This is a genomic window from Paenibacillus sp. strain BS8-2, assembly GCF_054483835.1.
The window spans coordinates 1412501-1525000 of sequence record NZ_CM137010.1 but is presented as its reverse complement, the minus strand read 5'-3'; the positions used below and the strand labels follow the sequence as shown (position 1 = coordinate 1525000).

Below are 112500 nucleotides of genomic sequence, written 5' to 3'. Positions count from 1 at the left end.
GCCGCAGTGAAAAGGCCCAAGCGACTGTTTAGCAAAAACACAGGTCTGTGCGAAGCCGTAAGGCGAAGTATACGGGCTGACGCCTGCCCGGTGCTGGAAGGTTAAGGGGAGCGGTTAGGGGTAACCCGAAGCTGTGAACCGAAGCCCCAGTAAACGGCGGCCGTAACTATAACGGTCCTAAGGTAGCGAAATTCCTTGTCAGGTAAATTCTGACCCGCACGAATGGCGTAACGACTTGGGCGCTGTCTCAACGAGAGATCCGGTGAAATTTTAATACCTGTGAAGATGCAGGTTACCCGCGACAAGACGGAAAGACCCCATGGAGCTTTACTGCAGCTTGATATTGGACTTTGGTACGATCTGTACAGGATAGGTGGGAGCCTTTGAAACCTGAGCGCCAGCTTAGGTGGAGGCGCCGTTGGGATACCACCCTGATCGTATCGGAGTTCTAACCTAGTACCGTGAAACCGGTACGGGGACCGTGTCAGGCGGGCAGTTTGACTGGGGCGGTCGCCTCCTAAAATGTAACGGAGGCGCCCAAAGGTTCCCTCAGAATGGTTGGAAATCATTCGAAGAGTGCAAAGGCATAAGGGAGCTTGACTGCGAGACCTACAAGTCGAGCAGGGACGAAAGTCGGGCTTAGTGATCCGGTGGTACCGAATGGAAGGGCCATCGCTCAACGGATAAAAGCTACCCTGGGGATAACAGGCTTATCTCCCCCAAGAGTCCACATCGACGGGGAGGTTTGGCACCTCGATGTCGGCTCATCGCATCCTGGGGCTGAAGTAGGTCCCAAGGGTTGGGCTGTTCGCCCATTAAAGCGGTACGCGAGCTGGGTTCAGAACGTCGTGAGACAGTTCGGTCCCTATCTGTCGCGGGCGCAGGAAATTTGAGAGGAGCTGTCCTTAGTACGAGAGGACCGGGATGGACGTACCGCTGGTGTACCAGTTGTTCCGCCAGGAGCACCGCTGGGTAGCCAAGTACGGACGGGATAAGCGCTGAAAGCATCTAAGCGTGAAGCCCCCCTCAAGATGAGATTTCCCAGTATGTAAGACCCCTTGAAGACGACGAGGTTGATAGGTTCGGGGTGGAAGTGCGGCAACGTACGGAGCTGACGAATACTAATCGGTCGAGGGCTTATCCTACACGCTTATCCGTTCATACAAACGGTAAGCAACAGCTATAAGGTTCAGCAAACCTTTCGTATCCAGTTTTCAGCGTGCAACGCATGCTACCGTTTGGTGGCGATGGCGGAGGGGAACCACGCGTTCCCATACCGAACACGACCGTTAAGCCCTCCAGCGCCGATGGTACTTGGACCGCAGGGTCCTGGGAGAGTAGGACGTCGCCAAGCACGAATGACCAGCCATATGATATGGCTGGTTTTTTGTTGTGCCCGACGACGTTCCTCTCCCTATTGGGAGAGTGTATATGAACCTTGTTATCGAAGTATCTCGATGATGTTGGCCCGGCATTAGAGGTAGGTTCAGACGCCGACCGGGGATGTATAAGCTTCGAAGTCATTTCATTCCCGGTGCGGTATGGCCATCGCCAAGCACGAATGACCAGCCATTGTTAATGGCTGGTTGCAAGTTCATCGATGGTAATACGAAGCTTCTTTCGACTCAAGTCGTAGGACGCCATCTTTTTTTTGTTTTCTGAAGGAGACAGATAGCAGCATACGAGGTATCAGCAGCCATGTATGCCAGCTTACAAGGCTAATCATCAGTGCTGGTGTTGCCCATGGATAGATAACGCCGATCACACATAAGCCTAGCCAGAAGAGATGGCGATGAACCCGCCGAAAGAGATGTAAGGATATGTCATTAGCAGGTTTAAAGCCAATCCATGGTGGTATGATTCGCCAGATCCACTTGCGATCTGCTGCTTCATCCACCTGTATAAAGGTTACTAAGAGGATAAGGATATGAAGCAATTGAATAGCAGCGAAACCGAACAGCCATGCGAACAATCCATTCATGCCATAGGCAAGTAGTTGAAAACCGAGAAAGATGCCAGCGATGATGAGATAACTTACGATGAGTTCAGGTCTGACGAGAACTCTTTTGACAAGCTGATATTGATAAATTGTTGCATTGCTTTGTTCGGATAATGATTGTTTCATAGGATAGGCTCCCTCTTTCGGACAATAGTAACAATAGTAATGATTGAAAGCGATGTATCGCCCGAAATGCGCACAATGGCTGTCTTCCTTACTTTTATCGGCATTCTATATAACAGAGTTCACTATAAATTTGGGCGCTTTCGGCACCATTAGCCCACTTTCCGCATACGATATATAAATATTTGAAATTAGTTATGAAACAAGTATATTTCAATAGACTATGTGCCATAATAGTAGGTAAAGATTATGGCAATAGAAGGCGGGGATTGGGATGGACGAAGTTCACGATCACCAGTGTATTATTTGTGGGATGCCAAAGGCAGTCGGCGAAGGTATTGTCATCGTTTCCGGGTTCATATGCCAGTCATGTGAAACCGAGATGGTGCAAACCGATGTACAAGATGCCAAATATCCTTTTTTCATTCATCAAATGAAACAGTTGTTTGTAGAGAAAAATGCTTAAAGCGGCTGCTCAGGCGAGTGCTGCTTTTTTCTTTGTTATAGCCATGTTTACGAATGATTCTCCGTTCGCTACAATGTAGCAGACAAGCGCTTATTGGAGCGAACGAAGAAGGGACCGTAATAATAATAATGAAACCATTTCATGCACCTTTATATGAAGCATTAATAAAACATACACGCAGTAAACCTGTTAGCTTTCACGTCCCTGGTCATCAGAACGGAGAGATCTGGCGATCTGACGATATAATCTCGCAGTCTTTTGATGAAATGGCGGAGATCTTTGGTCATATCATGACCGTAGATGTAACGGAGCTATCTTCTACCGATGATCTTCATCATCCGGAAGCCGCAATCAAAGAGGCGCAACATCTCGCCGCAAAGCAATTCAGTGCAGATGCTACATACTTCCTTGTAGGAGGCAGTACGGCAGGTAATCTTGCGATGTTGCTGACCGTATGCGACCCAGGGGATCTTGTAATTGTGCAGCGCAATGTACATAAGTCTGTCATCAACGGTCTTCGATTGTCGGGAGCAACTGCCATATTCCTTGCGCCGCAATTGGATAATGGGACAGGACTTGCCGTGATTCCTTCTGTGGATCAAATCCAATCAGCTTTGCTGAAGTATCCGTCTGCCAAGGCAGTTCTATTATCGAATCCTAATTACTACGGTGTTGGAGCGGATCTTCGTCCATATGCCGAGATGACTCATCGATTCGGAATTCCGTTATTGGTGGATGAGGCTCATGGTGCCCATTATGGACAACACTCTGAGTTGCCACGATCCGCAATGCAAGGCGGGGCAGATGCTGCGGTACAATCGACGCATAAGACACTGCCCACGCTCACCATGGGTGCAATGCTCCATATACGTGGCAATCGAATAAATAGAGACCGTCTAGAGCAGGCTCTTGCCATGGTGCAAAGCTCTAGTCCCTCGTTCCCGATTATGGCTACTTTAGATATTTCCCGCGCAATGATGACGACGCTTGGAGCGGCTTTGTTCCAATCAGCCCTTCATCAAGCGCAAGATTTACGAACGTGGTTAGGAGAACGCAACCTGCTGATTAAAGAAGTGGCGGGTGATTCGGTCAAACTTGTTAACGATAAACATTGGCAGCGAGATCCGCTCCGAATTGTTATTTATGATGCTGCTGGTGTGCTTTCGGGTCATGAACTACGGAAGCTGTTAGAGGATAGAGGCTGCTGGGCAGAGATGTCTGATTCCATGTATGTCGTACTGTTAATTGGTATAGGCACAGGACATGAGCAAATGGAACGTTTAAAGGATGCTTTCCTGAGTATCCATCATGATCAAATTCAGGTTGCTGCCCGCACGGAAGACAAACGGATTGAGACGAAGATTAACCCTTCATCTATATCAGATGGCGTCATCTGGGAAGAATGCGAGGCAATAAGCGAGCCGGTTGTTTTTGGTGGAGGCTGGTATCGCAAAGAGAGAAGCGTTCGGATCCCTGTTACAGAAGCGGCTGGTAAACGTGTTGCCGAAATGGTGATTCCATATCCCCCAGGTATACCGTTATTGATTGAGGGCGAGGTTCTGACGGAAGCGAAGATCGCACAGTTAGGCAGGTTAGCTTCGACAGGTGCTAATTTTCAAGGAGCTCGTGACCCGGAGATGAACACGATTGCTGTCTATATCGACGAAATCTAAGGGAAAAGCTTCGAAAAGTGGCGGTATTATGCGAATTTCATTGTCGCGTTGCGTTGCCTTTGTTACAATAAAAGGAGTATAAGTTTATCTCTTATACAAGATATGCATGTTAGGAGTCAATGTAAGTTGAATAAAGGAATCTTTATTACCATAGAAGGCGGAGAAGGCGCAGGCAAAACAACACTGATTGAGCGACTCTCCGATACACTAAGGCGCAAAGGTCACAACGTATTAACGACCCGCGAGCCAGGAGGCATCCCCATTGCGGAACAGATTCGTACTGTAATACTGGATACAGCGCATACGATGATGGACGCAAGAACAGAAGCTCTGCTGTATGCTGCAGCGAGAAGACAGCATCTTGTCGAGAAAGTAATCCCTGCGCTTGAACATGGCGATGTCGTTATCTGCGATCGATTCGTCGACAGCAGCCTGGCCTATCAAGGTCATGCGAGAGGACTAGGAATGGACGAGGTATGGGATATCAACAGGTTTGCAATCCAGGATATGATGCCGGAACTGACAGTTTTCCTAGATGTGTCGCCGGATGTCGGATTATCCCGTATTAAGGCTTCAGCCGAGAGAGAACTGAATCGACTTGATCTGGAGCGGCACTCCTTCCACGAGCGTGTAAGAGAAGGATATATGAAGCTGCTCGAACAGTTCCCAGATCGGATCAAACGGGTTGATGCAGACAAGCTTCCAGATGTTGTGCTGCAACAAGTCATGTCAGTCATCGAAAATCGCGTAAAGGCCCTTCGCGACTAGTCCGCAGCGATGAAGAAATTACATTCGCCTTAGAAAAAGTGTAACCGATGTCAAACTTTGTTGCATAGGATGTAGGGGCAAATACCTAATTCAATCTTACCGAGGGGGAATGAGGATGAAATTAGTTATTGCAATTGTTCAGGATAAGGACAGCAACCGATTGTCGAATTCGCTTGTTAGAGAAGGGTTTCGTGCAACAAAGCTAGCCAGTACGGGAGGTTTCCTTCGTGCGGGGAATACGACGTTCATGATTGGTATTGAGGATGAGCGAGTCCATGAAGTGCTTCAAGTGATCAGCGCGAACTGCAAGGTTCGAGATCAGCTGGTTACGCCTGTATCGCCGATGGGTGGATCAACGGATTCTTATATTCCGTTCCCTGTAGAGGTACAGATAGGTGGAGCAGCGGTATTTGTTGTACCAGTCGAGCGATTCGAACACTTCTGATTGGGCGTGACATAGATGAGAGTCGATCAAAGCTGGAGGCCCGTAGGGCAGAATCGCCCTGGGGGGGATACAGCAGGTAGACCGGTTCAACCGATCAACTTCGCCGATGTAATGATTCAGCAGGATGCCCAGCGCACTAATGAGCAATTACAACAGAAGCTGCAAGATATTCACCGCCAAGGCGAACAGTTAGCCAAGCTGATGACCGTTCGAGAGCTTAAGCTGTACCGGAACATGGTCAAGAAGTTTCTTGAGGATACGGTTAGGCGTGGCGTCGGACTTAAGGAAGTTCGCGGCTTTGATCGCCGAGGTCGTGTGAAGCGCTATAAGCTGCTCGACGAGATTGACGAGACGTTAGTCTCTATGGCTGAAGAACTGCTCGATACGGAGCAGGGACGGCTAGAACTACTAAACAAAATTGGTGAGATTAGAGGTATTCTGATCAACCTACTATTCTGAGTAGTTCTGTAAGCATAGCGTGACGAAAGGTAAGGAATACAATCATGAGTCTTGAACAACTGGAGCAAGCAGAAGGCCAGTGGAAGGCGCAGCGGATCTTGAAGCATGCACTTCAGAGCGGTCGCGTCTCCCACGCCTATTTGTTTAATGGGCCAACCGGAACGGGAAGAATGGCTACTGCACAGGCTTTCGCGAAAGCTCTGTTCTGCACATCGGATGGATGGGATGCTTGCGGGCAATGCTTGGCATGCAGGAAGTTTGAGCATGGGAACCAAACGGCGCTTCTGACAATCTCACCGGAAGGGCAAAGCATTAAGATCGATCAAATTAGGGAGCTGCAGCGAAACCTGTCGTATAGGGGAACGCAGAGCGAACGGACTGTATATTTGGTCGAACGGGCAGAGACGATGACGCTCCAGGCAGCAAATAGTTTGTTGAAATTTCTGGAGGAGCCCCTATCTCCGATTGTCGCCATCTTAATTACGGATAATGGACAAGCCGTACTGCCAACCATTCGATCCCGGACGCAGTGGGTGCCATTCCTGCCGGTTGCACCAGAGATCATGCTGCAGAAGCTGATCGACGAGGGTGCATCGCCACTGCTAGCAAGAGCGGCAGTTCATCTCTCTTCCGGTTTAGAAGGTGCTAGACATATTCTCCAGCAGAATGAGTTTGCAGAAATCAGAAACCTAGTGATACAATTAGGGAAGGAGAGCTTGTCCCGATTCACCGCGGCGATGATCACTGCCCAGCAGCAGCTGTTCAAGACGGATTTGAGCGCCGGCATGGATATGCTGCTTTCGTTATTTACGCTTTGGTTTAAGGATTTGACACAGTTCCAGGCCGGAAGGCAGGATAAGATTGTTTTTATAGATCAGTTGGATTGGATAAGCAGTCACGCTTATGATCGTTCTTTTGCAGGATGGGTATCCTGTATGGAGCATATACTGGAAGCGGGTAAGCGTATACGTGCCAACGTATCGCCACAGCTCGCGTTCGAGCAATTATTGGTTAACTTACAGGAGGGCTAATCCTTGTATAATGTCGTCGGTGTCCGCTTTAAGAAAGCGGGCAAGATCTATTACTTTGATCCGGTCGAACATCCCGTGGACAAGGAACAACATGTTATTGTTGAGACTGCACGAGGAATCGAATACGGTAAAGTGGTGGTGGGACAGAAGCAAGTCGGTGAATCGGATGTTGTACTCCCTCTCAAGAAGGTCATACGCATAGCTGGCGACTCTGACGCTCAGATTGTCGAAGAAAATCGCGCAGCTGCCAAGAACGCATTCACGACCTGTCTTGATAAGATTAAGAGCCATCAGCTTCGTATGAAGCTGGTTGATGTCGAATTCACGTTCGACCGTAATAAAATTATTTTCTACTTCACGGCCGAAGGCAGGGTAGACTTCCGCGAACTGGTCAAGGATCTTGCCAGCGTGTTCCGTACTCGGATTGAGCTCCGTCAGATCGGTGTGAGGGACGAAGCGAAGATGTTAGGCGGTATTGGACCATGCGGACGTGTACTCTGTTGTTCCTCATGGCTTGGCGATTTCGAGCCTGTCTCGATCAAGATGGCCAAGGATCAGAATTTGTCGCTAAATCCGACTAAGATTTCCGGATTATGCGGTCGCCTCATGTGTTGCTTGAAATACGAGCACGATAACTATGAGAGCGTGCGTGAGGAGTTGCCGGCAATCGGCAAGATTGTTGTAACATCGTACGGAGAAGGCAAGGTAACCGGAATTAATGCATCGACTAAGAGCGTCTATGTCTCATTGTTTGATGTACCGGGCAAACCGAAGGAACTGCCGCTTGATGATGTTGTCGTGAAGTAGGCGACGTCGTTCGAATCTGCCAGGCGAGTAAATCGCGCTTGAAGCTCTGGGGTGGGGACTTGGAGAAAAAAGATATATTCATACAGATGGATGAACTCGATAATCAAGTAGGATCATTCCATGCCGACTTTAGCGCACTCAAGCAACGCGTCAAGCAATTGCTGGAGGAGAATAACCGTCTGAGCATGGAGAATCATCAATTAAGACTAGTACTGAAGCGCGAGACGGCTTCGGACCGCGAAGCCGTTGCTGCATCGGCGATTCAGTCGAAGAAGGTTAAGCTAGACGGAGAGGCGATCGAGCTCGATATAGCTGCCCTAGAACATGACGAAAGCGGAGCGGCAGTAGGGGAAGGTTATGATAACTTGACCCGGCTCTATCATGAGGGCTTCCATATCTGCAATGTCTACTATGGACATCTTCGCACAGAGGGAGATTGCCTGTTCTGTCTGTCTTTCCTAAATAAATAAGTTTGTATGTATCGACGGGCCGTCCTTACCTAAGGGGACGGTCATTTTTATATAAGGAGAGTAAAATGATGACGTTATCCCAGTCCAAACAAGAAGTTCCTTTATTGCCTGGTGAACGGATCGATGATCTGTTGACGGACACAGGACTTACGATTATACAGAGCCGCGAGGTATTTAGTTTCTCACTTGATGCGGTGCTGTTGTCCAGATTCGCTACGCTGCCAAAGAGAGGTCAAATTGCTGATCTGTGCTCAGGTAACGGGGTCATCCCGATTCTCATGTCGGCTAAGACTCAAGCGAAGATGGATGCCATCGAAATACAGCCGCGGCTAGCTGATATGGCTATGCGCAGTGTCTTGATGAACGGACTACAAGAGCAGATTAACGTGATCCGACAAGATTTGAGGGAATTTGCGCAAACAGCGGGAAATGGGATCTACGATGCCATCACAGTGAATCCTCCTTATATGCCGGTAACAGCAGGAGAACAGAACGTAAATGAGCATTACGCGATTGCGAGACACGAGATCCATTGCACGATCGAAGACATTGCAAGTGCTTGCTGCAGACTTCTTCGTCCGGGTGGCAAATTATTTATGGTGCACAGACCTTCCCGAATGCTTGATATCGTGGAGACGATGCGCCGATGGAAGTTGGAGCCCAAACGTATTCAATTCGTGCACCCCAACGCAAAGTCTGAAGCCAATATGATATTAATAGAAGCAACGCGTGATGGGAAACCTGACATCAGACTGCTTCCACCCATTATGGTGTATAACGAAGAAGGGGTACAGATCGTATGAACCGACAAAAAAGCTACGAAAATAAAAATGGAGATTCGATTAGTGGCAGCTTGTATCTTGTTGGCACGCCGATTGGAAATTTAGAGGATATGACGATGAGAGCGATCCGAACGCTAAAGGAGGTTGATCTCATCGCAGCCGAGGATACACGTCAGACCAGGAAGTTGCTGACGCATTTCGATATCCACACACGTCTGGTTAGCTATCATGAGCATAATAAAGTGGCGAGTGGTCCAGAGCTCATCCGAATGCTCCAGGATGGACAGTCCATCGCACTTGTCAGCGATGCTGGCTTACCGGCTATCTCGGACCCAGGAGCGGATCTGGTGGAAGAAGCCGTCCAACATGACATTGCAGTCATCCCGATTCCCGGTGCCAATGCGGCCTTATCGGCGCTTATTATGTCAGGATTGCCTACCGAACAATTTTTGTTTGTTGGATTTCTCCCCAGAGAGAAGAAGTCGCTTCATAAAAAGTTGGAGGAGCTGGCTCACACACAGGCAACGGTAATCTTCTACGAATCTCCACATCGGATCAAGAAGACGCTAGCTGCGATGCTTGAGACACTAGGTGATCGAAGAATCGCGGTTACACGAGAGCTGACCAAAAAACATGAAGAAGCGATAAGAGGAACCGTTACGGAATGTATAACATGGTTTGATGAACATCAGCCGCTCGGAGAGTTCTGCGTTGTACTGGAGGGGGCAGGAGAGGCGATTGCGGACAATCAATCCACGGGCGCGTGGTGGACGGAGCTAGAGCTTGAAGAACATGTAGCTCATTATGAGGCAAGCATGAGTCGCAAGGATGCCATCAAACAAGCGGCGATGGACCGCGGACTATCGAAGCGGGATGTATATAATGAAGTGAATCGATAAGCTTCTCATTTTGGGCAAAAAAAAGACCTTCCTGGCCGGGTTCTAGCGCAGGAAGGCATCAAGGAGTATAAAAAGGTTAGAATTAACATGTGGATATAATGATTATAACCGATTTTTTTTATTTTGTCACAGGAGAAGGCATTTCTGATAAACAAATATGGCAAACAATTTTTCCTTTGAAGTAGGAAACGTTCTCTGCGTTGCCGCAGAAGATACATGCAGGCTCATATTTCTTAAGCATGATGCGTTCACCGTCTACATAAATCTCAAGGGCGTCCTTCTCTCCAATACCAAGTGTACGACGTAATTCGATTGGAATTACTACACGTCCAAGCTCATCCACTTTACGAACGATACCAGTAGATTTCATCATAGATAATCAATCCTCTCAAAAAAGATATATTCGTCAATGTTCGACAATATTTTATGATTTCATGTTACTATAATACCAACTCTTCCCATAACAGTCAACCTGAAAAAATACACGTCAGGCTTGAAAGAATGAGGAAAATACCATCTTATGCAACTGTAAGTCACTGTAATAGAATACAACAGCTTCGACAAATTGGAAACTAAGTTACGACATCTTTCGACAAAAAGTGATAAAGCTGTGTCGAATTTATGAACAGAAGGAGATGAGATTATGAATGGATCATTGACCGAAGAAAAGGTATTTAAGGATCCCGTCCATCATTATGTGTACGTGCAGGACGACACGATATGGAATCTGATTAATACAAAAGAATTTCAGAGACTGCGCCGAATTCGCCAGCTAGGGACGACCTATTTGACCTTCCATGGTGCCGAGCACAGCCGCTTCTCACATTCGCTTGGCGTTTACGAAATAACGCGTCGGATCATCTCGCAGTTCGAGCGAAATGGCTATCCGGACTGGCCTAGAGAAGAGAGGTTGGTTTCATTATGTGCAGCTTTGCTCCATGATCTTGGTCACGGTCCGTTCTCGCATTCGCTTGAAGAAATATTTGATACGGATCATGAGGCTTGGACCTGTGCCATACTTCTCGGCGATACTGAGATTAATGCTGTTCTCCGTTCGATTTCGGAGGACTTTCCTGCCCAAGTAGCGGCAGTTATACAGAAGAAGTACCCGAAGCCAATTGTGGTGAGCTTAATATCCAGTCAGATGGATGCGGATCGGATGGATTATTTGCTCCGCGATGCGTTTTTCACAGGCGTTAATTATGGCACCTTTGACCTCGAGCGGATCCTTCGTGTCTTACGTCCTTATAAAGGAAAGATTGTCGTGAAGGAAAGTGGCATGCACGCTGTCGAGCATTATCTGATGTCCCGTTATCAAATGTACTGGCAAATTTATTTTCACCCGGTAACACGCAGCTCGGAGATTATATTGAGGCAAATTTTCCGGAGGGCCCAGCAACTAAATGCTGAAGGGTATACATTCGCCTTTATGACACCTCCAATTAAACAACTGCTCGATAATACGCTTCGTTTGCACGACTATTTGAAATTGGACGAAGCGCTTGTGCAAACGGCGTTCTCCGCATGGGAGGATGAAGTCGATCCGCTTCTTAGTGATCTATGCCATCGCTTCATGAATAGACAGCTATATAAATATGTAACCATAGATCAGCCAGATGAGACACTGCTTGCCGAGGTAGCTGCAGCTCTTGAATCGATAGGTCTAAATCCTGACTACCATATGGAAATCGACTACCCGTTCGACTTGCCGTATGATGTATATCGTCCGGACAAGCAGGAGGGGGAAAAGAGGGAAAAAGCGCCGATTTTGTTGCTTGACAAAGATGATGAAATTAGCGAGATTTCTTTGAAATCTGACATTGTCCGTTCTATTACAGGTCTGCATCAAGGACAGTATCATCTCTATTACCCGGAAGAGCCGCTGCGAGCGAGCAAAGACCAGTTGTCCGAGCGTATGCAGCGATTATTCCAACTTAATGAAGGGAGTCAATCATGATGTTATTCGACACACACACACATCTAGATGCTAAACAATTTGACGAAGATCGGGAGGCGGTTATCGACAGAGCGCGTGCTGCCGGTGTCGAGTTAATGGTGAATATAGGATGCGACAGAAAGTCGATACCTACGACGATCGAGCTAGCCGAGCGTTACCCGTTTATCTATGCAGCTGTTGGCTGGCATCCAGTGGACAGCTTTGATATGAAGCCGGAAGACCTGGAGTGGATCGAGGAGTTGTCCCGTCATCCGAAGGTAGTGGCACTCGGGGAGATGGGACTTGATTATCACTGGGATACGTCGCCTAAAGATGTGCAGCAACGCGTATTTCGAGAACAAATCCGATTAGCCCGTAAAGTAAAGATGCCGATTGTCATCCATAATCGAGAGGCGCATGAGGATGTCATTCGAATTCTTGAAGAAGAGCAAGCAAGCGAAGTTGGAGGGGTCATGCATTGTTTCTCAGGCAGTAGAGAATCGGCCAAACAATGTCTCGATATGAACTTCTATATTTCGTTCGGAGGACCGGTTACTTACAAAAATGCGAGGGTACCCAAAGAGGTGCTGGAGATGGTTCCGCTCAACCGATTATTGATCGAAACGGATTCCCCTTATCTAACACCTCATCCAAATAGAGGGAAGAGAAATGAGTCATCGTACGTGGCATTAGTCGCCCAAGCCGCAGCCGAAATTAAGGGCATTTCTGTGGAGGAATTAGCAAGGATTACGACTGAAAACGGTAAAATTTGTTATGGTATTCAGTGAAAGTCGGTGTAAGAGGGAGGAAAAAAGACCTTTACCTCGATAAAACTGATTTTTGTGTATTGTTTCAACTATTTATTCGGAGATTTCCAGCTTTTTTCGTGAAAATAGCATTTTATCGCTTCTTTACAACTGGGCTGCGATGAAGGTATGATTCAAATCAGAGCTTTACATTTTGTATTGGATTTCCAGACGAGCAGACATTTCCAAACTCATAACAGCCTCTTCTTAAACTCCATCGTGAACGCTTAGGCGCCTACCACAAGTGCTTCACTTTGACGACATTTTCCAGCAAACGCCGAATATTCGGAAACTAGTCGTCATAGGGTTAATTCAGGGAGGTGAGAGTCTGCAAGATTGGAGAGCGTGCCTGCACGCCAATATACTATAGTCGCGTCAGTTGTAACATGCGTAACACTTGGCGGCGGGGCTATGAAGGAGGACCGAGGAAGTGGGCCTAAGTCAGTTGAAAGACACCCATGGGAAGCGATCATCCAGCATGACTTTCGCAATGCGATGGAAGCATGGAAACTTGCGTTTGATAATTTTGAGTGCAGTAATCTCAATCGCTATGACTTTCATGTTTTTGGTGTTGTTGTACGGAACGGCTGTCAAAAGCGTCTCCGTAGTAGTGAATGGACAAGAAACCATTGTCGAAACGAAGCAATGGGTCCTGCAACGCCTACTGGATGAACAAGCTATTACAATAGGGCCACACGATGAAGTGTCTATCCCGCTTAATTCACCGATTAAGGATGGCGACCGTATTGAGGTTTCTCATGCGATTCCCGTCATTGTAACAGCAGATGGTAAGACATCGACGGTGTACACGACAGAGAAGACGGTTGGAGCGGCGATCGAGAAATTGGATATAATCGTTGGCAGTGAAGATAGAATTAATCCTCCTCTAAGTGCGAATGTAGAAGAGGATGAGCTTGTAACGATCGTTCGGGTTGACACGAAAGTGTCGCAGTTAGAAAAGTCCGTTCCATTCTCAATCGTGAAGAAAGAAGATCCAACGCTTGAACAGGGTAAGGAAAAGGTCGTGCAGACGGGTAAGACCGGTACCCTGATCGAGCAATCGAAAGAGAAATACGAAGATGGCGTTCTTGTGAACACGCAAGTGGTCAGCGAAGTCGTGGCTGCCGCGGCAGTGGATCAGATCGTTGCAGTCGGCACCAAGAAACCTGAGCCTAAGGTTACCGTGTTGTCGAACAAGAGTCCAAGCGTAGCGACCGTCACCAAAGGTGATGTTACCTTCAACGCCAAGAAAGTGTTGAAGAATGTTACGTTGACTGCTTATTCGGCGGGCGCCGCTTCTACGGGCAAGAATGAGGAGCACCCGCAATATGGACTTACGGCTTCTGGCGCGAAGGTGCAGGAAGGCCGCACAATTGCAGTCGATACAAGCGTCATCCCGATGGGATGGTGGGTCTATATCGAAGGTATTGGTTTCCGCCGTGCGGAGGATAAAGGCAGTGCTGTGAAGGGCAATAAAATTGATGTGTATTTCGATAGCGAAAGTTACGCGAATAAATTCGGCAAGAAAACGGGATATACCGTCTACGTGCTAGGGCCGAACAAACCGTCAGCTAGCTAACCGTCCGTCTATGTGGAAAGCTGTTATCGTAATATCGAACTAAATATGCCATCATAAGAAGAGGCGATGCCTCTTCTTTTCTCATTTTTATGAATCTGATGAAATGGAATGAAGGAACATCATGTAAACAGAGAGCGGGGATCGATTAGGTTGATTAAGGAAATTATTGTAGTGGAAGGCAAGGACGATACAGCCGCGATCAAGCGCGCTGTCGAAGCGGACACCATTGAGACGAACGGCTCGGCGATCGGCGATGATGTCTTGCGTCGCATTGCACTTGCGAATGAACGCCGAGGTGTTATTATCTTCACCGATCCCGATCATGCAGGCGAACGTATTCGCAAGATTGTGGCAAGGCACGCTCCGGGATGTAAGCATGCCTTTCTCCCTCAAGAGAAGGCTTATTATAAAGGAGATATCGGCATAGAGAATGCAAGTCCAGAGGCGATCAGACAAGCCTTGTCAGAGCTCCGAACCGAGTCCATAGGGACGGAGGCTGGAGAGATTGCTTGGGAGGACCTGATGGAAGCGGGACTGATCGTACATCCGGATGCAGCGAACAGAAGGCTGGTCATGGGCAAGCTGTTAGGCATCGGTTATGCGAACGGCAAACAATTCTATAAGCGGTGTACAAGCTTCCGAATTACGAAGGATGAGTTCATGGCTGCCTTTCGCGAGATGGAACAGAATGGAGGAGATCGATAGATGGGGACAGAGCAAGAGACGAGCAGCGTCAAGGGCGGATTGACTGGACGGACGGCTTCGGATGTCGGAACACCTAAACGCACCAAGGAGATTATCGCCAAATACGGTTTCTCCTTTAAGAAAAGTCTAGGACAGAACTTCCTGATCGATCGTAATGTGCTTAACAATATCGTAGCCGCAGCAGGGCTTGATGATACCAAGGGCGCCTTAGAGATCGGACCGGGTATTGGAGCGCTTACAGGGCGTTTGGCAGAGGTTGCAGGACGTGTAACGGCGATTGAGATTGATCAGCGCCTTATTCCGATTCTGAACGATCTGTTCGCGGATGAGGGCCATGTATCGGTTATTCATGGTGATGTGCTTAAGCTAGATCTGCCTGAATTGTTCCGAAAACAATTCGATGGCGTATCCGGTGTGAGCGTCGTTGCCAATTTGCCTTATTATGTGACGACACCGATTCTGATGAAGCTGCTTGAAGAGCGATTGCCGCTTGAGAATATTGTCGTTATGATCCAGAAGGAAGTGGCACAGCGGATGGCTGCAAAGCCAGGCGGCAAAGAGTATGGCAGTCTGAGTGTGGCCGTACAATACTATTGCGTGCCGGAGCTCGTATGTACCGTCCCTCACACCGTGTTTATACCGCAGCCTAACGTGGACTCGGCCGTGATTAAGCTCGCGCTACGGGATAAGCCAGCTGTTGATGTGCCCGATGAGGACTTTTTCTTCCGTGTCGTGCAGGCTAGCTTTGCTCAAAGACGTAAGACGCTGGCTAATAATTTGACCGCATTTGTCGGCAAGGAGAACCGTGAAGCGTTGAATGGGTTGCTAAACAGTATTGAGATCGACCCTAGCCGCAGAGGAGAGACGCTATCGCTGGAGGAGTTCGCCAAGCTTAGCAAAGCGCTCTTGGAAGCAAGGTTAGCTTCATAAACGACAACCAACAATAAATTGCTCACCATTCGGTGTATCTGCCCATAGGATAGACGAAGAGGTGATTGACCTATGAAGCAAGGGGACCTGGTCGTCCGCAAATCGTATGGAGGCGACGTGCTGTTCCGTGTAGAAGCCGTTCGGACGGAGAATGCCCTTCTGAAAGGCACGGATTATCGATTGCTCGCGGATGCTCCAATACCTGACTTGTCGGTTGTGCGTGATCCGGAATCGACGAGTGCGGTGCAGCAGGCGCGCATCAAAGTCAACGAGTCGCTGCACAAGATGCGCACCGACAGAGAGAAGCAGACGGCCGAGACGCAAGGGGTCATCCGACAGGGGATGCAGACTTCGGACGAGGCTTATTTCGAGATGCCCGGCAAGGTGCTGCATCTGGATGGCGACGGAAATTACTTAAAAAAAAGTATGCAGCTGTATAACACGATGCAAGTCCCGGCTTACGGGCTTCATCTCCATGAGGCTCAAATGGGCGATATGTTGTATCGTCTGCTCCCTCAGATTAAGCCGGATATCGTTGTTATAACAGGGCATGATGGTGTTCTGAAGCATCGTTCGCCCAACGAGCTTCATAGCTTGACGAACTATAAGAATTCGCAAAACTTCGTCAACGCTGTGCGAATTTCTCGTGAATATGAGAAAAACCGCGATAATCTGATTGTGGTGGCAGGAGCCTGCCAATCGCACTTCGAAGCGTTGCTGCATGCGGGAGCGAACTTTGCAAGCTCTCCAGGACGAATTTTGATTCATGCGCTCGATCCTGTTTATGTTGCGATTAAGGCCAGTTATACATCTATTCGTGAAACAATCAACCTTCCTGATGTGATTCATGGGACCATCAGCGGCATAGACGGAGTGGGAGGCATCGAGACGCTTGGGCGTCATCGTGTGGGTCTGCCGAAGCCCAAGATCACAGCTCATACGTAACGCTAAGGTTATGTGGATGACCGAGGATGCAAGGAAGCAGCGACCAATGCTGCTTTGCATTCTCGGGAAGATTAAACATGATGCATAATTAGGATGAGCTTAGTAGAAACTAATAAATTTTTAAATTTTGGGTGAAATCACCGTTGACAAAATAAATAACTGGCTGATATAATATTTTGTTTCATTTGACATTGCCCCTTTCTTTGGTTATAATGGACAAGGAAAGAGGTGGTAGTTGACAATGGCAAAAAACGCGCTATTGGATATCAAACGCAGCTTGGAAGCCCATGTGGGTGCCAGGATCCGTCTTAGAGCAAACGGCGGTCGCCGAAAGACGATAGAACGGACCGGAACGTTGGAAGAAATCTACCCTTCTGTCTTCATTGTGAAGCTGGACGAAGAACAACACGCTTTCAAGCGCGTTTCATACAGCTATGCGGATATCCTAACCGAATCGGTTGAAGTGACCGTTTGCAATGATGAAGGCCAAGTCCGAATCGCTTATCTTCAACAATAGATGGACATAAGCTTCATAATATAAGAGCCTATACGGGCAACCTGGCGCAGACTTTCGAGTCTGCGCTTTTTTTTTGACGTTATGCCGCCGCCGCATGTTCCGTAGGCGCCCAACACATACTATGGTTGGAACAAGTGCTGTACCAATAGAAGTAATCAGGTTGTGTATCCATATGAAAAATCGGTAAGCGGAAAGGAGGTGGCATGGATGGGACGCAGACGCAGAGGCGGCGTTATGTCGGAGCAGTTAAAGGTCGAGCTTGCCAAGGATCTAGGCTTCTACGGAACCGTGGAGCAAGAGGGCTGGGGCGGAATTAAGTCCAAGGATGCGGGTAATATGGTGAAACGCGCCATACAGATTGCAGAGCAGACGGCTGCGAGATCGGGACAGCCGTAATCGTGAGGTCATCTGTTGAATCGATGGGCATGTAATTATCTTGTAAAGCTAAGCTGTGCGCAGCCATTTGGACGGGTTGCCATAGTTTAGCTTTTATTGATTTCGTTTGTTATAATGGGGCTTAAGCTTAAAGATGATATGAACGGGTGAACTTATCCAATGAAAATTTATGAGAAAGCTCCTGCAAAAATCAATCTGCTGCTCGATGTGCTGCGCAAGCGCAACGATGGATTTCATGAAGTAGAGATGATTATGACGATGGTGGATCTTGCGGATCGTCTAGAGATGGAAGAACTGCCTCGCGATACGATTATCATATCCAGCCAGGTAGGCTATATCCCGCTAGACGAAAAGAATCTGGCGTTCCAAGCAGCTCGCTTGATCAAGGAACGTTATGACGTACGCAAGGGCGTGTACATCCATCTGGATAAAAAGATACCGGTGGCTGCCGGACTTGCTGGGGGCAGTAGTGATGCAGCGGCCGCTCTTCGCGGGTTGAATCGTCTATGGGGTCTCGGCATCTCAGAGGACGAGCTGTGCGTGCTTGGCGCCGAGCTGGGCTCGGATGTTCCGTTCTGCGTAACGGGAGGAACGGCTATCGCTCGCGGACGCGGAGAGAAGCTGGAGCATATTGCGCCTCCGCCGCAATGCTGGGTTGTCCTTGCCAAGCCGCCAATTAATGTTTCGACCGCCGATGTGTATGGCAGGCTAAGAGCGAACGAGCTTACGGAGCATCCATCCATCGCGGGGATGAGGGATGCGCTTGAGCGAGGTTCGTTCCTTGATATGTGTGAGGGTCTCGGCAACGTCCTGGAGAACGTCACGTTGGATCTGCATCCGGAGGTGCGTCAACTCAAGGAAAGTATGCTTCGGTTAGGTGCCGAAGGCGTATTAATGTCGGGCAGCGGACCTACTGTGTTCGGTCTTGTATCCAAGGAAGCAAAGCTCTCACGAATCTATAACGGGTTGCGGGGGTATTGCAAGGAAGTATACGTGGTAAGAATGCTTACATAAATATGACGTTTTCCTTGATTAAATCCGTATAAAAATGTTATATTGTGATTATAATATTCGGATTTAGTGGGGGGAGATGGCATTGAAGAAGTTAAAGAGGAGCTCGCGGCTCGTAGAAATGACGCAGTATCTATTATCTCGTCCCCACACGTTAATATCGCTTACAGCATTCGCCGACCGATACCAATCCGCCAAATCCTCGATTAGTGAGGATCTTGCGATCATTAAAGAAGTCTTCGAAGAAGAAGGCATCGGCGAGTTGCAGACATTGGCTGGAGCGGCTGGCGGGGTTAAATACATGCCTAAGATGAGAGAATCTGCGGCACTAGACATTATGAAAGAAATTTGTGCGAAGCTGGAGCAGCCGGATCGCGTATTGCCAGGCGGTTATCTGTACATGACGGATATGCTTGGACAGCCTGAGCTGCTAGCGGATGTTGGTCGCATGTTTGCAACCGCATTCGCGGATCGTAGAATTGATGTTATTATGACGGTGGAGACCAAGGGAATTCCGCTTGCGTATGCAACGGCGGCATGCCTTAACATTCCCGTCGTAATTGTGCGTCGTGACAACAAGGTAACGGAAGGTTCGGCGGTAAGCATCAATTATGTCTCCGGGTCCACGAAGCGTATACAGACGATGTCGCTAGCCAGAAGAGCGCTAAAGGAACAATCCCATGTGTTAATTATCGACGACTTCATGAAAGCCGGAGGTACGATCCAAGGGATGATGGACCTTCTGTTCGAGTTTAAAGCGACCGTAGCGGGCGTAGGCGTCTTTGTAGAGTCGGGCGAAGTGGAGCTCGAGGAACGATTGTTAGAGGATTATGTTTCTCTCGCGAAGCTGACAGCTGTTGATATGAAGTCAAAGCAATCAACCGTGATACCAGGAAACTACTTCAAATCCTAAATACAACATGACAAGACGGATGATCATCATCCGTCTTGTCATGTATTCCAATACATAAATGATGAAAGCAGGGATAGGTATGACAACAGGCAACAAGCTACAAGCAATCTCCACAGAAGCGGCTCCTGCGGCAATTGGACCGTATTCGCAAGCGATTAAACTTGGAGGACTGGTATTTACCTCCGGTCAAATTCCGCTCGACGCATCCGGCGCTCTCGTAGAGGGCGGTATCGAGGAGCAAGCACATCAAGTTTTCCGTAATCTGCATGCCGTGTTAGAGGAAGCGGGGGCATCGTTTGCAAGTGTAGTCAAAGCGACAGTATTCATGAAAGATATGAATGATTTTGCAATGGTGAATGGTATCTATGCATCGTATTTCGGCGATCATAAGCCAGCACGTTCCACAGTAGAGGTGGCAAGGCTTCCGAAGGATGTACTTGTCGAAATTGAGGTCATCGCATCGACTTCTGTCGAATGAAAACGAAAAATTTTCACAACAAAAAAAATATTTTAAATTTAGCATCAATTTACCAAATTTCTAGAAGGATTTTGCATTTTTACGTGGAAGTATACACCAAGTCTTGAGAGGCAAAGGTGGTGAACACAAGTGCAAATTACTGATGTCAGACTCCGCCGCGTCAATTCGGAAGGGCGTATGAAGGCGATCGCATCGATCACCATTGACAATGAATTCGTTGTTCACGATATCCGTGTCATCGATGGTAACAATGGTATGTTCGTAGCTATGCCAAGCAAGCGTACCCCGGATGGCGAATTCCGCGATATCGCCCATCCTATTTCTTCCACAACGCGTGAGAAGATCCAAGCTGCCGTGTTGGCAGAGTATGAGCGAGCAGCCGATGAGGTTGCGATCGAGGAAGGTGCGTAAAGCACCAGCTTTGAAAGCGCAACAATACGGTCTAATCAGAAAAGAGAGCCATGGCTCTCTTTTCTTTTTATATGAATTAGGCTATATTCATCTGAGGATCGTATGGTAATGGAACTAGGGAGGTTATTACATGGCAAGAATGGCGATTGTACTCGCTGCCGGTCAGGGCAAGCGGATGAAATCGAAACTATATAAGGTGTTGCATCCGGTATGCGGCAAACCGATGGTAGGGCATGTGCTGGATGTGGTTCGTTCGGCAAACTGTGAAAGAGCCGTTGTCATTGTAGGACATGGAGCGGAGAAGGTAAAGGCGTATCTTGGCGATACGGCGGAATATGCGCTGCAAGAACAACAGCTCGGAACAGGGCATGCCGTGCTACAGGCCAAGGATCTAATCGGAGACGTTGAAGGCACGACAATTGTTATATGCGGGGACACGCCGCTTGTTCGTGCATCGACCGTAGAATCGATGCTGAAGCTGCACGAAGAGAGCGGAGCGGCAGCAACGGTGTTGACCGCATCCTTTGCGGATCCAACCGGCTATGGGCGGGTTATTCGCGGCGAAGATGGAACGGTTCAACGTATTGTGGAGCAGAAGGACTGCACGCCGGAGGAAGCTGCGGTAGGCGAAATCAATACTGGTACGTATTGCTTCGATAACCGCAAGTTGTTCCAGGCGCTCGCAGGCGTAAAGAACGAGAATGCGCAAGGCGAATACTATCTCACGGATGTCATCGGTCTATTCAAGTCTGCTGGCGAGGTCGTGCAGGGATATAACACTCCGGATTTGGCAGAGGCAATCGGCGTTAATGATCGTGTTGCGCTTGCTGAGGCAGAACGGTATATGCGCGAGAGAATCAACCGCGAGCATCTGCTAGGCGGTGTGACGATTATTGATCCACAGAACACTTATATTGAAGCCGGAGTAGTCATCGGCGCCGATACAGTCGTATATCCAGGCACTATACTGCGAGAAGGGACGGTTATCGGCCAGGATTGTGCCATCGGACCCCAAGCAGATATAACAGCAAGTGAGATTGAAGATGGTGTAACGATCAAATATTCCGTCGTAGTGGAATCGTTTGTCGGAGCGGAGAGCTCCGTTGGCCCGTATGCTAATCTACGCCCTGGCTCGAAGCTTGGGAACGGCTGCAAGATTGGCGATTTCGTAGAGCTTAAGAACGTAACGCTTGGTGACGGCAGTAAGGTGAGTCATCTCAGCTATGTTGGAGACGCTGTTGTAGGCAAAGACGTTAACATCGGCTGTGGCGCGATTACAGTTAACTATGACGGATTTAATAAGTCGATAACGGAGATTGGCGATGAAGCGTTTATCGGCAGTAACGTTAATCTGATTGCTCCGATCAAGATCGGTGACGGCGCTTATGTAGTAGCCGGTTCAACGTTGACGCAGGATGTGCCTGCAGGTGATCTATCGATTGCTAGGGAACGTCAGGTCAACAAGTCGGGCTACGCAGATAAGATTCGCGCTAGAGCAAAGGCGAAGAAGGAACGCGGGTCCAAATAATTTGTTTAATTTTCTCCTCTAGTGGGTAAAGTGATATGGAAATCCAATTACCTGAAGGAGGATTCCATATGGCTATCGCAATGAAGGCGGACGAGAGATCCGTCAAGACGAAAGGCGACCTACGTAAACTCCGTGCTGGCGGCATGGTACCGGGTACAGTATATGGCAGACAGCTTAGTGGTGCGGCATCAGTCGTTGTAATGGAGAAGGAATTGAAGGCGCTGCTCCGCTCCCATCCGAACGCTGTGCTGGAATTAGAGGTACCTGGTCAAGGTCAACATTCTGTCATGGTGGCAGACGTGCAGAGAGATTCTCTTAACGGCACCCTCATTCATGTGGACTTCCACCAGATCAATATGAACGAGGCAGTACGCGCAAACGTACGTATCGATCATGTCGGTGATTCGACGGGCGTGCGCGAAGGCGGCATCCTGTCTATGGTGCTGCATGAGCTGGAAGTACAGTGTCTCCCGGGAGAAATTCCGGAGCAAGTGATCGTTGATATCTCCGCTCTAGGTATTGGGGAGAGCTTGCAGGTGAAGGATCTTTCTCTGCCGCAAGGCGTAGAAGCGAAGTCGGATCCGGAGCTTGTCGTGCTGACGGTGCTGGCACCTCAGAAAGAGCTGACTGAAGAAGAGGCGGAAGCGCAGGATGTAGAGTCGAAGGAAGCGGAATCGAGATCGGATCATGCGCAGCATGAAGAGATTTCGACGAGCACCTAATGGTTTAAACGCACAGCCTGCCGGGCAACCGGCGGGCTTTTCTTTTTTTGTGAAGGGATGGCTAGAAGGGACTTCGTTTTTTACCGGGATTATGCTACATTAGATGCAATTCAATACATGATGATTATGGGTCAACCGATGATTATGGGTCAACCGATTAAGGGAGTGGGCAAGCAATGAAGTGGATTGTTGGACTCGGTAATCCTGGTACGCAATATAAGGATACAAGACATAATGTCGGATTTATGGTCATCGACGAGCTTGCAAAGCGGTGGGGGATCTCGGTGACACAGACGAAGTGCAAAGCGCTGATCGGGGAAGGGAATGTTGGCGGTACGAAGGTCGTACTGATCAAACCGATGACGTATATGAATTTGTCTGGCGAGTCCGTCCGTTCGTTTATGGATTATTTCAAGGCGGATCTATCGGATGGCGTCGTGGTGTACGATGATCTCGACACGGAGATTGGTAAGCTGAGATTGCGTTACCAAGGTAGTGCGGGCGGTCATAACGGCATCAAGTCGATGATTCAGCATTTGAACACGCAGACGTTTAACCGCATCCGAATGGGGATCTCCAGACCGCAGCCGGGCATGGTTATCTCGGACTATGTGTTGTCTACGTTTCCCAAGGCGGAGAAGGATAAGCTGGCAGAAATGATTTCTAACGCTTGCGATGCAGCAGAATTCGGGCTGAAGTCCCCGTTCGAGGAGACAATGGCCAAGTTTAACCGATAACCGTAAGCGGGCGGAATGTTAAATGGAGTAATGTCTGGGCATACTGGGGGTATAACCTATCCTCAGGAGGCATACATATGGCTGTAAACTATATATGCAGGCACTGCAAATCGTCGATGGGATCTATCGAAGGTTCATCCATTACGGAACAACAGCTCGGTTTCCATTTCTTGACCCCCGAAGAGCGCAGCGATATAATAGCGTATGACTCAAGCGGCAACATTGAGGTAAAGGTTGTCTGCGATTATTGTAATGAGGCGCTCAGCTCCAATCCTGATCTTATGCTGATCGGCAATCCTTTGCAGTAAACGGTAGCGTTTCAATGTGAACAATTATTGATGATTTCATAGGCTCCGCTAGAACAGGCTATGCCGGCTTACGTCCGGTCGTAGCTGTTTTGGCGTGGGCGAAGACGGTAGATGTGCATCAGGGGAGCAATGCAGGATGAATTGGATATTTGGAAGCAGCGATCGGCTACTCCCCAGCCGTAGCTAGAGAAACGAGGTGCATCACACGTTGAAAGCGCTAATACAAGCTTTTGTAGCGGATATGGACGTACAATCGATCTTGTCAGGTATCCGCAAAGGGATGCGTGAGCAGATGGTATCCGGTCTTGCCGGATCCTCTCGACAAGTCTTGATTGCAGCTCTGGAAGAAGAAATCGAACGTCCGATGCTGGTCGTCACGCATAATATGTTCTCCGCTCAGAAGATTGCGGAGGATCTACAGGAATGTCTGTCACCCGATAAGGTGCTGCTCTATCCCGCTAACGAACTGATGGCCGCAGAAGCGGCGATCTCGAGTCCCGAGACATTGGCGCAGCGGATGGATGTTCTGATGAAGCTGTCCCGCGGCTATCGCGGGATTGTTGTCGTGCCGTTCTCCGGCGTGAGACGTTACTTGCCTATTGGCAGCGTAATGGCAGAAGCGCAAGTAGAGATTAAGGTCGGAGACGAGATGGCGCTTGAGGATTTCCTGCGCCGCATGACTTCTCTTGGTTATGCCAGAGTCGATCGTGTTGAAGGCAAGGGAGAGATGAGCGTTCGGGGCGGGATCGTTGACTTCTATCCGCTTACAGCTACGCAGGCCTGCCGGATCGAATGGTTTGGTGACGACATCGATTCTATTCGTACGTTTGATCCTGCCGAGCAACGTTCTCTTGATCGATTGGAGAGCTACGTCGTAACGCCGTGCCAAGAGATCATTGCAAGCGCGGGACGGATGGCGAATGCGGCCGATCATGCGGCTGGACTGTTGGAGCGGCAGCTCGACAAGATGACGGATCGTACGGCCAAGGAGCGACTGCGCGCGGAAATTGGCGGAGAGCTCGAGAAATTGCGCGAGCAGGTTTATTTTCCTGAAATTTATAAGTATATATCACTGTTATATCCGGAACGCCAGACGATTATGGACTACATGCCGAGTGATACGGTGCTTATACTAGACGAACCTACGAGATTAATAGAGACATCCAAGCAGCTGGAGCGGGACGAAAGTGAATGGGCTCTCCACCTGCTGCAGAACGGCAAGTCGCTGCCTGGGCTAGTCCTTGCGAGAGAGACGGACGACGTTCTGCACCATCGTCCGTTCCCGACGATCTTCCTCTCGCTGTTCTTGCGTCAGGTGCCGCATTCTCAGCCTCAGAACATCTTGAATATGACAAGTCGTTCCATGCAGAACTTCCATGGTCAGATGAACGTGCTGAAGTCGGAGATGGAGCGCTGGAAGAAGATCGGTGCAAAGGTAATCATGCTGGCAGGTGGCGCAGAACGTATCGAGAGAATGCGCCGCGTACTTGATGACTACGGTATTGAAACACCGATTCTGCTCGAGGGCAACCTCCAGCAGGGCTTCGAATTGCCTTCGTCGCATCTGGTCGTTATTACGGAAGGCGAGATGTTCTCGCAGAAGCAGCGCAAGCAGCGTCGTATAGACAAGAAGCTGGACAATGCCGAGCGGATCAAAAGTTATACCGAGCTGAAGATCGGTGACCATGTCGTCCATCACAACCATGGTATCGGCAAATATGTCGGCATTGGCACGCTTGAGATCGGCGGCATTCATCGTGATTACCTGCATATTCTGTATGCAGGCGGCGACAAGCTGTCCGTACCGATCGACCAGGTCGACATGATTCAGAAGTATGTCGGCAATGAGGAAAAGGAGCCCAAGGTCAACAAGCTGGGCGGCACCGAATGGACAAAGGCCAAGAGCAAGGCTAGGGCTTCTGTACAGGATATTGCCGATGATCTGATTAAGCTCTACGCTCACCGGCAGTCGACTCCTGGTTATGCGTTCGGAGAAGATACGACGTATCAGCAGGAGTTCGAGGCGATGTTCCCTTACGATGAGACGAGGGATCAGCTGCGAGCAATCGAGGAAATCAAGAAGGATATGGAGCGTTCCCAGCCGATGGACCGTCTGTTATGCGGAGACGTTGGTTATGGCAAGACGGAAGTAGCTGTGCGAGCGGCGTTCAAAGCGGCAATGGATAGCAAACAAGTGGCTGTACTTGTGCCTACGACAATTCTTGCCCAGCAGCATTACGAGACGTTCCGCGAGCGTTTCTCGGGATATCCCATTAACGTACAAGTGCTCAGTCGATTCCGCTCCAAGAAGGAACAGAACGATACGATTAAAGGGCTCAAAAACGGCACGGTCGATGTTGTCATCGGTACGCATCGCTTGTTGTCGCAAGATATTATCTTCAAGTCACTTGGTATGCTGATCGTCGACGAGGAGCAGCGATTCGGCGTATCGCATAAGGAGAAGCTCAAGAAGCTGAAAACAAATGTGGACGTACTGACGCTGACGGCAACACCAATACCTCGGACACTGCATATGTCCATGCTAGGGGTGCGCGATTTGTCCGTTATCGAGACGCCGCCAGAGAATCGTTTCCCGGTTCAAACCTACGTGGTGGAATATAGTCCAGCGCTTGTGCGCGAATCCATTGAGCGGGAGCTGGCGCGCGGCGGGCAGGTGTATTACCTGTATAATCGGGTGCAGGGCATACATCAGATGGCAGAGCAAATAAATGCGCTTGTCCCAGATGCCAAGGTTTCGATCGGTCATGGCCAAATGTCGGAGCAGGAGCTGGAGAAGACGATACTGGACTTCCTCGATGGCGAATCGGATGTGTTGGTCAGCACGAGCATCATCGAGACAGGCGTAGACATCCCTAACGTGAATACGCTGATCGTACATGACGCGGACAAGATGGGTCTGTCGCAGCTGTATCAGCTCAGAGGTCGAGTAGGCCGGTCCAACCGGATCGCCTATGCTTATTTCACCTACCAGCGGGACAAGGTCCTCACCGAGGTGGCGGAGAAGCGCCTTCAATCAATTAAAGAGTTTACCGAGCTTGGATCAGGCTTCAAGATCGCCATGCGCGATCTATCTATCCGCGGAGCGGGCAATCTGCTTGGTGCGGAGCAACATGGCTTTATCGCGTCGGTCGGCTTTGACATGTATTCGCAGATGTTGGCGGAGGAGATCGCGAGACGCAAAGCTGAAATGTCCGGTGAGGAAGCCAAGGTGGAGAAAGTCGTTTCGACTGGAATCGATATTAGCGTCGATGCGTATTTGCCGTCGGATTATATCTACGACAGCATTCAGAAGATCGAAATTTACAAGAAGGTCGCTTCGGTTCGTACGTTCGAGGAGAGCGACGATCTTATCGATGAGCTCGTTGATCGTTTCGGCGACTTGCCGCAAGCTGTCAGCAATCTCATGTCCGTCGCGCGGCTTAAAATTTACGGATCCCTATGCAGCATTGAACTGGTTAATCAGAAAGGCGATGATCTCATCTTTAGGCTTGTCGCTCCGATTACGGGCAAGACGATTCGCAAGCAGGTGGATCAGTTGTGTCTCAAGCTCGAGAACCGGTTCAGGCAATCTGGCGAGCAAGAGACGCCGGCTACCATTACGCTTCGCGGAAAAGGGCTTAATATGGAGCAAAAGCTGCATCTGTCCGAGAAGTTCTTTGAAGGATACAAGGATATGATTGTGCCAAAAGAAATGCTGCAGAATGCGACATCGCAGGCATAAATTCGCTTTTCTTGTCTCTGATCTGCTACAATACAAATAATGCAAAATTCATATTGCGAATGTGAAAGGGGATTAACATGTTGCACAGTACACGCAAGTCGGCATGGCGCAGAAGTGCGCTGCTAACGATTGCTGCAGTACTTGTCATGACGATGCTAGCGGCATGCGGCGGCAATAATGACGAGTATTCCTTGGAGTTCAAGGATGTTAGCGAAGGAGAAACAGTCGCAACTTATAAGGACGGCAAGGTTACACAAGCGGAGTTCGACAAATATTTGGCGATCTTTGGCGTGACTCAGCCATCTTATGAGCAAATTATCACAATCCCGCAATTCCAACAAATCATTCTTGAACAATATGTCTCTTACAAGGTGCTAGCGGGCAAAGCTTCCGAGGATTCCTTGAAGAAGGCTCGCGAAGATGTGGACAAGCAGTTCAAGGATTACAAAGAATATCTGAAGACGGACACGGAGCTTGAAGCAAAGCTGAAGGAGAAAAAAATCTCCGATTCCGATATGAGCACGTTCCTTATGCTGACTGCTTCGGTTGTGGCTCATGTTAATTCGCTTGTAACAGACGAAGACGTTACGAAGGCGTTCGAAACGGTTCAGGCGGACTATGCTGTTTCCACCGTTCGTCATGTCCTTGTGGCGACAACAGAGCAAAACCAAGAAACAGGCGAAACAAAAGAGCTTCGTACCGACGAAGAGGCTCTTGCGCGTGCTAAGGAAGCGAAAGCAAAACTTGAAGCCGGCGAAAGCTGGGATGCCATTGCGAAAGAATACTCCGACGATCCGGGCTCGAAAGAAAAAGGTGGTCTTTATGCAGACGCCGAGGGCGGCGGTTGGGTAGAGTCGTTCAAGAAAGCTGCTTTCGAACAGGAAATCGGTAAAATTGGCGAACCTGTCAAGACTGATTACGGATACCATGTCATGGTCGTTGAGAAACGTGATTTCAAGACGTATGACCAACTGACTGACGAGCAGAAGGAAGAAGTGAAGGGCACTGCGGCATCTTCGTACATGGAGACCTTTATGAGCGAAGAAATGCCGAAGCAAGAGCTGAAGATCACGTTGCCGGAGCCTGAGGCGACTGAAGGCGCAGAAGAGGGAGCGGAAGGCGGCGAAGCAACTGCAACGCCAGCTCCGTCACCATCGCCAACTGCAGCTGCCAAATAATCAAGCGTACATCAATCGTAACAGCCCTCTCTCCGAGTCTATTTAGGACTTGTATGAGAGGGCTGTTTTCTTTGATTGGAAGGTCCGGACATGAACCAATAAGGGGTGATTGGAGTCTGGAATGATGTACGCAAAGCAGAAATGTTTGTTCTGCTGAGATAGCTGACACAGTTCGTTGCGAATTCATGTGATTCGAATCACAGGGGACGGGATAGGAGCAGTCTATACTTGAGGTAGAGCACGGTGAACATCGCAAGGATGATAGGCTATTCTTATTCTGGAGGGGATCTATATGTTAGATCAACAAACGATCAAAGTCATTCAATCAACGGTACCTGTTCTTAAGGAATATGGGACTGCCATTACGAGCAGATTCTATCAACGGTTATTCGAAGCGCATCCGGAGCTGTTGAATTTGTTTAATCACGCCAATCAGAAGCAGGGAAGACAACAAGGAGCTTTGGCCAATGCTGTGTATGCGGCAGCTGTTCACATCGAGAAGCTGGAAACTATTCTGCCTGCCGTGCGTCATATTGCCCATAAACATCGTAGCTTAGGGGTCAAGCCGGAACAATATCCGGTCGTGGGACAACATCTGCTTGGAGCGATTAAAGAGGTGCTTGAAGATGCGGCGACGGATGAGATTCTGGAGGCTTGGGGCAAGGCGTATGGCGTCATTGCTGACGTATTTATTAGCGTGGAGCATTCGATGTATGAGGAAGCGGAAGGGCAAGTTGGCGGCTGGAGTGGATTCCGAGCCTTTGTGGTGGAGAAGAAGGTTGTCGAAAGCGACGTCATTACCTCTTTCTATCTGCGTCCTCAAGATGGTGGTCCAATAGCAGTGTTCGAGCCGGGTCAATATGTGAGTGTCAGAATGGTAGTGGACGGCGATGAACATACGCAGCTGCGACAATACAGCCTGTCCGACTCCCCTGGCAAGCCGTATTACCGTATATCGGTGAAACGAGAGGATGCGTTAGGAGAACGACCGGAAGGGATGGTATCGAGCAATCTGCATGCCGACGTATCGGTAGGCGAGGTGCTCATGTTATCGGCGCCGGCAGGTGCGTTCAAGCTGGATGTAACACATAATCGTCCCGTCATGCTGCTGAGCGGCGGCGTTGGCTTGACGCCAATGGTTAGTATGGCGAACACGCTTGCCGAACGGCAACCGGATAGGAGAACGGTGTTTGTCCATGCGGCGCGTGATGGAAACTTGCATGCGATGCGCGAGTCTGTGCTCGAATTGCAGAACCAAGCACCAGGGTTGTCCGTCTACTATTGCTATATGGAACCGACAGGCGAGGACAGGGCGCTAAGCAGGTTCGATCACGAAGGGATTATTGATGCAGCTTGGCTGGAGCGGCTTCTGCCAGGGCCTGATGTTGACGTGTACTTGTGCGGTCCGGTGCCGTTCATGAAAGCGATGTTCGCCGCCTTGCAAGCAATCGGCGTGACTGAATCGCAAATCCATTACGAGTTCTTTGGTCCAACGGGCAGCTTGGGTCAATAAGGCAGACTACTTGGCAGTACTGGATCGCAGTAATCGATTGACCGTTTCCCTGCGGAGACCGATTAATTGTCCGATCTCGTCCTGAGTAAGCAGATCTGCAATGTTGTCTGGCGTCCCGGTAAGGCTTGTCAGCCACTCTTGCAGCTTCTGCAGCTTCTCTGCAGGGGAAGTTCTTGTCAGTTGATCAATCCGTTGCTGCATGACGCGGAGACGACTCTGCAGCAATCTCGCAATCTCTAACGCCTTCTCTGGATGTGCAGCCAAATCGTCATACCAGTCTCGCGAAGGAATAACCTCGATCTCGCTGGTTATCATCGCGATAGCTGTTCCGTGATAGGGCTGCTCGGATACGAGCGAGTGATGGGGGATTACTTCTCCGGCAACGATCAAATTAACGACAATGATATGCCCGTCCTCGTGTACGCGTACGATCTTCAGCAGCCCGCTCTTCAATCGGAAGAGCGGGCCGCTTTCGCCTTGACGGAATACAACCTCACCTTTATGTACAATCATGTAAGCAATGCCCTCCTCGCGCAAAAACAGCTTTGCGTTAATTGTAGAGGCAACCGAACTGCTGAGCAACTTACGCCAATTAACAATTGACTGTATTTGTAAAAAGTGATATCATAAATATATCAAAAAGATATAGAGGTGATCGCCTTGAAGGAAAAGAAGGGATTTTGCGTCAGCGGTTATTTGGCGCTCTTGGTAGCTGTGGTGGCTGCTGCTGGAGGCGTATGGTTAATTGGTTCTGAAATTTCGGCGGATGTGTCTTCCGCGACATTAATCGGAGTAGGGGCTTTCTTACTGTTGCTGGCCGCCATCGCGCTATCTTCACTAGTCATCGTACAGCCTAACGAAGCCAAGGTTGTAACGTTCTTCGGAACGTATGTGGGGACTGTTGTAGAGAGTGGGTTGTGGATGGTGATGCCGCTCTCGACGAAGTCCACCATATCGCTGAAGGTGCGGAACTTTAACAGCCAGAAGCTTAAGGTTAACGATGCCGAGGGTAATCCCGTTGAGATCGGTGCGGTTATCGTGTTTAAAGTCGTAGATACGGCGAAGGCGTCATTTGATGTCGATCAGTATGAACGATTCGTTGAAATTCAAAGCGAGACGGCGATTCGACATATCGCCGCGCAATATCCTTATGACACTTTCGAAGATCCGAGCACGGTATCGCTTCGCGGCAATGCAGACGAAGTGGCGACAGAGTTGCTGCGGGAGTTGCAAGAGAGGCTTGATGTAGCAGGCGTGGAGCTTCGGGAAACACGTATTACGCACTTGGCTTACGCACCTGAGATTGCAAGCGCGATGCTTCAGCGTCAGCAAGCTATTGCTATCGTGGCTGCACGCCAGAAGATTGTAGAGGGTGCGGTTGGTATGGTTGACGCGGCGCTGCGTCAATTGGAGGACAATGGTATTGTGCTCGATGACGAACGGCGCGCGGCAATGATTAATAATTTGATGGTGTCCATCGTATCCGACCGGGCGGCCCAGCCGGTTATTAATACGGGATCGCTGTATACCTGAGGTTAGCCTGATATGGCCAAAGAAAAGAAGGCGTTCCCTTTGCGGCTCGATCCCGAAATCCATCGCGCGCTGGAACAATGGGCTACGGACGAATTCCGCAGCGTTAATGGGCACATCGAATTTCTGCTCAGGGAGGCGCTTGGCAAAGCTGGCAGGCTAAAGCTGCCTAATCGTGATTCGGATAAATAGGTTTGGCGTATATAGGCATATAGAACGACTTCATCCAGGAGGAGAGGTCGTTCTTTTTTTGCGTTTATCTAATTCGCAAAATTATGTCACATTAAAGTTAGGTAATATTACATGAAAATAATCTTGAAACAGCTTGTATGAATACCATATTGTCGAATCGCCCTCAAAATTCAAAAAAATGAATAAAATGTACATAATTTTGACCGAAAATAGGGATAAAAAGTTTACATGGATCAATTTTATTAATTATGGAAAATTTGATGTAAAGTATATTGACATAACCAAAAATCCCCCACTATAATTGACCTCAGAACGAACGTTGGAAAGCAATTCCAACAAAACGTTCGGAAATAGAGACAAATACATAGGGAACGGGGAGTGGAGAGATGAGAAAGGGCAAGGGGTTGTTGTATCAGACGGGGTTACTGATTATGGCGGTTGGCATGGTATTGGCTGGCTGTTCAGGGAACAATGAACCGGCTTCATCGAGCACGAACACACCTGTAGAATCCAGCGCAGCAGGAACGGATGGCGAAATTAAAGTAGGCATCCTTCATTCACAGAGCGGAACGATGGCTATAAGCGAAATGTCGGTTATCGACTCGGAGATGATGGCGATCGAGGAAATCAACGCGGCAGGCGGCGTATTGGGCAAAAAGATCGTGCCTGTACTAGAGGACGGCGCGTCAGATTGGCCGACCTTTGCTGAGAAGGCTCGTAAGCTGATCTCGGAAGATAAAGTTGCAACGGTATTCGGAGGATGGACGTCCGCGAGCCGCAAAGCGATGCTTCCGGTATTCGAAGAGCTGAACGGATTGTTATGGTACCCCGTTCAATACGAAGGACTTGAAGCTTCCCCTAACATCTTCTACACAGGGGCGACGACGAATCAACAGATCGTTCCATCGGTCACTTGGCTGCTGGAGAATCGGGGCAAGAAGTTCTACCTGCTCGGCTCCGACTATGTGTTCCCGCGTACGGCGAACTTAATCATTAAAGAACAGCTGAAGGCTGAAGGCGGAGAATTGGTGGGCGAAGAGTATACGCCGCTTGGACATACGGATTACAGTACGATCATTAGCAAAATAAAAGCAGCGGACCCGGACATCGTGTACAACACACTGAACGGGGACAGCAACGTAGCCTTCTTCAAGCAGTTGAAGGATGCTGGAATTACGGCTCAGGACATGACGACATTGTCGGTGTCAGTAGCCGAGGAAGAGATTCGTGGTATCGGCGTCGACGTTCTTGAAGGGCATTTGGCAGCATGGAACTATTATCAAACGACGGATACGCCAACGAACGCGAAGTTCGTGGAGAGCTACAAGAAAAAGTTCGGAGACGAGCGTGTAACAGCCGATCCGATCGAAGCGGGCTACACAGCGGTATACCTATGGGCTGCAGCTGTAGAGAAAGCGGGCTCGACGGATGTCGCGGCTGTTAAGGAAGCGGCGAAGGAGCTGGAGTGGGAAGCTCCGAGCGGCAAAGTTAAGATTGACGGCGAGACGCAGCATATCTACAAAACGGTGCGGATCGGAGAGGTTCAATCCGATGGGCAATTCAAGGAGTTATGGAATTCCGGGGAAGCAGTGAAACCGGATCCGTTCTTGAAAGGTTACGCTTGGGCAGCAAGCATTCAACCGTAACATAACAGAGGCACAACCCTTGATGATGGGATAATGAAGCGGCTTATAGAGATACAGGAGGAGGAAGTATTCGGGGGCTTGAGGATCGAATGCTTCCTTCTTGCTGTACCCTGCCGGCTATTGCCGCTGAAGGAGCGATGAGATGGAACTCTTTATACTTCAACTGTTCAATGGGCTTAGCATCAGCTCGATCTTGCTTCTGGTTGCGCTTGGACTCGCAATCACATTCGGATTAATGAAAGTGATTAATATGGCGCATGGAGAGCTCATTATGATCGGCGCATATGCCACGTATTTGACGCAAAATCTGTTCCTGGATTATATGCCTGCGTCGATGTTCAACTGGTACTTTGTGCTGGCCATTCCGGTCAGCTTCGTTATCGCATTTGTCATCGGGCTTGTACTCGAAATGGGTCTCATTCGTTTCTTATACGGCAGACCGCTGGATAGCTTGCTTGCAACCTGGGGTGTAGGTCTTGTGCTTCAGCAGCTCGCAAGGTCGATCTTTGGCGCACCGAATGTGGCGGTCAAGAGCCCGACTTGGCTTGATGGAGGGTTGCAAATTTTCGGAGGGACGCTGCTTCCTTATAAACGGATCTTTATCATTGCCCTCGTTATTGCATGTCTAGTGGCTATGTATCTCTATATTTATCGGAGTCATGAAGGGCGCCGGATGAGAGCTGTCATGCAGAATCGAGAGATGGCGGCATGTCTTGGTGTATCAACCAGACGGGTAGATGCGATGACATTTGCAATTGGATCGGGTATTGCAGGCATCGCAGGCTGCGCGCTGACATTATTAGGACCCATTGGTCCATCGCTTGGCACGTATTATATCGTGGACGCATTCATGGTGGTTGTACTCGGCGGCGTAGGCAAGCTGGTAGGTACGGTTCTTGGGGCGACAGGTATAGGGATGTTTAATACCTTATTCGAATATTGGACTAATGCTTCGCTTGGCAAGGTGCTGGTATTCGTGTGTATCGTCGCGTTCCTGCAGTGGAGGCCGTCGGGGCTGGTGGCGATGCGCACGCGCTCGCTTGATTAAAGGCAGGAACGACTTGCGTAGAGAAGGTGGAATGCGGGATGCGGATTGCGCGTATGACAGGGAATCGATGGTGGATATTGGGGGGATATGCGGTCGCGGCTACGGCGCTGTTCTGCGCGCCGCTTGTATTCAGCGACTTCAGGCTGAATCTTCTGGCGAAATTTCTGGCCTTCGCGATCGTCGCATTAGGGCTTGATCTTATATGGGGGTATACGGGGATTCTCAGCTTAGGTCATGGCATATTCTTTGGACTTGGCGCTTATGCGATGGCCATGTATCTGAAGCTGGAAGCAAGCGGCGGTAAGCTCCCCGATTTTATGGGCTGGAGCGGTCTGAAGGAGCTGCCGTTGTTCTGGCAGCCGTTTGATATATTTGGCGTGGCGGTGGCGCTCGGTATTGTAATACCTGCATTGCTGGCGCTCGGACTTGGGTATTTTACATTCCGCAACCGGATCAGGGGGGTGTACTTCACCATTCTGACGCAGGCGCTCGTCATTATTACGACGACACTGCTCGTCGGACAGCAGGCCTTTACCGGCGGAACGAACGGTGTAACGGGTTATTCGACGATACTGGGCTATTCACTCGCATCTCCTGATACAAAGCGTATGCTCTACTGGGTAACGGCAGCAGTGTTGATTGGCATCTTTGTCTTATGCCGTTATTTGACGGGCAGCCGCTTCGGCAAGGTGCTGCGTGCAATACGCGACGGCGAGAATAGGGTACGGTTCATCGGGTACAATCCGGCGGTTTACCAAATGGTCATCTTTACGGTATCGGCAGCGATTGCGGGTATTGCGGGTATGTTGTTTGTTCTGCATGTCGGGATTATCTCGCCTTCGATGCTCGGTATCGTGCCTTCTATAGAGATGGTGTTATGGGTTGCAATTGGCGGCAGGGGGACGCTTATCGGCGCGGCACTTGGGGCTGTTCTCATGAACTGGGCCAAAAGCGAGTTCAGTACGGCTTATCCGGATGGTTGGTTATTCTTCATGGGCGCGATGTTCGTTATCGTCGTTGTTTTCATGCCTAAGGGTGTAGCTGGTTTGTTCCAATGGAAGGGCAAAGGAATCGGCAGGAAGCAGCCGGCTTGGATGAAAGGGCTCAGTCGCAAGCTCAGACCGGGCAGGGAGCAGAAGGGCAGTATTCCGAATGGATGAAGCGTGAAGTGAAATTGGCGAGGAGGGGATCGGGATGGCGAACAATCAAGGGGCTATTCTGCAATGCGAGGATGTAACGGTTGAATTCGATGGGTTCAAGGCTGTGCAGGGGATGAGTCTGGCACTAGAGAAGGCTGAGCTGCGATTCTTGATCGGTCCGAACGGAGCGGGCAAGACGACGATGCTGGATGTCATCTGCGGTAAGGTCAGGCCATCTGCGGGTAAAGTGACTTTCGGAGGCAAGGTCGATATTACGCGGAAGCACGAACATCAGATTGCGGAGCTCGGCATCGGCAGAAAGTTCCAAGCGCCTTCCATCTTCAAGGATATGACGGTCTTGGAGAATCTGGAGATTGCCATGCGACAGAAACGGAGTATCTTCGCCACATTGTTCGCTCGCATGAAGTCAGAGGAAGAAGATCGTATGCGCGGGCAGCTTGGCATGATCGGTCTTGCCGAGAAGGGAGCTTGGCGCGCCGGCGGATTATCCCATGGGGAGAAGCAGTGGCTGGAGATCGGCATGATGCTGCTGCAAGAGCCGGAGGTGCTGTTGCTTGATGAGCCTGTAGCCGGCATGACTGATAAGGAAACAGATAAGACGGGCGAGCTGCTGCATGAGATCGCCAGAGAACGTTCTGTCGTTGTAGTGGAGCATGATATGGAATTTGTGCGTAACTTCGCTAGCAAGGTAACGGTCATGCACGAAGGCAAGCTGCTGAAGGAAGGCTCCATGGAGGAAGTGCAGGGCGATGATCGAGTAGCCGAAGTGTATCTGGGCAGGAGGCGTGATGAGCATGCTAGCCGTTCAACAGCTTGAGTCGGGATATGGGGAAAGTATTATTTTGCGAGACGTGTCGCTGCGCGTGAAACCTGGTCAAGTGGTCTGCTTAATGGGGCGCAACGGCGTAGGCAAGACAACGCTGATGAAAAGTATCATGGGCATTCTGAAGGCAAAGGAAGGCGCGGTCAGCTATAACGGCATTGACCTGACAAGGAAGGCGCCGGGTATTCGAGCCAAGAGCGGTATCGGATATGTACCGCAGGGGCGTGAAATTTTTGCGCAGCTGTCGGTGTACGAGAACCTGCTGCTGGGGCTGGAGTCGTCGCGGACGAAGGGGAAACAGAAACAAGGAAGAGATACGATCCCCCCTGAGGCGCTTGAAAAGTTCCCGGTACTTCAGACGATGTTCGAGCGGCGAGGCGGAGATCTCAGCGGCGGACAGCAGCAGCAGCTAGCGTTCGCACGAGCACTGGCTTCCAAGCCGGAGGTGCTGCTGCTCGATGAGCCTTGCGAGGGGATCCAGCCCTCCATCGTCGACGATATTCGGGATGTCATCCGTTCCATTAAGACGGAAGGACATACGGCGATTCTGCTTGCGGAGCAAAGCTTGGATTTCGTGAAAAGTGTCGGTGATTATTTCTATGTGCTGGACAAAGGCTCTGTTGCTTGGGAAGGGGATCTCGCCGGTCTAAACGATGATATTATCAGGAAATATTTGACTGTATAGGGATATGGGCAGCGGCGGATGTGTAGCTAAGATGGAAAGTGGGGACAGTAAGAGCCTAATCCTGTATGGGATGGGGCTCTTTGCACTTGCGGTGCGCAATCAGCGAATGGCTGGCGGAGGAAGAGGTAAGACAGGGGGCAGCTGGCGGCGTGCATAAGAATTTGGGAGCGGTTGAATACTATGGTCAGATTCAAAATATTACGATGAAGGGTATAACCCTTCTAAAGAAGAAGCCAGATTGGTGATGCGGACCCACTACGGCGCTATAATGATTCGGAGATATTCGCCCCGGATGACAAACCTATACCGAGATCTCTCGAAGACAAGTGGCCTGCTGCTCGGCAAGTACAGCAGATTGGCAAGCTCGAAGCGGGTTTTATCGCCAAATAGAATTCCGTATTCCGATGGATGATTCGGAGACTTATAAATTCTATTGTGGTCAAGCAAGGCTGGTGTCCAGTGTATTCAAAATCTTCTAGTGAAAGCGGGGCAACAAGAAATGAAAGCAACTGGAATTGTGCGTCGTATCGATGATTTGGGACGTGTGGTGATTCCGAAGGAAATTCGCCGCACGCTGCGGATCCGTGAAGGCGATCCGCTCGAAATTTTCGTGGATCGCGACGGTGAAGTTATCTTGAAGAAATATTCTCCGATCGGGGAGCTTGGCGACTTTGCGAAGGAGTACGCAGAATCGTTATTCGAAAGCATGGGACATATTACGCTGATCTCCGACCGGGATACGATTATTACGGTTGCGGGCGCCTCTAAGAAAGAGCTGATGGACAAGTCGATTGGCTCAGCGCTCGAATCGTGCATGGAGAACCGTAAAACATTGACGGAGACCAATGGCGGAAATTACGAAATCGTCAAGGACGTACAAGAGCCGTATAGTTCCTTTGTTGTGGCACCGATTATTGCGGGCGGAGATCCGATCGGCGCGGTCGTACTGCTGAGCAAGGATGATTCTGTCAAAATGACGCAGATGGAAACCAAGATGGCGGAGACGGCTGCCGGCTTCCTTGCGAAGCAAATGGAACAGTAACTTTAACTGCTTGATGGACTAACAAGAAGAGGCTTCCATAGAGGTGTGCTGTCGCACCGAATGGAGGCCTCTTCGTGTCATGCACGAAGTATGAGGATTGCGGTAATGTTGGTATCGCACTGCCTTGGTAAGGTATAATCGATTCCATATAGGGGTAAAGTGGGGCAATAGAAGATGATGGGGAAGGAAGCGAGCTCGGACGGTTCAAAGCGCGGCGGCAAGCCGCCGCGGCTGTGGCGTCATGGTGTCGCGCTGATGGCCGGAGCGGCGTTATTGTCGAAGCTGATCGGCGCATTGCAGAAGATTCCGCTTCAGAATATCGCGGGCGATCGTGTCTTCGGCATGTACAACGCGGTATATCCGTTCTACCAAATACTTGCCGTGCTGGCGACGGCCGGGTTACCGACAGCGGTGTCGATTCTAATCGCAAGCCGTTTGAGTGCAGGCGGCATAGGACAAGCCCGGACACGCAGTGCGCTGCTTGCGGCGTTATTGTTGTTAGGAGCCACAGGAATGGCGGCTGCTGCGCTGATGTGGGTGACGGCTGATCTTGCGGCAGCATGGCTTGGCGATTCAGCGGTAGCTCCCGCCATTCGGGTATTGGCGTTAGCGCTGCTGCTTTCTCCGATTGCAGCTGCTATCCGCGGTTACATGCAAGGGATGGGGCGTATGGCGTTCTCCGCAGCGTCCCAGCTATCGGAACAAACAGCGCGAGTTGCGGTGATGGTACTGGTGCTCTCGGCAGGGCTTGCTGCTAGCTGGAGCGACGCCATGATTACGGCGGGCGTCATGTTTGGCGGTGCAGCGGGGGCTGCCGTTTCGCTGCTGGTGCTTGGTTTCGGCTTGCGCCGTACTGCGCCGAGCGGCGGCAGCTCAGGCGTCGTCAGCAAGCGCAAGCTGCTTGGCGAGATGAAGGAACTGGCGGCGCTCGCGCTGCCTGCAGCGCTTGCAGCGCTCGTTGTGCCAGCTGTTGCCGCGGTAGACAGCTTCACGGTGCCGGCTCTGCTGCGGGGCAACGGGCTGTCAGCCGAAGATGCAATGAGTCTCTTCGGCATCTACGGCAGAGGGCAGCCGCTTGTGCAGCTCGTCGTCATGGCTGCAGGAGCCGGTGCAGCCGCGCTTGTGCCGGGTCTCGTACGCGCGCGCATGGAGCGGCAGCCGGAGCTTCTACAGCTTCGATTAACGCTGCTGCTGCGTATGGCGTGGCTCGTCGGCGGTGCCGCATCGATCGGCCTCGTGCTGCTGGCCGAGCCGATCAACGTGATGCTGTATCGCGACGCGCTCGGCACAGAGGCGCTTGCGCTCATCGGCTGCACCGCGCTGGCGGGCTGCGTCAGCGCGGTCGCCGCTCCCGCGCTGCAGGCGCTCGGCGCGGCGCGCGTACCCGCGCTGCTGCTGCTTATCGCAGCGCTGCTCAAGGGCGCGCTCAACGCCGTCCTGGTGCCCTCCCTCGGGATCGAGGGAGCGGCCTTCTCCGGCGTTGCCGCGCTAAGCACCGCCGCCATGCTCGGCGCGGCGGCCCTCCGCCATGCGGCGGCGAAGCTCGACGCGCCGCCGCAGCATGGCGTGAAGGCGGCGGACTGGCGTCCCGCCGCCGCAGGCGTTGCAGCGCTCGCGGCGATGGCCGCTGCGCTGTGGCTGTGCCAGCGCGCCCTTGGGGGCGGCGCGCTGGAGGGGCTGCCGCCGAGAGCGGCGGCAGCTTTGCTGGCGCTGGCGGGCATTGCCGCCGGCGCAGCGGTGTTTGGCGCCGCCGCTTTGCGGGGCGGCGCCATCGGCGCGCGCGAATGGCGCGCGCTTCCGGGCGGCGAGGAGCTGGCCGCCCGGTTGAGGCGGCGGGGGCTTATACCGCCGCCGCGATAATAGAGGAGGAATGGACCATGTCCCATGTGACGATAGAGATTATTGGTCTTGGCGCGGGCGATCCAGACGGGATTACGCTTGGCGTGTGGCGCAAGCTGCAGAACGCAGACCGGCTGTTTGTGCGGACCGAGCATCATCCGATGATGGCGCTTCTGAAAGAACAAGGCATCGTGTACAAGTCGTTCGACTACCTGTACGAGAATCACGATTCATTCCCGGAAGTATACGAAGCGATTGTATCGACGCTGCTTGCAGAAGCTGGCGACGCCGGCTCATCAGATACAGCTTCCGCTGGCGCGATCGTCTACGCGGTTCCGGGGCATCCCATGGTGGCGGAACGTACGGTGAAGCTGCTGCGCGAACGCTGCCAAGATGCGGGCATCGCGCTGCGTATAACGGGAGGAGAAAGTTTCCTTGACGCTGCGTTCGTCAGCCTTGGCATCGATCCGATAGAAGGTTTCACCTTGCTGGATGCTTCCGAGCTGGAGCCTTCGTTCCTGCAGCCCAGACTACATACGCTGATCGGTCAGGTGTACGATGAATTTACGGCTTCTGACGTCAAGCTCGCGTTAATGGAACGTTATCCGGACGATCATGAGGTAATCATCGGTCATGCGCTTGGCGTGCAAGGCGAGGAGCGAGTTGTGCGGGTACCGCTCTACGAGCTGGATCGCGAGCAGGAATATGGCAATTTGTCGCTCATCTACGTGCCGCGTTCAGATGATCCTGCCTTGCGTAACCGTACCTTCGAACGATTGCATGAAATTGTTGCCATTCTGCGCAGCCCGGACGGTTGCCCTTGGGATCGCGAGCAGACGCATCAGTCCATCCGCAAAAATTTCATCGAGGAGCTCTACGAAGCACTCGAAGCCATTGATAACGATGATCCGAATGGCATGCAGGAGGAGTTTGGTGATATTATTCTACAGGTGATGCTTCATAGTCAGATGGAAGAGGAAACAGGCGCTTTCTCTGTCTACGATGTGATCCAGACCTTGAACGAGAAGCTGATCTTCCGTCATCCGCATGTATTCGGCGACAACAAAGCGGGAGATGCGAACGAAGCGCTTGTCAATTGGGAAGCGATGAAGGCCGAGGAGAAGAAGCGCAAAGGAACGGATCGCAAATCCCAACTCGATGGCATCCCGCCAGATCTGCCTGCCCTGATGAAAGCTTACAAGATTCAGAAAAAAGCAGCTAAAGTAGGATTCGACTGGGAGGATATCAGTCCGGTATTAGCGAAGATTGAAGAGGAGCTTGCGGAACTGCGTGAGGTGATCGACTCCGGTGATCTGGAGAAGCAGGCGTCGGAGCTAGGGGATTTGTTATTCGCCGTCGTTAATGCATCGCGGTTCATCGAGGCCGACCCCGAAGAGGCGCTCTCTCGCACGAATCGGAAATTTCGTGCTAGATTCGAATATATCGAAGAGCAGCTTCGTATAAACGGCAAAACTTTTGACGAAACTGATTTACTAGAGATGGATCGTTGGTGGGAAGAAGCTAAGCGTCATACTTAGTTTGTTTTTCGCCACAATTCGCCTAAAATCAGCACTATTCCCAAAAAAAATGCATACGGCAGCAGGATTTCTGCTATAGGAGAAGAATAAGTATTCTTCGTAAGAGCAGATTTTGCCAATGGGTGGGGTCGCGACAGCGTGACAGCGCCACAAAAATATGGATAACCCTTAGGAGGAACCAAATCATGAACAAAACAGACCTTATCAACAACATCGCAGAAAAAAGCGGATTGACTAAACGTGACGTAGAAGCAGTATTGAACGGCTTCTTGGGCGAAGTAACTGACGCTCTTGCTGGCGGCGATAAAGTACAACTGATCGGCTTCGGTACTTTCGAAACGCGCAAGCGTTCCGGCCGTGTGGGTCGCAACCCGCAAACAGGCAAAGAAATCACAATCCCAGAATCCAAAGTTCCTGCATTCAAAGCAGGCAACAAGCTGAAAGAAGCAATCAAGTAGGTTATGCGTCTCGATAAATTTCTCAAGGTGTCCAGATTGATCAAACGTCGTACTGTTGCGAAGGATGTATCCGAGCAAGGTCGCGTATGGATCAATGGCCGCGAGGCAAAGGCGAGCAGCGCCGTTAAAGTAGGTGACGAGCTTGGGATCCAGTATGGACAGAAGATCGTTACGGTGCGCGTGGAGCGCCTTGCCGAGACGACTCGCAAGGATGAAGCCGGCGAGTTGTACACCCTGGTGAAAGAAGAGCAGCGTCCCCGCGAGAATGAACTCGATTGGGAGAAGCGCTGACTTCAAATCATTGAAGCAGCTCGCTTCAATGGTCACAATTAGAACCGCTTTGCTTCCGGATGTCCGGGGCCGAGCGGTTCTTTTTGCGTTAGCTGGCGTTTGCAATCCACTATCTCTAGTTCTAAACCTTGTCCGTCTCCCATAACGTAATAGAGAATATGATCGCGAAGCGGGGGAGAGCGTAATGGTGGAGCAGGGGAAGGGACAGAAAGCGCAGGATGTTAAGCTGATCGGCCGGAAGGTGCTGGAGCTCACGGGCGTAAAGAACGTAGAAAGCTTCGATAGTGAGGAGTTTCTGCTCGATACGGAGCTTGGCTTTCTAACGGTGACGGGTCAAAATTTGCATATGAAGCATCTCAGTCTGGAGCAAGGTCTAGTTGCCATAGAAGGATTCGTGCATTCCCTCGCCTATCTTGATGGAGCGGCAGCCTCGAAGTCCAAAGGGCTGTTCGGGAAGCTGTTTAAGTGACGCTAAGCGTACAATGGATGACGATGGCGGTCATGCTGCTGTCGGGGCTTGGCATGGGTGCAGTATTTGATGGATACCGCGTTGTGTCGAATGAGCTCCGACTTCCCAGGTGGTGGCTGCCCGCGCTTGATGTGCTCTATTGGATGGCTTCCGCAGTGGTTGTTTTCCGGATGCTGTATGCCAGCAACAATGGCGAGGTGCGGGCGTATGTGTTTCTAGGACTGGCCATTGGGGTAATTCTACATTATTGGCTATTCAGCAAAGCGGTTGTTGTGATCGTGAAGTGGTTTATTCGGGCAGTGAAAGTTTGCATCTCTTTCTTGGTCCGGTTAATCGATGTCATGATCGTAAAACCGATTCTATTGCTCTATAAACTAGCCAAAGTCCTACTAGGATTTGGGACTGCGCTCACTATTTTCACGCTAAAGATTGTGGTACAATTGGTTCGTCCTATCTGGTTATTGTTGGTATGGATGACAAAACCGGTCTGGAGACCGTTAGGTCGATGGCTTAAGCCCTACTGGGACAAGCTGCGCCTGGTTGAGAGAATCGGTAAGCTGGCAGACTCTTCTAGGAGCCTCTGGCGATCATGGACGAAGAAGGGAGATCGCTAATGGCAACTGCAACGGCGAAGAATAATACGGTTAACACTGCCGCTGCTAAACGAAGATACAAGATGTGGATCGTGTTTATTCTTTTATTCTTGGGTTGGGCAGGTTATACGTTGTTCGGTCAGTTGCAGCAACAGAAAGCGACTTACGAGAAGCTGACGTCTGTGGAGAGCCAGATCGAAGAGGCAAAGGCGACAAACGAAGAATTGAAGCGTCAGGTGGAGCGCCTGAACGATCCCGAATATATATCTCAGTTAGCAACGAAGGAACAAGGAATGGTGAAGCAAGGGGAACAACAGATTTTCAGCGATTAATCCGCGCGGTATTGGGCTCTGTACGGGGTGAACGTCTGTTGACCTCCCTTCTTGCATTCGGTTATAATCACGATAGAAGCCAAATCTTATCGGTTCGATAGGACAGGGACTCACTAAACTTTTGAGAGAGGAACATTTTATTTTATGGCAATTGAAGTGGGCGCCAAGTTAGAAGGGAAAGTGACAGGCATTACGCATTTCGGGGCATTTGTCGACTTATCGGGAGGTGTCACAGGCCTTGTTCACATCTCGGAGATTGCCGATAACTACGTCAAGGATGTGAAGGATCACCTCAAGATCGACGATGTCGTGAAGGTCAAAGTGATCAACGTAGACAAAGACGGTAAGATCGGACTATCCATTAAGCAAGCCATTGATCGGCCGGAAGGTCAACCTGCTCCTCAGCGCGAACGTCCAAGCGGCGGCCCTGGTGGCGGTGAGCGTTTTGGTGGCGGCGGCGGAGGTCGCGGTCCTGGCGGCGGCGGAGGCGGCGGACGTCCCTTCAACAAACAATCTTCTGGCAGACCGTCCTACGGTAAACCGTCATTCGAAGATAAAATGTCGCGTTTCTTGAAAGACAGCGAGGAACGTATCTCTTCCCTCAAGAAGAATACCGAAGGCAAGCGCGGCGGACGCGGCGCGAAGCGCGTTTAATTCAAACAAACTGACATGCAGCAAGCATGCACAGATAGAGCGAACCCTCAGGGGTTCGCTTTTTTTTAAATTCTAAGAATTTATAAGTTTTTGCATCTTATCTGAGCTTTGAATTCTCGGAATGAAACGCGCTGCGCCGCCAAAGACGGCGATAGCCGTTTCACCTTGAATTCTAAGAATTTATAAGTTTCGCACCTTATCTGGACTTAGAATTCTCGGAATGAAACGCGCCCCGCCGCCAAAGGACGGCGTAGCCGTTTCACCTTGAATTCTAAGAATTTATAAGTTTCGCACCTTATCTGGACTTAGAATTCTCGGAATGAAACGCGCCCCGCCGCCAAAGGACGGCGTAGCCGTTTCACCTTGTTCCGTTTCTATATATTGTTCTGCATGTTGTTCAGCATACACAAGTTTCAGCAGTGTAACTGGGCTTATGATGCTCGGTGAATTATCTCCTCTGGACATCATTCTGCCTATAAGAGCGTATCACCTGTGCCGACGTGAGAATGATGTATGATGTACAGCAATGTTCGGCGGTTAGTGACCAATTGAGGGCGATTGATGTATTTGATACAGGAATAAACAGCGCGAGAGGGGAGCGGAGGGATGCAGTGTGAAAATTGATGTACAGAGTGCAGAAATGTTCGTATCGTCGAAGTTTGGGAGGCCGAAATGATGTACAAAATGCAGGATTTATTTTTGTGTTCGTATAGGTACAGGTCGAATTTAAATGCAGAGACTTAACAGTGCTCCTCACAGTCCTCACACTGCTTAGAATGCGTAGTACGCTCCGGTCAAAATACTCCTCCGACAAAGACTGCATCCACTGTATTGCATGGATTGATCTCTTGTAACCAATAAGCTTTTGTACAAGTGTATTTACCACCCAATCCTCTCTTTTCCGACTTCAAGTTTAGGGGAGATCGACCCGTTAGCGCGTCGAATGGCTACCTAATGGCACACTTTATCCGTCAGTCAGGCGGAATGAAAGGCTTCATATGTCGAAGGCAACCATGCTGGACGTCATTCATAAATTATTCCTCGGCGAATCAAATAGTTTTCTCCCACGCTCTCTCATTACCGACAGGTTCCTCCGCTCGTCGCCACCAATTTGAAAACGCTCTCTATATATTTTGTTGAACGAGTTTTGTCGTTTGGGTAAGCCGGTACCGCACAAACCCGCTCTGGCGCTGGATTCGAGCTTCTTGTGACAAGCCGCGCGGCAGGCCGCCGTTTTGTCGGAAAAAACTTTTGGACGTCTTACGATAACTGACAAACTTCATGGGAATGACCTTCTATAATGGGGAACACAATTACATTCGGATGGGTGGTGTCTTTCATGAAGAAGGAGAACGTGCTTGGACAACCCGCAATCAAGCGGGAGAACTTCTTCCAGAACAATGTGGAGAAGACGGCGGCATGGAGGGCCGCAAAGGGATTGGCAAATATGCTGCTTGCGAAGAAATGGACGTTCTTGTTAGTCGGTCTCGCTTTTCTGCTTGGACGAGCTGTCATACTGGAATCACTGATGCCGTTCGCTGCCGCTTACTTCGCTGTCATCTATTTCATGCGTAAAGATATCTATCCATGGGTGGCCGTCTCGCTCGTGGCAGGCAGCTGGCTTGCAGTGGAGCCTGCACCGCTGTGGATCGCCATGGAGATTGCGGTACTGTTCTTGCTTCTGAAGGCACTGGAGGCCTACGAGAAGGCGGAGCTCTCAACTGCACCAATTCTGGTGTTTACCTCCACCCTGCTGGTCCAGTTATTCGGTGTTTTTATCGGCGATTCGTTAAGCTGGTATAACTTTATGTTAGTTGTCGTTGAGGCCGCGCTTGCCTTTGTGCTTACGTTAGTTTTCATTCATGCGCTGCCCGTGCTGACCATGACCAAGAAGACGGCAACCCTCAAACACGAAGAAATCATCTGCGTCATGATTCTTCTCGCATCCGTAATGACGGGTGCCGTCGGTTGGGTCATGTACGGCATGTCTGCCGAACATGTGATGTCCCGCTACATGCTGCTGCTATTCGCGATGGCAGGCGGAGCGCCGCTCGGGGCGTCCGTCGGCGTCGTCGCCGGACTAATTCTGAGTCTGGCTGACTTCAGCGCGATTGTGCAGATGAGCATGCTGGCATTTGCCGGCTTACTCGCAGGCCTGCTGCGGGATGGTGGCAAGATGGCCGCCGCATTCGGACTATTGCTCGGTACGTCTATCTTATCCATCTACATTGGTACGCAATCCGATGTGATGGCCTCCACTTGGGAGTCTGTTGCTGCGGCGACCTTACTCCTTCTTACCCCGCGAGGCGTTATTCGAACCATTGCCCGTTATGTGCCTGGGACGAATGAACATGCGAAGTCGCAGCATGAGTATGCGAAGCGAGTTCGAGAGGTGACGGCAGAGCGAGTCGTACAGTTCTCGGACGTATTCCGTCAGTTGTCGCGCAGCTTTGGCCAGCTTAATCAGAAGGCAACGGAAGTGAAGCGGGACGAGGAGATCGCTGCCTTCATGAATGCTGTCGCCGAACGTAGTTGCATGACATGTCATCGGCGTAATTCTTGCTGGGAGGACAAGTACTTCCATACCTACAATATGATGAACGATATGATGACGAGCGTCGAAGAGAAACGGGTGCCGATGACCAAGGATCATCCGCGCTCCTGGACCAATCATTGCGTCAAAACGGCACAGGTGCTTACTGTGATGCAACATCAATACGAGCTGTACCAGAATAATATGCACTGGAAGAAACAAATTCTCGAATCGCGCCAGCTTGTGGCCGATCAGCTATTCGGGGTGTCGCAGGTTATGGAGGACCTGTCCAAGGAGATCAAGCGTGAAGGTCAGACACTACACCTGCAAGAGGAACAAATTAGAGAAGCAGTCGAAGGACTGGGCTTATCCATACAAGGCGTTGATATTGTTAATCTGGAGGAAGGAAATGTAGAAATTGAGGTGTATCACTCGTTCGAGAGAGGTTTTGATGAATGCCGCAAAATTATTGCTCCGCTGCTCAGCGATATACTAGGCGAGCATATCGCTGTTAAGCTCGAGCGCGATCCGTCGAAGCAAGGAGAACCATCACTTGTCGTCTTCGCATCTGCGAAGCAATACGAGGTGGAAACAGGCGTAGCTGGAGCCGCCAAGGGCGGAGATCTGCTGTCGGGAGACAGCTTTACCCTAATGGAGCTTGGAGGAGGCAAGTTTGCGGTCGCAATTAGCGACGGCATGGGTAATGGTGAACGTGCGCGTCAGGAGAGCAGTGCCGCGTTATCGATCCTGCAGCAACTGCTGCAATCAGGCATGGATGAGAAGCTGGCGGTGAAGTCGGTGAATTCCGTCTTGCTGCTTCGTTCGGCCGAGGAAATCTACGCGACGGTAGACCTGGCTATCGTCGATTTATATACAGCGCACACAACCTTTATGAAGATTGGCTCTACACCAAGCTTCATCAGACGAGGGAAGGAGGTCATACCGATCACGGCAAATAATTTGCCGATCGGCATTATACAGGATATCGACGTCGACTTTGTGTCGATGCAGCTTCAACCGGGGGATACGCTTATCATGATGAGCGACGGCATCTATGATGCACCTGGGTATGCGGTTAATAAGGAGATGTGGATGAAGCGGATTATCGGTGAGATGAGCACGGACGATCCGCAGGAGATGGCGGATTCGCTGCTTGATACGGTCGTGAGGTACCACGAGGGTGAGATCGTGGACGATATGACTGTGCTAGTCGCGCGCATTGATAAACATTTGCCGGAGTGGGCTTCCTTCCGTTGGCCGGGAGTGAACCGCATGGAACGGCCAAGGACGGTGAGCTGATGGGAATGGATAGGAGTAGCGTAAGAAAAAAGCTGGTGAGAAGTCTGGTGAAAAGTCTGGTGAAAGGTCGTAACAATGGCGAACGGGGAGCCGTGGCGAGAAGGGTCGGTCTTAGCTGGAGCGCGCATAGGAGGAAAGGAGCAAGGATGGAGATGGGACCTTGAGGGCGTGGATAAGCGAAGTGAAGCGAAGTTTGAAGCAAAGATTGAAGCAAAGTTTGTGAAGAAGCCGCCGTGAGATGACGAGTCAGACGTCATCTCACGGCGGCTATTGGCATGTATAGAAGAGAAGAGCCAAGCGCTTCTGCATGAATCTAACTGGTCTAGGACAGTTTATACAATAGAACCAACAAACCGACTGCCATTCCCAATCGGGCGTGCAGTCGGTTTGTTGGTAGTGGATTAAGAAACAGTACGACGAGCTTCCTTGGCGGATTTGCCATCGGCTAGGCCCAGCGATTGGGCGGTCGAAGTATGAATTTCTTGAACCAACTCTGGGTAGTTCTGCAATGCTTTGCCGTAAGATGGGATCATCTCCTTGATCTTCGGCTCCCACGATTTGATATGCTGTGGGAAACATTTGTTGATCACTTCGAGCATAACGGATACGGCCGTCGAAGCGCCAGGCGAAGCGCCAAGCAATGCTGCAATCGAACCGTCAGCTGCGCTGATCACTTCAGTTCCGAATTGAAGCGTGCCTTTGCCCGCAGCAGTGTCCTTAATGATCTGAACACGTTGACCGGCGACAACAAGCTCCCAATCCTCACTCTTGGCATTAGGGACAAACTCGCGAAGTTCTTCCATCCGTTGCTCCTTGGACAACATCAGCTGTTTGACCAGATAGCTAGTCAGCGGCATGTTTTTCACGCCGGCAGCCATCATCGTCACGAGGTTATGAGGCTTGATGGAGGTAAACAAGTCCAGGTTGGAGCCGAACTTCAGGAACTTCGGCGTGAAGCCGGCGAAAGGTCCGAAGAACAGCGATTCTTTGTTGTCGATCACGCGCGTGTCCAGATGCGGCACGGACATCGGAGGAGCTCCGACCGGCGCCTTGCCGTATACCTTCGCACGGTGCTGCGACACGATCTCTGGTTTGCGGCACACCATGAACAGGCCGCTTACAGGGAAGCCGCCAATGCTCTTGCCTTCGGGAATGCCCGACTTCTGAAGCAGGTGCAGACTGCCGCCGCCGCCGCCGATAAACACGAACTTAGCTTCGTGATGTTCGACTGCATGGGTAGACGCGTTGCGAACTTTCAGCTTCCAAGAGCCGTCGGCTGCACGTTTAATATCTTCGACCTGGTGGTTATAATTTATTTTGACGTTTTGACCAGTGAGCTGCTTGAACAGAATACGAGTCAAAGCTCCGAAGTTAACGTCCGTACCGGATTCAATACGCGTAGCAGCAATTGGACCTTGCTCTGTGCGGTACTTCATCATAAGCGGAATCCACTTCATCAGCTCATCCCGATCATCGGAGAACTCCATGCCTTCGAAGAGCGGATTAGCAGACATCGCTTCATGTCTTCTACGTAGAAACTCTACGTCCTTCTCTCCTTGTACGAAACTCATATGAGGTACAGGCATAATGAAGTCTTTCGGATTGCGGATGAGTTTGCGGTCTACTAGATAGGACCAGAACTGTCTGGATACTTGGAATTCTTCGTTGACCTTAATCGCTTTGCTAATATCTATGGAACCGTCAGCCTTCTGGGTGGTGTAGTTGAGCTCGCAGAGGGACGCATGTCCTGTACCTGCATTGTTCCACTCGTTCGAGCTTTCCTCTCCCGCGGATCCACGTCTCTCAAATACGGTGATGTTCCAGTCGGGTGCAAGTTCCTTCAGGAGCGCACCAAGTGTCGCACTCATAATTCCGGCGCCAATCAGGATGACGTCTGTTTTCTTAGGTTGATTGCTCATATTTACCGTCCTTATATCCTTCGATTTGCAGAAAGGATGTAGGCTCGTCTTCGTAGGCGCCTCAGCAATGCGTCGGAGCGCAGGCTAGTCTTACATCTTTTCCGGATCAGTCATGACCTTATATCCTAGTGTAACACTATTAGTAGTAGATTAAAATAATTGCTCCTACATTTTTGTGAACTTAGTTAGATAGATTGGATAGGTTTCCATATGGAGGATGAAGGTGCGGTGAATTTCGGATAACCACCCATTCTTTAGTCATGTTTCGAGTCGTTTTTAACCAAGTATATGCTAACCAGAAACCGTATGTTCGCGACATAGATGAATGGCATCCATCAAGGTTCCATAGGTCGTCCGTACAAATCATTTTGTGCGGCAGCAAACTTTTCGTTATCTTGCCGGGTAATACTTAAGGAACCAGCACGAAAGAGGTGAGTGAGGTGGAGCAAGAGATCATCGGCCGAATCGTTCAGGGTGACCGGGACGCGTTCCGATTGTTGTACGACGAACATTTCGATTATGCCATGCGAACGGCAATTTACGTCACTAGACATAACGAACGCGCCAAGGACGCGGTGCAGGAGACATTTCTTCGAGTGTATCGGAGCATCGGGCAATACGATCCGTCGAAACCATTTAAACCGTGGCTGTACTGCATCTTATTAAGGGAATGTTATCGGGTCATGGAACGGGAGCAAAAAATTGTACCGATTGGCGGTCAGCTAGAACTGGAGCGGCTTGGCGTAGAGCCCGAGAAACCTGATACAAGTCTTGATTTATATGACGCGTTGCAGACGCTGCCTGATATGTATCGGATTCCGCTTATTTTGAAATATGTGCATCATTATTCGGAGCAGGAGCTCGCAGACATGTTGGAGCTGAACGTCAACACGTTGAAATCGCGATTGCATAAGGGACGCGAGAAGATGAGAGACAGACTGGGAGGGGAATCGTATGGATCAGAAATTTAGAGAGAAATTCACAAGTGAGACGGAATACCCCGAATCATGGAAAGATGATATATGGGGAAACCTCGAGGCTCGTTTAGATTTGGGGAAGTCACGGCATGATGAATCTGCAGATAACAGAAGTCGACTGTACAATAAGAAAAAACATAGTTGGACAAAGGGGATGAAGATTGCAGTGGGGTCGGCGGCAGCGGTCGTTGCCATCACGGTATTCTTAACGCTTCCAGTAGGGACGGCCATGATGGATAGTATTCAACATTGGTTCCAGCCGGAGAAAAAGATTGAAATTGAGGTCGAGGGTCAGAAAGAAGAAACGAACGGTCAAGCCCATGTGGACCAATCAAGCGATTATGCCATTTACTTCGATAAAGATCGTTATAAGCTGGTGGAGGGTGCCGATCGGGACATGATTACGACGATAGACCCGCTCCCGGCAGAATACCCGGAAGTATCGCTGACTATTGAGCAGAAGACGGAGATGCTGCCTGAGCAGCTCGCGAAGGAGCTTGCTGAAGAGCTCAAGGGCGACTATGCCCGTGTCGACGCAGTGGAACGCGTGACGGCGCCTGTTGATGGATATCTCGTGCACGCCATAGACGGCAACGACCGACTCAGCAAAGTCGTCAACGTTTATGTAGTAAGCAATGGGAAGCAAGGCAGCTTCATCTTATCGAGCAACTACTTTCTGGAGGCGGCTGAAGGTCATGGGTCGAGATTCAGGCAGACTTTGGAGCAGTTCCAGGTGTTGGAGGAAGAGTGAGGAGCTCAGTAATCGAGGTGCGTGTCCATGTTTATGGGCAAAGAGTTTGTCCAACTTGCCAAGATGGGGATTGCATCTGCTGATAGAAGAAGAGGGACTGTTCTCAAGACGTTTATCGTCATGAGAGCAGTCCCTTTGTTATGAAACGCACCCCGCCGCCGAAGGACGGTGTAGCCGTTTCGCCTTGAATTCTAAGAATTTATAAGTTTTTGCCTCTTATCTGAGCTTAGAATTCTCGGAATGAAACGCGCTGCGCCGCCAAAGACGGCGATAGCCGTTTCACCTTGCTCACCTTCTAAAGTTCCAGCCGAACACTTTGACATGCACAAGCAGCTTGGTCAGCCAATGCGTTAATGCGTATACGATAATAAAGATGAAGATGAGCGGACGGAATATAATAGCGATAATTATCCAGGTCAAAAAAATTTGCCAAGGTTTCATGCGCTTGAACACCTTAAAGGGAGCCAGCAAGATGCGGTACATCTTGTAGTTCTTCTGAAGACCATCCAAATAAGCGTCGCGGATCTGCTTGTCGTTGGGGTCAATCCGGATTGCTTCCTTGAGCATGTCCAGATTCTCATCGTAGTCACCACGTTGCTCTGCGGCCCAGGCTAGAATGAGGAAGGTGGAGTCGGACTCAACATCCAACTTGAGTGCCTCCCGCGCATGATGGCGCGACGAGGCGAAATCGCCAAGCAGCGCCTCGACGTAGGACAAGCTCGCGATATAGGTTGCGTTGTTCGGGCGCATCTCAAGCGCGGATTCAATCAGCGCCTTGGCATCTGCATGATGGCCGCGCTTCATATTAATATTGGCCCGGATGAAGTAATAATGCGGCTCATATGGGTCAATGCGCATGCCTTCTACGGCAGTTTCTAGCGCTTTGTCGAGTTTGCCGCTGTCATGATAGGCGTTCGTGCGGACAAACCATGCGAGCGTGTTCTCGGGGTCACGTTTCAGCGCCTCGCCGGACCAATGGAGGGAGGCGTCATAATTTTCGGTATGAACGTAGACAAGCGCAAGCAATGCATAGGCGTGCGCATCTTCGGGTTCGTCGCGAAGCAGCGCTTCTGCTTCGGCGGCAGCTTCTTTGTATCTCTTCCAGCCGATAAGCCGTCCGATCTTATCGTACCTGATGGAGATCGCTTCGTTGATGGTCATGCAAGGCCCCATCCTCTCTGAGATAGCTAATAGCTAGCTAGACTTTAAGCCCGGTCGACTTTATATAATCCAGCACGATTTGATAATCCTGATTGACGTCGCTGAAGGTTGCGTAATTTTTCGCGGTGGCGAACCACTCCAGCGTTGTCGCTTTGCGGCTCTTGGCAGCCCGCTTGAGGTCGTCTTGCGTAAGGGGCTCCAGATTGCCTGATTCCAGCATACGTTCCATTGCGGCCTCCACTGCATCTTTGACGATCTGCTCCAGATCCGCTCCGGAGAAATGTTTGGTCTCGCGCGCGATACGGGCGACATCCAATTGATCCGTCGGCTTGTCAGCTAACTTTAATTGCAGAATCGTTCCTCTCTCCTGCTCCTCCGGCGGTGGTACGAAGATCAGATGATTAAAGCGTCCGGGACGGCGCAAGGCGGAATCGAGATACCACGGGGTATTGGTGGCGCCAATGACGAAAATCTGCTCGTTCTGCTCACGGATACCGTCAAGCTCCAAGAGCAGTTGGTTGACGAGCATGCGGTCATGATGCTGGCGCATCTGGTTGCGGCTGCCGCCCATGGCATCCAACTCGTCGATAAAGATGACGCAAGGCTTGTGCTCGCGGGCCTTCTCGAAGATATCGTGCAGATTATTCTCGCTCTGTCCGGCCCACATGGATAGAATCGCTTGAAGCTCTATATGAATGAAGTTCGCATCAATTTCCCCTGCGACGGCGCGCGCAAGAAATGTCTTGCCGCAGCCTGGAGGTCCGAAGAGCAGCAGGCTGCCTCCGGCTTCGCGACCGTAGGCCTTGAACAGCTCCGGTTGTTTCAGCGGGAGGATAAAGTTGAGCTTAATCTTCTTTTTCACTTCGTCTAACCCAGCAACATCTTCGAAAGTTTCCTGCGGCTTCTCGGACTCTACTAGATCCTTGCCGTTGCTATCAAATCGCAGCATCCTCAGCTTGCCGCGCCTGCGCGCAGCAAGTTCGTCTTGATCATTGTGGTCACTCACGTTGGATTCATCCTTTCTGTATCGCTTTGTGGCTCTATCATACCAAATTATACAGGGAACTGCTGGGAAATTTAACGCTGGATGCGCTGAACTCGCTTCGGCCACCAGTCCCCTCGTCTTCGGCATAGATCGCACTATGGCAGAAGGCGCCGAGCGGCTTATCTGTATGTTATAATAATGGCAAATGTTAGCGTCTGAGTCCTTTTTGTATGCGTGATTTTCCAGATTTACTCCTTTTTCAACTCTAGCTAAGTTTATCTCTTCTCAAATAGGCAAAGCTGATAGAAAGGCTTATTGCGAAATTCGCTCAGGCGGACTATGGAGGGATATGGATGAAGCAGATATTGTTGATTACGGATGGCTGCTCCAACGTTGGGATGAGTCCTGTTATTGCAGCTGCCCATGCCAAGTCGGAAGGAATTGCGGTGAATGTGGTTGGCGTGCTTGATCACGGTGATGTCGGAGAGCTCGGCGCTTCTGAGATTGACGAGATTGCGAGAGCGGGGGGCGGTCTGAGTCGTCTGGTTAATATGCGCCAACTCTCGCAGACCGTTCAGATGATGACGCGCAAGACGGTTGTTCAGACGATCCAGCTTGCCGTGCAGAAGGAGCTTAAGCATGTTCTCGGCAATGGTTCTATCGAAGCGTTGCCGCCGGAGAAGCGAGGCGAAGTCGTGAGGGTGATCGACGAGCTGGGCGAAACTTCAGGGCTTCAAGTAGCGCTGCTGATTGACGCAAGCGCGAGCATGAAACCTAAGCTTGCGGCAGTAGAGGAAGCAATTCACGATTTGATGCTCAGTCTGCAAGCGAGACAAGGGAGAAGCCAGATTGCGGTCTTCCACTTCCCTGGGTCGCGGCATGGCGATGATTGTGTCCTTGATCTGGCTTGGACGGATCATCTCAATGGCGTGCCATCGATATTTCCCAAGCTTCAAATGGGAGGGACAACCCCGACAGGACCAGCCATTATGCAGGTCGTGGACTACTATCGTCAGGGACAGGGCGAGGACAAAGGCAGGAATAGCAGATATGGAACGGATGGGATGATGGGTGACTACGTCGTTTAAGTTGGAGCTTAGGCGAGGGGCGATCGTTGTTGGCAAATGGAAGGGCGGCCGATACAAGGTAGATCGCCTCCTTGGGGAAGGCGCCAATGGCAAGGTATATCTGGTACAGAATGATCGAGACTGGTATGCGCTCAAGGTGGGATCGGACGCAGTCGATCTACAGTCCGAGATTAATGTCCTGAAGTCGCTCGCCGGTCAGAAGAGCCAAGGACTCGAGCCCTTCCTGTTTGATGTGGATGATTTGTATGGCCCTGGAGGCAAAGAATATCCTTTCTATATAATGCGGTACGTCAGGGGAACAACGCTTGGCGCTTATTTGAACCAGCAAGGGTCGCAGTGGTTCCCGTTGGTAGGGCTCAATCTGCTCGGCAAGCTCTCCAAGCTTCACCGTGCAGGATGGGTATTCGGCGACCTGAAGATCGAGAATGTCATGGTGGCGGATTATGGACATGTAGAGCTTGTCGACTTCGGCGGCGTAACGGCGATCGGCAGGAGTATCCGCCAGTTTACGGAAATTTACGACCGTGGATATTGGAATGGAGGCTCTAGGTCGGCAGACCCTAGATACGACTTGTTCTCCTTCGCTGTCTTATGTATTCAGCTGCATGAGCCCAAGCGGCTTCATGCGCTAACCAAGGAGCTCCTGCCGCAGAATCGCTCTCCGCAGGAGTTGACAAGCCTGCTCGCGAACAGTCAAATGCTTAAGCCTGTAGCGGGTTGGCTCAGGAAGGCGCTGGATGGCGGGTTTGTAGATGCTTCCGAAGGAGCCGAGGCTTGGAGGCTTCTCATGCATAGGCGTGAGACGCATCGAGCCTCTTCGACGCCTGGCTGGCTTAAGGGGCTTGCGGCAACAACAAGTGTACTGCTGGCGATATCTATTTATTGGCTGCTTCGATACATATGAATAGTCGGCCGTTCGAGCGGCTAGAGACAGATTGGAGGCACTCACAGCGATGAGTACCAATGTGCTGGACGAAGTGGAGAAGGCTGCAGCGGAACGCGGCTTGTGGCAGCCGGGCGATACAGTGGTTGTCGCTGTATCAGGAGGCGCCGATTCTATGGCGCTGCTGCATCTTCTCTACAAGGTTGCGGCCGTGCAGCAGCTTCGTGTCGTGGCGGCCCATGTCAATCACGGCTTCCGCGGTCAGGAATCCGATGCAGAGCTTGCGATGGTGCAGGCATACGCAGATGAGCTAGGAATTCCGTGCGAAACGACGGAGCTTAACCTCGCTCCATATATAGAAGCAAATCGCTTGAATCTGCAAGCAGCGGCGCGCGAGAAACGGTATAATTTCTTGCATGTTATCGCAGAGCGCTACGGGGCGAGCCGAATTGCCCTTGCTCACCATGCGGATGACCAGGCGGAGACGGTTATGATGCGCATTATTCGCGGAGCGGGCTTGTCCGGGCTGTCCGGAATTCCGGATCGGCGAAGTGAAAATAATGTGGAACTCATCAGACCGCTGCTGCGTATGAACAAGTCAGACCTTCTGAGGTACTGCGATGAGTGGACTATTCCTTATTGCACAGACAGCAGCAACCTGGAGCGGCATTACTTCCGCAACATGGTGCGCCTAGACATCCTGCCTTTCTTGTCCCGGTACAATCCTCAGCTGCCGCTATCGCTGCAGCGCCTCGCGGAAGTAGCGAGTGAGGAGGATGGATATTTGGCTGAACGGACAGTAGATCTATTCGGCAGAATTGTGCACGCGGAGCAAGGGGGAATGACCGTTTCCTGCAGCGAATTATGGGGTCTTCACGTCGCTTTACAAAGGAGATTGATTAAACTAATATTAAATTATCTTTCGCAAGATACGGAATACATATCCTTTGATGGAATTGAACGGATGCGGTTCGCCGCAGCTCCGGAAGCGACTTCGACATGGCGGCTCGATGCAGGCGGCGGCATACGCTGTTTGCGCGAATACGAGACGATGAGGTGGCTCAAGGTCCCGGCGGAAGGGGAGGTGCCCGACCGTTATTCTTATGAGTTACTGGAGGGGATGTCTTATATAGGCGCGGTTTCAGCCGGCTGGACGTTCCAGCTGCAGTGGCTTGATACTTCTGCTGATACAGTGCAGGAGAGACCGGCATCGCGAAGCGAGGCCATATTCGACGTAGCGGAGCTTAGCTTCCCGCTGCAAATTCGCAATCGCCGTCCCGGCGACAGAATTCAAGTTCTAGGACTAAACGGGTCCAAAAAAGTGCAAGATATGTTCGTTGATGAGAAGTTGCCTCCATCGGACAGAGAGAGCTATCCGTTGCTCTGTGATTCGGATGGCAGGCTGCTCTGGATTCCCGGCCTTCGTAGATCGTCCCACGCTCTTGCGAGGGAGAACAGTCGGAAGCTGCTACATATTACGGCTAAGAGTGAATAAGAAGCAAGGGACTTTTCATAAACATAGATAAAGCGTAGGGGGATTATCACTTTGCAGAACGACATTAAAGAAGTACTTTACAGCGAAGAGCAAATTCAAGCAAAGGTAGCGGAGCTGGGGGCGAAACTTAGCGCAGACTTCGAGGGGCGCAATCCGCTCGTTATTTGTGTTCTGAAGGGCGCGTTTATTTTCATGTCCGATCTGGTTAAGACGATTCATGTACCGCTCGAAATCGACTTTATGGCGGTATCAAGTTATGGTGCTTCAACCAAATCATCGGGTGTCGTTAAGATTATCAAGGATCTCGACGTAACAGTCGAAGGTCGCGATGTTCTGATCGTCGAAGACATTATCGACAGCGGATTGACGCTTAGCTATCTAATCGATGTGCTTGAGCACCGGGGCTCTAAGTCGGTGACGGTTGTCACGTTGTTCGATAAGCCGGCCCGCCGCACGGTTAGCCTGCAGCCGCATTACAAAGGGTTTACGCTGCCTGACGAATTTGTCGTCGGTTATGGTCTCGATTTTGCGGAGAAATACCGCAACCTTCCTTACATCGGCATACTGAAGCCGGAAGTATACGAGAAATAGTCGCGCTTGTATCTGGCATGAGGGCCAATTGAGGCTCTATTGTGATGGAAAGTCATGCTATGGTAAAATATCTAAAGCGCCTGAGAGGAGGTAGGGGATGAATCGGATCATCCGAAATACTGGTTTTTATTTGATCATCTTTTTGGTTACCGTTGGCATTTTCCAATATATTAGCGGCCAGGGGGACAATACCAAGCCGTTAAGATATGACGAGCTGCGTACGCAGATCGAGGCTGGCAATGTATCGGAGTTGACTGTTAAGTTCGACAATCAGTCCTACTACATTACGGGCAAATATAAAGACACCCCTGAGGGCGTCGAGAGCGAGAACTTCACCAGCAGGGTGGGGAACAGCGCCGAGGCTCAAATTCGGGAGTGGGAAGCGCAGTACGGCTTCCAATTGGTGAATAAGGAGATGGACACCCCGAGCTTCTGGGTGACCTTCTTAACCTCCATTATTCCGTTCATCCTGTTATTCGTCTTGTTCTTCTTCTTGATGAATCAGGCACAGGGCGGCGGCGGCAAGGTTATGAACTTCGGCAAGAGCCGCGCCAAGCTCTACAATGAAGAGAAGAAACGTGTCACGTTCGAAGACGTGGCGGGCGCAGACGAGGAGAAACAGGAGCTGGTGGAGGTCGTTGACTTCCTGAAGGATCCACGTAAGTTCAACCTTGTCGGCGCGCGTATTCCGAAGGGCGTATTGCTTGTAGGTCCTCCGGGTACTGGTAAGACATTGCTTGCCCGCGCAGTAGCAGGCGAAGCAGGGGTACCGTTCTTCAGCATTTCCGGTTCGGACTTCGTTGAGATGTTCGTCGGTGTCGGCGCATCCCGTGTACGGGATTTGTTCGAGAATGCGAAGAAGAACGCACCTTGTATTATCTTTATCGACGAGATCGACGCAGTCGGCCGTCAGCGTGGCGCCGGTCTTGGCGGCGGTCACGACGAGCGCGAGCAGACGCTTAACCAGATGCTGGTTGAGATGGACGGCTTCGGCTCTAACGAAGGCATTATTATTATCGCTGCGACGAACCGTGCGGATATTCTTGACCCCGCGCTCCTCCGTCCAGGCCGCTTTGACCGTCAAATTACGGTTGATCGTCCAGACGTGAAAGGTCGCGAAGCGGTCCTTAAAGTTCATGCGCGCAACAAACCTCTGACTGGCGAAGTGAAGCTGGACGTCATTGCTAAGCGTACAACGGGCTTTAGCGGCGCCGATCTGGAGAACTTGCTTAATGAGGCTGCTCTACTTGCGGCTAGACGCAACAAGAAAGAGATTAACATGGTCGATATCGACGACGCGATTGACCGCGTTATTGTCGGTACGGAGAAGAAGAGCCGTGTCATCAGCGATCGCGAGAAGCGGATTGTCGCTTATCACGAAGCGGGTCACACGATTGCAGGCTTCTTCCTCGAACATGCGGATCAGGTTCATAAGGTTACTATTATTCCGCGTGGACGCGCGGGTGGATACGTCATCATGCTACCTAAGGAAGACCGTATGCTGGTAACGAAACAAGAGTTGCTAGATAAGGTGACAGGCTTGCTCGCAGGCCGCGTTGCCGAGGAGATCTTCATCGGGGAAATCGGCACAGGAGCTTATAGCGACTTTAAGTCGGCTACGGGCATTGTCCGCAGCATGATTATGGAATACGGTATGAGTGATCGTCTCGGACCGATGCAGTTCGGCAGCACACAGGGTCAAGTATTCCTGGGCCGTGACATCGGACACGAGCAGAATTATTCGGACGCGATCGCATACGAGATCGACCAAGAGATGCAGACGATCATCAACAACTGCTACGACCGTGCCAGGAAGCTATTGACCGAGAAGACCGCAGAGATGCACTTGATCGCGAATACGCTTCTGACGGAAGAGACGCTAGAGATGGAGCAGATCAAGTCCCTCATCGAGAAAGGCACGATGCCAAGTGGCGGTCAGGGCGGAACGCCTGCCGCAGAATCGAAAGCAGAGCCGATTATCGACGAGATCGGCGATGTGAAGGTTCGCATCCAGCCTCGTGAAGATGTTGAGACAAAGTCGGAAACTCCGAGTGATGATGCTTCGATTTCATCTCCTTCCGATGATCCGAATGATCCGAACAACAAAGCCTAAAATCCTAAATTGTATAACGTGAAACGTCCGTCTCTCCTTTGTGGAGGGGCGGACGTTTTTTGGTTGCTGGAGTTGGAGGGCTGCACAAGAGCTCATATTCGGCGTTTAGCCAGCTTCATTAAAGCGTTAATGCTTCATTACGTAGATAACATAAAGGTTCTATTGAGTGTCAATGAATCTAACACAATTTTATTGACGTAGTTTTTTTTGTCACTATAATGAAATAATAGTAGCAAGCATAAGCAATACTACATATGAGCTGCTAGTCCAATTACTTATTGATAAGGGGAGAATTCTGGAATGAACAAAAAGAAAACGTTTAGCTTGATGCTTACGCTTGTCCTTGCGCTTACGCTCGTACTGTCCGGCTGTGGTTCTGACAAAAACAACAATAATAACACAGGTGGAGAAAAGGTCGAATCCGACGGAACAGGCAAGGATTTCAAGATCGGTATGGTAACGGACGTTGGCGGCGTTAACGATAAGTCCTTTAACCAAAGTGCGTGGGAAGCTCTTCAACGTGTAACAGCGGAGACAGGCGCACATACAAAGTTCCTTGAATCAGGCGGAGAAGCCGATATGGAGCCGAACCTGAATAACTTCGTACGCGAAGGATACGATCTGACTTGGGGTATTGGTTTCTTGTTCACGGATGCCATTACAAAGGTAGCAACAGAAAATCCTGATGCGAAGCTGGCAGCGATCGATACTGTTGTTGATGCGCCAAACGTTGAGTCTATCACGTTCGCAGAACATGAAGGTTCTTTCTTGGTAGGTGTTGTAGCTGGTTTGATGACGAAGACTGACAAAATCGGTTTTGTCGGCGGTATCGATATTCCGGTTATCAAACGTTTTGAAGCTGGTTTCCTTGCTGGGGTCAAAGCGGTTAAGCCGGACATTAAAGTTAACGTAGTATACACAGGCGCATTCGACAAACCAGACGCAGGTAAGAGTGCAGCTGCTACTATGTACAATAGCGGCATCGACATTATCTTCCACGCATCTGGCGGCACGGGCAATGGCGTGTTCAACGAAGCGGCAGATCGTAAGAAAAACGGTGAAGCGGTATGGGTAATCGGCGTAGATAAAGACCAATCATTGGAGTTCGGCGATGAAGTGACTCTGACTTCGATGATGAAGGGTGTAGACGCGGCTGTACACAAAGTAACAAAGGATCTGATCGCTGGCAACTGGAAAGGCGGCACAGTGCAAGAGCTTGGCCTGAAGGATAACGCCGTAGGTCTTCCGGAGACTTCCACGAAGAACGTTCCAGCAGAAGTGCTTGAGAAGGTAGAAGAATACAAAGGTAAAATTATCAGCGGCGAAATTGCAGTACCAACGGAATAACAACAAGACACGATGGATTTGAATATGCAGCAACAAGACCGGCGGGAGCCGGTCTTGTGCAGTTATAGGAATGTAAGCAAGCATATCTCCCGGGAGTGATAAGGAATGAGTCAGAGCGGGGCAGTTGTACAACTGAAAGGCATTACGAAACGGTTTCCAGGTCTGGTGGCCAACGATTCCATCAACTTTGAGCTGAAAAAAGGTGAAATTCATGCCTTGCTCGGAGAAAATGGGGCAGGCAAGTCGACATTGATGAACATTCTGTTTGGTTTGTATCAACCGGATGAAGGCGAGATTTGGATCAATGGCGAGCGAACAGTTATCGACGGAGCTTCCAAAGCGATTGAGCTTGGTATTGGCATGGTGCATCAGCATTTTAAGCTGGTACAACCGTTTACGGTAGCGGAGAACATCGTATTGGGAGATGAGCCGCGAAAAGGGATGACGATTGATTACAAGCTAGCTAACAAAAAAGTTAAAGATATTTCTGAACGTTATAAGTTGAAAGTAGATCCGCAAGTACGGATTCAAAATATTACGGTCGGCATGCAACAACGAGTCGAAATTCTGAAAACGTTGTATCGCGGTGCCGAGATCGTCATCTTCGACGAGCCGACAGCCGTGCTCACTGTTCAGGAGATTGAAGAACTCATCGAGATTATTCGCAATCTTGCGGCTGAAGGAAAGTCCATCATTATTATTACGCATAAGCTGAAGGAAGTTATGGCGCTTGCCAATATGGTTACCGTTATTCGCAGAGGCAAAGTGATCCGCACCTTGCCTACCAGCGAGACGAATGAACGACAGCTGGCTGAATTGATGGTGGGACGGGATGTTACGTTCGAAGTTGAGAAGTCTAGGGCTGTACCGGGCAATGTTGTCTTGGATGTACGTAATCTGCATATGAAAGGCGAACATGGCAAGCCGGCACTTGACGGAACGACATTCCAGGTACGCGCTGGCGAGATTCTTGGCATAGCGGGCGTCGACGGCAATGGCCAGAGCGAGCTTATCTATGCCATAACAGGTATGCGCAAGCTGCAAGGCGGCAACGTCTTGCTTAATAATCAGGATCTGACGAACCGTTCGCCGCGCGAAATCTCCTCTGCAGGAGTTGGTCATATTCCGGAGGATCGCCATAAACATGGTCTTGTACTCGATTTCTCCGTCAGCGAGAACATGATTCTCGGCACGTATTACAAGCCAGAGTATGGCCGTTACGGCTTTGTTGATTTTAATGCCATGGACAACCTTGCAACTGAATTGGTTAAGGAGTACGACGTGCGCCTGTCGGGCATTCATACGGATGCAAGAGCGCTCTCTGGCGGCAATCAGCAGAAGGCGATCATTGGACGAGAGCTCTATAACAATCCTGATCTGCTTATCGCTGTACAGCCAACTCGTGGTCTTGATATCGGTGCCATCGAGTTCGTACATAAGCGGCTGGTAGAAGCACGCAACCAGGGCAAGGCGATCCTGCTCATTTCATTCGAGCTGGACGAGCTTTATGCGCTCTCAGACCGCATCGCGGTTATGTATGAAGGGAAGCTGGTCGGTGAAGTGGACTCAGAAGTACGTGATGACGAGCAATTAGGTCTGTTGATGGCGGGCAATAGCGCAGGCTCAGCACAAGCAAACGTATCGACGATAGGAGGGAACTAGACCAATATGGACACAGTCAAAAAGATATTCAACAAATCGTCGATGCTGGTCCCGTTGGTCTCCATCCTATTTGGTCTGATCATTGGTGCCATCGCGATGCTTGCAGGCGGCTACAATCCTATCGTCGCCTACTCCTCGCTTTTAGAGCGATTGTTCGGGAGCTCCTACCATATGGGAGAGACGATACGCGCTATAACGCCGCTGATCTTCACGGGGATCGCGGTTGCCTTTGCCTTCCGTACCGGCTTGTTCAATATCGGGGTCGAAGGACAATTTGTTATGGGGATGACAGGAGCGACATTGATTGGCGTTCTTGTGGAGCTGCCTTGGTATATTCACGGTCCCCTGGCGATACTGACGGGAGCTTTGTTCGGCGGGATATGGGCAGGTATTGTCGGGTTCCTTAAAGCGACCCGAGGGGTAAATGAGGTTATTTCATCCATCATGCTGAACTGGACCGCATTGTATTTGGCCAATTACATTGTGTCGAACTACTTGCTGGAGCAGGGACAACAGAAGTCGCGTCCAATTCATGATTCGGCATTGATGCATATTGACTGGCTAATTGAGCTGATGGACAAAGCGCGGATGCACTGGGGCACGCTGTTCGCCTTGATTGGCATCGTTGTCTTTTATCTATTGCTGTGGCGTACGAAGCAAGGTTACGAGCTGCGTGCCGTCGGTCATAATCCAGATGCGGCGCTGTATGCGGGTATGAACGTCAATCGCACAATCATTAAGTCGATGATGATTAGCGGTGTGTTTGCAGGACTTGGCGGCGTCTTCGAGGTGCTGGGCGTCTTCGGCAATCAGACCATTATGGCCGCATCTCCGGGTTACGGCTTCGACGGGATCGCGGTTGCTCTTCTTGGCGGTAATACGCCGATCGGTGTATTGCTGGCATCCGTATTGTTCGGCGGCCTCACCTACGGTTCCTCCGGTATGAGCTTTGGTGCGGATGTACCTTCGGAGATTGTTCGTATCGTAATCGGATCGGTTATTTTCTTCGTGGCTGCTCACGGCATCGTGAAGTTCGTTCTAAAACCGTTTATGAGTCGACGGGCAGACAAGCGGAAGGAGGCGGCGTAACATGGAAGTATTGGGTCAGCTTATCAATACGACGCTGGTGTTCTCCACCGCACTTATCTTCGCGGCTTTAGGCGGCATGTTCTCCGAACGATCAGGCGTGGTCAATATCGGTCTTGAAGGCTTGATGGTCTCCGGCGCGTTCGCCGCTGCCGTGGCCGCACACTCTGCTTCAGAAGCCGGTCTCGGGGGCGTCTCCCCTTGGCTTGGACTTATTGCGGCGATTGTATACGGCGTGTTGTTCTCACTGCTGCATGCGGTGGCAACAATAACGTTCAAGTCTGATCAGACGGTCGTTGGTGTCGTCATCAACATCTTGGCGCTTGGTGTCGCGATTTATTTCACTCGCAGCCTGTATGACGGTTCCGCTCAAACGCCGCAAATATCGGATGTGTTCACCAAAGTATCGATTCCTTACCTGTCTGACATCCCGGTTATCGGTGAGGCGTTGTTCCACGCATATCCGACGACTTACATCGTTATGATATTGGTGATCGTCAGCTTCTTCGTATTATTCAAGACGCCGTTTGGTCTGCGTCTTCGCGCGGTGGGCGAGCACCCAAGCTCGGCGGATACGGTGGGCATCAGCGTGGCTAAATACCGTTACATCGGCGTTATGCTGAGCGGTGCATTGGCAGGTCTCGGCGGCGCAACCATTACGCTTACGACGACAAGCAGCTTTGCGCACAACACGATCTCCGGCCAAGGCTTTATCGCGCTTGCAGCGCTTATCTTCGGCAAGTGGAATCCGCTTGGTCTGGCTGGCGCAGCATTGTTCTTCGGCTTCGCGCAGGCCATTCGCAACTTTGCGCAGCTATTCGATTGGTCGAAGGACATCCCGACAGAAGTATTCTACATGCTTCCGTATGTGCTTACGCTAATCGTGCTCGCAGCGGCGGTGGGACGCTCCAGTGCCCCGTCGGCGCTTGGGCAGCCGTATGATCCAGCAAGGCGATAAGACATAACAATCATTCCATTAGGAGGAGTAACCATGCAGAAAATCAACACCTTTTTGATGTTCGACGGTCAGGCTGAAGAAGCGATGAACTTCTATGTATCCTTGTTCGAGGATTCCGAAGTCGTAAGCATCGCCAAGTATGGTCCCGAAGGTCCCGGCAAGGAAGGTTCTGTTATCCACGCCTCGTTTACACTTAAGGGACAAACCTATATGTGTATTGACAGCAACATAAAACATGATTTTACCTTCACGCCGGCGATTTCTCTCTACGTTCATTGCGACTCGGAAGAAGAGATCGAGACGTTATATGGCAAGATAGGTGAGGGCGGCGGACCGTTAATGCCGCTTGGCGAGTATGGCTTCAGCAAAAAATTCGCTTGGGTAGCCGATCGCTTTGGCGTGACTTGGCAGCTGAATTTAGCGTTCTAACGGAAAGGGATGGGGGCCTGCCAATGTGGCGGGCTCCTTTTTTAATGATTTTTTTGGCTCGGTGCTTTGCAACTCGGTACGGGAAGTTTCTCGACGAGAACAAGATATCGCAGGATTCAATTAGTAAGGAAACTGGGCTCAACAGGAATAGCGTGGCGAAAGCTGCGAACGAACCGAAGCCAAAAATGCGCGGAATCAAGAAGAAGGCTCTCGCCGATGCAGCTAGGAAAGCCAGCGGGAAGAATGTGGAAGAAGGTGATTTTTGGTGAAACCATAGGCAGAATTAGGAGTATGTAGTAGAATGTTAGGAGAATTTACCCATTTGAGGAGGAACTATACTTGAAGAAGAAATTACTTATCTCATTGACCGTGGGAGCTCTCATGCTCACGTCTGCCGCAGCTGGCGCATACAGCGCTACCAACTTGCAAGCGATCAAGGCCGATCTTAACATGGGGTTGCTTTTTAAAGTTGATGGTGAAGCATGGGTACCGAAAGATGCCAGCGGCAAAAACGTCTACCCTATCTCGTACAACGGTACTACATACCTTCCGATCCGAACAGCCGGCGAAGCGCTCGGCGTTGATGTCGGATGGGATGGCGCGAACAATACTGTTTGGCTCGGAAACGGAGCTGCCGCGGCTGAGGGGCGCAAAGCGAGTGCGCACAACGTAGACGTAACAATGGATAACGGGCCAGTCAGCCTCCATATTTCGAAAGTGTCATTTGACCCCGCATTTAAGGAATGGGATTGGTCTGAGCCGACAGCCGCAATCATCCTAGATGTGTCGGTGGAAAACACTTCTGCGGATAACATTGAATGGTATCTGGATCAATCTCCTCTTGTCCTCAACACAAAGGAACAAATTGAAGATACGTTATATGCCGGTAATAATGATATTTCATCCGAGTTCAAAGGAAATGTAATCAAAAAAGGAAAGCTTGTATACCCAGTGAAAGATAGCAAATTCGAGGATGTTTCCAGTATGCGTTTGGTCACGATGTATGTATTAAAAGATGGTACACTTGATCATGTCGCAGACGATAAAGAAGTTGTCATTGACCTGAAATAGTCAACATCGCCTCATACCGCCCCCGGGCGGTTTTTTCTTTTGCAAAAAACTGTTTTGTTCGTTTTCCGTTCACCTATACAATATTGTATAGGTTTGGTATACTAACTCAACTTTCGCAGCATGAAATTGGCAAGTAGGCCTTAATGTACTTAGGCAAACTCGCTATCCAGTATTGGAGTTGACTTTGGATCAATTTAGAGATTTTCTTTCCTGCTTTTGTGGCGATCTCGTTGATGAGTTCTACAAGTTGCTGCAAAGCAACTGCCCAGTCTATTATGCTTACTTCGTCGCATAGCTGGTAGAATAAGCCGCCGAGCGTCCGTTGATCTGTACTTTGGCGGTGCTGCCACGCCAGAAGGATATAACGAGAAAATACAATTGTCGTATGACTGACTAGGGAATCGTAAGAACGACCTTGAAACTCCTTTTGTAAACGAAGAAGAAGCGACTTGGTGCATTTAAAGAAAACTTCAATGTCCCAGCGTATTTTGTAGATACGAATGACTTCTTGTGGAGTCAACGTTAGGTCTGTCGAGAGAATAGCCAACCAACCATTCATTCTTCTTTGATCGGTGACGAATAAACACGACCATGACAGGGATTCCTGGAACGAGATTCGTTCGGATAGAGCGTAGAACCGCTCTGTTTGTTCCTTCAACCTTGGGCGCCACAGCGTATAATTCCTTTAGGGACAGGCGAGTTCCGTTCACAAGATATCGTTTATTATCATTTTTGACCATGCCAATGACATGCAGTCCGCGATTAAGAATTTCTTGAATAAGCGGTGCTGAGTAAACCAGCTGTCCATTAATGTATAAGAAGCAGAAGCACCTGCGGCAATTGCACGATCAATCATAGCAACAATGACTTGTGGTCCCGTCTGCAATGCTTCTTGTCGGCGCTTATAGCCGGATGTACGCTTGTCTATCCCTTCAGAGATGCCTACAATTCCGGACTTAATCGAGCTAAGTAAACTGAAATCCATCGGGAGAAAGGTATGTCCATCCGACCAACCCATCGTCATCATACGGAATCCCTTGTAGTATGAACCTGTTGCATGATCTTTAAATCTAGCAAGTAGTTCAACAGCTTTACTGCGGTTACGTTCAAACATGGAGTCGTCAAAGATAAAGACCTTCGTACGATCTTCTGAAGTCAGAGACTCTACCTTTTCAATGGATTCGAGGCTTAGCGAAGTCAGAAATTTGCGCCATGCAAATCCTGGGTGATTCAAGAATCGATAAATCGTATCCTTGCCTGGAAATGCTTCACCTTTGTTACTCTCGAGTAAGCGAAACCAATTCTTTTGATGAAACAGAAGAGTGAATATAACACGAAATATGTAGGCGCAACTAAATCCAAACGCCCAAGCAACCATGCCATCGAGCGAAAGTTAGGTAGATGAGCCCCAAGCCGTCATATCGTCGAGGGAAGTTGCTCCCATCCACGTGTCATTTCCGTTTACCTTGCCATCCATCATGAGATTGATGTAGTTTGTACAGTAATATTGTTCGGTTTGGAGCCAATAAGGAACGATTGATGTATTTGATGCAGGAAATATAAGTCCAGGAAGGGTAAGTAATGGGGTACCGCGCAAAAATGATGTACGAATTGCAGGAATACTCTCATCAGCGAGGATTGGAGACTATAATGATGTATGGAATGCAGGATGGTTTGTCGGGAGGGCTCAATTTCATACGCTGAAACCCAGAAATCCGAAGCATTATAAGTCTATGATCAAATAAACGCTGTATGAGCTCAAAAAATGGGCCGCCAGAGCGCTTAATCACTGTAATCCTCCATTGACAGACCCTGCTGTCAAGTGTAAATTAAATCTTAATTAAACTACTCTACACTCAGGGATTATCGAGAAACGTATCAATGATAAATCAACCTTTGGGTAAAGCTAAAGGTATTGGAGTCAGATGGTTTGTGCATCAATTCACAAAGTTAGAATTTACGGGTCTCCTTCGTCAAGCAACAACTGGGCAGGCATCGCGGAATTCTGAATGATATAAGAGGAGATGATCTATCGTGGAAGCACTGGCATTGGAACGCAAGGCGGAACAAAACCGCGAGCTGCGCGAACGACTTATACAATTGAAGAAGGAACGTAATGCCATCATTCTTGCTCATTATTATCAACGTGACGAAATTCAGGAGGTAGCCGACTTCCGTGGGGATTCGTTCTTATTGGCTCAGAAGGCAGCGCAGACGGATGCGGACGTGATCGTATTCTGCGGTGTGCACTTTATGGGCGAAAGCGCCAAAATTCTGGCACCGAACAAGACGGTTATCATTCCCGACGAACGCGCTGGCTGTCCGATGGCGGATATGGTGAACGTTGACGGCTTGCGCAGATTGAAGGCGCAGCATCCAGGCGCGACGGTTGTAACGTATATCAACTCCTCGGCTGAGATTAAGGCGGAGACGGATATTTGTTGTACGTCGGCTAATGCGGTCAAGGTTGTTAACTCGGTTGAAGGTGATGAAGTGATCTGGGTGCCAGACAAAAACCTCGGACACTATGTACAACAGAACACCGACAAAAAGATGATCATCTGGGAAGGCTACTGCAATACGCACGATATGCTTACTGTCAAAGATGTGGAAGAGATGAAGGCCAAATATCCGAACGCGCAATTCGTTGTGCATCCGGAATGCCGTCCTGAGGTTGTTGAGCTTGGCGACTTCGTTGGCAGTACGACTGCTATTATCAAATATTGCAAAGAATCCGACTGCCAAGAGTTTATCGTCGGTACAGAGGATGGAACAGGCTACCAGCTTCGTCTGGATAGCCCGAACAAGACGTTCCATTTTGCATCCAAATATCTCGTATGCCCCAACATGAAGGTCAACAATTTGAAGAAGCTCGTCAAATGTCTTGAGACGATGCAGCCACAAATTTATGTGCCGCCGCATGTTGCTGATCAAGCCCGCAAGTCGCTCGAGCGGATGCTGGCAGTGAAATAAGCAGCTTTTCCTTACGAATGCAGTTCCCATCATGCAGTTAGCCAGGAGGCGCGCTAATGATTCCTAGATACCTCGTCGACTTTGAGCTGGATAAGCTGCCGGTCGTAGAGAAAGATGTTATTGTCATCGGGGCCGGCATTGCCGGTCTTTTTACCGCTATACGAGCAAGTGAGAAGCACTCGGTGCTGATGATAACCAAGAAGTCGCTTCTTGACAGCAATACGCGTTACGCGCAAGGCGGCATCGCTGCCGTCATTTCGGAGGATGATTCGCCTGCCTACCATCGTCAAGATACGTTGATCGCAGGGGCTGGTCTTTGCGATGATGAATCCGTTGATGTGCTTGTGCATGAAGGACCCAAAGGCGTGCGCAGCTTGATTCGAATGGGCACTCAGTTTGATCTCGAGAACGGTGAGTTCGCGTTGACCAAGGAAGGTGCGCATAGTCAGCGTCGTATTCTTCATGCTAACGGCGATGCGACGGGGTATGAGATCGTGCGTGCGCTGTCGGAGACGGTGACTTCCAATTCTGGCGTCGAGGTGTGGGATGACCACTTTGTTATCGATCTGGTGACGGAGGAGGGTGTCTGCTGTGGCGCAATCGTGCAGAAACCAAGCGGAGAGCGACTCTTCGTGCGGGGCAAAGCGACGATTCTGTGCTCCGGTGGATCAGGTCAGCTGTATCGTTACACGACGAACCCGGAGGTTGCTACAGGCGATGGAGTGGCTATGGCGTACCGTGCGGGCGCTTACATAAGGGATCCAGAATTCATTCAATTTCATCCTACATCATTATGTTACCCTGGCGCGCCGAGATTCTTGATCTCCGAAGCGGTACGCGGCGAAGGCGCTGTATTGCGCAATATTAAAGGCGAGCGATTCATGGAGAAGTACCATGAGCAGCTTGAGCTGGCGCCTCGCGATGTCGTAGCAAGGGCGATCGTCAGCGAGATGGAGGAAACGAGATCAACCTTCGTTTATATTGATATTACGCATGAATCAGCGGAGATGGTGAAACACCGTTTCCCTACGATATACGAAACTTGTCTGAAGTACGGCCTCGACCTGACCTCCGACTGGATTCCCGTTGCGCCTGCCATGCATTATATGATGGGTGGAGTGAAGACGGATCTAAACGGCGAAACTAACATTAAACGTTTGTTCGCTTGCGGCGAAGTATCGTCGACGGGGGTTCACGGCGCTAATCGACTTGCCAGCAACTCGCTCTCTGAGGCGATCGTCTTCGGTCGACGCATTATTAAGCGGATTGAGGAGCTTTCTCCTCTAACCACCCAGCCTAAAGTCGTAAGTAAGGTTGAGCGAAGCTCCGTCTATATGCAGTCCGTGGTTGAGCGCAGGCTGAAGCTTCAGAAGGTTATGGTTCGATATGCGGGTCTGCGCCGCAACGAGAATGGCCTGCGAAAGGGACTTGAAGAGTTAAAGCGGCAGCTTCCGATCTTCCAAGCGACGCTTACAGAGCGTGAGCAGTACGAATTCGCGAATTTGCTGACTTGTGCAATGCTGACAACAGAAGCTGCGCTGCAGCGTGAGGAGAGCCGCGGAGCGCACTACCGCGAGGACTTCCCGGTGAAGGACGATCTCGTATGGCGCAAGCATACAATTCTACATCATACTCAAGGTATAACTGAGGAGCGGATTGAACATGTTTGAATGGACGACGGGCGGTTATGATGAGGCGCTTCGAAGCCAGATCAGAAGCTGGCTGGCCGAGGATATCGGGAGCGGCGATATTACGACGGAAACAACGATTCCGTCCCATTCGCTGTCCAAGGCAGTAATTCACGTCAAAGAGAGCGGTATCATCGCTGGGATTCCGGTGGCGAAGCTCGTGTTCGAGGTTGTTGATCCTTCACTCGTGTTCACAGCTTTGGTTCAGGATGGCGATCACGTGGCCAAGGGCACGGTTATTATAGAAGTTGAGGGCAAGACACATAGCTTGCTTACTGGCGAACGTCTTGCGCTCAATCTGATGCAGCGTCTGTCCGGCATCGCGACCAAAACAAACGTATTCGTTCAGAAGCTGCAAGGACTACCGGTGCGCCTGGTCGATACTCGTAAGACAACGCCTGGACATCGACTGCTGGAGAAATATGCGGTCAGGGTCGGCGGCGGATCGAATCATCGGTTCGGGTTATATGATGCTGTGATGATTAAAGATAACCATATCAAAGGCGCAGGCAGCATTACGGCCGCTGTCGAGGCATCCAGAAGCCGCATTCCGCATACGATGAAGATCGAGGTGGAGACGGAGTCCATCGCGCAGGTGGAAGAAGCATTGGCTTGCGGTGCCGATATTATTATGCTGGACAATATGGATACGGATCGCATGACGGAAGCGGTCAAGCTCATCAAGAGCCGTGCGCCTCATGTGATCGTGGAAGCATCCGGAGGCGTTAACCTCGATACCATTCATGGTATCGCGGCTTGCGGCGTAGATGTCATCTCGGTAGGTGGACTGACGTACTCGTTCAATGCGCTGGACATCAGTCTGGATCTCGGTGAGAAGAAGGGCGGTAGGGCGCAGTGATTCTGGTTATCGACGTTGGCAACACAAACATCGTAATTGGCGTCTATAAGGGTAAGGAGCTTCTGTACCACTGGCGTCTAAGCACCAACCGTTCTGCGACGGTAGATGAATACGGCATTAACATACATAATCTGTTCAGCTTCGCAGGGATCAAGACGGAGCAGCTCGAGGGCGTTATAATTTCCTCGGTTGTGCCGCCGCTCATGCGAACACTGGAGCAGCTATGTCTCAAATACGTTCGCAAAGCGCCGATTATCGTCGGACCGGGCGTCAAGACGGGGCTCAATATTCGGTATGAGAATCCGCGCGAGGTTGGGGCGGATCGGATCGTCAACTCCGTGGCGGGCATTGAGAAGTACGGCACGCCGCTTATCGTAGTGGATTTCGGCACTGCGACGACGTTCGATTATATCGACGAGGGCGGCAATTACTTGGGCGGTGCGATTGTGCCTGGTATTGGGATCTCGACAGAAGCGCTATACCAGCGGGCGGCGAAATTACCGCGCATCGAGCTTGCCAAGCCTAAGAGCGTGATCGGCCGCAATCCGGTAACGTCGATGCAGGCGGGCATCATCTTCGGTTATGCTGGTCAGGTTGACGGTATAGTGGGCAGAATTAGATCCGAATTCGGCGTGCAACCTAGAGTAGTCGCTACCGGGGGGCTGGCGGAGCTTATCGCTGCCGAATCGGATACTATAGAAGAAGTGGATCCTCTACTGACGCTGGAAGGACTTCGCATTATTTACGAACGGAATCAGGAGGGGCAATAATGGAACAAGAGCAAGAACGATTAAACGATATCTTAATCCGGGGAACGGCATGGGGCGGCAAAATCCGCGTGTTCGCTTGCCGTACGACGAATCTCGTAGAAGAACTCCGTCGCCGGCATGACACCTTCCCTACGGCTACTGCGGCGTTAGGTCGCACATTGTCGGTTGGGGCGATGATGGGCGCGATGCTCAAGGGCAAGGAGAAGCTTACCATTCAGGTGAAAGGCGATGGCCCGATCGGACAGATCGTTGTGGACGCCAATGCGAATGGCGAGGTGCGCGGTTATGTCGAGCATCCCCAAGCTCACCACGGAAGTAACGAACGGGGCAAGCTGGACGTGGCGGGAGCGGTTGGAACGAGCGGCTACGTTCATATTACCAAGGATCTTGGGCTGAAAGAGCCTTATCGCGGAAGCGTGCCCATCATCTCTGGAGAATTGGCTGAGGATTTCACGTACTACTTTGCCGTATCGGAGCAGACGCCTTCTGCCGTCGGCGTCGGCGTATTGGTGGAGAGCGACAACTCCGCTATCCATGCAGGCGGCTACATTGTACAGCTGCTGCCGGGATTGACGGACGCGGAGATTACGCGATTGGAGCAAGCAATTGGGGTGATGCCGCCCGTTACGACGCTGCTAGCGCAAGGAGAGACGCCGGAAGGATTGCTTAGACATGTTGTAGGCGATGATCTCGTTATCCATCATACGATGGATCTGGCGTTCAAATGTCAGTGCAACGTGGAGCGGGTCGAGCAGACGCTGATCAGCTTGGGGCAACAGGAAATCCAAAGCATTATTGATGAGGACGGGCAAGCGGAGGTCGTGTGCGACTTCTGCAACGAAGCGTTCACCTTCGGACGGGCGCAGCTGGAGCAGCTCTTGGAGCAGGCGAAACCTAAGCCAGTCCAGTAACCGGAGGCACTGTGGAGTCATGAGAAGAGGGGAAGTACTGAAAGCCGTCGTCATCGTTCAAGCGATCTGCCTGATTGCATTGACGGGGGCTGTGCTGATTAAGATGTGGCCGCAGACGTTCGGCAGAGGAGCGGATCGGGCGCCTTCCATCGAGGATGGCGAGGGGCCTGATGCCATTCAGCCCGGAGATGAAGCGATTGCTTCGGTAGGCGGTCGAATGATTACGAAACGACAGCTGACTGACGAGCTATACGAGCAGTACGGCGATGCTGTGCTTCGTACGCTCATGCTGCGCGAAGCGATGGAGCTGGAAGCTGCGAGCAATAACATCAAGATTACACAGGAGCAGATGGACCGCGAACTAGCATTGTCGGCTGAAGGTTATGAGAGCGAAGAACAGTTTTTCACCGTTATGGAGGAACAGCTTGGCCTTACAAGGGAGCAGGTGCTGGAGGATACGCGTTACAAACTGCTGCTCGAGGCCATTACGGCGAGCACGGTGCTCGTAACGGATCAAGAAGTAGACGCATACATAGAGCTGCACGAAGAGCAGTTTGCTCCTCAAGCGGAGTATCATCTCCGCTGGATCCTGACTGAGACGAGCAAGCAGGCAGATGGCATTATCGTCAAGCTCGCGGACGGAGAGTCGTTCGAAGTCTTGGCGTCATCGTATTCGCTTGATGAATTCACGAGAGAAGCCGGCGGGGATCTGGGATTTATCGAATCGGGGGATCCCTTCTATGACAGCGCGCTTCTGGCAGAGGCAGGCAGGCTTGAGATTGGAGAGATAGCAGGTCCGATCGCGATCCAATCTGGTTTTGCCATCATTCAGCTTATGGGTACCAAATCGACGGAGGGGCTGCAAGGGAAACTGCTGCTCGATACTGTACGGAAGCAGATCGCGCTGGAGAAGGCGAAGCCGATGGTTGATATAGAGGAGGAGCTTATGCTCCGGTACAATGCGGCCGTCATGAAATGACGGCCGTTTCATTGTTAGAGCACCTTGCCTTCGGGGCGTTAGCAAGCGCTTTTAAAGTGGCTATTGACAATGTCGGCATGAGATTGATAATATGGAATAAGCAGAAAACCTACTATTTTAGTCGGAATAAGGAGGCTTTTCACTCATGGCAAGAATTGTACAGAGCATTACAGAACTTATCGGCGATACGCCACTGGTTCGCTTGAACCGCCTCGTACCCGAAGATAGCGCTGAAGTATACGTAAAGTTGGAGTATCAGAACCCAGGCGCCAGTGTCAAAGACCGCATCGCGATCAGCATGATCGAAGTAGCGGAGCAAGAAGGCGTGCTGAAACCTGGCGATACAATCGTTGAGCCGACATCAGGCAACACAGGTATCGGTCTTGCAATGGTAGCAGCAGCGAAAGGGTATAAAGCGATTCTGGTTATGCCTGAGACGATGAGCCTTGAGCGTCGCAACCTGCTTCGCGCTTATGGCGCGGATCTTGTGCTGACACCTGGATCCGAAGGTATGAACGGCGCGGTTCGCAAAGCTGAAGAACTGGTGCAAGAGAACGCGACATACTTCATGCCGCAACAATTCAAGAACCAAGCAAACGTAAAGGTTCACCGCGAGACGACAGGGCCTGAGATCGTAGAAGCGATCAACTCCCTTGACGGCAAGCTGGACGCCTTTATTGCTGGTATTGGCACAGGCGGAACAATCTCCGGTGCTGGTGAAGTGCTGAAGCAGAACTTCGAAGGCATTAAAATTTACGCAGTAGAACCTGCGGCATCCCCGCTGCTGTCCGGCGGCAACCCAGGTCCACATAAGATTCAAGGGATCGGCGCTAACTTCGTGCCGGATATCCTGAATCGCGAAATCTATGACGGCGTTCTGACAATCGAGAACGAAGAAGCATTCGAATATGCTCGTCGCGCAGCGAAAGAAGAAGGTATCCTGTGCGGTATCTCATCCGGAGCGGCAATCAGCGCGGCACTGAAAGTGGCGAAGGAACTTGGCAAAGGCAAACGTGTTGTAGCTATCGTTCCAAGTAACGGCGAACGTTACCTCAGCACGCCGTTGTTCAACTTCGAGAACTAATCAATCAAGCGGACGGCTTGTTCGTCCGGCATGCATAAGCGTCTTCCATTCCAAGGAGTGGAGGACGCTTTTCTTTTCTGTGGTGATTCGGTATACTAGGCGCTAACAACGAAAGAAGGATCGGGGGCAATCGACATGGTCACCGCTTGGGAAGAGTGGCTTGGGTGGCGCGCTGAGGGATCGTATACAACGCTGCCTTATTTGCTGGAGCTGCCCTATAAGCCTGGCGGAGGCGATATAATCGCTTCTTGGGAGGAAGTATGGCAAGATGCGTCTCCGTATGCTTTTGTACTGGAGAGCGGCAAGGTAGGCAGCTATACCTACCTTGGGGCACATCCGGAGGGCGTTATCAGAGGTAAGGGGCTAGAGGCGGAATCCATGATGTTCCTGTCTTTGGAGGAGCAGGCTGCCTCACGCAAACGCTGGAGAGGAGCGCCCCTAGACATCGTACGCCAGTGGATGGGAGACAGCCGCGGTCCTCGGCTAGACAAAGGGCCTAAGTGGCTTGGCGGATGCGCGGGCTTCTGGAGCTACGACATCATCCGGAGTATCGAGAAGCTGCCGGAGCTTGCTGCCGATGATACGGGCATTCCGGATTACCTGTTCATGCGTATGAACGAGCTGTGGATTATCGATCATGTACGCTCTGTCGTCTATTGTGTCGTTCATAGTCCCATTGAAATCGATGCGACGGATGAGGCTCTTCGCGAGGTGTTTGATCGAGCGGCTTCTAGGGCCGAAGGGATGGCGGACTATTGGCTGACTTGGTTCGAGGAGGAGAAGGCATCTAGTCGTGCATGGGCACTGCGTGAACGGAGACTCCAATTGATGGGGCAGGACTCGCTGCAGATCAACGTCGAGGAGCTGCCTGGGCTGACCTCGCCATTCTCGAAGGAAGCCTTTAAGGATGCCGTCCGCGCGATTCAGAACTACATTGGTCAGGGAGATGTCTTTCAGGTCAATCTGTCGCAGCGGCAGAGCAGCAAGGTTGACGCTGCGCCGGAGGAACTGTACGAATGGCTGCGGTTAGTTAACCCTTCGCCTTATATGGGCTTTCTGCGGTGCCCGGACTTTCAGCTGGTATCCGCATCGCCAGAGCTGCTAGTAGAGCTAGTGGACGGACAGCTCGGCACGCGCCCTATTGCGGGGACAAGGCGTAGAGGACGTACGGAAGAAGAGGATCTGCTATTCGAGGACGAGCTGCGTTCGAACGAGAAGGAGCGGGCCGAGCATATCATGCTCGTGGATCTGGAGCGCAATGATCTCGGACGGATTTCGAAGTATGGTACGGTACAGGTGAAGGAGCTAATGGTTGTCGAACGTTATTCGCATGTCATGCACCTGGTGTCGCAGGTGGACGGTGTGCTGGCCGACGGCAAGGATGCCTATGACGTCATCGCGGCTACTTTCCCTGGAGGCACGATTACGGGAGCGCCTAAGATTCGAACGATGGAAATCATCGAAGAGCTTGAACCCGTGCGTCGAGGCCCGTATACGGGATCTATGGGATGGATTGACTATAACGGCGATATGGAATTTAATATAATTATTAGAACGATGGCGGTAAAGGATGGAACTGTGCATATCCAAGCGGGAGCGGGCATCGTGATCGATTCCGATCCGGAACGCGAATATGTTGAGTCTCTGAGCAAAGCCAAGGCATTGTGGAAGGCGATCGAGTACAGCCGAGAATTCTCGATGTTGTAGGGTGTAGTGCTGCGGAGGCTGTCATTTCTAGCACCAAGAAGATAGGTAACCCGTCAGGTTTATATGTGCGTTGTCATGGATAAGGGGGAGACGAAACATGATATTAGTTGTCGATAACTATGATTCGTTCACGTACAATCTCGTGCAATATTTGGGCGAGCTGGGCGAAGAGATTGTGGTGAAACGTAATGATGAAATCGATCTGGACGGGATCGAGGCACTGCGCCCGGACCATATTCTGATTTCACCGGGACCTTGCTCCCCTAACGAAGCGGGAATCAGCTTATCGCTGATTGACCACTTCAAGGGGCGGATTCCGATCTTTGGCGTCTGCTTGGGGCATCAATCGATTGGACAAGCGTTCGGCGGCGATGTCGTGCGTGCGGAGAAGCTGATGCACGGCAAGACTTCCCAAATTCATCATGACGGGAAGTCGCTCTTCGAAGGGCTGGAGTCCCCGTTTACCGCAACGAGATATCACTCGCTGATCGTGAAGCGGGAGACGTTGCCGGACTGCCTGGAGATTAGTGCAGAGACAGCCGAAGGCGAAATAATGGCGCTTCGCCATAAGGAATATGCGATCGAAGGTGTCCAGTTCCATCCGGAATCGATCATTACGGATCATGGCCACGCGATGCTGCGTAATTTCCTGCGCCATACGGCAGGCACATTGCAACGATGAAAGTATGGTTGAATGGCAATGTGATAGATGGTGGAGAAGCTGTGATCTCAGTATATGATCACGGCTTTTTGTACGGTTTGGGGTTGTTCGAGACGTTCCGCACCTATGAGGGCGAACCTTATTTGCTGCAGAAGCACTTGAACCGGCTTCTTGCCGGCTGTACGGAGCTTGGTATCCCATTCGTCATGGACGCAGGCGAATTGCGGGAACGGGTGCAGGAGCTCCTTGTAGCGAACGGACTGAAGGACGGCTACATACGGCTAACCGTCAGCGCTGGGTCTGGCGAGTTAGGTTTGCCGCAGGGCGATTACAGCCGCCCGACAGTGTTATTGCTGGCGAAGGCGCTGCCTGCGGTTAACGAGGATGCGCTGCGCCGTGGGAAGGAACTGCGCTTGCTTCACACGCGGCGCAATAGCCCGGAAGGGGCTGTCCGCTTCAAATCCCTGCATTATATGAACAATATCATTGCCAAGCGAGAGATGCTCGGGCTGATGCCGAGCGCAGCGCGCGATCTTGTGTCTGGTGAGCAGGACGCAGATCATGGCGATGCGGCAGGAGTGAATCCAAGCGCCTCTAGGCTGCCATCTCCCGGAGCGGAGGGACTGATGTTAAGCCGTGAAGATTGGCTAGCGGAGGGCATCGTGAGCAATTTGTTTTTCTTGCGGGGAGGCATCGTTAGAACGCCGGCAATCGAGACCGGTATTCTGCCCGGCGTGACCCGTGCGCGAGTGTTGGAGTTGGCGCGGGAGGCGGGTTATGCCGTCGAGGAGGGGCTCTACTCATGGGAGGAGCTGTTGGATGCCGAAGAGGTGTGGTTGACCAATTCGATTCAAGAGCTTGTGCCCGTGACGAAGCTAACCGATTGGGCGGGGCTGAATCGGGAGATTGGACTCGGCGTGGCTGGATCCGTGACGATCAGACTGATGGAGATGTATCGGGCTGACACGACATCGGCAACAATATAGAGTGAATGATTGAGTGAGTGAGTGAGAGGATGACAGAGATGGAAGGCAAGTACACGAGAGACGGCGGACAAGCGAGCGGGCAGCGGATGAACGAGCAACAATCGATCGGAACAGTGACTACCCCGTCTGCAAGTCCTACATATTGGCGGCGATCATATGAGCTTGGAGACGGTGTAACGCTGTCGCTGGGAGAGCGGACGCTTATCATGGGCATCTTGAACGCAACGCCGGATTCCTTCTCGGATGGCGGACGTTATATGGACGTAGAGAGGGCTGTTGCTCATGCCCGCAGCATGGTAGAGCAAGGCGCAGACATCCTTGACATCGGCGGCGAGTCGACGCGCCCAGGCTTCGATCCCGTCAGCGCCGAAGAGGAGATCAGCCGGGTCGTGCCGGTCATCACGGCGGTTCGCGCCGCGCTGCCAGGCATCCCGCTGTCCATCGACACATACAAGGCGGCTACGGCTCGCGCCGCCCTCGAAGCGGGAGCCCATATCATCAATGATGTATGGGCGCTCAAGGGAGACCCAGACATGGCTGCGACTGCGGCAGAGTTCGGCTGCCCCGTCATCATCAGCCACAACCGCCAAGCACGGGACTACACGGACTTTGTCCCGGATGTGATAAGCGACCTTCGGGGCAGCATCGCCCTCGCAAGAGAAGCTGGCGTCGCCGAGGCTGCCATTTGGCTGGATCCCGGCATCGGCTTCGCCAAAACCTACGAGGACAACCTCGAGCTGCTCGGCCGCCTGCATGAACTGACATCGCTCGGCTACCCGGTATTGCTGGGCACCTCGCGCAAGCGGTTCATCCGGCAGGCGCTGCGCGATCTGCCGGTGGATGAGGTCGCCTGGGGCACGGCGGCGACTGTAGCGCTAGGCATCGCGCACGGCTGCCAGATCGTGCGCGTGCATGACGTGCGCGAGATGAAGCTCACCGCGCTGATGGCGGACGCGATTCATTATTTGAAGCGCTAATTCGCAGCAATATGCGACATACGGAACGACGAAGGGAGTGATCCGCAAGTGGATCGCATGATCGTAACAGGGATGCGCTTCTATGGTTATCATGGCGTATTCCCGGAGGAGAACAAGCTGGGACAGCAATTTTATGTCGACCTGGAGCTGCATATGGATCTAGAGCAGGCGGCGCAGAACGATGATCTGGCTGCTACAATCAATTACGCAGAGCTGCACGCGTTCACGAAGGGGATCGTGGAGGGGCCGCCATTCAAGCTGATTGAGGCGCTGACCGGTCACATTGCATCGCGGGTACTGGAGGCTTATACTATGATCAACGAAGTAACCGTTCGAGTGACGAAGCCTCATCCGCCGTTCGACATCCACTTCGATGGCGTGACGATAGAGCTGCGGAGAAAGCGGGACGGTCATGGCGGCATCATACGAGCATAATTCGGAACAGCGAGAGCCTGATACACGACCGTTAGTCGATGCCTATATCGCGTTAGGCTCCAATATGGGTGATCGCGAGTCGCATCTCATGCGCGCGATTGCCGAACTGAACGCCCAGCCGGAGATTATGGTGACAAGCGTATCTGGCATCTACGAAACGGACCCCGTCGGGTACACCGATCAGCCTGCCTTTCTGAACATGGCGGCCAGCGTTCGAACCTCACTTGAGCCACTCGAGCTGTTGAGGACCCAGCTGAAGTTGGAGAGTCTCCTCGGGAGAATTCGACACGTACGTTGGGGACCTAGAACCATTGACCTCGACCTCCTCCTATATGATAATGTCAGAATGGATCAAGAGGAGCTCACACTGCCGCATCCGCGTATGATGGAACGCGCATTTGTGCTTGTGCCGCTGCATGATGTGATATCGAATTCGCATCCGCTGTATGAGCAAGTATCTACGACGTCCGCCCATGCGCTTGAGGCAGGAAAGGATGGCATTACATTATGGAAAACAATCAATTGGCGCAGCGCGTCAGAGCCTTCAGGAAACTGAAAGGCTATACTCAGCAGGAGCTGGCCAAGGAGCTTGGTGTATCAGTAGCGGTACTAGGATCGCTGGAGCGCGGAACGCGCAAGAATGACCCCAAACTGTTGCATCATATTGCGAAGACTCTTAGCGTCAGCTACGAAGAATTGATGACGATTAAGGAGGAGTAAGGACGCGACATGCTGAAAATCGGAGACATCGAGATGAAGAACAGAGTGGTGCTGGCACCGATGGCAGGCGTGTGCAACCCTGCTTTTCGCTTAATTGCCAAGGAGTTCGGAACCGGTCTGGTCTGTGCCGAAATGGTAAGCGATAAGGCCATTCTGCACGGCAACAAACGTACAATGGAGATGTTGTTTGTCGACGAGCGCGAGAAGCCGCTCAGCTTGCAAATCATTGGCGGAGACCGAGCATCGCTCGTAGAAGCCGCCAAGGTCGTGGATAAGCAGACAAACGCGGATATTATAGATATCAATATGGGCTGCCCAGTGCCCAAGGTCACGAAGTGTGATGCGGGCGCCCGCTGGCTGCTGGACCCGAACAAGATTTATGAGATGGTATCTGCTGTTGTGGATGCCGTCGACAAGCCGGTAACGGTGAAGATGCGTATTGGCTGGGACGACGAGCATGTATTCGCTGTCGAGAACGCTCAGGCGGTAGAACGCGCCGGCGGCAAAGCGGTCAGCGTCCATGGACGCACGCGGGAGCAGCTCTATACGGGCAAAGCCAACTGGGACATCATTAAGGACGTCAAGCGTAACGTATCCATCCCTGTCATTGGCAACGGTGATGTGTTCTCCCCCGAGGATGCGCGCCGCATGCTGGATACAACAGGCGTGGATGGTGTCATGATTGGTCGTGGAGCGCTCGGGAACCCTTGGATGCTGTACAGGACGATCCAGTATCTGCAGACGGGCGAGCTGCTAGGCGATCCAACGCCGCGCGAGAAGCTGGATGTAGCGATTCTCCACCTGGACCGCCTCATCGCACTCAAGAGCGAAGCGGTCGCCGTTCGGGAGATGCGCAAGCATCTCGCGTGGTATCTCAAGGGACTGCCAGGCGGTGCACGCGTGAAGGATGCTATTATGGAGGAAACGGGACGCGATCCGATGGTCTCCATCATGGCGACGTATATCGCTTCGCTGGAAGAGGCGGCGGATCGTGTCCCTGCCCCGTCCAACGACGTTCCGGCTGAGCAAATCGTTCATTAATGCGTAACCGAATAGGATGCGAGTGAGCGGTTATTCGACAGTTGTCGACAGTAACCGCTTTGCTTCGTCAGATGTCACGGATCTAGTGAGAATAGCTCACACTGAAACATTTGTCTTTGATTGACATTCGGGAACTGTTGCAATATAATCGTGCAATATAATCAACTTGTTCATATAGTATGCGCTTTATTCGCGATAGGTCTGATGGATTGGATACGTAATATATTAAGTATCAGTGAATTCATACACGGTATGAAAATTAGTCACACGACAGGAGAATCGGAAAGATGAACGATAAGCAAATCATTCTGACTCAAGACGGGCTCAAGAAGCTTGAAGAAGAGCTCGAGAATCTCAAGTCGGTCAAGCGTCGTGAAGTTGCCGAACGGATCAAGATCGCTATCGGTTACGGTGACATAAGCGAAAACTCAGAATACGAAGACGCCAAGAACGAGCAAGCTTTCATCGAAGGTCGGATTATCACCCTCGAGAAGATGCTGCGTAATGCGCGTATCATTAATAATGACGACATTGATATCGATACGGTAAGCATCGGTTCCATCGTCACAGTAGAGGATTTGGAGTTCGGCGATTCCATGGAATACGCCATTGTCGGCACGGCAGAGTCCGATCCGCTTCAGAACAAGATCTCTAATGAAAGTCCGGTCGGTAAAGCCATTCTCGGCAAGAAAAAGGGAACAGTCGTAGAGGTGAACGTGCCTGCGGGAGTTATCCAATATAAAATCGTTGATATTAAGAAATAAGGCATACATGCCGATTTCGAAAGCTTCCTAAGCAGGAAGCTTTTTGAACGTTTATGCGTCTATGTGTGCACAAAGGAGATGGAAGCAGTGTCGGAACAAGAAATAAACAACGAGCAGGAGCTTAGTGAGCTACTGCAGATTCGCAGAGACAAGCTGGATGAACTAAGAGGGCTTGGCGTTGATCCATTCGGTCGCAAGTATGAGCGTACGCACCATGCCAAGGATATCCTTCAGCAATATGAGGGATTCAGCAAGGAAGAGCTCGAGGGGCAAGCGGTGAAGGTCAGCATCGCGGGCCGCATTATGCAGAAGCGTGGCATGGGCAAAGCCGGCTTCGCACATATCCAGGATCTCTCCGGACGTATCCAAATCTATGTGCGCAAAGACACAGTAGACGAGCATAAATTCGCGGCATTCGACTTGCTCGACATCGGCGATATCATCGGCGTTCAAGGCGTCGTGTTCAAAACAAACACGGGTGAAGTGTCCGTCAAAGCGCTCGATGTCGACGTGCTCACGAAGTCGCTTCTCCCGCTGCCGGACAAGCATCATGGACTCAAGGACGTTGAGCTGCGTTATCGCCAGCGCTACGTCGACCTAATCGTTAACCCTGACGTACAGCAGACGTTTATCGCCCGTTCGCGCATCATCCAATCGATGCGCCGCTATCTCGACTCGCTCGGCTATCTAGAGGTGGAGACCCCAACCTTGCACAGCATTGCAGGCGGCGCGGCGGCGCGTCCGTTCGTTACACATCACAATGCGCTGGACATGCAGCTGTACATGCGAATTGCCATTGAGCTTCATCTCAAACGTCTGATCGTCGGCGGCCTGGAGAAAGTCTACGAGATCGGACGCGTCTATCGGAATGAAGGCATCTCCACCCGTCATAATCCGGAATTTACGATGATCGAACTGTACGAAGCATATGCCGACTACAAAGATATCATGGCGCTGACGGAGAATCTGATTGCTCATATCGCACAAGAGGTGCTCGGCACAACCAAGATCAACTACCAAGGGCATGAAGTAGACCTGACGCCTCAGTGGCGCCGGGTGACGATGGTCGATCTGGTCAAGGAAGTAACGGGTGTAGACTTCGGCGTTCAGATGACGGACGAAGAAGCACATGCGCTTGCCAAGGAGCATAAGATTCCGGTTGAGCCGCATATGACGTTTGGTCATATCCTTAACGCCTTCTTCGAAGAACGCTGTGAAGCTACGTTGATCCAGCCGACATTCGTTATGGGCCATCCCGTCGCGATTTCGCCGCTCGCGAAGAAGAGCGAAGCGGATCCTCGTTTCACGGACCGTTTCGAGTTGTTCATCGTAGCTCGCGAGCATGCCAACGCGTTCACTGAGCTTAATGACCCAATCGACCAACGCGAGCGTTTCGAAGCCCAGCTTGTCGAGAAGGATCAAGGCAACGACGAGGCACACGAGATGGATGATGACTTCATCCGCGCACTCGAATACGGCATGCCGCCTACAGGCGGACTCGGCATTGGCATCGACCGTCTGGTCATGCTGCTCACTGACGCCCCATCCATCCGCGACGTACTGCTGTTCCCTCATATGAGAGAGCTGCGTTCGGGCGAATAATATACAATTGATGAGCCGTCCGGCATTGTGCCGGGCGGCTTTCGTCATTTGGGGAGATGAGAAGGGCGAAATCAATTATGATTGACCTCATTCGCCATTACTATCAAACCATACCGATAGACCCAGACCCAACGCCAACATCGGGACAAGTTGCGCGGTCATGTGGCAAAAAATTTACCAATTTACTTTCATTAATCGGTTTCATTACAAATTTTGACTTTACCACCAAGGAAAATGTACTATATACTAGTAAAAATTGATAGTCCCCGGTCGGAGACTGTCTCTCTATGACGAAATTACTAGAATGATGATATAATTTATGTCGATTCTGCTAGTGCTATCGAATTAGAGAGGAATAACCGATAAGGTAAGAGAGGGGGTGTCGACTTGATCGACATACATACGCATATTCTCCCTGGAGTCGACGATGGCGCTGCCGATATCAAGGACGCCATGAATATGGCGCAAGCGGCAATCAGGGAAGGAATTACATCGATTATCGCCACGCCGCATCATGCCAATGGGACATACATGAATCCAGCTCATGACGTGCGCAAGCATGTTGATGAGCTTAATCGCTGTCTGGGAAATGCGGGGATGCCGGTACGAATCGTTGCCGGGCAGGAGATCCGTATTCACGACGATATGCTGGAAGCCTGGAGCCGGCAAGAGCTGCTTACTTTGGCGGATTCTCGCTACATGTTGCTGGAGATGCCTTCGTCTCGCATACCTAAGGGAATGGCCGATCTCGTTCACGAGCTGGCTATTATGGGAGTAGTGCCCATCATCGCCCATCCCGAACGCAATGCCGAGGCGGCTGCGCATCCGGAGCGGCTGGAAGAGCTGATCGAGCTTGGCGCATACGGGCAAGTGACCTCCCATTCGCTGCTTGGCGGATTCGGCAAGCGGGTTGAGCAGACCTCGTGGGAGCTGTTGAAGCGGGGCTGCATCGGGATTGTATCCTCGGATGCCCATCATGTGGAGCGCAGGGGCTTCCGCTTGGGCGAAGCTTACGCCGCTATTGAGAGAACAATGGGAGAACAGTGGGTGGCATACCTCAAGTCGAATGCCTCTCATGTTCTAGACGACCAGCCTTTTGGCAACAGACCCCCGCTGCGAGGAGCCCAATCCAAGGGCGGAATCAAGAAATGGATGTCTGCGCTGTTCAATAAATAGAACGGCGATCACATACATAGCTTTATGTTTTATTAGCCATTAATCGTATCAACGAGGAGTGGACTAACTTATATAGAGGTGATTGAGAGTGACATTAAGAAGAAAATTGGCGGTAACGACAATCGCAGCTAGCGTGGCGATGTCCGCATTCGCAGGAATTCCGCTCAGCAGCAAGGGGCTGTCTGAGAAGCTTGGATTTAGCGGGGTGGCTTATGCTGCTACGTACTCCGATTTTGTTGCGGAGGCCAATGCAATTTATAGTTATCTTGATACGGATGAAGTTGGGTACATTAACAATTTCAGAGTACAGATTAAGGCAGCGTTGGAAGCGGATGACTCAGCCATTCTGGATCAATTTGTTGCTGGTATTAATGATGGTGAACTGGCGGATGAAGTTAAAGCATTGATTACAGCTGTGCTTACGACGGTGGTTGGTCCCACCTGGCAATCCGACTACGAAGACATTCGCGATTTGTACAGCCCGACGGTCAGCGAGCTTTATCCTGACTTGACAGTCGATGCGCTCGCATCCGTATTGTTGGATATGGAAGCTAGAACCGCCGCTATCGTAGCGGACCTCGATCTCGAGGATATTCTTGATACTTCTTCAATTAAGCAGCAATTAAAGAATGCTGCAACGGCCGCAATCTCTGCCAATACAATCGTCAGTGATTTCGCCGAATCCATAGAACTTACGTCGACCGAATTGGCAGATATCTTCGTAGCTATTCAAGATAGTGATAGTGTGGATTACCTTGTAGCGGCAAGAGCGTTCATAGCTCTTAACGATGCTTACAAGCAAGCCCATGCACCAATAGGCGGCGGCGGCGGCTACATCCCGCCAGCTACAACCGACATCCCAGCCGAAGTCACAGCGCTGGTAGAGAAGTTCGAAGCCCTTGCCGAAGAGCTGGCTAATGCAACGGACGAGGAGAAGGCCGAGCTTATCGCACAAGCGATCGAAGAAGCGCAAGCGCTGATCGACGATCTGTCCGACCTTGACAGCTCTGTCATCGTTAATGGCGACACGGCAACGCTTAAGCTGGACGAGAACAAGGCGCTGTCCGCGATCAAGGGTATTGGCGCGGTAGTGGCCGCTCTTGAAGAAGCGACTGGCGAGACGCTGGACAGCCTGGATGTGACGATCGATCTTGGCAACGTGACGCAAGACAACCTCGTAATCGGATTGTCCGACGCTGTTATGCAAGAAGCCATTCATGCAGGACTTACAGGCATTATCCTTAAGGTTAGCGGCTTGACGGTTGACCTGCCGGTTGGCGGCACATTCTCCAAGGCAATCGATCTTAAGATCAGCAAGTCCGATGCTACGGATGAAGTGACAGGCGGTCTGAAAGCTGCTTCCGACGTGTTCGAATTCAATCTTAGCGTTGGCGGCCAGACTACGACTACCTTCAGCAAGCCAATTCAGATTATCTTCCCGCTTGGGGATACGACAGGTCTGGATAAGGAGCTTCTGACGCTTGCCAAGATTATAGAAGACAAGCTCGAGTTCCATGGCGGCCGCGTTAAGGGCAATACCATCACTGAGGCCCGTGATTCCTTCTCCTCCTATGTTGTCGTAGAGAACAAGCTGTCGTTCGACGATACAGAGAGCGTTGACGCATGGGCAGGACGCGCAATAGAAGTTATCGCGTCCAAAGGCGTTATCCATGGCGTCACGGAAGGTCATTTCGATCCAGCTTCCAAAGTGACTCGCGCCCAATTCGCGAAGATGCTCGTTCGCGCGCTTGACCTGAACAATCAAGCAGCCAAGGAGAAATTTGTCGACGTGAAGGATGACGAGTGGTTTGCTCCTTACATCGCGGCAGCCTACGAGAATGGTCTAATCAACGGGCGTTCCGCTACGATCTTTGATCCGTATGCCGAAATCTCGCGCGCCGAGATGGCAACGATGGTTGCACGCGGACTTAAGCTGACGAGCGGCGCGGAAGACATCGAGAACGTAGATGAGGCGCTGAAGGTTTTTGCCGATTGGGCAGAAGTTAACGACACGCTGAAGCAAGGCGTAGCGTTCGCGGCCGAGCACAGTATTGTCGTTGGCAACGAGGGCAAATATGATCCTAACGCCAGCGCTACTCGCGCTCAAGCTGCGGTTATTATCTACCGTGCATACAATTTCGAAGCATAAATCAATAGATTAATATAACATTTCGTTTGTTATAGTTGCTAACGAGCCAGGGCTTGTTCCATAATCTTCCTCCCATGTGGATGGGAGGAAGATTTTTTTGCAGTTATCATTAATTTATGTAGAGTTAATTCGTTTAATAGGTTAATATTAGGATACAAATAGTTCAAAAGGCACTGCAGAGAGATTCATACTGTGCCTAATGGAGGAGTATTAAGTGTCTAACGAACTAGATTTGCGACAGTACATCACGATTATTCGCAAGCGACTCCCATTCATACTCATACTCGTGCTTGTAAGCTCCGTGACTGCGGCCATATTCAGCCTATACTTCAAGGATCCTCTGTATGAAGCCTCAACTAAAATTATTGTGAACCAGACACAGTCGCAATTGGCGACAGGGCAGTTGGACTTAAATCAGATAAATACAAATATACGCATGATTGATACATACAAGGAAATTATTAAAACGCCGGCTATTCTAGATAAGGTGGCAGAGGGATATCCGGAGCTGGGTTTAACGGCCGAGCAGCTTGCCGATATGATCAGGGTGAGCTCGGTCAACAACACGCAGGTTATGACGTTGGTTGTGGAGGATACGGAGTATCGCAAGGCGGCAGATACCGTCAATGCCGTGTCGAATGTGTTCCGCGAAGAAATTCAGCATATCTTCAAGGTGGAGAACGTGTCCATTCTGAATGAAGCGGATCCTGAGCGCGAGCCAGGTCCTGTATCGCCTAACGTGCCGCTTAATATCGCCATTGCGTTTGTCGTGTCATTGATGGTAGGCGTCGGCATTGTATTCCTGCGGGAATACCTGGATGATACGATCAAGACGGAAGCGGACGTTATGGAGTATCTCGGCCAACCTACATTGGCCATGATAAGCAAGGTCAATATGGAGGAGTTGGCGGAGAACCAATCGCGAAGAGCGGCAAAGCCTTATGTCAGGGGGGAATTAGAGCGTGTCACGATCGAGAAATAAACGTCAGTTGATTACCCTTGCCAATGCTCGATCTCCGGTCTCAGAGTCGTATCGGGCTTTGCGGACGAATATCGACTTCTCGTCCATTGACGATAACCTGCAGGTAATCATGGTATCCTCTGCAGGGCCAGGCGAAGGAAAGTCGACGACCATCGCGAATCTTGCCGTCGCCTATGCGCAGTCGGAACGCAAGACGCTGCTCATTGACGCCGATCTGCGCAAGCCGACGGCGCATCATACCTTCTCCATCTCCAACCGATGGGGGTTATCGTCCGTAATCTCTAAGCAATGCACGATCGAAGAGGTCGTTCAGGCTTTGGAAATCCCGAATCTAAGCATTGTTACATCAGGAGCAATTCCTCCTAATCCGGCGGAGATGCTGGGCTCTAACCGCATGACGGCTATTCTTCAGCATCTCAAGTCGATATACGACATTATTCTGATCGACACCCCGCCTTTATTAGCCGTCACGGATGCTCAGATTGTGGCGAGCAAATGCGACGGAGCCATACTGGTTGTCGATCAAGGCCGGGTGAAACGCGATATCGGCAAGAAAGCGATTCAGAATTTGCAGGCCGTTAACGCGCGTATTCTGGGAGTCGTACTCAATAACGTGAAACGCAAGGCCAACGAAGAAGCTTATTATTACTACTACGGTGCTCAGGAATAAGCGGAGCCGAGACTTATAGCTGGAGGTGATAAAGGGATGAGTGTACGGAGAAGGAATATCATTATATTGGTCGTTGACTTCCTGGTCATATGGGCGTCGATCATTATAGCTTATTTGTTCCGATTTAATGCAGACATCCCTTCCGGCTATGTCTCGCAGCTCTACATATTCGCTTTTGCAGTTACCTTAGCGTGCTCCTTAACGTTTGCTTACTTTAATATGTATAAACGAATGTGGCAATATGCAAGTATCGGAGAGATTATCGCCTTAGTAAAGGCGGTGTTGTCGGGCCTCGTTCTTGCTTATCTATCAACGTACTTAATTACAGCCGATCGAGTGCCGTTGTCAATAGCAACTAGAACGTTGGAAACCATGCTGCTGTTCATGGGGGGCTCGCGATTTGTCTGGCGCCTTATCCGAGTGAACCGATCGGCCAAGAATACAATGAACACGAACATATTGGTCGTAGGCGCGGGTGACTGCGGAGCGATTATTGCCAAGGAAATTATGACAAACCGCAGCTTCATCCAGAGCAAGCTTGTCGGCTTTATTGACGATGATCCATACAAAAGGCATATGCAGGTCATGGGTTATCCCGTGCTCGGCAACCGCGGCAGCATCGTGGAAGTCGTAAAGCAGCATGGGGTTCATGACATTGTGATTGCCATGCCGTCGTCCAGGAGAACGGAGATAAGCGACCTTATTAATATATGCATGCAGTCCGGCGCCAAAGTAAAGATTATTCCGGCCATCGACGATTTTATTACGGGACGGTTAGCGATTCAGACGTTGCGTAATGTCGAGGTGGAGGATCTGCTGGGCAGAGAGCCTGTCAGAATTGATATGGAAGGCGTTATGGACTACGTAACCGGCAAAGTCGTGTTGATCACAGGTGCCGGCGGTTCCATCGGCTCCGAGCTATCCAGGCAGATCACCAGCTTTGGTCCCAAGAAGCTGTTGCTCCTTGGCCACGGGGAGAACAGCATCTATACGATCGAGATGGAGCTTAGAACCAAGTTTCCTCGAGCTGCGCTGGAAACCGTAATTGCCGACATTCAGGACAGAGCACGAATGGACGAAGTTTTCAAGCAATTTAAGCCGCAAGTGGTATTCCATGCCGCGGCTCATAAACATGTTCCGCTCATGGAACGCAATCCGTCCGAGGCCATCAAGAACAACGTGTTCGGCACCCGCAATGTGGCTGACGCGGCGGATAAGCACGGCGCGGAACGATTCGTCATGATCTCCTCCGATAAGGCAGTCAACCCAACCAGCATCATGGGAGCAACGAAACGAATTGCGGAGATGTACATACAGTCCTTAAACACGACGAGTTCGACGCAATATGTAGCGGTTCGCTTCGGCAACGTGCTGGGCAGCAGGGGCAGCGTGATCCCGAGGTTCAAGGAACAGATTGCGGCCGGCGGACCAGTAACGGTAACGCATCCAGAGATGGTTCGGTACTTCATGACCATCCCGGAAGCTGTGCAGTTGGTTATTCAGGCGGGGGCATTCGCGCAGGGCGGCGAAATCTTTATCCTGGATATGGGCAAGCCGGTTCGTATTCTGGATCTGGCCAAGGACTTAATCCGATTATCCGGTCTGGAGCCGGACGTAGACATTCCGATTCACTACAGCGGCTTGCGAGAAGGCGAGAAGCTGTACGAGGAGCTGCTTACCGAGACGGAGGCTACAACGGCGACGCAGCATGAACGGATCTTTGTAGGCCGGCCTCAGAGATTGGACCGTATCGAGCTGGAGCAAAGGTTCCGTTCTTTTGAGAGCGTGCTTGGAGCGGACGCAATTACGGTGAGAGAGGCGATCGAGCAGCTCGTCCCATTCTTTGTACAGGAACATGTAGAGCTGGTGCCGTTGACTATCGAACAACAAGAACGGAGGGAGATCCAACATGCGACAGCGTAAGCCGAGAATGAAAACCTGGAAAAAAGTCGTCATCTGGGCGGCATCCATAATAGTTGTACTCGGAGTTGCCGGCCTCTTCGCAGCCAATTACGCCATGGACCGAATGATTGCCCAGCTGTCCGCCAGTCTGGAGGATGAGCTGGTAGAGGAAGTCGTTACAACGCCAACTGATGCACCGAGCGAGAATGAAGATACTGTAGATGAGCCAGTGATCGATGAAGAAGGTACTGAAGGTTCGGCGCCTGAAGCAACGGAACAGCCTTCTGGAGAGCAGAGCGGACAGTCTGACGGTAATAAGGGCAATACTGACGGCGCCCAAGGCGGCACAACCGACTCCAAGTCGTCGGACGACTACACAGCCGAGATCTCAACGGATAAAGCAAAGGATGTTCAAGAAAAAATTACAGTCACCGAGAAAGCCCAGTTGGCTTCGGTGTTCCTTAAGCAGCTAAGCGTGGATGATATTAAAGCGTTGCAGGGACTTGCCAGCGGCGGACTTGGCTTGGATGAGAAGAAAGAGGCTCGCACACTTATATTGGAGAAGCTCACTCCGGAGCAATACGACGAGCTCATCCAGATTGCCAAGAAGTATGGCATGAGCCAAGGCAAGAGCTACGAAGAAGTTTCGAAGGAAAAGTAGCCGCGCAATTGAAGCGACAACCGAGGAGGAGACAACCATGCGAGTTAGAAAAGCTATAATTCCTGCGGCCGGTCTTGGAACGCGCTTCTTGCCGGCTACCAAGGCTATGCCCAAGGAAATGCTGCCGATCGTGGACAAGCCGACTATTCAATACATCGTCGAAGAAGCGGTCGAGTCCGGTATCGAAGATATTATTATCGTTACGGGCAAGGGTAAGCGAGCAATTGAGGATCACTTCGACAACTCGTTCGAGCTGGAGCAGAACCTGCTGGAGAAGGGCAAGATGGAGCTGCTGAGCGAAGTCCAGAAGTCCTCCAAGATGGTGGATATCCACTACATTCGGCAAAAGGAAGCAAAAGGACTCGGCCACGCCATCTGGTGTGCTCGCAAGTTCATCGGCAACGAACCCTTTGCCGTCTTGCTCGGCGACGACATCGTGCAGGCCGAGAAGCCTTGCTTGAAACAAATGATGGAGCAGTATGATCGATACAGCTCATCTATTATTGGCGTCCAAAGCGTTCATGAACATGAAGTGTCCAGGTACGGTATCGTGGATGGCCGAATGATTCATGACCGCTTATTTAGTGTCAATGGCTTGGTTGAGAAACCGAAGGTCGAAGACGCGCCTTCTAACATTGCCATTATGGGACGTTATATTCTAAGTCCCAAGATATTTGAGATTCTGGAGAACCAGCAGCCTGGGGCTGGCGGCGAGATTCAGCTTACCGATGCCATCGCCAAGCTCAACCTTCAGGAAGCGGTCTATGCTTACGACTTCGAGGGGACTCGCTACGATGTCGGCGAGAAGCTTGGGTTTATTAAGACGACGATTGAGATGGCGCTTAAGAATAGTGTTTTAAAAGAAGAATTAATTGCTTATCTCATTTCTGTAGTAGACCGGCAAATAGAGAAAACCAAAGTATAGTTTAAATACTGATAGTAAAATTTTTTAGACTATGTAAATTACTGAGTAAATTTCAACTCGATGGAGGTTAAAATATGATTGATTCATCGATCAGACATATACCGTTTTCTCCACCAGATATCTCTGAAGCCGAGATAGAAGAAGTTATTAAGACAATGAGATCGGGTTGGATTACTACTGGTCCCCGTACCAAACTTTTTGAAAGAAAAATAGCTGAATATGTTGGCGTACCGAAAGCTGTTTGTTTAAATTCTGCCACGGCTGCAATGGAACTTACTCTAAGAATACTTGGAGTAGGGCCAGGTGATGAGGTTATTACGACTGCCTATACCTATACCGCAACAGCATCTGTTATTTCACATGTTGGAGCAAAAATTGTTCTAGTTGATACGGCACCAGACTCATATGAAATGGATTATCAGAAGATGGCTGATGTAATTACTGAAAAAACAAAAGTAATTATTCCTGTGGATCTTGCAGGGCGAATGTGTGATTATGAGAAAATATTTGAGGTTGTTGAAAGTAAAAAGAAATTATTCCGACCGAGTACGGATCTTCAAAAGTCATTTGGACGAATTGTCATTATGGCGGATGCTGCACACGCATTTGGTGCAGAAAGAAATGGTTTTAAATGTGGTCAAATCGCAGATTTTACATGTTTCTCTTTTCACGCAGTCAAGAATTTGACTACTGCAGAGGGTGGCGCAGTAGTATGGCGTCAAAATGATGAGGTAGTTGGAGACTGGTTATACAAGCAGTTTATGTTGTATAGCTTACACGGACAGTCTAAAGATGCATTAGCTAAAACCCAAATTGGGGCTTGGGAATATGATATTATGTATCCCGCTTATAAGTGTAATATGACTGATATTATGGCAGCAATCGGACTATCCCAACTAAAGAGATACGAAAAGTCATTATTTCGTAGAAAAGAAATAATTAAGATTTATGATGAATCTATTCATAAATTAGGACTACAGAGTTTAGATCATTTTTCTCAAGATATTATCTCTTCCGGCCATTTGTATTTAATGAGAATACCGAGTGCAAGTGAGAGAACTCGTAATCAACTTGTAATAAAACTAGCGGAACGTGGTGTGGCGTGTAATGTACACTATAAGCCATTGCCAATGCTAACAGCTTACAAAAACTTAGGGTTTAACATTAGTGACTATCCTAATGCATTTAAAATGTATGAAAATGAAATAACCCTTCCTCTGCACAGTTTATTGAGCAATGAAGATATAATGTATGTTCTTAAATGTCTTAGTGTAGTAATTAATGCAAATGAAAATGTAAGTTAAGGACGGATGCTAGGTGTATAGAGTTCTATTCAAGAGATTGTTTGATCTTATTACAGCGGTATTAGTGTTACCAATTTGGATTATAGTTTTTGCTGTAGTGGGCTTTGCTATTTATTCTCAAGACAAGGGGCCTATCTTTTACAATGCACCTCGTTTGGGGAAAGACGGTAAGATCTTTAAAATGTATAAGTTCCGCTCCATGAAAATAAACGCAGAAGATATAAGGAATCAGGATGGGTCTACTTACAACTCAGAGCATGATCCCAGATTAACGAAAATAGGAAAATTTATTAGGAAAACAAGCTTAGACGAAATCCCTCAGTTATTAAATGTTATTAAAGGGGAAATGAGCATAATTGGACCTCGACCAGATTTGCCTGAGCACCAACTATCATATACTGGAAATGAAGAAAGAAAGTTAGAAGTAAGTCCTGGTATCACTGGGTATAATCAGGCTTATTTTAGAAATACGGTGCCATGGAAGGAAAGAATTAAAAACGATATTTATTATATAGATAATTTAACATTAATGATTGATATAAAAATTATCTTTAAAACTATAGCCTCAGTAATCAAGCGTAACGATATATATATAAAAAATGGAAGAGATAGTGATTTGACTGGATAGAGTTATTGATAGAGGGTGAAAATGTGAGTTCAGATAATAAAGAAACAGGAGTGTCCTTTTATAATCTACGATGGGACTCAGACTATTTTGGCGTTTCTTGTGCGAAGGCTATTTTATATAAAAGCGTAAGTATCAGTGAATGGAAAGAATTGAAAAATAGGTTTTTGGATTATACTTTTGTATCCATAGAGAATCGTAATTCTGATGATCAGAATAAAAAACTTCTAGAAGTTCAATCTTCAATTTTTCTAGCGGACACTAATGTACAATTCTCTAAACACATAATTAATAAAAGCGGGTTGGACGTTGACGGTATTACATCGCATAAATCACTTGGTTACAATCAAAGTATATTAGATATGTCCGATTTTAAATATTCAAAATTCATTAAAGATCTAGAGTTAAAACGTCGCGGTGGTGCTCTGGTATATCGTCAATGGCTAATTAATGCATTTGACCGTCCAGATAAATTTTTTATACTTTCTAGGGACGAAGAATACAACATTAATGGTTACTTACTATATTCGTTTGTTGAAAGCATATTTACTATCGAACTTATAGCTGTCTCGATGAATGCTCAAAACCAGGGAATTGGAAAAAAAATGCTCATTGCACTAGAGAATAATGCTTTAAAACGAGGTGTTAAAGAAATCAGAGTTGGAACTCAACTAGAAAACATACAAGCAATAAACTTCTATAAAAAAGTGGGATTCAATCAAGTTTCTAAAAACGAAACTTACCACCTTTGGAAATAATAAATTAAAACAACAGGTTGGGATGCTTGTGAGGAAAGTATTAATAGTATCTACTGTAAGTAGACAGTTTTATTTATTTGAAAAAGTTAATATAGAAATTTTAACTAAGTTGGGGTTTTCAGTACATGCAGCAGCTAATTTTAGTGATTCTAGCGAAAGACTAGACGAATTGAAAATTATAAGACATCACATAGATTTTGAAAGAAGCCCTTTCTCAATTAAAAATATTAAAGCGTATATTCAAATAAAAAAACTTATGAGGGAAGAAGAGTTTTACGCTGTTCATTGTCATTCCCCTATGGGTGGAGTCGTATCTAGACTAGCAGCAAAGGCAGTGGGCGTGTCAAAGGTGTTCTATACAGCACATGGTTTTCACTTCTATAAAGGTGCACCTTTTCTTAATTGGCTATTGTATTATCCAGTTGAGAAGTGGCTATCCCAATATACTGATTTAATTATAACAATAAATAATGAAGACTTTATCACAGCAAAAAGGTTTAAAGCTGCATCAGTAAAGCGTGTGCCAGGGATTGGGGTTAATATTAGTGAATATAAGGAAAGTAATCTGAATAAAGAATTGAAGTTGTTACAACTAAATATACCCACTGGAAAATTCATCTTGATGTCTGTTGGTGAACTCAATCAAAATAAAAATCACGAAATAATTATACGTGCATTAGCAGAGATAAAAAATAGCAACATACACTACATAATTTGCGGACAAGGTCAAAGATTTAAATTCTTAGAAGAACTCAGTGAAAAACTCAATGTCCAAGAGCAAGTCCACCTACTTGGTTACCGTAATGATATTAATGAAATAATTCAAATAGCAGACGTTTTTGTATTTCCTTCATATAGAGAAGGCTTGTCTGTAGCCCTTATGGAAGCTATGGCAGCTAAACTACCCATTATATGCTCAAAAATCAGAGGGAATGTTGATTTAGTTTCAAACGGTGAAGGAGGTTTATTAATTGAACCAAATAATATTAAAGGATTTAAAGATGCAATATTAAGTCTTTATAGTAATAGTGAGTTTAAGAATAGGATGAAAGAAGTCAACTATAAGAATTCATATAAATATAGCAAGGAAATTATCAAGGGATTAATGTATGAAATATATGAGAATGAGATGCAAGGAAGCAAGAAGCATTAGATTTAACTATGGAGGTTATTATGAGAGTTCTACATGTCCTTAGTTCAAATTCACTATCAGGAGCTGAAAGAGTCGCTATTGATATTATTGAAATGAGCGATGGGATACATGAAATGATATATGCTTCACCTGAAGGTAGTATAGTATCGTACTTAAAAGAAAAAGGTATAGCTCATAAACCTATTGGGATTAAGTTGTTTGATAAAAAACTATCTAAAATTGTGAATGAACTTCAACCGGATATAATTCATTCACACGATATGTCTGCAACGTTAAAGGTATCTTTAATTAAATCGAGAAAGCCTATAGTTGCTCATTTACATGGTAATCCACTTTCTATGTCGAAAATTAGCATTAGATCAATAGTTTTTCTGCTGTTATCACTTAACGCAAAAAGAATTATAGCCGTATCTAACAGTATAGTCGAGGATTATTTTTTTTCTAGCCTAATTAATAAAAAGAAAATTAGCATTCTCCCCAATATAATTAACATTCAAAATATTAAGTATCTGATAGAACAAGATAAAAGTGATTATAATTGTGACTTTTTATATCTAGGTAGATTAACTTACCCAAAAAACCCAGAGCGAATGGCGCAAATAGTATCTACTGTATTAAAAGAGAACCCAAAATTAAAATTTGGTGTTATAGGAGATGGTGATCTAAAACAGAATGTCATAGATATTTTCAAAGAAGAAGGTGTCATTGATCAAGTAAACTTCTTCGGATTTGTAAAAAATCCATATAAGATATTACTTCAGAGTAAAGCCCTCATAATGTCTTCTAGGTATGAGGGTACACCCCTGGCTGCATTGGAAGCTTTATCTCTGGGAGTACCAATTGTCACTACCCCAGTTGATGGTCTAAAAAGAATTGTGGTTAACGAGCGTAATGGATTTATTAGTGAGGATAATCAGTTGCTAATAGATGGACTTAGAACCTTAATGAATAATAGGCAAAAACAAATCCAAATGTCTGGTTATTCTGTTATATCAGCGGAACCATATATAAATATAGATAAGTATTATAAAAAGCTAGAAACGATATATAATAACTTTATTTCATCATGAGAAGAGGTGCGCAAAATGATCAGAATTCTTCATATAATGGGATCGATGGGGGTTGGTGGTGCAGAAACATTCATAATGAAATTATTTAGAAAGGTGAATAGTGAACAAGTTGTGTTTGACTTTGTGCTTGATAGTAGCGAAAAATTTTTCTATGAAAATGAAATATTAGAATTGGGAGGAAGAATTTATAGAGTTCCTCTCAAGTCAGAAAAACCGATTAAAAGTTTTCTTGAACTAATAAAAATAGTAAAGGAAAACCACTATAAGGCCGTATTTAGAGCATCTGCACATTCTTTTTCTTTTTTGGATTTACTTGCAGCTCATCTGGGAGGAGCTAACTGTAAGGTGATTCGTTCTACTAATTCAAGTGTGGGTTCTTCAAAATTACATACCTATCTTCATAAGTTAGGAATACCTTATCTTAACTTATTATCTTCACTCAGGCTATCGCCTTCAAGAGAAGCAGCCGAGTGGATGTTTGGGAAGAAAATGGGGAGTTCTAATAAAGTAATCATTCTAAAGAATGGCGTAGATCTTAACCTATTTCAGTTTGATATAGTGAGAAGAGAAAAAATAAGAAAAGAATTTGATATCGGAACCAAGCGTGTCTTTGGTCACATTGGACGATTTTCTGAACAAAAAAACCATAGTTATATAATTGATGTTTTTTATAATATCTACAAAAAGAATAAGGAATCAGTATTATTATTATTTGGAGAGGGGGAATTGGAAAATAGAACCAGGGAAAAAGTGAGAGAGCTTAATTTAGAAGGAAATGTGATTTTTGGTGGGATAAGAACAGATATTGCGGATATATTAATGGCTATGGATGTACTATTATTTCCATCGATTTATGAAGGCATGCCGAATGTACTAATTGAAGCGCAAGCGACCGGTTTAAAATGTATAGTTTCCGATAGCATTACAAAAGAAGTTGTTATCACTAATTTAATTAAGATGTTACCCCTTCAGTCGATCGACAACTGGGTGGACGAAGCAATAAAAACTGAATCTTGTACTAATAGACAGGATTCTACACAAAAACTAATTGCAGAAGGTTACGATATTAATCAAGTTGCTGAGTTACTTCAAACATATTATCTCAAGTATAGATAAATTTTAGGACCCTATCATAAAGTAAATTGGCGGATGAAATGGAGTTATATAATGATATATCTTTATTATGCAATTTCACTAATTGTTCTATTATATATTCTAGTTAAGAAGAGAAAATTAGACTTTTTAACAGTATACATAATATCTTCGTTTATATACTACTTCCCTCTATATATTGGCCAAGTATTAGTTGACAGCTATTACCAGACTCCAATAATAGATAAGACATATATGGTATTGCTTTTAAATATATTAGTTGCTTTTTTAATAGTTATATACAAGGATATTACACTTAACAAAAAACCGCCGATAAAACAGGCTGTAGGAAATCCAACAACTGATGCTAATAAGACAGTTCTAATACTATCGATATTAAATATTTTTTTAATACTAATTTCTGTTTACCAATACAGTGGTGACATTCTAAGTGGAAACTTTAATAAAGTAAGTTTATTAAGCCAATCGTCTAAACTAACAGAATATGCAAAAATAATTTCAACATTTATACTGGTGTATGCTTTTATCAGTAAAGGAGCTCATATTAACTTAATTAGATTATTGAGTCTGGTGAGCATCGGTTATACATTTATATTAGGGCATAGATCCTTTTTAGTAATTGCGGTTATAGGTATTCTTTATTATAAATTTGCGAATTCTAATAAATCGATGAATCTTATTGGATTTATTAATAAATATAAAATAAGAGTATTCTTTGTGTTATTATTTATAGCATTTGTTTTCTTTGTCAAGAACGTGTATGCCGCATTATTGTCTGGAAATTACTCTCTTGTATTCGAAAGATTAAGCTCTCCAAGTTACTACATTACAGCCTTACTTACATCTGAACCAAACGTTATAACTACAAATCTAAACTCAGTGCTCCTCTATGATATGAAATATGACTTATGGTCATACGTTGCGAGTAGTTCGCTGGTTTTGTTCCCCTTTATCGGTGAGAAAATAGCGTTAGAATATGATATTGTACCTTTCTCTTATTTATTGCAAATCAATTTTAATAAACAGATAAATGAGGGAATTGGAATAGGAAGCACTTTTATCGGAGAGGCGTTTAGTACGGGTGGGTATGGATTGGTATTCGTAGTGACGAGCATAGTTTGTATTTCTTTGGTGAAAATGAATAATTGGTTAATGAAAAGTAGGAATTTACTATTAAACACCTGGCTACTTGTTAGTATGGTCCTATTAAGTTTTTATATTAACAGAAATTCTATGGATTATACTCTTTTAACTATAAGAGCATATGCATATATACTGCTACTGAGTTTGTTTATAAATTTTATTTTAAATAAAATAAAGAAAAAATAAGAGGTAAAAATGAATGGTATAGCGAAAAAAAGTGTTATTTACTTTCTAGGAACCGTCTCATCAAAAGCAGTATTTGCCATTCTTATACCGGTATATGCCTATTATGTAACGGCAGATGATTTAGGGTATTTTGATTATAGTCAAACTCTAGTTAACATTCTAATGCCAGTCCTGTATATTGCGGTTTGGGAAGCTATATTAAAATATGTTCTAGCAGCAAAAAGTCAAATTGATAGAGAAACATATATTGCAACATCTATTTTATTTGTTTTATTTGTTTCTTTATTAATAATAATTGTCTCTTTAGTATTGTATCTAACGAAGTTGTTTGAGATAAATAATTTTATATATATTACTTTTATGTTACTAACATATGCAATTGCTCAGGTCTGGCAGTACTATTCAAGGGCTTTAGGGCACAACATAGTCTATATTCTTTCAGGAATAATGAGTGCATTAGGTAATCTTTTATTAGTATTATTATTGGTTCTAGGTTTTGGGTGGGATGTAAGAGCGCTCTTTATTTCCATTATTATTAGTAATATTATAACCATACTAATAATCGAATATAAATTGAAGATAACTCGGACTTTAAAAAGAAAAAATTTCAAGAAGTCAATACTTGTAGACATGTTGAGATTTTCTTTCCCACTGGTTTTAAACCTTACAGCACTCTGGTTTTTTCTTGGGTTTGGTAAACTATTAATTGTAAACTTTTTAGGTGATGAAGCAAATGGTCTATACGCTTTTGCAAATAAGATCGCTTTAGCTGTGGGTATGTTTGGCTCTGTTGTTAACATGGCTGTTATAGAAGAAGCAATAGTTTCATCAGAAGATGAAAAATTTGCACGAAATTTTACGATTGCTACAGATCGGCTGTTTCGGGTTTTCCAAAGCTTTATTATATTGATTTTACCGTTAGTTTACCTGTTATATCTATTTTTCAAGGGAACCGAATATTATCAATCGATAAAGTATATTCCACTATTATTACTATTCACGACAACCATGACAATGTCTACAAACATAGGTGCAGTTTTTCAGGCTATTAGTAAAACAAAGCTTCAATTTACAACTACGCTAATTGGTGCTTTTACCACAATAGTTATAACATGTTCTTTATTTAAAATGCTTGATATTTATGCTGTAATGCTAGGTCAATTTATTGGAGCTTTTGTAATGATGATATCGCGGTACAGATTAGTTAATCGTTTTATAGAATTTAGATTAAATTGGAAGACCATTACTCTATTGTTTGTATTATTTTGTATCGCTTCATATATAATACAAAAGTTCTCGTTAACGATGGCATTAATCACATATCCGTTAATTATACTTACTCTAGGTTTAATTAATAAGAATGAAATTCAACGAGTAAATAGTCGTTTAAAAAGTTTGTTCAATGCTAAATAAACTATTTCCATTATCTCTAAAAATTAAGCAATATCAGTAAAATTGAATGGGGGGGGTTGGTTTGATCCTTTTAACAGGCGGAGCAGGCTACATTGGTTCACATATATTTGTTGAACTAGTCAACAGTGGGCACAATGTGATAGCAATTGATAATTTCTCTAATAGTAGCCGAATAGTAAAAGACAGAATATCCGAACTAACACAAAAAGAATCAGTAATATACGATATTGATGTTAGGGACTATGATAAGCTTGATGAGCTGTTTAGTCGATATAAGATAGATGCGGTCATACATCTTGCCGGAAAAAAAGCTGTTGGAGAATCAGTAAGTCAACCGTTGGTCTACTATGATAACAATGTAAATGGAAGCTTGATACTTTTAGAGGTCATGGCTAAACACAATGTGAAAAAAATAGTATTTAGTTCTTCCGCCACTGTGTACTTACCTGATGAACAGAATTCAATTAATGAAGGTCAAGCATTGTCTATAAGTAGCCCCTATGGGCGCTCAAAGCTTATTGTCGAAGATATAATGAATGATCTTTATGATTCTGACCCTCAGTGGTGCATAACAATTTTAAGATATTTTAATCCTGTTGGAGCTCATCAAAGTGGTAGGTTGGGAGAAAGTCCGATTGGAGTACCTAATAATTTATTTCCATACATTCTAAAGGTTGCGACTGGTATGTTGCCACACTTAAATATTTTTGGCGACGATTATAATACCATAGATGGGACTGGTGTGAGAGATTATATTCATGTACTCGATTTAGCACATGGTCACCTAAAGGCACTAGAGAAGCTGGACAATCAAACTGGCGTTAGTATTTATAATTTAGGTACTGGGGTAGGTTATTCTGTACTTGAGGTTATAAGTACATTTGAAAAGGTAATAGGAGAGTCAATTCCTTATGAAATAGTTGTAAGGCGAAAGGGGGATGTTGGCTCTTGTTTCGCAAACCCAGTAAAGGCTCAACAAAATCTTTCTTGGTATTCAAAAAATAACCTAATACAAATGTGTGAAGATGCATGGAGATGGCAAGTTCTGAATCCAAAAGGATATGAATAATATATTTTTTATTGGTTTTACATTGATGAGAAGGAAGTATAAACATGCCCAAACTAGCAGTAGCCGGAACCGGCTATGTCGGCCTTGTGGCCGGCGTTTGTTTTGCCGAGATGGGTCATCAGGTGATCTGTGTCGATATTGATGAAGATAAGGTGGCACTGATGAAGTCCGGCGTGTCGCCCATCTACGAGGCCGATCTGGAACAGCTGATGAAGAAAAATTACGAGGCTGGTCGAATTGACTATACCACCGACTACGTAGCTGCATATAAAGATGCAGATGCGATATTTATCGGTGTCGGCACGCCGGAGCAGCCGGATGGCTCGGCTAATTTGTCCTACATTGCAACGGTGGCGAGACAGATCGCCGAGACGATCGAGAAGGACTGTCTGGTCGTGGTGAAGTCGACGGTGCCCGTCGGGACGAATGACAAGGTGGAGCAGTTTATCCACGATTTCCTCGCCAACGATGTGCGAGTTGAAGTAGCCTCCAATCCGGAGTTCCTGGCGCAAGGCTCGGCCGTACATGATACTTTGCATGCGGAGCGCATAATTATTGGAACGGAGAGCAAGTGGGCGGAGGAGCTGCTGACGCGCATCTACGAACCGTTCGGACTCCCTGTTGTATCCGTCAATCGCAGATCGGCCGAGATGATTAAGTATGCCGCCAATGACTTCCTCGCGCTGAAAATCTCCTATATGAACGACATCGCCAATCTCTGCGAGCTGGTCGGTGCGGATATCCAGGATGTTGCGAAAGGGATGGGCTACGATGGACGGATCGGCGGCAAGTTCCTGAACGCTGGTATCGGGTTCGGCGGTTCCTGTTTCCCTAAGGACACCAAGGCGCTGGATTACCTGGCGAAGCAGAACGGCTACGAGCTCCGGACGGTAAAGTCGGCGATCGACGTGAATCAGGATCAGAAGACGATGCTGTACAAGAAGGCTAGCAAAAGATTAATTACGTTCAACGGCCTCAAGGTCGCGGTACTGGGATTGACCTTCAAGCCGGGGACGGATGATCTGCGCGAAGCGGCGTCGCTGGAGAATGTGCCGCTCTTGCTCGCGCAAGGCGCGGATGTATACGCGTTCGATCCGGTCGGCGCGTCGAATTTCGCCAAGCTGTACCCGGAGGGTGCGAGCGGCAAGGGAAGCATCACTTACGCGGGCAGCGTGGAGGAAGCGCTGGAGGACGCAAATGTTTGCTTTATTCTGACAGAGTGGGGAGAGATTAAGGCCGTTCCCCCCGAAACGTACAAAAGCTTGATGCGGACGCCGCTCGTGTACGACGGACGCAATCTGTACGCGATCGCTGGCATGAAGGACGCAGGGGTGGAATATCATTCGATCGGACGGATGCCTGCAATCAGACAAGGCGCGAAGGAGTCGAGGTAGGTTGAACGATGGAACGTTGGAAGCCGGCAAGGTCTATTTGGTCACCGGCACTGCCGGGTTTATCGGATACTACGTGGCTAAGCGGCTGCTAGAGCAGGGCTGCAAGGTCGTGGGCCTGGATAATGTGAACGACTATTATGATGTCAAGCTTAAGCGCGCGAGGCTGGAGCAGCTTATGCCGTTCGAGGGATTTTCTTTTGTAGAAGCTAATCTGGCGGACAAGGAAGCGGTGATGTCGCTGTTCGGGCAGCATAGGCCGGCTGCCGTCATTCATCTGGCAGCGCAGGCAGGCGTACGGTATTCGATCGAGAATCCGGATGCTTATATCGAAAGCAACATTTCGGGCTTCTTCCATGTCCTAGAAGCATGCCGGAAGTATCCGGTGGAGCACCTGGTCTACGCATCGTCCAGCTCGGTGTACGGGGCGAACGAGAAAGTACCCTTCGAGGAGACGGACTTCGTCGATTATCCCGTATCGCTCTATGCCGCGACCAAGAAGTCGAACGAGCTGATGGCGCATACGTACAGCCACCTCTACGGGATCCCGGCGACGGGGCTCCGGTTCTTCACGGTTTACGGGCCCATGGGACGTCCGGATATGGCGTACTTCGGCTTTGCGGACAGCTACTTTGCGGGCAAGCCGATCCGTATTTTCAACAACGGGGATTTCGACAACGACTTGTATCGCGATTTCACCTATATTGACGACATCGTGACGGGGATCGAACGCTTAATTGGGCAGCCGCCAGTGGAAGGGATTCCCCACCTCGTGTACAACATCGGCAACAACAGCCCGGAGAAGCTGATGACGTTCATCGAGACGCTGGAGAAGGCCTTGAGCAAGGCGACAGGGCGGGATGTTGTGTTCGACAAGATCTTCGAGCCGCTTAAGCCCGGCGATGTGCCGGCAACGTATGCGTCGACGGATCGACTGCAGAAGGCGGTGGGTTTTAAGCCGGAGACGCCGATTGAGGTTGGGCTGCAGAAGTTTGCGGATTGGTATGTGGAGTATTACGGATTGAACCAGGAATAATGTATGAGACAGCGGAATTACTTTAAATATAGGGATAGATTCTTCAGAGGCAGCTTGTCCCGGCTTACTTTTTCTGGTATGATCTTCTAACACGAATAATAAGGAGAGCTTACTATGGCTAAAGATTTATGGGATTTCATCGGAGTCTCAGGATCTTCTGTTGGTGAGGCTGATCGGTTGCGAGACGAATTAATGGAAGGGATCTTCCTGACGTTGGAGTCACTATTGGGTATGTCTCGTAAGACGTATCCCAGTCTGGATGATATGATTCAGGCGGGCATCGAGAGAAATGATCGACATGCATACTTCTGGGCATGGCTTAAGGATCATGGGTATGAGTCATTGCGAAAGCTATATGCAGGCAATCTTCACGACGATGTTGAAACACTCGGCTGCCTGGATGAATGCCAATACATGCTTCAGACGGATCAGGAGAATCAGTTGGCTGATGTATACTTCGAATCCATTGCAGCAGTCATGACGGCAATTGAGAATGTATTAAGTGCATATAAGCAGACGTCGGCCGGAACCTGTACAACGCTTACCGATACGACTGGATATGATTATTGGGCGTCTATCCCACTTACCAGCACGAAAGAAATAAAGTCGTTTATTATCGATGACTCCGTTGCTCCTGAGCAACGGAGTTTATTTGTTGTGTAGCGGACGTGGTGAATGTGTTTCGTGGATGTCCTCATCTGTAACTTTATGGTATATTAGTAGACATCCAATAGGTGAAGGAGCGTTGTTCTTTTGAGTGAAAATAAGTACGAGAATGAATTTCAGCTATATGATTTTGCAAGAACTCAAGTGCAACTGTCGGATGCGTTTCTGGAAGAATTGAATGCAGTCAAACGGGAGAACGAGCCTAATGGTGACTACATTGCATATATGAAATTCGAAAAGAGTACAGAACGAATAGATGCACGTACAGTTTATGGTTACTTCCGTGTTGTTGCTGGTCTAATGAGGTCGGATAATGAAGAGGAAGCGCTGGAGATCATCGCCCTCTATCGAGGGAAATTTGAAGTTTCCCCTGGTGAAATGATGGAAGACTTGGAGCGGTGGGTAGATATACAAGTAGTGCCATTACTGCTGCCATATGCACGGGTCATCATATCAGATACTTCCATGCGAATGGGTTATCCCCCCATAACACTGCCAACCATGGATGTTCTGGAGACAATAAAGAGAGAACGAGGGATTCATCAGGATGTCGATGGAGAGAATTGATTTCTATGAATCGGATTGGCCAAACGAGAAGCTAGAAAACTACGCTAGAGAGATAGCAGATTTTCTGTACAAAAATAAGGGTCAATTAGAACACTTTAATAACCTTATGCTTATAAGCTCAAGTTGGAGTAAGGCCAATTATGCTAATCAACTACAGGGATGGGCAGCAATTAGAAGAAGGCGTAAGAAAATTGCGGCTCCTGACACTGAACAGTTAATCCGATTGGTCAAAGGTTTTTTTGAAATATGCGAGAGTAATAAGGAGATTAGAAGGCTCAGAGGACTTGTTCCCGAAAAGCTCCTTGAAAAAATATTTAATGACCGATACGATGGCACTGTGTGTAAGACAGGGTACGGCAAAGGTATCGCACTCGACGGAAGGGAACTGAAATACGAATGCCCAGCCCCCTTCGAAACGGCCGACGATTGCGACAAGAATCGTCAAAGCGTCGATGCAGGAATGTGGGATGGTACATACGGCGAATTTGTGGAAGTGAAATTCAGTCCACAAACGTTTCAAACAAAGGATATTAATTACCTTCGATTCCTTGCCGAGGAATTAGAAGCTGGAAGTGTAGAGCATACCATTTTTCTCGTTTCCATGGGGGATAAGAATTTAATTCGCAAGAGACTGGAATTTATACACAAGTGGACCGAATTTGAGTTTATTTTGATTGGACGAGATGAATTATTTGAGATGCATAATCGGCAATATGTTGGGTAAGCGTCGGGAAATTTGTAAATGGCTGGACGGGCTTGTAGAAGCGGGGTTCGATGCGACCTAAAATGACTAATAGCAGTGTGTGTAACCCGGACTTTTCTATTCATATATTTCTGAAGAGCATACTTCAATCTATTGGTGGGTTGGGCTAGTATGAAGATACGTCCTTCTGCCCTTATACGAATCATAATATAGGTTAGAGAGCCAGCTGCTAACGAACAAGAAGGGCTAAGGAAGCGATGAAGGTTAAAGTGATTCTTGGCGTATCCATCGTTCTCATCTGGATGGCGCTTATCATCAATTTGTCTCATCAGCCGGCCCCGTTATCTAATTCTCTAAGCACCGAAGTCACGGTACGAATTGTAGGGATCGCGGAGCGTCTGCTGCCCGGCGTTAATTTGAATCCCTGGGAACTCAACCATGCCGTGCGCAAGAGCGCGCATTTTCTCATCTTCTTCGTGCTCGGCATGCTCGTGGCAGGCACCTTATCCAAGCTAGGCGTCAGAGGCTTCCGCGGCACCGCCATTGCTTTCGCCGTCTGCGTGTTGTTCGCGATATCGGACGAATTGCACCAGCTGTTCGTTATTGGCAGAGGGGCGCAGGCGAGGGATGTGCTGATCGACAGCGCGGGAGCGGCGTTCGGAATTGCTCTGCTTAAGGGAGGGAGCCGATTGTTCTCAAAGTAAGTCGGTGGTCTCAATACATTTGGGAGGAATTCTGCTACGATACGTCTAAATAACTACTTTAGCACCATCTAATGAGTTGTGTTAGGTGACCGCAACCGTCCGGGGCTGCTGTAACTGTCGATGAATCGCGACTGGGCAAAGTCGAGGAAGTTGCGAAGACGGTGCTTATGTGCAGGGTAATCATCCATTGCGTGCAAGGATATAGAGGCCGGCGCCCAGTTCCACTGGGATAATCGCCGGCTTCTTGCTTTGGCGGCAGACATGGCAAACACTACTAAGGAGAATGGACTTAAACCAATGACTAAACGGCAGAAAGCATCGGTATGGGTAACAGTCGTCATGATCGTGTTGGGGCTTGGGTCATACGCGGCATACAGCCTCATGTCCAAGATGGATCAAGTGAAAGAACTGAATGGTCAAATCGCGGAAGCGGACGAAGAAGGATCTGTTGATCCGGAAAGTACGGAGCCAACGACGCTGCCGGGAGGCGGCGGAGACGACGAGCCTCCTGATGTCGCTGTTGATCCTTCAGCTGCTGAAGGAGCGGGCGGCTCGGACAATCCGGGCGCAACTTCGAATACGAATGTGTCTGCGACTCCGACTGCGAAGCCTCAGTCGACGGACAAGCCTGCTCAGCCGGATGCCGGGAAGCCTGACAGCTCCGCGGGCACGCAGACGCCGGCATCCACTCCGAGCCCCGCCGAGCTTGAGGAGCGCAAGCAGTCGATCGATCAGTCGGTGACGGCCTCGATGGAATCGCTTCGCGCGACGTGCAAGGCGAAGAGCAGCGGTCTGGTCGCTCAGATCAAGGCGGAGATCGCGGCCGATCAAGATGCGGCGGTCGATACGTTACAGAAGGAATTCTTGGGACAGGTCATCGAGGCCGAAGCGGAATGCGACTCGCAGTTCGCGGAGCTAGTCGGACAAGCCAAGGCGCAGTATAAGGCGGCGGGCATAGCGGAGAGCGGATTGCCGGACTGGAGCACGGAGTACGACAACGCCAAGGCTGAGGCTAGATCAGCCGCATTGACGGAGATTGCAGGCGCAATTCAATAAGAGCATGGTGAGCGGAGGACGATTACATTGAAGAAACAACGAATAACGATTCTGATGGCGGCTTTAATAGTACTAATAGGTCTAGTGCCGGTTCACGCCTCGGCTGCAGGAACAAGCGGGGCGCCTTCCCCTAAAACCGTGCAGGTTGAATCCCAGCCGATTAGGCTTGTCTTTGACGATAAGGAGCTGTCGCTGCCGAAAGGGCTGTATGCTTTCCTGTATCAGGACCGCACTTACATACCGATTCGATATCTCTCCTATGCCTTGCTGAAGCAGGTCGGCTGGGATGGCGACAAGTTCGAGGTGACGATATCGGAGCCGAATCAGGCAGAGCTCGCGGAGCTCAAGAAGCAGCTGCTGAGTGCAAGCGGCGGCAAGACCAGCACGGTCAAGCAGAAGTTGACGATGATCTTCAGAGAAGCGACGCTTGTCTTCGACGGCAAGACTAAGGCGTTGCCGAAGGGTCAGTCGCTGTTCATTCACGAGGGGTCCATGTACGTGCCGCTGCGTTTCCTAGCGGAGTCGATCGGGACCAAGATTGATTGGGATCCGGATACCCGCACGGTCAGAGGCCAGTCCAAGGCGTACCTGGCTAGCCAAGGCGGCGGCAAAGACGAGCCGGATGAAGAGACTGGTGGAGCCGGCGGTAATAGTAGCGGTAGCGGTAACGGTACCGTTGGCGGCGGAACGGGAGGCGGCTTGCCGGGCAAGGCATCCTATGAGCAGATCACATCGAATGCCGAAGCGAGACTGTATGCATTGAAGTCGAGCTGTCAGTCGACGCTGCTCGATACCGCAGTGAAGTACGTGGATGCCGACGAAGCGGACAAAGCCGCTCTGTATGCGGAGCTTCAGGCGGAGCTGGCCGCTTGCATGACTGATTTCGAGAAAGTCTTGAACGAGACGAGCGCAGCTTTGACGGCTGGCGGTTACAGCACCGACATTATCGCAGAGTACCGCGCGGAATTCGAAGCGGAGCTCGAAGCGGGAAGAAAGCTGGCGGAGTCGCTCTAGCCTCTATAGAATAATGGAAATCCCCGGCCAATCGGCCGGGGATTTCTCTTAGTGTGCTCAGCAATATCTAACAGGCTGGTGCGGTTACTATGCACGAATCGATACGAAAAGTGTGGTCCCGAAACAGAAAGCGTTCGAATGGGGAAATTCGAGGAAGAAATATTGGCGTGTCGCAAGTAGCCCCATTCACCATCGATTACTAGATAACCAATACTGGTCATCTCTAGGTCTAAAGAGTCTAACGGACAGATACAACCAATTGCAGAATATGACATGAACCGCTGTATACCGAACGTTATGTACGGTGGTGTGGGTGGTCGGGGGCTAGGCGCCCCCTTCTACTCAATTGAGCTATGCTATAGGCGGTGCATGAGTCTTGGCGAGTACGTGCGTATGGTTCATTCTATTGAGCAAGCAGATTTGTATGTATCCTTGGGTTGTTGAGGGCTAGAATAGCCGCTTGCGATTGTTCTTGCGAATCTTGTACCAGTAACGACCGTTCTCGTCCCGGAATAGCCGTATGCCAAAAAGCTTGAGCGGTGTTGCCAACTCGGTAAACATCATATAGCCGGACAATCCCATCACCTCTCTTCCATACTCTAGAAATTATATCAAACTTTATGCCTAGTTGCTAGGAAAAAGTACCCAACTTCATATTAAGGAAAAAGATTCTAAGGAACTAAAAACGCATCTGCATTTATGGTGAAGGTTGAACTGGATGATTCAACGGCCGTAGATCTTGAAGCGCTCCTGAAAACGCAGGCTAATCAGCAAGCTGCTTTAGAGGCGCCTATGTGAGCTTACGACGCATTTGCGCAGGAGCTTGCAGCGCGCGCGTGATACAGAAGCTGCAAACCAGAGCGGCAATCTGCAGGCAGACAGCGGAGAAGCAGCGGAGCCGGCTATAGAGGTAGAAGAATCACAAGAGAACGCACAGACGGAGTAAGGGATTGCCTAATCGGACCCCGGCCTATTAGCCTACCAGGGGGCTTTTATTTGTGTGTTGAAACCGTAAGAGATGAAAATATGCGTTTCTTGTGACGACAAATGTGTTCAGTGGCCCTCCATTAAACGACTAGATTCTATTAGATGATCCTATAGTTGAATAAAAAAAGGTTGCAACTCTAGTAAATTGTGGTAGTATTGAACTATAAAAGCTAGACACGATAACGGCAAACTTGGCGAAAGTCAAGGACGCAAAGCTACAGGGCCTTCCGATTTGATGGCAGCCAGCTACCGAATGATGAGGCTTTTTTGTTTTTTATAGCGACTCAGTGAACGTAATAGGACTTTATCGAACAAAGCTTCACCGATAATGGCAAACCTGTCGAAAGGCAGGGACGCAAAGCTATAGGGCCTTCTGCACAGATGGCAGCCTAGCCGCCGAAAGGAGTTTTTTATTATGCGCAAATTTATTCTGATTCTCGTATCTGCTATTCTCATGTTCACATCCGCACAGGTGGTAACCGCTGCCGCAACGGACACTTGGCTCGACACGTCGGGACTGTCGCAAGGCGTAGTCAAGGTTAACTACGATGCCAAGAATAGCGCAAAGCTCAAAGTGATGATCGTAAAGGACAAGGAGAACTACACGTATGGCTTGACGGCCGGACTCACGTCCGAGGTATTCCCTCTCCAGTTGGGCAACGGCGACTATAAAGTTATGTTGCTCGAGAACGTTTCGGGCAAATCCTATAAAGTAGTGAAGCAACAAGCTGTTTCGCTGAACCTGAAGGACGACAAGGTTATCTATCTGAATTCGGTTCAAAACGTTAGCTGGACAAGCACTAGCAAAGCCGTGGCGAAAGCCCAAGAGCTGGCCAAGGGCAAGAAGACGGCAGAAGAAAAGGCGAAAGCGGTCTACGAATTCATCATCTCGAATATCAAATACGACAAGGCTCTCGCTGGAACTGTTACATCGGACTATTTGCCAAGCATCGACAAGACGCTGACGACGAAGAAGGATATCTGCTATGGATACG

111 protein-coding genes, 2 rRNA genes, 1 pseudogene and 2 riboswitches (2 of these 116 only partly in view) are annotated in these 112500 nt (G+C 49.3%); of the genes and pseudogenes, 105 read left to right on the top strand and 9 right to left on the bottom strand.

Features of this window, described 5'->3' with window-relative positions:
• Both ACX1C1_RS06715 and rrf read left to right on the top strand, forming a co-directional pair.
• Nucleotides 1–1145 (top strand): 23S ribosomal RNA (locus ACX1C1_RS06715) (it extends 1786 nt beyond the left edge of the window).
• A gap of 92 nt (nucleotides 1146–1237) precedes the next feature.
• Nucleotides 1238–1354: ribosomal RNA gene (gene rrf, locus ACX1C1_RS06710) — 5S ribosomal RNA — on the top strand.
• Between the two features lie 240 nt (nucleotides 1355–1594).
• Here rrf and ACX1C1_RS06705 read toward each other — a convergent pair.
• On the bottom strand, nucleotides 1595–2125 hold the full coding sequence (locus ACX1C1_RS06705) for a transposase (RefSeq protein WP_458956348.1): 531 nt from the start codon (nucleotides 2123–2125) through the stop codon (nucleotides 1595–1597).
• Between the two features lie 271 nt (nucleotides 2126–2396).
• Here ACX1C1_RS06705 and ACX1C1_RS06700 point away from each other — a divergent pair, with 271 nt between their 5' ends.
• The 10 genes from ACX1C1_RS06700 (at nucleotide 2397) to rsmI (ending at nucleotide 9922) form a co-directional block, all read left to right on the top strand.
• The gene (locus ACX1C1_RS06700) at nucleotides 2397–2588 is read left to right on the top strand and encodes a sigma factor G inhibitor Gin (protein WP_458956347.1); all 192 of its coding nucleotides are present in this window, start codon (nucleotides 2397–2399) and stop codon (nucleotides 2586–2588) included.
• Nucleotides 2589–2641: 53 nt separating this feature from the next.
• Entirely contained in the window at nucleotides 2642–4261 is a 1620-nt protein-coding gene (locus tag ACX1C1_RS06695) for an aminotransferase class I/II-fold pyridoxal phosphate-dependent enzyme (protein WP_458956346.1), read from the top strand.
• A gap of 126 nt (nucleotides 4262–4387) precedes the next feature.
• Nucleotides 4388–5029, top strand: a complete 642-nt coding sequence (gene tmk, locus ACX1C1_RS06690) for a dTMP kinase (protein ID WP_458956345.1) — start codon at nucleotides 4388–4390, stop codon at nucleotides 5027–5029.
• A 115-nt stretch (nucleotides 5030–5144) separates the two neighbouring features.
• A complete protein-coding gene (locus ACX1C1_RS06685; protein WP_458956344.1) occupies nucleotides 5145–5474 on the top strand; it encodes a cyclic-di-AMP receptor in 330 nt (109 codons plus the stop codon).
• Between the two features lie 15 nt (nucleotides 5475–5489).
• Nucleotides 5490–5933 (top strand): YaaR family protein, encoded by a 444-nt coding sequence (locus ACX1C1_RS06680; RefSeq protein WP_458956343.1) that lies wholly within the window; start codon nucleotides 5490–5492, stop codon nucleotides 5931–5933.
• 44 nt (nucleotides 5934–5977) lie between these two features.
• Complete coding sequence (holB, locus tag ACX1C1_RS06675) at nucleotides 5978–6964, top strand: DNA polymerase III subunit delta' (protein ID WP_458956342.1); 987 nt, start codon at nucleotides 5978–5980, stop codon at nucleotides 6962–6964.
• Nucleotides 6965–6967: 3 nt separating this feature from the next.
• Nucleotides 6968–7771 (top strand): PSP1 domain-containing protein, encoded by an 804-nt coding sequence (locus ACX1C1_RS06670; protein WP_458956341.1) that lies wholly within the window; start codon nucleotides 6968–6970, stop codon nucleotides 7769–7771.
• Nucleotides 7772–7830: 59 nt separating this feature from the next.
• The gene (locus tag ACX1C1_RS06665; protein ID WP_458956340.1) at nucleotides 7831–8241 is read left to right on the top strand and encodes an initiation-control protein YabA; all 411 of its coding nucleotides are present in this window, start codon (nucleotides 7831–7833) and stop codon (nucleotides 8239–8241) included.
• Nucleotides 8242–8306: 65 nt separating this feature from the next.
• Nucleotides 8307–9044 (top strand): tRNA1(Val) (adenine(37)-N6)-methyltransferase, encoded by a 738-nt coding sequence (locus ACX1C1_RS06660; RefSeq protein ID WP_458956339.1) that lies wholly within the window; start codon nucleotides 8307–8309, stop codon nucleotides 9042–9044.
• A complete protein-coding gene (gene rsmI / locus ACX1C1_RS06655; RefSeq protein WP_458956338.1) occupies nucleotides 9041–9922 on the top strand; it encodes a 16S rRNA (cytidine(1402)-2'-O)-methyltransferase in 882 nt (293 codons plus the stop codon). The genes ACX1C1_RS06660 and rsmI overlap by 4 nt, the downstream gene beginning before the upstream one ends.
• A gap of 118 nt (nucleotides 9923–10040) precedes the next feature.
• Here the strand turns inward: rsmI and ACX1C1_RS06650 are convergent, their stop codons facing one another.
• Nucleotides 10041–10295: an AbrB/MazE/SpoVT family DNA-binding domain-containing protein gene (locus ACX1C1_RS06650; protein WP_012772023.1), complete on the bottom strand. Its 255-nt coding sequence runs from the start codon at nucleotides 10293–10295 to the stop codon at nucleotides 10041–10043.
• A 270-nt stretch (nucleotides 10296–10565) separates the two neighbouring features.
• On the opposite strand from ACX1C1_RS06650, the gene ACX1C1_RS06645 reads away from it, so the two are divergent.
• From ACX1C1_RS06645 to hmpA, 19 genes are all read left to right on the top strand, one after another.
• Nucleotides 10566–11879, top strand: a complete 1314-nt coding sequence (locus ACX1C1_RS06645; protein ID WP_458956337.1) for an HD domain-containing protein — start codon at nucleotides 10566–10568, stop codon at nucleotides 11877–11879.
• Nucleotides 11879–12646, top strand: a complete 768-nt coding sequence (locus ACX1C1_RS06640; RefSeq protein ID WP_458957609.1) for a TatD family hydrolase — start codon at nucleotides 11879–11881, stop codon at nucleotides 12644–12646. Before ACX1C1_RS06645 ends, ACX1C1_RS06640 begins: the two co-directional genes overlap by 1 nt.
• Nucleotides 12647–13094: 448 nt before the next feature.
• Nucleotides 13095–14243 (top strand): G5 domain-containing protein, encoded by a 1149-nt coding sequence (locus ACX1C1_RS06635; protein WP_458956336.1) that lies wholly within the window; start codon nucleotides 13095–13097, stop codon nucleotides 14241–14243.
• A 150-nt stretch (nucleotides 14244–14393) separates the two neighbouring features.
• Nucleotides 14394–14948, top strand: coding sequence for a ribonuclease M5 (rnmV, locus tag ACX1C1_RS06630; RefSeq protein WP_458956335.1), 555 nt, complete (start codon nucleotides 14394–14396; stop codon nucleotides 14946–14948).
• A complete protein-coding gene (rsmA, locus tag ACX1C1_RS06625) occupies nucleotides 14949–15878 on the top strand; it encodes a 16S rRNA (adenine(1518)-N(6)/adenine(1519)-N(6))-dimethyltransferase RsmA (protein ID WP_458956334.1) in 930 nt (309 codons plus the stop codon). It abuts the gene before it with no gap.
• A 72-nt stretch (nucleotides 15879–15950) separates the two neighbouring features.
• Nucleotides 15951–16823 (top strand): sporulation peptidase YabG, encoded by an 873-nt coding sequence (gene yabG, locus ACX1C1_RS06620; RefSeq protein WP_458956333.1) that lies wholly within the window; start codon nucleotides 15951–15953, stop codon nucleotides 16821–16823.
• A 241-nt stretch (nucleotides 16824–17064) separates the two neighbouring features.
• The gene (gene veg, locus ACX1C1_RS06615; protein ID WP_458956332.1) at nucleotides 17065–17340 is read left to right on the top strand and encodes a biofilm formation stimulator Veg; all 276 of its coding nucleotides are present in this window, start codon (nucleotides 17065–17067) and stop codon (nucleotides 17338–17340) included.
• 207 nt (nucleotides 17341–17547) lie between these two features.
• Nucleotides 17548–17736: a small, acid-soluble spore protein, alpha/beta type gene (locus tag ACX1C1_RS06610; protein WP_458956331.1), complete on the top strand. Its 189-nt coding sequence runs from the start codon at nucleotides 17548–17550 to the stop codon at nucleotides 17734–17736.
• A 159-nt stretch (nucleotides 17737–17895) separates the two neighbouring features.
• Nucleotides 17896–18750, top strand: coding sequence for a 4-(cytidine 5'-diphospho)-2-C-methyl-D-erythritol kinase (gene ispE, locus ACX1C1_RS06605; RefSeq protein WP_458956330.1), 855 nt, complete (start codon nucleotides 17896–17898; stop codon nucleotides 18748–18750).
• A gap of 82 nt (nucleotides 18751–18832) precedes the next feature.
• Nucleotides 18833–19660 (top strand): pur operon repressor, encoded by an 828-nt coding sequence (gene purR / locus ACX1C1_RS06600; protein WP_458956329.1) that lies wholly within the window; start codon nucleotides 18833–18835, stop codon nucleotides 19658–19660.
• A gap of 79 nt (nucleotides 19661–19739) precedes the next feature.
• On the top strand, nucleotides 19740–20138 hold the full coding sequence (locus ACX1C1_RS06595) for a RidA family protein (protein ID WP_458956328.1): 399 nt from the start codon (nucleotides 19740–19742) through the stop codon (nucleotides 20136–20138).
• A gap of 129 nt (nucleotides 20139–20267) precedes the next feature.
• Nucleotides 20268–20549: a septation regulator SpoVG gene (spoVG, locus tag ACX1C1_RS06590; protein ID WP_087571183.1), complete on the top strand. Its 282-nt coding sequence runs from the start codon at nucleotides 20268–20270 to the stop codon at nucleotides 20547–20549.
• 130 nt (nucleotides 20550–20679) lie between these two features.
• On the top strand, nucleotides 20680–22077 hold the full coding sequence (gene glmU / locus ACX1C1_RS06585; RefSeq protein WP_458956327.1) for a bifunctional UDP-N-acetylglucosamine diphosphorylase/glucosamine-1-phosphate N-acetyltransferase GlmU: 1398 nt from the start codon (nucleotides 20680–20682) through the stop codon (nucleotides 22075–22077).
• A gap of 68 nt (nucleotides 22078–22145) precedes the next feature.
• Entirely contained in the window at nucleotides 22146–22799 is a 654-nt protein-coding gene (locus ACX1C1_RS06580) for a 50S ribosomal protein L25 (protein ID WP_458956326.1), read from the top strand.
• Nucleotides 22800–22975: 176 nt separating this feature from the next.
• Nucleotides 22976–23536 (top strand): aminoacyl-tRNA hydrolase, encoded by a 561-nt coding sequence (gene pth, locus ACX1C1_RS06575; protein ID WP_458956325.1) that lies wholly within the window; start codon nucleotides 22976–22978, stop codon nucleotides 23534–23536.
• A 77-nt stretch (nucleotides 23537–23613) separates the two neighbouring features.
• Nucleotides 23614–23844: an anti-sigma-F factor Fin gene (locus ACX1C1_RS06570; protein ID WP_458956324.1), complete on the top strand. Its 231-nt coding sequence runs from the start codon at nucleotides 23614–23616 to the stop codon at nucleotides 23842–23844.
• Nucleotides 23845–24085: 241 nt separating this feature from the next.
• Nucleotides 24086–27586, top strand: a complete 3501-nt coding sequence (gene mfd, locus ACX1C1_RS06565) for a transcription-repair coupling factor (protein ID WP_458957608.1) — start codon at nucleotides 24086–24088, stop codon at nucleotides 27584–27586.
• Nucleotides 27587–27663: 77 nt separating this feature from the next.
• The gene (locus ACX1C1_RS06560) at nucleotides 27664–28764 is read left to right on the top strand and encodes a peptidylprolyl isomerase (RefSeq protein ID WP_458956323.1); all 1101 of its coding nucleotides are present in this window, start codon (nucleotides 27664–27666) and stop codon (nucleotides 28762–28764) included.
• 292 nt (nucleotides 28765–29056) lie between these two features.
• On the top strand, nucleotides 29057–30277 hold the full coding sequence (hmpA, locus tag ACX1C1_RS06555; RefSeq protein ID WP_458956322.1) for an NO-inducible flavohemoprotein: 1221 nt from the start codon (nucleotides 29057–29059) through the stop codon (nucleotides 30275–30277).
• A gap of 6 nt (nucleotides 30278–30283) precedes the next feature.
• Here hmpA and ACX1C1_RS06550 read toward each other — a convergent pair whose 3' ends face one another.
• Nucleotides 30284–30790 (bottom strand): Crp/Fnr family transcriptional regulator, encoded by a 507-nt coding sequence (locus tag ACX1C1_RS06550; RefSeq protein WP_458956321.1) that lies wholly within the window; start codon nucleotides 30788–30790, stop codon nucleotides 30284–30286.
• 147 nt (nucleotides 30791–30937) lie between these two features.
• On the opposite strand from ACX1C1_RS06550, the gene ACX1C1_RS06545 reads away from it, so the two are divergent.
• From ACX1C1_RS06545 to spoIIE, 17 genes are all read left to right on the top strand, one after another.
• On the top strand, nucleotides 30938–31810 hold the full coding sequence (locus ACX1C1_RS06545; RefSeq protein WP_458956320.1) for an SPFH domain-containing protein: 873 nt from the start codon (nucleotides 30938–30940) through the stop codon (nucleotides 31808–31810).
• A 12-nt stretch (nucleotides 31811–31822) separates the two neighbouring features.
• Nucleotides 31823–31999 carry a type II toxin-antitoxin system antitoxin gene (locus tag ACX1C1_RS06540; protein WP_458956319.1) on the top strand — a complete coding sequence of 59 codons (177 nt, stop codon included), beginning with the start codon at nucleotides 31823–31825 and terminating at the stop codon, nucleotides 31997–31999.
• A 386-nt stretch (nucleotides 32000–32385) separates the two neighbouring features.
• On the top strand, nucleotides 32386–33645 hold the full coding sequence (gene urtA / locus ACX1C1_RS06535; RefSeq protein WP_458956318.1) for an urea ABC transporter substrate-binding protein: 1260 nt from the start codon (nucleotides 32386–32388) through the stop codon (nucleotides 33643–33645).
• 142 nt (nucleotides 33646–33787) lie between these two features.
• Nucleotides 33788–34693, top strand: coding sequence for an urea ABC transporter permease subunit UrtB (gene urtB, locus ACX1C1_RS06530; RefSeq protein WP_458956317.1), 906 nt, complete (start codon nucleotides 33788–33790; stop codon nucleotides 34691–34693).
• A gap of 38 nt (nucleotides 34694–34731) precedes the next feature.
• On the top strand, nucleotides 34732–35853 hold the full coding sequence (gene urtC, locus ACX1C1_RS06525) for an urea ABC transporter permease subunit UrtC (RefSeq protein WP_458956316.1): 1122 nt from the start codon (nucleotides 34732–34734) through the stop codon (nucleotides 35851–35853).
• Between the two features lie 34 nt (nucleotides 35854–35887).
• The gene (gene urtD / locus ACX1C1_RS06520; RefSeq protein WP_458956315.1) at nucleotides 35888–36670 is read left to right on the top strand and encodes an urea ABC transporter ATP-binding protein UrtD; all 783 of its coding nucleotides are present in this window, start codon (nucleotides 35888–35890) and stop codon (nucleotides 36668–36670) included.
• Nucleotides 36648–37361, top strand: coding sequence for an urea ABC transporter ATP-binding subunit UrtE (gene urtE, locus ACX1C1_RS06515; RefSeq protein WP_458956314.1), 714 nt, complete (start codon nucleotides 36648–36650; stop codon nucleotides 37359–37361). The genes urtD and urtE overlap by 23 nt, the downstream gene beginning before the upstream one ends.
• A gap of 499 nt (nucleotides 37362–37860) precedes the next feature.
• Nucleotides 37861–38403, top strand: a complete 543-nt coding sequence (gene spoVT / locus ACX1C1_RS06510) for a stage V sporulation protein T (protein WP_458956313.1) — start codon at nucleotides 37861–37863, stop codon at nucleotides 38401–38403.
• A gap of 174 nt (nucleotides 38404–38577) precedes the next feature.
• On the top strand, nucleotides 38578–40263 hold the full coding sequence (locus ACX1C1_RS06505; protein WP_458956312.1) for a polysaccharide biosynthesis protein: 1686 nt from the start codon (nucleotides 38578–38580) through the stop codon (nucleotides 40261–40263).
• Between the two features lie 17 nt (nucleotides 40264–40280).
• Nucleotides 40281–41780, top strand: a complete 1500-nt coding sequence (gene yabN, locus ACX1C1_RS06500; RefSeq protein ID WP_458956311.1) for a bifunctional methyltransferase/pyrophosphohydrolase YabN — start codon at nucleotides 40281–40283, stop codon at nucleotides 41778–41780.
• Nucleotides 41781–41902: 122 nt separating this feature from the next.
• Nucleotides 41903–42238, top strand: a complete 336-nt coding sequence (locus tag ACX1C1_RS06495; RefSeq protein WP_458956310.1) for an HU family DNA-binding protein — start codon at nucleotides 41903–41905, stop codon at nucleotides 42236–42238.
• A 3-nt stretch (nucleotides 42239–42241) separates the two neighbouring features.
• Nucleotides 42242–42529: an RNA-binding S4 domain-containing protein gene (locus ACX1C1_RS06490; RefSeq protein WP_458956309.1), complete on the top strand. Its 288-nt coding sequence runs from the start codon at nucleotides 42242–42244 to the stop codon at nucleotides 42527–42529.
• A gap of 184 nt (nucleotides 42530–42713) precedes the next feature.
• A complete protein-coding gene (gene yabP, locus ACX1C1_RS06485) occupies nucleotides 42714–42998 on the top strand; it encodes a sporulation protein YabP (RefSeq protein ID WP_458956308.1) in 285 nt (94 codons plus the stop codon).
• The gene (gene yabQ / locus ACX1C1_RS06480; protein ID WP_458956307.1) at nucleotides 42995–43612 is read left to right on the top strand and encodes a spore cortex biosynthesis protein YabQ; all 618 of its coding nucleotides are present in this window, start codon (nucleotides 42995–42997) and stop codon (nucleotides 43610–43612) included. Before yabP ends, yabQ begins: the two co-directional genes overlap by 4 nt.
• Complete coding sequence (locus tag ACX1C1_RS06475; RefSeq protein WP_458956306.1) at nucleotides 43612–43923, top strand: FtsB family cell division protein; 312 nt, start codon at nucleotides 43612–43614, stop codon at nucleotides 43921–43923. Before yabQ ends, ACX1C1_RS06475 begins: the two co-directional genes overlap by 1 nt.
• A 144-nt stretch (nucleotides 43924–44067) precedes the next feature.
• Entirely contained in the window at nucleotides 44068–44577 is a 510-nt protein-coding gene (locus tag ACX1C1_RS06470; RefSeq protein WP_458956305.1) for a S1 domain-containing RNA-binding protein, read from the top strand.
• 1339 nt (nucleotides 44578–45916) lie between these two features.
• Nucleotides 45917–48409: a stage II sporulation protein E gene (spoIIE, locus tag ACX1C1_RS06465; RefSeq protein WP_458956304.1), complete on the top strand. Its 2493-nt coding sequence runs from the start codon at nucleotides 45917–45919 to the stop codon at nucleotides 48407–48409.
• A 401-nt stretch (nucleotides 48410–48810) separates the two neighbouring features.
• Here the strand turns inward: spoIIE and ACX1C1_RS06460 are convergent, their stop codons facing one another.
• Nucleotides 48811–50343, bottom strand: coding sequence for a malate:quinone oxidoreductase (locus tag ACX1C1_RS06460; RefSeq protein ID WP_458957607.1), 1533 nt, complete (start codon nucleotides 50341–50343; stop codon nucleotides 48811–48813).
• A 425-nt stretch (nucleotides 50344–50768) separates the two neighbouring features.
• Between ACX1C1_RS06460 and ACX1C1_RS06455 the strand changes: the two genes are divergently transcribed.
• On the top strand, nucleotides 50769–51299 hold the full coding sequence (locus ACX1C1_RS06455; protein WP_458956303.1) for an RNA polymerase sigma factor: 531 nt from the start codon (nucleotides 50769–50771) through the stop codon (nucleotides 51297–51299).
• Nucleotides 51283–52056: a hypothetical protein gene (locus ACX1C1_RS06450; protein ID WP_458956302.1), complete on the top strand. Its 774-nt coding sequence runs from the start codon at nucleotides 51283–51285 to the stop codon at nucleotides 52054–52056. The genes ACX1C1_RS06455 and ACX1C1_RS06450 overlap by 17 nt, the downstream gene beginning before the upstream one ends.
• Nucleotides 52057–52344: 288 nt before the next feature.
• Here ACX1C1_RS06450 and ACX1C1_RS06445 read toward each other — a convergent pair whose 3' ends face one another.
• Together ACX1C1_RS06445 and ACX1C1_RS06440 are read right to left on the bottom strand one after the other, a co-directional pair.
• On the bottom strand, nucleotides 52345–53217 hold the full coding sequence (locus ACX1C1_RS06445; protein ID WP_458956301.1) for a tetratricopeptide repeat protein: 873 nt from the start codon (nucleotides 53215–53217) through the stop codon (nucleotides 52345–52347).
• Nucleotides 53218–53254: 37 nt separating this feature from the next.
• Nucleotides 53255–54166 (bottom strand): ATP-binding protein, encoded by a 912-nt coding sequence (locus ACX1C1_RS06440; protein ID WP_458957606.1) that lies wholly within the window; start codon nucleotides 54164–54166, stop codon nucleotides 53255–53257.
• 389 nt (nucleotides 54167–54555) lie between these two features.
• Here ACX1C1_RS06440 and ACX1C1_RS06435 point away from each other — a divergent pair, with 389 nt between their 5' ends.
• The 11 genes from ACX1C1_RS06435 to ACX1C1_RS06385 all read left to right on the top strand — a co-directional run bounded on the left by ACX1C1_RS06435 (nucleotide 54556) and on the right by ACX1C1_RS06385 (nucleotide 66925).
• A complete protein-coding gene (locus tag ACX1C1_RS06435; protein WP_458956300.1) occupies nucleotides 54556–55290 on the top strand; it encodes a vWA domain-containing protein in 735 nt (244 codons plus the stop codon).
• Entirely contained in the window at nucleotides 55274–56194 is a 921-nt protein-coding gene (locus tag ACX1C1_RS06430; RefSeq protein WP_458956299.1) for a serine/threonine protein kinase, read from the top strand. Before ACX1C1_RS06435 ends, ACX1C1_RS06430 begins: the two co-directional genes overlap by 17 nt.
• A 49-nt stretch (nucleotides 56195–56243) precedes the next feature.
• The gene (tilS, locus tag ACX1C1_RS06425; RefSeq protein WP_458956298.1) at nucleotides 56244–57668 is read left to right on the top strand and encodes a tRNA lysidine(34) synthetase TilS; all 1425 of its coding nucleotides are present in this window, start codon (nucleotides 56244–56246) and stop codon (nucleotides 57666–57668) included.
• Between the two features lie 51 nt (nucleotides 57669–57719).
• The gene (gene hpt / locus ACX1C1_RS06420; RefSeq protein WP_458956297.1) at nucleotides 57720–58259 is read left to right on the top strand and encodes a hypoxanthine phosphoribosyltransferase; all 540 of its coding nucleotides are present in this window, start codon (nucleotides 57720–57722) and stop codon (nucleotides 58257–58259) included.
• Between the two features lie 97 nt (nucleotides 58260–58356).
• Nucleotides 58357–60372: an ATP-dependent zinc metalloprotease FtsH gene (ftsH, locus tag ACX1C1_RS06415; protein ID WP_458956296.1), complete on the top strand. Its 2016-nt coding sequence runs from the start codon at nucleotides 58357–58359 to the stop codon at nucleotides 60370–60372.
• 300 nt (nucleotides 60373–60672) lie between these two features.
• Nucleotides 60673–61719 carry a BMP family lipoprotein gene (locus ACX1C1_RS06410; RefSeq protein WP_458956295.1) on the top strand — a complete coding sequence of 349 codons (1047 nt, stop codon included), beginning with the start codon at nucleotides 60673–60675 and terminating at the stop codon, nucleotides 61717–61719.
• A gap of 105 nt (nucleotides 61720–61824) precedes the next feature.
• Nucleotides 61825–63381: an ABC transporter ATP-binding protein gene (locus tag ACX1C1_RS06405; protein WP_458956294.1), complete on the top strand. Its 1557-nt coding sequence runs from the start codon at nucleotides 61825–61827 to the stop codon at nucleotides 63379–63381.
• Between the two features lie 6 nt (nucleotides 63382–63387).
• The gene (locus ACX1C1_RS06400; protein ID WP_458956293.1) at nucleotides 63388–64470 is read left to right on the top strand and encodes an ABC transporter permease; all 1083 of its coding nucleotides are present in this window, start codon (nucleotides 63388–63390) and stop codon (nucleotides 64468–64470) included.
• A gap of 1 nt (nucleotide 64471) precedes the next feature.
• Nucleotides 64472–65425, top strand: a complete 954-nt coding sequence (locus tag ACX1C1_RS06395; protein ID WP_458956292.1) for an ABC transporter permease — start codon at nucleotides 64472–64474, stop codon at nucleotides 65423–65425.
• 33 nt (nucleotides 65426–65458) lie between these two features.
• A complete protein-coding gene (locus ACX1C1_RS06390; RefSeq protein ID WP_458956291.1) occupies nucleotides 65459–65854 on the top strand; it encodes a VOC family protein in 396 nt (131 codons plus the stop codon).
• Nucleotides 65855–66193: 339 nt separating this feature from the next.
• Nucleotides 66194–66925, top strand: a complete 732-nt coding sequence (locus ACX1C1_RS06385) for a stalk domain-containing protein (protein WP_458956290.1) — start codon at nucleotides 66194–66196, stop codon at nucleotides 66923–66925.
• A 106-nt stretch (nucleotides 66926–67031) separates the two neighbouring features.
• Here ACX1C1_RS06385 and ACX1C1_RS06380 read toward each other — a convergent pair whose 3' ends face one another.
• Together ACX1C1_RS06380 and ACX1C1_RS06375 are read right to left on the bottom strand one after the other, a co-directional pair.
• Entirely contained in the window at nucleotides 67032–67583 is a 552-nt protein-coding gene (locus ACX1C1_RS06380; protein WP_458956289.1) for a hypothetical protein, read from the bottom strand.
• A gap of 48 nt (nucleotides 67584–67631) precedes the next feature.
• Complete coding sequence (locus ACX1C1_RS06375; protein ID WP_458956288.1) at nucleotides 67632–68303, bottom strand: IS4 family transposase; 672 nt, start codon at nucleotides 68301–68303, stop codon at nucleotides 67632–67634.
• A gap of 656 nt (nucleotides 68304–68959) precedes the next feature.
• Here ACX1C1_RS06375 and nadA point away from each other — a divergent pair.
• The 42 genes and pseudogenes from nadA to ACX1C1_RS06165 form a co-directional block, all read left to right on the top strand.
• Entirely contained in the window at nucleotides 68960–69898 is a 939-nt protein-coding gene (nadA, locus tag ACX1C1_RS06370; RefSeq protein ID WP_458956287.1) for a quinolinate synthase NadA, read from the top strand.
• 56 nt (nucleotides 69899–69954) lie between these two features.
• Entirely contained in the window at nucleotides 69955–71568 is a 1614-nt protein-coding gene (gene nadB, locus ACX1C1_RS06365) for an L-aspartate oxidase (RefSeq protein ID WP_458956286.1), read from the top strand.
• Entirely contained in the window at nucleotides 71561–72445 is an 885-nt protein-coding gene (gene nadC / locus ACX1C1_RS06360) for a carboxylating nicotinate-nucleotide diphosphorylase (RefSeq protein ID WP_458956285.1), read from the top strand. Before nadB ends, nadC begins: the two co-directional genes overlap by 8 nt.
• On the top strand, nucleotides 72442–73215 hold the full coding sequence (locus ACX1C1_RS06355; RefSeq protein ID WP_458956284.1) for a type III pantothenate kinase: 774 nt from the start codon (nucleotides 72442–72444) through the stop codon (nucleotides 73213–73215). Before nadC ends, ACX1C1_RS06355 begins: the two co-directional genes overlap by 4 nt.
• On the top strand, nucleotides 73215–74126 hold the full coding sequence (hslO, locus tag ACX1C1_RS06350) for an Hsp33 family molecular chaperone HslO (RefSeq protein WP_458956283.1): 912 nt from the start codon (nucleotides 73215–73217) through the stop codon (nucleotides 74124–74126). Before ACX1C1_RS06355 ends, hslO begins: the two co-directional genes overlap by 1 nt.
• A gap of 19 nt (nucleotides 74127–74145) precedes the next feature.
• On the top strand, nucleotides 74146–75105 hold the full coding sequence (locus tag ACX1C1_RS06345) for a peptidylprolyl isomerase (RefSeq protein ID WP_458956282.1): 960 nt from the start codon (nucleotides 74146–74148) through the stop codon (nucleotides 75103–75105).
• Nucleotides 75106–75250: 145 nt separating this feature from the next.
• Nucleotides 75251–76189 (top strand): cysteine synthase A, encoded by a 939-nt coding sequence (gene cysK, locus ACX1C1_RS06340; RefSeq protein WP_458956281.1) that lies wholly within the window; start codon nucleotides 75251–75253, stop codon nucleotides 76187–76189.
• 135 nt (nucleotides 76190–76324) lie between these two features.
• Entirely contained in the window at nucleotides 76325–77896 is a 1572-nt protein-coding gene (locus ACX1C1_RS06335; protein ID WP_458956280.1) for an anthranilate synthase component I family protein, read from the top strand.
• Between the two features lie 97 nt (nucleotides 77897–77993).
• On the top strand, nucleotides 77994–78578 hold the full coding sequence (gene pabA, locus ACX1C1_RS06330) for an aminodeoxychorismate/anthranilate synthase component II (RefSeq protein WP_458956279.1): 585 nt from the start codon (nucleotides 77994–77996) through the stop codon (nucleotides 78576–78578).
• Nucleotides 78575–79543: an aminotransferase class IV gene (locus tag ACX1C1_RS06325; protein ID WP_458956278.1), complete on the top strand. Its 969-nt coding sequence runs from the start codon at nucleotides 78575–78577 to the stop codon at nucleotides 79541–79543. Before pabA ends, ACX1C1_RS06325 begins: the two co-directional genes overlap by 4 nt.
• 86 nt (nucleotides 79544–79629) lie before the next feature.
• Nucleotides 79630–80520, top strand: a complete 891-nt coding sequence (gene folP, locus ACX1C1_RS06320) for a dihydropteroate synthase (RefSeq protein WP_458957605.1) — start codon at nucleotides 79630–79632, stop codon at nucleotides 80518–80520.
• A gap of 48 nt (nucleotides 80521–80568) precedes the next feature.
• Entirely contained in the window at nucleotides 80569–80955 is a 387-nt protein-coding gene (gene folB / locus ACX1C1_RS06315; protein ID WP_458956277.1) for a dihydroneopterin aldolase, read from the top strand.
• Nucleotides 80933–81511, top strand: coding sequence for a 2-amino-4-hydroxy-6-hydroxymethyldihydropteridine diphosphokinase (gene folK, locus ACX1C1_RS06310; protein WP_458956276.1), 579 nt, complete (start codon nucleotides 80933–80935; stop codon nucleotides 81509–81511). Before folB ends, folK begins: the two co-directional genes overlap by 23 nt.
• Nucleotides 81463–81675 (top strand): helix-turn-helix domain-containing protein, encoded by a 213-nt coding sequence (locus tag ACX1C1_RS06305; RefSeq protein WP_458956275.1) that lies wholly within the window; start codon nucleotides 81463–81465, stop codon nucleotides 81673–81675. The genes folK and ACX1C1_RS06305 overlap by 49 nt, the downstream gene beginning before the upstream one ends.
• Nucleotides 81676–81684: 9 nt before the next feature.
• Nucleotides 81685–82716 (top strand): tRNA dihydrouridine synthase DusB, encoded by a 1032-nt coding sequence (gene dusB, locus ACX1C1_RS06300; RefSeq protein ID WP_458956274.1) that lies wholly within the window; start codon nucleotides 81685–81687, stop codon nucleotides 82714–82716.
• Between the two features lie 287 nt (nucleotides 82717–83003).
• Nucleotides 83004–83480: a transcription elongation factor GreA gene (greA, locus tag ACX1C1_RS06295; RefSeq protein WP_458956273.1), complete on the top strand. Its 477-nt coding sequence runs from the start codon at nucleotides 83004–83006 to the stop codon at nucleotides 83478–83480.
• Nucleotides 83481–83567: 87 nt separating this feature from the next.
• Nucleotides 83568–85082: a lysine--tRNA ligase gene (lysS, locus tag ACX1C1_RS06290; protein ID WP_458956272.1), complete on the top strand. Its 1515-nt coding sequence runs from the start codon at nucleotides 83568–83570 to the stop codon at nucleotides 85080–85082.
• Nucleotides 85083–85469: 387 nt separating this feature from the next.
• Nucleotides 85470–86258: a tyrosine-protein phosphatase gene (locus ACX1C1_RS06285; protein WP_458956271.1), complete on the top strand. Its 789-nt coding sequence runs from the start codon at nucleotides 85470–85472 to the stop codon at nucleotides 86256–86258.
• 88 nt (nucleotides 86259–86346) lie between these two features.
• Entirely contained in the window at nucleotides 86347–88407 is a 2061-nt protein-coding gene (locus tag ACX1C1_RS06280; RefSeq protein ID WP_458956270.1) for an S-layer homology domain-containing protein, read from the top strand.
• Nucleotides 88408–88621: 214 nt separating this feature from the next.
• The gene (locus ACX1C1_RS06275; RefSeq protein ID WP_458956269.1) at nucleotides 88622–89389 is read left to right on the top strand and encodes a YveK family protein; all 768 of its coding nucleotides are present in this window, start codon (nucleotides 88622–88624) and stop codon (nucleotides 89387–89389) included.
• Nucleotides 89370–90059, top strand: coding sequence for a CpsD/CapB family tyrosine-protein kinase (locus ACX1C1_RS06270; protein WP_458956268.1), 690 nt, complete (start codon nucleotides 89370–89372; stop codon nucleotides 90057–90059). The genes ACX1C1_RS06275 and ACX1C1_RS06270 overlap by 20 nt, the downstream gene beginning before the upstream one ends.
• 36 nt (nucleotides 90060–90095) lie before the next feature.
• Nucleotides 90096–91982 (top strand): polysaccharide biosynthesis protein, encoded by a 1887-nt coding sequence (locus tag ACX1C1_RS06265; protein WP_458956267.1) that lies wholly within the window; start codon nucleotides 90096–90098, stop codon nucleotides 91980–91982.
• Entirely contained in the window at nucleotides 91969–92622 is a 654-nt protein-coding gene (locus tag ACX1C1_RS06260; RefSeq protein WP_458956266.1) for a hypothetical protein, read from the top strand. The genes ACX1C1_RS06265 and ACX1C1_RS06260 overlap by 14 nt, the downstream gene beginning before the upstream one ends.
• 37 nt (nucleotides 92623–92659) lie before the next feature.
• Nucleotides 92660–93547, top strand: coding sequence for a UTP--glucose-1-phosphate uridylyltransferase GalU (gene galU / locus ACX1C1_RS06255; protein WP_458956265.1), 888 nt, complete (start codon nucleotides 92660–92662; stop codon nucleotides 93545–93547).
• Between the two features lie 74 nt (nucleotides 93548–93621).
• Complete coding sequence (locus ACX1C1_RS06250) at nucleotides 93622–94851, top strand: DegT/DnrJ/EryC1/StrS family aminotransferase (RefSeq protein ID WP_458956264.1); 1230 nt, start codon at nucleotides 93622–93624, stop codon at nucleotides 94849–94851.
• 13 nt (nucleotides 94852–94864) lie between these two features.
• The gene (locus ACX1C1_RS06245; protein ID WP_458956263.1) at nucleotides 94865–95479 is read left to right on the top strand and encodes a sugar transferase; all 615 of its coding nucleotides are present in this window, start codon (nucleotides 94865–94867) and stop codon (nucleotides 95477–95479) included.
• Between the two features lie 23 nt (nucleotides 95480–95502).
• The gene (locus tag ACX1C1_RS06240) at nucleotides 95503–96234 is read left to right on the top strand and encodes a GNAT family N-acetyltransferase (protein ID WP_458956262.1); all 732 of its coding nucleotides are present in this window, start codon (nucleotides 95503–95505) and stop codon (nucleotides 96232–96234) included.
• A 28-nt stretch (nucleotides 96235–96262) separates the two neighbouring features.
• Nucleotides 96263–97387: a glycosyltransferase family 4 protein gene (locus ACX1C1_RS06235; RefSeq protein WP_458956261.1), complete on the top strand. Its 1125-nt coding sequence runs from the start codon at nucleotides 96263–96265 to the stop codon at nucleotides 97385–97387.
• A gap of 20 nt (nucleotides 97388–97407) precedes the next feature.
• On the top strand, nucleotides 97408–98457 hold the full coding sequence (locus tag ACX1C1_RS06230) for a glycosyltransferase (RefSeq protein ID WP_458956260.1): 1050 nt from the start codon (nucleotides 97408–97410) through the stop codon (nucleotides 98455–98457).
• Between the two features lie 15 nt (nucleotides 98458–98472).
• Entirely contained in the window at nucleotides 98473–99573 is a 1101-nt protein-coding gene (locus ACX1C1_RS06225) for a glycosyltransferase (protein WP_458956259.1), read from the top strand.
• Nucleotides 99574–99804: 231 nt separating this feature from the next.
• A complete protein-coding gene (locus ACX1C1_RS06220) occupies nucleotides 99805–100899 on the top strand; it encodes a hypothetical protein (protein WP_458956258.1) in 1095 nt (364 codons plus the stop codon).
• A gap of 9 nt (nucleotides 100900–100908) precedes the next feature.
• Entirely contained in the window at nucleotides 100909–102312 is a 1404-nt protein-coding gene (locus ACX1C1_RS06215; RefSeq protein ID WP_458956257.1) for a lipopolysaccharide biosynthesis protein, read from the top strand.
• 61 nt (nucleotides 102313–102373) lie between these two features.
• Nucleotides 102374–103381 (top strand): UDP-glucose 4-epimerase GalE, encoded by a 1008-nt coding sequence (gene galE, locus ACX1C1_RS06210; RefSeq protein WP_458956256.1) that lies wholly within the window; start codon nucleotides 102374–102376, stop codon nucleotides 103379–103381.
• A gap of 44 nt (nucleotides 103382–103425) precedes the next feature.
• Nucleotides 103426–104775, top strand: coding sequence for a UDP-glucose dehydrogenase family protein (locus ACX1C1_RS06205; RefSeq protein WP_458956255.1), 1350 nt, complete (start codon nucleotides 103426–103428; stop codon nucleotides 104773–104775).
• 1 nt (nucleotide 104776) lies between these two features.
• Nucleotides 104777–105808, top strand: a complete 1032-nt coding sequence (locus ACX1C1_RS06200; RefSeq protein ID WP_458956254.1) for an SDR family NAD(P)-dependent oxidoreductase — start codon at nucleotides 104777–104779, stop codon at nucleotides 105806–105808.
• Nucleotides 105809–105922: 114 nt separating this feature from the next.
• Nucleotides 105923–106471: a hypothetical protein gene (locus ACX1C1_RS06195; RefSeq protein WP_458956253.1), complete on the top strand. Its 549-nt coding sequence runs from the start codon at nucleotides 105923–105925 to the stop codon at nucleotides 106469–106471.
• Between the two features lie 90 nt (nucleotides 106472–106561).
• Nucleotides 106562–107041: a hypothetical protein gene (locus ACX1C1_RS06190; RefSeq protein ID WP_458956252.1), complete on the top strand. Its 480-nt coding sequence runs from the start codon at nucleotides 106562–106564 to the stop codon at nucleotides 107039–107041.
• On the top strand, nucleotides 107022–107765 hold the full coding sequence (locus ACX1C1_RS06185) for a hypothetical protein (RefSeq protein ID WP_458956251.1): 744 nt from the start codon (nucleotides 107022–107024) through the stop codon (nucleotides 107763–107765). Before ACX1C1_RS06190 ends, ACX1C1_RS06185 begins: the two co-directional genes overlap by 20 nt.
• Nucleotides 107766–108001: 236 nt before the next feature.
• Nucleotides 108002–108448, top strand: coding sequence for a VanZ family protein (locus ACX1C1_RS06180; protein WP_458956250.1), 447 nt, complete (start codon nucleotides 108002–108004; stop codon nucleotides 108446–108448).
• A 297-nt stretch (nucleotides 108449–108745) separates the two neighbouring features.
• The gene (locus ACX1C1_RS06175; protein ID WP_458956249.1) at nucleotides 108746–109504 is read left to right on the top strand and encodes a hypothetical protein; all 759 of its coding nucleotides are present in this window, start codon (nucleotides 108746–108748) and stop codon (nucleotides 109502–109504) included.
• Between the two features lie 27 nt (nucleotides 109505–109531).
• The gene (locus ACX1C1_RS06170) at nucleotides 109532–110518 is read left to right on the top strand and encodes a copper amine oxidase N-terminal domain-containing protein (protein ID WP_458956248.1); all 987 of its coding nucleotides are present in this window, start codon (nucleotides 109532–109534) and stop codon (nucleotides 110516–110518) included.
• 115 nt (nucleotides 110519–110633) lie between these two features.
• Nucleotides 110634–110795 (top strand): annotated as a pseudogene (locus ACX1C1_RS06165) (group II intron reverse transcriptase/maturase); the annotation flags it as partial.
• A gap of 170 nt (nucleotides 110796–110965) precedes the next feature.
• Here ACX1C1_RS06165 and ACX1C1_RS06160 read toward each other — a convergent pair.
• Complete coding sequence (locus tag ACX1C1_RS06160; protein ID WP_458956247.1) at nucleotides 110966–111094, bottom strand: hypothetical protein; 129 nt, start codon at nucleotides 111092–111094, stop codon at nucleotides 110966–110968.
• Nucleotides 111095–111341: 247 nt separating this feature from the next.
• On the opposite strand from ACX1C1_RS06160, the gene ACX1C1_RS06155 reads away from it, so the two are divergent.
• Nucleotides 111342–111464, top strand: a complete 123-nt coding sequence (locus ACX1C1_RS06155; protein WP_458956246.1) for a hypothetical protein — start codon at nucleotides 111342–111344, stop codon at nucleotides 111462–111464.
• 215 nt (nucleotides 111465–111679) lie between these two features.
• A riboswitch (cyclic di-GMP riboswitch) is annotated at nucleotides 111680–111759 on the top strand.
• Between the two features lie 66 nt (nucleotides 111760–111825).
• Nucleotides 111826–111906, top strand: a riboswitch (cyclic di-GMP riboswitch).
• 14 nt (nucleotides 111907–111920) lie between these two features.
• Nucleotides 111921–112500: the 5' portion of a transglutaminase-like domain-containing protein gene (locus tag ACX1C1_RS06150; protein ID WP_458956245.1), read on the top strand. 221 nt of this gene lie beyond the right edge of the window; only the first 580 of its 801 coding nucleotides appear in the window; the start codon lies at nucleotides 111921–111923; its stop codon lies beyond the right edge, outside the window.

Bases quoted from the DNA above. Each gene is read 5' to 3' on its own strand.
- nadC (WP_458956285.1), top strand. From the start codon at position 71,561: ATGTTTGAATGGACGACGGGCGGTTATGATGAGGCGCTTCGAAGCCAG.
- ACX1C1_RS06440 (WP_458957606.1), bottom strand. From the start codon at position 54,166: ATGCTGCGATTTGATAGCAACGGCAAGGATCTAGTAGAGTCCGAGAAG.
- ACX1C1_RS06450 (WP_458956302.1), top strand. From the start codon at position 51,283: ATGGATCAGAAATTTAGAGAGAAATTCACAAGTGAGACGGAATACCCC.
- ACX1C1_RS06215 (WP_458956257.1), top strand. From the start codon at position 100,909: ATGAATGGTATAGCGAAAAAAAGTGTTATTTACTTTCTAGGAACCGTC.
- ACX1C1_RS06610 (WP_458956331.1), top strand. From the start codon at position 17,548: ATGGGACGCAGACGCAGAGGCGGCGTTATGTCGGAGCAGTTAAAGGTC.
- ispE (WP_458956330.1), top strand. From the start codon at position 17,896: ATGAAAATTTATGAGAAAGCTCCTGCAAAAATCAATCTGCTGCTCGAT.
- ACX1C1_RS06695 (WP_458956346.1), top strand. From the start codon at position 2,642: ATGATTCTCCGTTCGCTACAATGTAGCAGACAAGCGCTTATTGGAGCG.
- ACX1C1_RS06685 (WP_458956344.1), top strand. From the start codon at position 5,145: ATGAAATTAGTTATTGCAATTGTTCAGGATAAGGACAGCAACCGATTG.
- rsmA (WP_458956334.1), top strand. From the start codon at position 14,949: ATGGGGACAGAGCAAGAGACGAGCAGCGTCAAGGGCGGATTGACTGGA.
- ACX1C1_RS06645 (WP_458956337.1), top strand. From the start codon at position 10,566: ATGAATGGATCATTGACCGAAGAAAAGGTATTTAAGGATCCCGTCCAT.
- urtE (WP_458956314.1), top strand. From the start codon at position 36,648: ATGCTAGCCGTTCAACAGCTTGAGTCGGGATATGGGGAAAGTATTATT.
- ACX1C1_RS06395 (WP_458956292.1), top strand. From the start codon at position 64,472: ATGGAAGTATTGGGTCAGCTTATCAATACGACGCTGGTGTTCTCCACC.
- ACX1C1_RS06560 (WP_458956323.1), top strand. From the start codon at position 27,664: ATGTTGCACAGTACACGCAAGTCGGCATGGCGCAGAAGTGCGCTGCTA.
- ACX1C1_RS06640 (WP_458957609.1), top strand. From the start codon at position 11,879: ATGTTATTCGACACACACACACATCTAGATGCTAAACAATTTGACGAA.
- ACX1C1_RS06580 (WP_458956326.1), top strand. From the start codon at position 22,146: ATGGCTATCGCAATGAAGGCGGACGAGAGATCCGTCAAGACGAAAGGC.
- folK (WP_458956276.1), top strand. From the start codon at position 80,933: ATGGCGGCATCATACGAGCATAATTCGGAACAGCGAGAGCCTGATACA.
- spoVT (WP_458956313.1), top strand. From the start codon at position 37,861: ATGAAAGCAACTGGAATTGTGCGTCGTATCGATGATTTGGGACGTGTG.
- mfd (WP_458957608.1), top strand. From the start codon at position 24,086: ATGGACGTACAATCGATCTTGTCAGGTATCCGCAAAGGGATGCGTGAG.
- spoIIE (WP_458956304.1), top strand. From the start codon at position 45,917: ATGAAGAAGGAGAACGTGCTTGGACAACCCGCAATCAAGCGGGAGAAC.
- nadB (WP_458956286.1), top strand. From the start codon at position 69,955: ATGATTCCTAGATACCTCGTCGACTTTGAGCTGGATAAGCTGCCGGTC.
- veg (WP_458956332.1), top strand. From the start codon at position 17,065: ATGGCAAAAAACGCGCTATTGGATATCAAACGCAGCTTGGAAGCCCAT.
- urtC (WP_458956316.1), top strand. From the start codon at position 34,732: ATGCGGATTGCGCGTATGACAGGGAATCGATGGTGGATATTGGGGGGA.
- pth (WP_458956325.1), top strand. From the start codon at position 22,976: ATGAAGTGGATTGTTGGACTCGGTAATCCTGGTACGCAATATAAGGAT.
- ACX1C1_RS06490 (WP_458956309.1), top strand. From the start codon at position 42,242: ATGCGTCTCGATAAATTTCTCAAGGTGTCCAGATTGATCAAACGTCGT.
- ACX1C1_RS06505 (WP_458956312.1), top strand. From the start codon at position 38,578: ATGATGGGGAAGGAAGCGAGCTCGGACGGTTCAAAGCGCGGCGGCAAG.
- yabN (WP_458956311.1), top strand. From the start codon at position 40,281: ATGTCCCATGTGACGATAGAGATTATTGGTCTTGGCGCGGGCGATCCA.
- galU (WP_458956265.1), top strand. From the start codon at position 92,660: ATGCGAGTTAGAAAAGCTATAATTCCTGCGGCCGGTCTTGGAACGCGC.
- ACX1C1_RS06550 (WP_458956321.1), bottom strand. From the start codon at position 30,790: ATGATTGTACATAAAGGTGAGGTTGTATTCCGTCAAGGCGAAAGCGGC.
- cysK (WP_458956281.1), top strand. From the start codon at position 75,251: ATGGCAAGAATTGTACAGAGCATTACAGAACTTATCGGCGATACGCCA.
- ACX1C1_RS06220 (WP_458956258.1), top strand. From the start codon at position 99,805: ATGGTATTGCTTTTAAATATATTAGTTGCTTTTTTAATAGTTATATAC.
- rsmI (WP_458956338.1), top strand. From the start codon at position 9,041: ATGAACCGACAAAAAAGCTACGAAAATAAAAATGGAGATTCGATTAGT.
- ACX1C1_RS06205 (WP_458956255.1), top strand. From the start codon at position 103,426: ATGCCCAAACTAGCAGTAGCCGGAACCGGCTATGTCGGCCTTGTGGCC.
- holB (WP_458956342.1), top strand. From the start codon at position 5,978: ATGAGTCTTGAACAACTGGAGCAAGCAGAAGGCCAGTGGAAGGCGCAG.
- ACX1C1_RS06265 (WP_458956267.1), top strand. From the start codon at position 90,096: ATGAGTGTACGGAGAAGGAATATCATTATATTGGTCGTTGACTTCCTG.
- ACX1C1_RS06230 (WP_458956260.1), top strand. From the start codon at position 97,408: ATGAGAGTTCTACATGTCCTTAGTTCAAATTCACTATCAGGAGCTGAA.
- ACX1C1_RS06475 (WP_458956306.1), top strand. From the start codon at position 43,612: ATGGCAACTGCAACGGCGAAGAATAATACGGTTAACACTGCCGCTGCT.
- ACX1C1_RS06175 (WP_458956249.1), top strand. From the start codon at position 108,746: ATGACTAAACGGCAGAAAGCATCGGTATGGGTAACAGTCGTCATGATC.
- ACX1C1_RS06680 (WP_458956343.1), top strand. From the start codon at position 5,490: ATGAGAGTCGATCAAAGCTGGAGGCCCGTAGGGCAGAATCGCCCTGGG.
- ACX1C1_RS06325 (WP_458956278.1), top strand. From the start codon at position 78,575: ATGAAAGTATGGTTGAATGGCAATGTGATAGATGGTGGAGAAGCTGTG.
- ACX1C1_RS06540 (WP_458956319.1), top strand. From the start codon at position 31,823: ATGGCCAAAGAAAAGAAGGCGTTCCCTTTGCGGCTCGATCCCGAAATC.
- ACX1C1_RS06650 (WP_012772023.1), bottom strand. From the start codon at position 10,295: ATGATGAAATCTACTGGTATCGTTCGTAAAGTGGATGAGCTTGGACGT.
- urtD (WP_458956315.1), top strand. From the start codon at position 35,888: ATGGCGAACAATCAAGGGGCTATTCTGCAATGCGAGGATGTAACGGTT.
- yabG (WP_458956333.1), top strand. From the start codon at position 15,951: ATGAAGCAAGGGGACCTGGTCGTCCGCAAATCGTATGGAGGCGACGTG.
- ACX1C1_RS06705 (WP_458956348.1), bottom strand. From the start codon at position 2,125: ATGAAACAATCATTATCCGAACAAAGCAATGCAACAATTTATCAATAT.
- ACX1C1_RS06250 (WP_458956264.1), top strand. From the start codon at position 93,622: ATGATTGATTCATCGATCAGACATATACCGTTTTCTCCACCAGATATC.
- ACX1C1_RS06470 (WP_458956305.1), top strand. From the start codon at position 44,068: ATGGCAATTGAAGTGGGCGCCAAGTTAGAAGGGAAAGTGACAGGCATT.
- ACX1C1_RS06260 (WP_458956266.1), top strand. From the start codon at position 91,969: ATGCGACAGCGTAAGCCGAGAATGAAAACCTGGAAAAAAGTCGTCATC.
- hmpA (WP_458956322.1), top strand. From the start codon at position 29,057: ATGTTAGATCAACAAACGATCAAAGTCATTCAATCAACGGTACCTGTT.
- ACX1C1_RS06660 (WP_458956339.1), top strand. From the start codon at position 8,307: ATGATGACGTTATCCCAGTCCAAACAAGAAGTTCCTTTATTGCCTGGT.
- ACX1C1_RS06390 (WP_458956291.1), top strand. From the start codon at position 65,459: ATGCAGAAAATCAACACCTTTTTGATGTTCGACGGTCAGGCTGAAGAA.
- ACX1C1_RS06595 (WP_458956328.1), top strand. From the start codon at position 19,740: ATGACAACAGGCAACAAGCTACAAGCAATCTCCACAGAAGCGGCTCCT.
- greA (WP_458956273.1), top strand. From the start codon at position 83,004: ATGAACGATAAGCAAATCATTCTGACTCAAGACGGGCTCAAGAAGCTT.
- pabA (WP_458956279.1), top strand. From the start codon at position 77,994: ATGATATTAGTTGTCGATAACTATGATTCGTTCACGTACAATCTCGTG.
- ACX1C1_RS06335 (WP_458956280.1), top strand. From the start codon at position 76,325: ATGGTCACCGCTTGGGAAGAGTGGCTTGGGTGGCGCGCTGAGGGATCG.
- ACX1C1_RS06700 (WP_458956347.1), top strand. From the start codon at position 2,397: ATGGACGAAGTTCACGATCACCAGTGTATTATTTGTGGGATGCCAAAG.
- dusB (WP_458956274.1), top strand. From the start codon at position 81,685: ATGCTGAAAATCGGAGACATCGAGATGAAGAACAGAGTGGTGCTGGCA.
- ACX1C1_RS06570 (WP_458956324.1), top strand. From the start codon at position 23,614: ATGGCTGTAAACTATATATGCAGGCACTGCAAATCGTCGATGGGATCT.
- ACX1C1_RS06225 (WP_458956259.1), top strand. From the start codon at position 98,473: ATGATCAGAATTCTTCATATAATGGGATCGATGGGGGTTGGTGGTGCA.
- ACX1C1_RS06195 (WP_458956253.1), top strand. From the start codon at position 105,923: ATGGCTAAAGATTTATGGGATTTCATCGGAGTCTCAGGATCTTCTGTT.
- ACX1C1_RS06400 (WP_458956293.1), top strand. From the start codon at position 63,388: ATGGACACAGTCAAAAAGATATTCAACAAATCGTCGATGCTGGTCCCG.
- ACX1C1_RS06435 (WP_458956300.1), top strand. From the start codon at position 54,556: ATGAAGCAGATATTGTTGATTACGGATGGCTGCTCCAACGTTGGGATG.
- ACX1C1_RS06410 (WP_458956295.1), top strand. From the start codon at position 60,673: ATGAACAAAAAGAAAACGTTTAGCTTGATGCTTACGCTTGTCCTTGCG.
- urtB (WP_458956317.1), top strand. From the start codon at position 33,788: ATGGAACTCTTTATACTTCAACTGTTCAATGGGCTTAGCATCAGCTCG.
- ACX1C1_RS06305 (WP_458956275.1), top strand. From the start codon at position 81,463: ATGGAAAACAATCAATTGGCGCAGCGCGTCAGAGCCTTCAGGAAACTG.
- tilS (WP_458956298.1), top strand. From the start codon at position 56,244: ATGAGTACCAATGTGCTGGACGAAGTGGAGAAGGCTGCAGCGGAACGC.
- ACX1C1_RS06185 (WP_458956251.1), top strand. From the start codon at position 107,022: ATGTCGATGGAGAGAATTGATTTCTATGAATCGGATTGGCCAAACGAG.
- ACX1C1_RS06445 (WP_458956301.1), bottom strand. From the start codon at position 53,217: ATGACCATCAACGAAGCGATCTCCATCAGGTACGATAAGATCGGACGG.
- glmU (WP_458956327.1), top strand. From the start codon at position 20,680: ATGGCAAGAATGGCGATTGTACTCGCTGCCGGTCAGGGCAAGCGGATG.
- folP (WP_458957605.1), top strand. From the start codon at position 79,630: ATGAACGAGCAACAATCGATCGGAACAGTGACTACCCCGTCTGCAAGT.
- ACX1C1_RS06405 (WP_458956294.1), top strand. From the start codon at position 61,825: ATGAGTCAGAGCGGGGCAGTTGTACAACTGAAAGGCATTACGAAACGG.
- hslO (WP_458956283.1), top strand. From the start codon at position 73,215: ATGGAACAAGAGCAAGAACGATTAAACGATATCTTAATCCGGGGAACG.
- ACX1C1_RS06375 (WP_458956288.1), bottom strand. From the start codon at position 68,303: ATGGTTGCTTGGGCGTTTGGATTTAGTTGCGCCTACATATTTCGTGTT.
- ftsH (WP_458956296.1), top strand. From the start codon at position 58,357: ATGAATCGGATCATCCGAAATACTGGTTTTTATTTGATCATCTTTTTG.
- urtA (WP_458956318.1), top strand. From the start codon at position 32,386: ATGAGAAAGGGCAAGGGGTTGTTGTATCAGACGGGGTTACTGATTATG.
- ACX1C1_RS06345 (WP_458956282.1), top strand. From the start codon at position 74,146: ATGAGAAGAGGGGAAGTACTGAAAGCCGTCGTCATCGTTCAAGCGATC.
- yabP (WP_458956308.1), top strand. From the start codon at position 42,714: ATGGTGGAGCAGGGGAAGGGACAGAAAGCGCAGGATGTTAAGCTGATC.
- ACX1C1_RS06180 (WP_458956250.1), top strand. From the start codon at position 108,002: ATGAAGGTTAAAGTGATTCTTGGCGTATCCATCGTTCTCATCTGGATG.